At 41.4% G+C, this 99,486-nt stretch carries 92 protein-coding genes and 4 pseudogenes (2 of these 96 only partly in view); 69 read left to right on the forward strand and 27 right to left on the reverse strand.

Features of this window, described 5'->3' with window-relative positions; genetic code table 11:
- From ACN6MY_RS04370 to ACN6MY_RS04440, 15 genes and pseudogenes are all read left to right on the forward strand, one after another.
- Positions 1 to 254, forward strand: the end of a protein-coding gene (locus ACN6MY_RS04370; protein WP_419882896.1) for an MFS transporter. It extends 1,009 nt beyond the left edge of the window; only the last 254 of its 1,263 coding nucleotides appear in the window; its start codon lies off the left edge, out of view; it ends in the stop codon at positions 252 to 254.
- Between the two features lie 105 nt (positions 255 to 359).
- Positions 360 to 863, forward strand: coding sequence for a DUF6933 domain-containing protein (locus ACN6MY_RS04375; RefSeq protein ID WP_419882897.1), 504 nt, complete (start codon positions 360 to 362; stop codon positions 861 to 863).
- 35 nt (positions 864 to 898) lie between these two features.
- Positions 899 to 1,285, forward strand: coding sequence for a MazG nucleotide pyrophosphohydrolase domain-containing protein (locus ACN6MY_RS04380; RefSeq protein WP_419882898.1), 387 nt, complete (start codon positions 899 to 901; stop codon positions 1,283 to 1,285).
- A gap of 179 nt (positions 1,286 to 1,464) precedes the next feature.
- Complete coding sequence (locus ACN6MY_RS04385) at positions 1,465 to 2,043, forward strand: TerD family protein (protein ID WP_419882899.1); 579 nt, start codon at positions 1,465 to 1,467, stop codon at positions 2,041 to 2,043.
- Positions 2,044 to 2,361: 318 nt separating this feature from the next.
- Positions 2,362 to 3,999 (forward strand): ribosomal protection-like ABC-F family protein, encoded by a 1,638-nt coding sequence (gene abc-f, locus ACN6MY_RS04390; RefSeq protein WP_419882900.1) that lies wholly within the window; start codon positions 2,362 to 2,364, stop codon positions 3,997 to 3,999.
- 126 nt (positions 4,000 to 4,125) lie between these two features.
- On the forward strand, positions 4,126 to 4,686 hold the full coding sequence (locus ACN6MY_RS04395) for a cysteine hydrolase family protein (RefSeq protein ID WP_419882901.1): 561 nt from the start codon (positions 4,126 to 4,128) through the stop codon (positions 4,684 to 4,686).
- Between the two features lie 612 nt (positions 4,687 to 5,298).
- Positions 5,299 to 6,304 (forward strand): annotated as a pseudogene (locus ACN6MY_RS04400) (IS1595 family transposase).
- A 178-nt stretch (positions 6,305 to 6,482) separates the two neighbouring features.
- The gene (locus ACN6MY_RS04405) at positions 6,483 to 7,019 is read left to right on the forward strand and encodes a DUF3267 domain-containing protein (protein ID WP_419882902.1); all 537 of its coding nucleotides are present in this window, start codon (positions 6,483 to 6,485) and stop codon (positions 7,017 to 7,019) included.
- An 884-nt stretch (positions 7,020 to 7,903) separates the two neighbouring features.
- Positions 7,904 to 8,572, forward strand: a complete 669-nt coding sequence (locus ACN6MY_RS04410) for an HAD family hydrolase (protein ID WP_419882903.1) — start codon at positions 7,904 to 7,906, stop codon at positions 8,570 to 8,572.
- Between the two features lie 217 nt (positions 8,573 to 8,789).
- Positions 8,790 to 11,174, forward strand: coding sequence for a phosphoketolase (locus tag ACN6MY_RS04415; protein ID WP_419882904.1), 2,385 nt, complete (start codon positions 8,790 to 8,792; stop codon positions 11,172 to 11,174).
- Between the two features lie 426 nt (positions 11,175 to 11,600).
- Entirely contained in the window at positions 11,601 to 12,416 is an 816-nt protein-coding gene (locus ACN6MY_RS04420; protein WP_419882905.1) for a DUF4405 domain-containing protein, read from the forward strand.
- Between the two features lie 284 nt (positions 12,417 to 12,700).
- Positions 12,701 to 13,203: pseudogene (locus ACN6MY_RS04425) on the forward strand (YfiT family bacillithiol transferase).
- Positions 13,204 to 13,253: 50 nt separating this feature from the next.
- Positions 13,254 to 13,694, forward strand: coding sequence for an SRPBCC family protein (locus ACN6MY_RS04430; protein WP_419882906.1), 441 nt, complete (start codon positions 13,254 to 13,256; stop codon positions 13,692 to 13,694).
- Positions 13,695 to 13,874: 180 nt separating this feature from the next.
- Complete coding sequence (locus ACN6MY_RS04435; protein ID WP_419882907.1) at positions 13,875 to 14,840, forward strand: MBL fold metallo-hydrolase; 966 nt, start codon at positions 13,875 to 13,877, stop codon at positions 14,838 to 14,840.
- Between the two features lie 94 nt (positions 14,841 to 14,934).
- Positions 14,935 to 15,750: an alpha/beta fold hydrolase gene (locus ACN6MY_RS04440; RefSeq protein ID WP_419882908.1), complete on the forward strand. Its 816-nt coding sequence runs from the start codon at positions 14,935 to 14,937 to the stop codon at positions 15,748 to 15,750.
- Between the two features lie 430 nt (positions 15,751 to 16,180).
- Here the strand turns inward: ACN6MY_RS04440 and ACN6MY_RS04445 are convergent, their stop codons facing one another.
- The gene (locus tag ACN6MY_RS04445) at positions 16,181 to 16,852 is read right to left on the reverse strand and encodes a DUF2642 domain-containing protein (RefSeq protein WP_419882909.1); all 672 of its coding nucleotides are present in this window, start codon (positions 16,850 to 16,852) and stop codon (positions 16,181 to 16,183) included.
- A gap of 27 nt (positions 16,853 to 16,879) precedes the next feature.
- Positions 16,880 to 18,241 (reverse strand): arsenic transporter, encoded by a 1,362-nt coding sequence (locus ACN6MY_RS04450; protein WP_419882910.1) that lies wholly within the window; start codon positions 18,239 to 18,241, stop codon positions 16,880 to 16,882.
- Positions 18,242 to 18,660: 419 nt separating this feature from the next.
- On the opposite strand from ACN6MY_RS04450, the gene ACN6MY_RS04455 reads away from it, so the two are divergent.
- Positions 18,661 to 19,551, forward strand: a complete 891-nt coding sequence (locus ACN6MY_RS04455; protein WP_419882911.1) for a LysR family transcriptional regulator — start codon at positions 18,661 to 18,663, stop codon at positions 19,549 to 19,551.
- Between the two features lie 92 nt (positions 19,552 to 19,643).
- Positions 19,644 to 20,807, forward strand: coding sequence for an iron-containing alcohol dehydrogenase (locus tag ACN6MY_RS04460; protein WP_419882912.1), 1,164 nt, complete (start codon positions 19,644 to 19,646; stop codon positions 20,805 to 20,807).
- 141 nt (positions 20,808 to 20,948) lie between these two features.
- Here the strand turns inward: ACN6MY_RS04460 and ACN6MY_RS04465 are convergent, their stop codons facing one another.
- Positions 20,949 to 21,335 (reverse strand): MerR family transcriptional regulator, encoded by a 387-nt coding sequence (locus ACN6MY_RS04465; RefSeq protein WP_419882913.1) that lies wholly within the window; start codon positions 21,333 to 21,335, stop codon positions 20,949 to 20,951.
- Between the two features lie 28 nt (positions 21,336 to 21,363).
- Positions 21,364 to 22,074: an SDR family NAD(P)-dependent oxidoreductase gene (locus tag ACN6MY_RS04470; protein ID WP_419882914.1), complete on the reverse strand. Its 711-nt coding sequence runs from the start codon at positions 22,072 to 22,074 to the stop codon at positions 21,364 to 21,366.
- A 321-nt stretch (positions 22,075 to 22,395) separates the two neighbouring features.
- Between ACN6MY_RS04470 and ACN6MY_RS04475 the strand changes: the two genes are divergently transcribed.
- Positions 22,396 to 23,373, forward strand: coding sequence for a ring-cleaving dioxygenase (locus tag ACN6MY_RS04475; protein WP_419884070.1), 978 nt, complete (start codon positions 22,396 to 22,398; stop codon positions 23,371 to 23,373).
- Between the two features lie 41 nt (positions 23,374 to 23,414).
- On the opposite strand, the gene ACN6MY_RS04480 is transcribed toward ACN6MY_RS04475, so the two are convergent.
- A complete protein-coding gene (locus ACN6MY_RS04480) occupies positions 23,415 to 24,296 on the reverse strand; it encodes an SMP-30/gluconolactonase/LRE family protein (protein WP_419882915.1) in 882 nt (293 codons plus the stop codon).
- Positions 24,297 to 24,513: 217 nt separating this feature from the next.
- On the opposite strand from ACN6MY_RS04480, the gene ACN6MY_RS04485 reads away from it, so the two are divergent.
- The 3 genes from ACN6MY_RS04485 to ACN6MY_RS04495 all read left to right on the forward strand — a co-directional run bounded on the left by ACN6MY_RS04485 (position 24,514) and on the right by ACN6MY_RS04495 (position 27,997).
- Entirely contained in the window at positions 24,514 to 25,773 is a 1,260-nt protein-coding gene (locus ACN6MY_RS04485) for a cytochrome P450 (protein WP_419882916.1), read from the forward strand.
- A 185-nt stretch (positions 25,774 to 25,958) separates the two neighbouring features.
- Positions 25,959 to 27,128: an MFS transporter gene (locus ACN6MY_RS04490; protein ID WP_419882917.1), complete on the forward strand. Its 1,170-nt coding sequence runs from the start codon at positions 25,959 to 25,961 to the stop codon at positions 27,126 to 27,128.
- A gap of 32 nt (positions 27,129 to 27,160) precedes the next feature.
- Positions 27,161 to 27,997 carry a MerR family transcriptional regulator gene (locus ACN6MY_RS04495; RefSeq protein WP_419882918.1) on the forward strand — a complete coding sequence of 279 codons (837 nt, stop codon included), beginning with the start codon at positions 27,161 to 27,163 and terminating at the stop codon, positions 27,995 to 27,997.
- A 108-nt stretch (positions 27,998 to 28,105) separates the two neighbouring features.
- On the opposite strand, the gene ACN6MY_RS04500 is transcribed toward ACN6MY_RS04495, so the two are convergent.
- Complete coding sequence (locus ACN6MY_RS04500) at positions 28,106 to 28,714, reverse strand: hypothetical protein (protein ID WP_419882919.1); 609 nt, start codon at positions 28,712 to 28,714, stop codon at positions 28,106 to 28,108.
- A 192-nt stretch (positions 28,715 to 28,906) separates the two neighbouring features.
- Between ACN6MY_RS04500 and ACN6MY_RS04505 the strand changes: the two genes are divergently transcribed.
- The 11 genes from ACN6MY_RS04505 (at position 28,907) to ACN6MY_RS04555 (ending at position 37,047) form a co-directional block, all read left to right on the forward strand.
- Positions 28,907 to 29,515 (forward strand): SAM-dependent methyltransferase, encoded by a 609-nt coding sequence (locus tag ACN6MY_RS04505; protein WP_419882920.1) that lies wholly within the window; start codon positions 28,907 to 28,909, stop codon positions 29,513 to 29,515.
- A 476-nt stretch (positions 29,516 to 29,991) separates the two neighbouring features.
- Positions 29,992 to 30,195 carry a hypothetical protein gene (locus ACN6MY_RS04510; RefSeq protein ID WP_419882921.1) on the forward strand — a complete coding sequence of 68 codons (204 nt, stop codon included), beginning with the start codon at positions 29,992 to 29,994 and terminating at the stop codon, positions 30,193 to 30,195.
- Between the two features lie 478 nt (positions 30,196 to 30,673).
- Positions 30,674 to 31,393, forward strand: coding sequence for a YebC/PmpR family DNA-binding transcriptional regulator (locus ACN6MY_RS04515; protein ID WP_419882922.1), 720 nt, complete (start codon positions 30,674 to 30,676; stop codon positions 31,391 to 31,393).
- A 252-nt stretch (positions 31,394 to 31,645) separates the two neighbouring features.
- Positions 31,646 to 31,909, forward strand: coding sequence for a CD3324 family protein (locus ACN6MY_RS04520; protein WP_419882923.1), 264 nt, complete (start codon positions 31,646 to 31,648; stop codon positions 31,907 to 31,909).
- 472 nt (positions 31,910 to 32,381) lie between these two features.
- Entirely contained in the window at positions 32,382 to 33,020 is a 639-nt protein-coding gene (locus tag ACN6MY_RS04525; RefSeq protein ID WP_419882924.1) for a FusB/FusC family EF-G-binding protein, read from the forward strand.
- 161 nt (positions 33,021 to 33,181) lie between these two features.
- Positions 33,182 to 33,712: a sigma-70 family RNA polymerase sigma factor gene (locus ACN6MY_RS04530; RefSeq protein ID WP_419884071.1), complete on the forward strand. Its 531-nt coding sequence runs from the start codon at positions 33,182 to 33,184 to the stop codon at positions 33,710 to 33,712.
- On the forward strand, positions 33,708 to 34,115 hold the full coding sequence (locus tag ACN6MY_RS04535) for a PadR family transcriptional regulator (protein WP_419884072.1): 408 nt from the start codon (positions 33,708 to 33,710) through the stop codon (positions 34,113 to 34,115). Before ACN6MY_RS04530 ends, ACN6MY_RS04535 begins: the two co-directional genes overlap by 5 nt.
- The gene (locus ACN6MY_RS04540) at positions 34,116 to 34,301 is read left to right on the forward strand and encodes a hypothetical protein (RefSeq protein WP_419882925.1); all 186 of its coding nucleotides are present in this window, start codon (positions 34,116 to 34,118) and stop codon (positions 34,299 to 34,301) included.
- On the forward strand, positions 34,267 to 35,382 hold the full coding sequence (locus tag ACN6MY_RS04545) for an FtsW/RodA/SpoVE family cell cycle protein (protein ID WP_419882926.1): 1,116 nt from the start codon (positions 34,267 to 34,269) through the stop codon (positions 35,380 to 35,382). The genes ACN6MY_RS04540 and ACN6MY_RS04545 overlap by 35 nt, the downstream gene beginning before the upstream one ends.
- A 6-nt stretch (positions 35,383 to 35,388) precedes the next feature.
- Positions 35,389 to 36,015 (forward strand): VanZ family protein, encoded by a 627-nt coding sequence (locus ACN6MY_RS04550; RefSeq protein ID WP_419882927.1) that lies wholly within the window; start codon positions 35,389 to 35,391, stop codon positions 36,013 to 36,015.
- Between the two features lie 186 nt (positions 36,016 to 36,201).
- Positions 36,202 to 37,047 carry an AraC family transcriptional regulator gene (locus ACN6MY_RS04555; RefSeq protein ID WP_419882928.1) on the forward strand — a complete coding sequence of 282 codons (846 nt, stop codon included), beginning with the start codon at positions 36,202 to 36,204 and terminating at the stop codon, positions 37,045 to 37,047.
- A gap of 95 nt (positions 37,048 to 37,142) precedes the next feature.
- On the opposite strand, the gene ACN6MY_RS04560 is transcribed toward ACN6MY_RS04555, so the two are convergent.
- Positions 37,143 to 37,757, reverse strand: a complete 615-nt coding sequence (locus tag ACN6MY_RS04560) for a YdcF family protein (RefSeq protein ID WP_419882929.1) — start codon at positions 37,755 to 37,757, stop codon at positions 37,143 to 37,145.
- Between the two features lie 331 nt (positions 37,758 to 38,088).
- Here ACN6MY_RS04560 and ACN6MY_RS04565 point away from each other — a divergent pair, with 331 nt between their 5' ends.
- The 13 genes and pseudogenes from ACN6MY_RS04565 (at position 38,089) to ACN6MY_RS04625 (ending at position 53,913) form a co-directional block, all read left to right on the forward strand.
- Entirely contained in the window at positions 38,089 to 39,015 is a 927-nt protein-coding gene (locus tag ACN6MY_RS04565) for a catalase family peroxidase (protein ID WP_419882930.1), read from the forward strand.
- 133 nt (positions 39,016 to 39,148) lie between these two features.
- Positions 39,149 to 40,675, forward strand: coding sequence for an HD domain-containing phosphohydrolase (locus tag ACN6MY_RS04570; RefSeq protein ID WP_419882931.1), 1,527 nt, complete (start codon positions 39,149 to 39,151; stop codon positions 40,673 to 40,675).
- Between the two features lie 258 nt (positions 40,676 to 40,933).
- Entirely contained in the window at positions 40,934 to 42,631 is a 1,698-nt protein-coding gene (locus tag ACN6MY_RS04575) for a T7SS effector LXG polymorphic toxin (protein WP_419882932.1), read from the forward strand.
- A 5-nt stretch (positions 42,632 to 42,636) separates the two neighbouring features.
- Entirely contained in the window at positions 42,637 to 43,134 is a 498-nt protein-coding gene (locus ACN6MY_RS04580) for an SMI1/KNR4 family protein (protein ID WP_419882933.1), read from the forward strand.
- A gap of 84 nt (positions 43,135 to 43,218) precedes the next feature.
- The gene (locus ACN6MY_RS04585; protein ID WP_419882934.1) at positions 43,219 to 43,611 is read left to right on the forward strand and encodes an EndoU domain-containing protein; all 393 of its coding nucleotides are present in this window, start codon (positions 43,219 to 43,221) and stop codon (positions 43,609 to 43,611) included.
- Positions 43,612 to 44,033: 422 nt separating this feature from the next.
- Complete coding sequence (locus ACN6MY_RS04590; RefSeq protein ID WP_419882935.1) at positions 44,034 to 44,456, forward strand: SMI1/KNR4 family protein; 423 nt, start codon at positions 44,034 to 44,036, stop codon at positions 44,454 to 44,456.
- A 114-nt stretch (positions 44,457 to 44,570) separates the two neighbouring features.
- Positions 44,571 to 45,335: a MerR family transcriptional regulator gene (locus tag ACN6MY_RS04595; protein WP_419882936.1), complete on the forward strand. Its 765-nt coding sequence runs from the start codon at positions 44,571 to 44,573 to the stop codon at positions 45,333 to 45,335.
- Between the two features lie 206 nt (positions 45,336 to 45,541).
- The gene (cdiI, locus tag ACN6MY_RS04600) at positions 45,542 to 45,859 is read left to right on the forward strand and encodes a ribonuclease toxin immunity protein CdiI (protein ID WP_419882937.1); all 318 of its coding nucleotides are present in this window, start codon (positions 45,542 to 45,544) and stop codon (positions 45,857 to 45,859) included.
- A 276-nt stretch (positions 45,860 to 46,135) separates the two neighbouring features.
- A pseudogene (locus ACN6MY_RS04605) lies at positions 46,136 to 46,843 on the forward strand (carbohydrate ABC transporter permease); the annotation flags it as partial.
- The gene (locus ACN6MY_RS04610; protein ID WP_419882938.1) at positions 46,836 to 47,660 is read left to right on the forward strand and encodes a carbohydrate ABC transporter permease; all 825 of its coding nucleotides are present in this window, start codon (positions 46,836 to 46,838) and stop codon (positions 47,658 to 47,660) included. The pseudogene ACN6MY_RS04605 and the gene ACN6MY_RS04610, both read left to right, overlap by 8 nt.
- Positions 47,661 to 47,684: 24 nt before the next feature.
- Positions 47,685 to 50,726 (forward strand): glycoside hydrolase family 2 TIM barrel-domain containing protein, encoded by a 3,042-nt coding sequence (locus tag ACN6MY_RS04615; protein ID WP_419882939.1) that lies wholly within the window; start codon positions 47,685 to 47,687, stop codon positions 50,724 to 50,726.
- A 137-nt stretch (positions 50,727 to 50,863) separates the two neighbouring features.
- A complete protein-coding gene (locus tag ACN6MY_RS04620) occupies positions 50,864 to 53,110 on the forward strand; it encodes an alpha-galactosidase (protein ID WP_419882940.1) in 2,247 nt (748 codons plus the stop codon).
- Positions 53,111 to 53,442: 332 nt separating this feature from the next.
- Positions 53,443 to 53,913, forward strand: a complete 471-nt coding sequence (locus tag ACN6MY_RS04625) for a hypothetical protein (RefSeq protein ID WP_419882941.1) — start codon at positions 53,443 to 53,445, stop codon at positions 53,911 to 53,913.
- 244 nt (positions 53,914 to 54,157) lie between these two features.
- Here ACN6MY_RS04625 and ACN6MY_RS04630 read toward each other — a convergent pair.
- Positions 54,158 to 55,186: pseudogene (locus ACN6MY_RS04630) on the reverse strand (ABC transporter permease).
- Positions 55,183 to 55,914, reverse strand: coding sequence for an ABC transporter ATP-binding protein (locus ACN6MY_RS04635; RefSeq protein ID WP_419882942.1), 732 nt, complete (start codon positions 55,912 to 55,914; stop codon positions 55,183 to 55,185). The pseudogene ACN6MY_RS04630 and the gene ACN6MY_RS04635 overlap by 4 nt, the downstream one beginning before the upstream one ends.
- A 1,023-nt stretch (positions 55,915 to 56,937) precedes the next feature.
- Between ACN6MY_RS04635 and ACN6MY_RS04640 the strand changes: the two genes are divergently transcribed.
- The 4 genes from ACN6MY_RS04640 to ACN6MY_RS04655 all read left to right on the forward strand — a co-directional run bounded on the left by ACN6MY_RS04640 (position 56,938) and on the right by ACN6MY_RS04655 (position 60,355).
- Positions 56,938 to 57,669 carry a GDSL-type esterase/lipase family protein gene (locus ACN6MY_RS04640; RefSeq protein ID WP_419882943.1) on the forward strand — a complete coding sequence of 244 codons (732 nt, stop codon included), beginning with the start codon at positions 56,938 to 56,940 and terminating at the stop codon, positions 57,667 to 57,669.
- Positions 57,670 to 57,760: 91 nt separating this feature from the next.
- Positions 57,761 to 58,450 carry a pseudouridine synthase gene (locus tag ACN6MY_RS04645; RefSeq protein WP_419882944.1) on the forward strand — a complete coding sequence of 230 codons (690 nt, stop codon included), beginning with the start codon at positions 57,761 to 57,763 and terminating at the stop codon, positions 58,448 to 58,450.
- Positions 58,451 to 58,685: 235 nt separating this feature from the next.
- Positions 58,686 to 59,090 carry a hypothetical protein gene (locus ACN6MY_RS04650; protein ID WP_419882945.1) on the forward strand — a complete coding sequence of 135 codons (405 nt, stop codon included), beginning with the start codon at positions 58,686 to 58,688 and terminating at the stop codon, positions 59,088 to 59,090.
- Positions 59,087 to 60,355 carry an ammonium transporter gene (locus ACN6MY_RS04655; protein WP_419882946.1) on the forward strand — a complete coding sequence of 423 codons (1,269 nt, stop codon included), beginning with the start codon at positions 59,087 to 59,089 and terminating at the stop codon, positions 60,353 to 60,355. Before ACN6MY_RS04650 ends, ACN6MY_RS04655 begins: the two co-directional genes overlap by 4 nt.
- A 63-nt stretch (positions 60,356 to 60,418) precedes the next feature.
- Here the strand turns inward: ACN6MY_RS04655 and ACN6MY_RS04660 are convergent, their stop codons facing one another.
- Positions 60,419 to 61,810 carry an APC family permease gene (locus tag ACN6MY_RS04660; RefSeq protein ID WP_419882947.1) on the reverse strand — a complete coding sequence of 464 codons (1,392 nt, stop codon included), beginning with the start codon at positions 61,808 to 61,810 and terminating at the stop codon, positions 60,419 to 60,421.
- 227 nt (positions 61,811 to 62,037) lie between these two features.
- On the opposite strand from ACN6MY_RS04660, the gene ACN6MY_RS04665 reads away from it, so the two are divergent.
- From ACN6MY_RS04665 to ACN6MY_RS04685, 5 genes are all read left to right on the forward strand, one after another.
- Positions 62,038 to 62,946, forward strand: coding sequence for an acetamidase/formamidase family protein (locus ACN6MY_RS04665; protein WP_419882948.1), 909 nt, complete (start codon positions 62,038 to 62,040; stop codon positions 62,944 to 62,946).
- Between the two features lie 237 nt (positions 62,947 to 63,183).
- The gene (locus tag ACN6MY_RS04670) at positions 63,184 to 64,008 is read left to right on the forward strand and encodes a radical SAM protein (protein ID WP_419882949.1); all 825 of its coding nucleotides are present in this window, start codon (positions 63,184 to 63,186) and stop codon (positions 64,006 to 64,008) included.
- 103 nt (positions 64,009 to 64,111) lie between these two features.
- A complete protein-coding gene (locus ACN6MY_RS04675; RefSeq protein ID WP_419882950.1) occupies positions 64,112 to 65,422 on the forward strand; it encodes a cytochrome P450 in 1,311 nt (436 codons plus the stop codon).
- A gap of 188 nt (positions 65,423 to 65,610) precedes the next feature.
- The gene (locus tag ACN6MY_RS04680) at positions 65,611 to 66,237 is read left to right on the forward strand and encodes a 5-bromo-4-chloroindolyl phosphate hydrolysis family protein (protein WP_419882951.1); all 627 of its coding nucleotides are present in this window, start codon (positions 65,611 to 65,613) and stop codon (positions 66,235 to 66,237) included.
- Positions 66,234 to 67,223, forward strand: a complete 990-nt coding sequence (locus ACN6MY_RS04685; protein ID WP_419882952.1) for a toxic anion resistance protein — start codon at positions 66,234 to 66,236, stop codon at positions 67,221 to 67,223. The genes ACN6MY_RS04680 and ACN6MY_RS04685 overlap by 4 nt, the downstream gene beginning before the upstream one ends.
- Positions 67,224 to 68,101: 878 nt before the next feature.
- On the opposite strand, the gene mglC is transcribed toward ACN6MY_RS04685, so the two are convergent.
- The 3 genes from mglC to mglB form a co-directional block, all read right to left on the reverse strand.
- A complete protein-coding gene (gene mglC / locus ACN6MY_RS04690) occupies positions 68,102 to 69,127 on the reverse strand; it encodes a galactose/methyl galactoside ABC transporter permease MglC (RefSeq protein ID WP_419882953.1) in 1,026 nt (341 codons plus the stop codon).
- A gap of 12 nt (positions 69,128 to 69,139) precedes the next feature.
- Positions 69,140 to 70,645 (reverse strand): galactose/methyl galactoside ABC transporter ATP-binding protein MglA, encoded by a 1,506-nt coding sequence (mglA, locus tag ACN6MY_RS04695; RefSeq protein ID WP_419882954.1) that lies wholly within the window; start codon positions 70,643 to 70,645, stop codon positions 69,140 to 69,142.
- Between the two features lie 81 nt (positions 70,646 to 70,726).
- On the reverse strand, positions 70,727 to 71,782 hold the full coding sequence (gene mglB, locus ACN6MY_RS04700; RefSeq protein ID WP_419882955.1) for a galactose/glucose ABC transporter substrate-binding protein MglB: 1,056 nt from the start codon (positions 71,780 to 71,782) through the stop codon (positions 70,727 to 70,729).
- A gap of 532 nt (positions 71,783 to 72,314) precedes the next feature.
- On the opposite strand from mglB, the gene ACN6MY_RS04705 reads away from it, so the two are divergent.
- Positions 72,315 to 73,334: a LacI family DNA-binding transcriptional regulator gene (locus ACN6MY_RS04705; RefSeq protein ID WP_419882956.1), complete on the forward strand. Its 1,020-nt coding sequence runs from the start codon at positions 72,315 to 72,317 to the stop codon at positions 73,332 to 73,334.
- Between the two features lie 36 nt (positions 73,335 to 73,370).
- Here ACN6MY_RS04705 and ACN6MY_RS04710 read toward each other — a convergent pair whose 3' ends face one another.
- The 8 genes from ACN6MY_RS04710 to ACN6MY_RS04745 all read right to left on the reverse strand — a co-directional run bounded on the left by ACN6MY_RS04710 (position 73,371) and on the right by ACN6MY_RS04745 (position 79,047).
- Entirely contained in the window at positions 73,371 to 73,559 is a 189-nt protein-coding gene (locus ACN6MY_RS04710; protein WP_419882957.1) for a hypothetical protein, read from the reverse strand.
- A gap of 15 nt (positions 73,560 to 73,574) precedes the next feature.
- Positions 73,575 to 73,919 (reverse strand): hypothetical protein, encoded by a 345-nt coding sequence (locus ACN6MY_RS04715; RefSeq protein WP_419882958.1) that lies wholly within the window; start codon positions 73,917 to 73,919, stop codon positions 73,575 to 73,577.
- Positions 73,916 to 74,284 (reverse strand): hypothetical protein, encoded by a 369-nt coding sequence (locus tag ACN6MY_RS04720; RefSeq protein WP_419882959.1) that lies wholly within the window; start codon positions 74,282 to 74,284, stop codon positions 73,916 to 73,918. Before ACN6MY_RS04720 ends, ACN6MY_RS04715 begins: the two co-directional genes overlap by 4 nt.
- 255 nt (positions 74,285 to 74,539) lie before the next feature.
- Positions 74,540 to 75,673, reverse strand: a complete 1,134-nt coding sequence (locus ACN6MY_RS04725; protein ID WP_419882960.1) for a CAP domain-containing protein — start codon at positions 75,671 to 75,673, stop codon at positions 74,540 to 74,542.
- 250 nt (positions 75,674 to 75,923) lie between these two features.
- On the reverse strand, positions 75,924 to 76,085 hold the full coding sequence (locus tag ACN6MY_RS04730; RefSeq protein ID WP_419882961.1) for a Spo0E family sporulation regulatory protein-aspartic acid phosphatase: 162 nt from the start codon (positions 76,083 to 76,085) through the stop codon (positions 75,924 to 75,926).
- 354 nt (positions 76,086 to 76,439) lie between these two features.
- The gene (gene hxlB / locus ACN6MY_RS04735; protein WP_419882962.1) at positions 76,440 to 76,997 is read right to left on the reverse strand and encodes a 6-phospho-3-hexuloisomerase; all 558 of its coding nucleotides are present in this window, start codon (positions 76,995 to 76,997) and stop codon (positions 76,440 to 76,442) included.
- A 5-nt stretch (positions 76,998 to 77,002) separates the two neighbouring features.
- The gene (gene hxlA / locus ACN6MY_RS04740; protein WP_419882963.1) at positions 77,003 to 77,632 is read right to left on the reverse strand and encodes a 3-hexulose-6-phosphate synthase; all 630 of its coding nucleotides are present in this window, start codon (positions 77,630 to 77,632) and stop codon (positions 77,003 to 77,005) included.
- A 275-nt stretch (positions 77,633 to 77,907) separates the two neighbouring features.
- Positions 77,908 to 79,047, reverse strand: coding sequence for a zinc-dependent alcohol dehydrogenase (locus ACN6MY_RS04745; RefSeq protein ID WP_090991022.1), 1,140 nt, complete (start codon positions 79,045 to 79,047; stop codon positions 77,908 to 77,910).
- A 247-nt stretch (positions 79,048 to 79,294) separates the two neighbouring features.
- Between ACN6MY_RS04745 and ACN6MY_RS04750 the strand changes: the two genes are divergently transcribed.
- Both ACN6MY_RS04750 and ACN6MY_RS04755 read left to right on the forward strand, forming a co-directional pair.
- Positions 79,295 to 79,405 (forward strand): YjcZ family sporulation protein, encoded by a 111-nt coding sequence (locus ACN6MY_RS04750; RefSeq protein WP_071353283.1) that lies wholly within the window; start codon positions 79,295 to 79,297, stop codon positions 79,403 to 79,405.
- A 121-nt stretch (positions 79,406 to 79,526) separates the two neighbouring features.
- Positions 79,527 to 79,955: a hypothetical protein gene (locus tag ACN6MY_RS04755; RefSeq protein ID WP_419882964.1), complete on the forward strand. Its 429-nt coding sequence runs from the start codon at positions 79,527 to 79,529 to the stop codon at positions 79,953 to 79,955.
- Positions 79,956 to 80,031: 76 nt separating this feature from the next.
- On the opposite strand, the gene ACN6MY_RS04760 is transcribed toward ACN6MY_RS04755, so the two are convergent.
- Positions 80,032 to 80,274 carry a hypothetical protein gene (locus tag ACN6MY_RS04760; protein WP_419882965.1) on the reverse strand — a complete coding sequence of 81 codons (243 nt, stop codon included), beginning with the start codon at positions 80,272 to 80,274 and terminating at the stop codon, positions 80,032 to 80,034.
- Positions 80,275 to 80,469: 195 nt separating this feature from the next.
- Between ACN6MY_RS04760 and ACN6MY_RS04765 the strand changes: the two genes are divergently transcribed.
- From ACN6MY_RS04765 to ACN6MY_RS04775, 3 genes are read left to right on the forward strand one after another with little or no spacing between them, the layout of a single operon-like run.
- Positions 80,470 to 81,846: a spore germination protein gene (locus ACN6MY_RS04765; RefSeq protein ID WP_419882966.1), complete on the forward strand. Its 1,377-nt coding sequence runs from the start codon at positions 80,470 to 80,472 to the stop codon at positions 81,844 to 81,846.
- Positions 81,847 to 82,941 (forward strand): GerAB/ArcD/ProY family transporter, encoded by a 1,095-nt coding sequence (locus tag ACN6MY_RS04770; protein WP_419882967.1) that lies wholly within the window; start codon positions 81,847 to 81,849, stop codon positions 82,939 to 82,941.
- Entirely contained in the window at positions 82,938 to 84,041 is a 1,104-nt protein-coding gene (locus ACN6MY_RS04775; protein ID WP_419882968.1) for a Ger(x)C family spore germination protein, read from the forward strand. The genes ACN6MY_RS04770 and ACN6MY_RS04775 overlap by 4 nt, the downstream gene beginning before the upstream one ends.
- Before the next feature lie 74 nt (positions 84,042 to 84,115).
- Here ACN6MY_RS04775 and ACN6MY_RS04780 read toward each other — a convergent pair whose 3' ends face one another.
- The 3 genes from ACN6MY_RS04780 to ACN6MY_RS04790 are packed head-to-tail and all read right to left on the reverse strand — an operon-like array spanning position 84,116 to position 85,985.
- Positions 84,116 to 84,487, reverse strand: a complete 372-nt coding sequence (locus ACN6MY_RS04780) for a general stress protein (RefSeq protein WP_419882969.1) — start codon at positions 84,485 to 84,487, stop codon at positions 84,116 to 84,118.
- 56 nt (positions 84,488 to 84,543) lie between these two features.
- The gene (locus ACN6MY_RS04785; RefSeq protein ID WP_419882970.1) at positions 84,544 to 85,680 is read right to left on the reverse strand and encodes a PLP-dependent aminotransferase family protein; all 1,137 of its coding nucleotides are present in this window, start codon (positions 85,678 to 85,680) and stop codon (positions 84,544 to 84,546) included.
- Entirely contained in the window at positions 85,677 to 85,985 is a 309-nt protein-coding gene (locus ACN6MY_RS04790; RefSeq protein WP_419882971.1) for a GntR family transcriptional regulator, read from the reverse strand. Before ACN6MY_RS04790 ends, ACN6MY_RS04785 begins: the two co-directional genes overlap by 4 nt.
- 249 nt (positions 85,986 to 86,234) lie before the next feature.
- On the opposite strand from ACN6MY_RS04790, the gene ACN6MY_RS04795 reads away from it, so the two are divergent.
- Complete coding sequence (locus tag ACN6MY_RS04795; RefSeq protein ID WP_419882972.1) at positions 86,235 to 87,197, forward strand: RNA polymerase sigma factor; 963 nt, start codon at positions 86,235 to 86,237, stop codon at positions 87,195 to 87,197.
- A gap of 48 nt (positions 87,198 to 87,245) precedes the next feature.
- Here ACN6MY_RS04795 and ACN6MY_RS04800 read toward each other — a convergent pair whose 3' ends face one another.
- Positions 87,246 to 88,532: a protoglobin domain-containing protein gene (locus ACN6MY_RS04800; protein ID WP_419882973.1), complete on the reverse strand. Its 1,287-nt coding sequence runs from the start codon at positions 88,530 to 88,532 to the stop codon at positions 87,246 to 87,248.
- 243 nt (positions 88,533 to 88,775) lie between these two features.
- Here ACN6MY_RS04800 and ACN6MY_RS04805 point away from each other — a divergent pair, with 243 nt between their 5' ends.
- The 4 genes from ACN6MY_RS04805 to ACN6MY_RS04820 all read left to right on the forward strand — a co-directional run bounded on the left by ACN6MY_RS04805 (position 88,776) and on the right by ACN6MY_RS04820 (position 92,241).
- Positions 88,776 to 89,150, forward strand: coding sequence for a VOC family protein (locus ACN6MY_RS04805; RefSeq protein WP_419882974.1), 375 nt, complete (start codon positions 88,776 to 88,778; stop codon positions 89,148 to 89,150).
- A 59-nt stretch (positions 89,151 to 89,209) separates the two neighbouring features.
- Positions 89,210 to 90,046: a phosphotransferase gene (locus ACN6MY_RS04810; RefSeq protein ID WP_419882975.1), complete on the forward strand. Its 837-nt coding sequence runs from the start codon at positions 89,210 to 89,212 to the stop codon at positions 90,044 to 90,046.
- A 105-nt stretch (positions 90,047 to 90,151) separates the two neighbouring features.
- On the forward strand, positions 90,152 to 90,586 hold the full coding sequence (locus tag ACN6MY_RS04815) for a MarR family winged helix-turn-helix transcriptional regulator (RefSeq protein ID WP_419882976.1): 435 nt from the start codon (positions 90,152 to 90,154) through the stop codon (positions 90,584 to 90,586).
- A gap of 104 nt (positions 90,587 to 90,690) precedes the next feature.
- Positions 90,691 to 92,241 (forward strand): MDR family MFS transporter, encoded by a 1,551-nt coding sequence (locus tag ACN6MY_RS04820; protein WP_419884073.1) that lies wholly within the window; start codon positions 90,691 to 90,693, stop codon positions 92,239 to 92,241.
- Between the two features lie 239 nt (positions 92,242 to 92,480).
- Here the strand turns inward: ACN6MY_RS04820 and ACN6MY_RS04825 are convergent, their stop codons facing one another.
- Complete coding sequence (locus tag ACN6MY_RS04825) at positions 92,481 to 92,609, reverse strand: bacitracin ABC transporter ATP-binding protein (RefSeq protein WP_419882977.1); 129 nt, start codon at positions 92,607 to 92,609, stop codon at positions 92,481 to 92,483.
- Positions 92,610 to 93,027: 418 nt separating this feature from the next.
- On the opposite strand from ACN6MY_RS04825, the gene pulA reads away from it, so the two are divergent.
- The 4 genes from pulA to ACN6MY_RS04845 form a co-directional block, all read left to right on the forward strand.
- On the forward strand, positions 93,028 to 95,928 hold the full coding sequence (gene pulA, locus ACN6MY_RS04830) for a type I pullulanase (protein ID WP_419882978.1): 2,901 nt from the start codon (positions 93,028 to 93,030) through the stop codon (positions 95,926 to 95,928).
- Positions 95,929 to 96,004: 76 nt separating this feature from the next.
- On the forward strand, positions 96,005 to 98,377 hold the full coding sequence (locus ACN6MY_RS04835; protein ID WP_419882979.1) for an alpha-amylase family glycosyl hydrolase: 2,373 nt from the start codon (positions 96,005 to 96,007) through the stop codon (positions 98,375 to 98,377).
- A 470-nt stretch (positions 98,378 to 98,847) separates the two neighbouring features.
- Positions 98,848 to 99,057: a hypothetical protein gene (locus tag ACN6MY_RS04840; RefSeq protein ID WP_419882980.1), complete on the forward strand. Its 210-nt coding sequence runs from the start codon at positions 98,848 to 98,850 to the stop codon at positions 99,055 to 99,057.
- A gap of 47 nt (positions 99,058 to 99,104) precedes the next feature.
- A protein-coding gene (locus ACN6MY_RS04845) for a sortase domain-bontaining protein (protein ID WP_419882981.1) crosses the window boundary here: on the forward strand, positions 99,105 to 99,486 show its 5' portion. Its footprint extends 350 nt past the window's final position; the window shows 382 of its 732 coding nt (coding positions 1-382); its start codon is at positions 99,105 to 99,107; its stop codon lies off the right edge, out of view.

Here is a 99,486-nt window from a genome sequence, read left to right on the forward strand (position 1 = left end):
TCCGCCAATCCTTTCCTATAACAGAGGTTGGGGTCATTTCTGGTTTGGCTAATACCGGCGGTTTCACCAGTGCCATTCTTTTGCCGGTCATTTTTGGCAAGGTATTGGACCATTATCATGCCAGTGCAGCGATAACAGGGTATCATTATGGCTTCATCATTCCCGTCGTCTTTTCGCTTTTTGGCTTATTAGGAGTCCTGCTTATAAACGAGGAGCAGATAGCAAAAAAGCCAAATAAACAGTTATCTTCATGATTTTCGGGCAGAGCAGCAGATACCATTGGGTCATTCAGCTCTGTTAAATGAATTAAAAACATCTGCATAAAGCTGCAGATGTTTTTTATATAGGAGGAATTCAATATGTTCACAATAGGAGTTACACAAAAACTGCAAAAAGAATTAATGCTCGACCTCTCAAGCTATGAAGAGAAAGCACAGGGCACTGCTGAAATATGGCATATGAATTTATTCAAAATTGGCAGATACAAAGGCATTGCCCTCGCCCATGATAAAACTTTATATAGTTTAGTGAAAATAGGGCTTAAAAAGAAAGACTTTATGAATATTGGAGAAATCATAAGAAACGGTCTCGAAGAAAATATGAAGGTTGATGGCTTTGAAAAAGAAGCCATAAACAGCTTCATGCAAAAGGGAGGAGAAATGGAATTTACTAAAACCCATGACAGAAGCACGATAGGCTGCCTCAATGAGATTATTTACAATGTTGAGCATTTTTTTCAAACCGGGCAAATATTATTGAACTTTAGCTCAGAAGAAATGAATCATTTTAATAATAGGTTTATTTTTATGAAGCTAAAGGGATATCCGTTTGATAAGATGAAGGAGTATTTAAATCGAGGCTGATAATTAGAAAAAAATAAGAGGAAAAAGGAGAAAAAATGAAGGAATTACAAGCATTTGCAAAACAGTTCCAGAAAGAGATGGGCTGGGAAATAAATGAGGAAAGTTATGAGAAAAGCAGAGCTTCACTTTTAAATAATTTTATGCTGCTGACCACCGAGGTTGCCGAGGTTGCAGAAGAACTGAGAAAGGCATTTAATCACACAAATGAAAGCATCCATGATGGAATGGATGAAGAAACGGCGTTTACATTAGCAAGAGAAAGCATTAAAGCAGATTTGGGCAAAGAGCTAGCCGATTGCATGGCATATATTATGAAATTATCTAATTACTTTGAAATAGATTTAGAAACAAGCTTTTACTCCAAAATGGAGGAAGTAAAGACCAGAAAAAACAAGGATATCAGGCTGCAAACTAGTGAGTGATTATCGGGATGCGGATAAAAAGGAAATGAGTCTGCAAAGAAGAAATGTGAAAATAAGTACCAGTGAAACGAGCAGTCTAGAGTGATTATTGCTATTATTTCCGTTTTGTTTTCTGTAAAATGAATGGTAATGACCCTTACATTTTAAAGGGGTCCATAAACCAGAAAGAGGGGATAATTATGGCTTTATCTTTATCTAAAGGGCAAAAGATTGATTTGACGAAAACAAATCCCGGGCTTACCCGAGTAGTGGTCGGACTTGGCTGGGATACAAACAGATATGACGGCGGCAATGATTTTGACTTGGACGCAAGTGTATTCCTTTTAAATGCAAATGGAAAATGCGCTTCAGAAGCAGACTTTGTTTTTTATAACCAGCTTGAGGGCGGAAATGGTTCTGTAGTACATACAGGAGATAATCGCACAGGTGAAGGTGAAGGCGACGACGAGCAGATTAAGGTGAACCTTGCAAATGTTCCGGCAAATGTGGAGAAGGTTTCTTTCGTTATCACGATTCATGATGCAGAAGCACGCAGCCAAAACTTCGGGCAAGTTTCCAATGCCTTCTGCCGCATTGTGAACGAAGATACTAATGAAGAAATCATCCGCTATGACCTTGGTGAAGACTTCTCGATTGAAACAGCCATCATCGTTGGAGAGCTGTACCGCCATAACGGGGAATGGAAGTTTTCTGCAGTCGGTTCCGGCTATCAGGGCGGATTGGGGCGTATTGCTACAGACTTTGGCCTGCAGGTTTGATTATTTAGAGCAGTTTGGCGCATGAATTCGTTCATGCGCTTTTTTTATGCCCTAATTAACTATTTCATATATACTCGGGATATGTTACAATTTTTTTAATAACGACCGAGAGGATGATGGGTGGCCGATGGATAACTAACCTATTTTTTATCATTTGAAATTGCATATTTCAAATCATATAACATAGGATTAGTCTGCCCATTTTCTTTTAACTGTAAAGCTATTTGTAATAGCTTATTCGAGTATGCAAAACGCGGCTAATCCTTCCAAAATATTGGGAGGATTTTTTTGTTCTCCCTTAAACGAGGGATTGATTGTATGAAAGAACTTATGAAGTTACAAAATATACGCTTTGAAATCAAGGATCATATTGTTTTTGAAGATGTGAGTGCAAGTGTGCAGCAAGGAGAAATCATCGGTGTCATCGGCAATAATGGTGCCGGGAAATCAAGCCTGCTTGAAATCATCAGCAATAAAAGGATTCCGGCGGAGGGTCACATACTATGGCTGCAGCGGGATTTAAAGGTTGTGATGGTTGAACAGGAAACTGAGTCGCATTCTGCTGAAGAAATGAACTTCGCGGAGACCAAATTACTGGAGAAGTGGCATGTGCCAGTCCATGATTACCGGACATTAAGCGGGGGAGAGAAACTGAAGGCACGGCTTGCAGCTGGCTTTTCAATGGAAGCAGACCTCTTGCTGCTGGATGAACCAACAAACCATCTTGACGAGCAAAGCTTAGAATTGCTTCACACACAAATTAAAAATTTTAAAGGCACCATAATTCTCGTTTCGCACGATCGTTATTTCCTGGATGCTGCGGCAACAAAGATATGGTCGATCGAAGGCAAAAAACTCATTGAACACAAAGGGAATTATTCCAGTTATATGGAGTTGCGCAAACAAAAAAGGCTCACCCAGCAGCGGGAATATGAAAAACAGCAAAAGATGATGGAAAATATTCAGGCTCAAATGAATGAGCTTAATTCCTGGTCGCAAAAAGCCCATTCACAATCCACGAAACAAGAAGGTTATAAAGAGCACTATCGTGTTAAAGCGAAACGGATGGATGCACAAGTGAAGTCAAAACAAAAGCGTCTTGAAAAAGAACTTGAGAAGACAAAAGCAGAGAAGCTCGTGCCGGAACATGATGTGCGATTCTCTATGAAAGCAAATAACAAGACCGGCAAGCGGTTTTTGGAGTTGAAGAATGTAACCAAATCCTTTCACGGGCGAATACTGTTCCAAAATGTCAATTTCACGATTCAGCATGGCGAGAAGGTTTCCATATTAGGGCCAAATGGCAGCGGAAAGACGACCTTATTGAAAGTGATTGCAGGACAGGAAAATGCTCAGGGTGAGGTATGGGTGTCGCCATCCGCAAAAATTGGCTATTTAACGCAAGAAGTTTTTGATTTGCCGCTCGAACAAACTCCCGAGATGCTATTTTTTAAAGAAACCTTCCAGGAGAGGGGGAAAGTCCAGACGTTAATGAAGAACTTAGGATTTCTGGCATCTCATTGGACAGAACCAATCGGAAATATGAGCATGGGTGAGCGCGTTAAGTGCAAGCTAATGGAATATATATTAGAAGAAAAAGATGTGCTTATGTTAGATGAGCCGACGAATCATCTGGATTTAGCTTCAAGGGAGCAACTTGAAAATACATTGTCAGAGTATAATGGAACGTTAATCGTCGTGTCGCATGATCGGTATTTTCTCGAAAAAACGACAACAAGCAAACTCGTTATTTCTAATAATCGCATTCAAAAGCAATGGAATGGAGAGGACGGGAAAAGGGATGATCAGGAAGAATGCAGGTTAAGGCTTGAAACAGAAAGGCAAGAAGTATTAGGGAAGCTGAGCTTTCTCACTCCAAAAGACAAAGAGTATCAAAAGCTGGATTTGAAATTTATAGAGCTTACAAAACAAATCCAGCAGCTATTGAAGAAATAAATGAATCTTACAAAAAGAGGATATTAGGATTTTGAGGCGAAATATGTGGAATAAAGGGGGCGGATTTGTATGAACAGTAAATGGGGGAAAGAGGATGAGAAGTTATAAGGGAAAGGAGTTTTTCTATTGAATCAAGCTTTGCTGGTCATTGATGTTCAACAAGAGCTGGTGGATGGAAATAATGAAAATAAAAGTGTTTACAATAAAGAAACATTGCTTAATCACATTAATTTAGTGATTGATAAGGCACTTGAATCAAATGCATTAGTTGTCTTTGTAAGGGACACAGATGTGGCTGGCGGTGAAGGGCCGGGTTTTCAGATACACCCTGAAATCAAGGTGCCTGCCACTTCCAAAATATTTAATAAAGCAGCAACCAATTCGTTTTACGGTACGACGTTACTGAGTTATTTAAAGGAAAATGGAATTGGGCATCTTGTTATCATGGGATGTGCAACTGAATATTGCATTGACACTGCGGTCAGAACGGCAACAGTGAACCATTTTGATGTGACTCTTGTCGGGGATGGACATTCAACCACAGATTCTTCAATTTTGTCTGCTGAACAGATTATAAGCCACCATAATAAAATTCTTCATGGCCATTATAATGTTGACAACTTTTCCGTGGTTCGTGCTGCTGAAGAAGATTTATTCCAGCCAACCCATGACAGCTACCGCAGCTGATATATCGCTAAGAGTTACAGCTGAATAATAGAAAGAGCATGCCCCGTTCTGAAAATCAGAACGGGGCATGTGCATAATGAGGCTCGTTTTTTTATGCTGGATATTTCAACATGCGAATGAAATCACTTGCGATCTGCCATTATCCTTCTTGAACTCTCCATAAACAAAGGTTAAGTCGAAAAGTTCATTATACCCAGTGGCCAGCAGAATACGTCCCGGCTGGCTTTTTAGCCCAATTCGCTCGAATAGACTTCATTTTGGCTCGATTGGTAGAAGATTTGGCGCTAATCGAAGAGTATTTCGCTCGAATGAAAGGTTATTCGGATTAATTATCCAATTAAATGGAAATTAGCAGGCCTCAAACTAAAGCCAGCTGAAACTTCAATTTACTGTAATCGCCTGTTTGTGAGTTACTGATGAATGGGAGAAAATGGTTTAATATAATCCTGCCTGTTTGAATTCTCATGAACTTAAGCAAATGCAGGCATAGATTAAAATTTTATATTATAGTATGTGCCAACTTGGTAAAATTGGGCTGTTTTCGCATAGATTGTTGTTTTTTACCGATATTAATAGGACCTTGTTATAATTGTGTGCTAGAAGGCGGTAAAAATGTGGGAGAGTGTATTTCAAGGATTCTCGGAATTATCTAAATCAGAACAATTTAAGTTATATAATGCGATTAATTTTCTATTGTTTCCGGCAAATCAAGGTGACGTAGCAAAGATAATTAAAGATATTCGTGAAAGTAGATTTTACGAAGGCCTTGCTTACATTGTGGTAGTGTCTCAGTTAAAAAGAACGGAAAATATCGAGGAAGGCAACGGTACCTCTGTAAAGATTGCGGAAAAACGTTCAATGATAAGACTAACACTCCCCTATCGGGCACCCATTATCCAAGTAAATGGATGGAATACTTTAAGATGATGGTTGAGGGCTATACGTTACCTAAAATCACTGATGTATTAAAAATTCATATCTCAACTGCTTTTTACTGGCGGCATAAAATCCTTAATGCTCTTAGGTCATTAGGCCACAGTACATTAAAAGGAATTATCGAGAGTGATGAAACTTACTTTTTGGAAAGTAACAAAGGCAAAAAAGATATCTCCCACCGGAAAGCCCGTAAACGAGGTGGATCAGCTACAAAAAGGGGCATTTCTAATGAACAAATATACGTGCTCGCAGCCCAGGACCGAAATGGACAAGTAATTTCAGAAATGGCCGGCACAGGAAGAATTAAAAGTACTGAAATTGACCGTGTATTGGGTCAATTTATAGATAATAACGCTTTGTTATGTTCGGATAAAGCAACTAATTATAAGAAGTTTGCAGCAGAAAAAGGGCTAAAGCACGAAATAGTAAATATACGGAAGGGAATTTACGTCAGGAAGTCAATTTACCATATCCAACACGTCAACGCCTATCACACTCAACTCAAGAAATTCATGCAAAGGTTTTAGGTGTGGCCACCAAGTACTTGGATAACTATCTTTTCTGGTTCAAATATATTAACCAAACAAAAACTATCGCAAAATCTGTACGGGTAAAACAACTACTCTTAGGTTCTTGCCGGAATTCAAAACATTCTACAGTGGAGATGTTAAGATCAGCGTAAAAAAATCCGTTTTGAATGGTTTCTTTGGTTTGTTAAAATTTGAAATAAAGCCGGCAAACTATATAAGAGGTTATGTTAAGATTAGAATAATGGAAATAATCTTATTTAACTAGCGGGGCAGGATAGTGGAACAATGCTCTAAGAAATCGATAAGTTAAAATGAGGGAGGTGAAAATCTATGATAATTTGGTTTCGACGCTTACCACAAAAAAATTTGGATTTTTCAGAATGGACTCCTTTCATACGGAATAATTGGTATCGAAAACATTATATGAAGTTTGTATATATACTTCAGATAATTATTCTTCTGATACCCAATTTTTTTAGGACGGGATTCACTCATATTAATAGTTTTTCACTCATCATAATAGGTATTCTTGTCTTCATCATTCACGAATTTTTACATATAATTGTTATATACAAAAAAAGTGATATTAGTTTAACATTTAGCGGTATATTTTTTTGGCTAAATACAAATGAAACCCTCTCAAAATCGAGATTCTGGGTTTTTATGAGTTTGCCCTTTATTGTATTATCTGTTGTTCCTGCTGTTATGTCCCTCTATGCATCAGGTAATATCAGAATAATCCTGTTATTTGTATGTTGGTTAAATTCATTAATTTCCTCCTCAGATATCTACAACTCATTTTTAATAGCTATAAAACCAAAGAACACAGTTTATTGCAGAGGGTATTGCAAAGTAAATAATTTATAAATAATTTCTATATCAGACTTAACTATAGTTTGAGCATAGTAAAAACCTTAATCGTTCTTCAACTAACTGGTGCTTGTACGGCCGAGCCTAGGTCGTATCATATAGCGGGTGGGATTCCCGTCGAGAAAGAACTAGCCATTCACTCGTAGCGAGTCTTGGAGGGCTACTGGCAACATTAGCCTTTAAGCGTAGACAGTTAGATGGCGGGCCGAAAGCCATATGGTTGAAGGGATTGAGCTCCATAATGTTAGTAAATCGAGAGGGCTGATGCCTTAAGCACAGCAGAAAGCTACATTTTATCCGTCGTTAAAGGCAAGAAGGATAAAACCTCTCTGGAGTCAGAGACCTTGGCACGTCAGATATTGATATGATATGGCAACTCGGGAGACCCTACCGGTCTCTTCTTATAGAAGAGTATGGTGTACAAGTGATAATAAGCAAGGAAACCAAATGCCGTTGTAGGGGGTCGGATAGCAGCGTAGTACCAATGAAGTTGGGTAATGCCGATGGAGGAAAGGCTGCTACCAAGTTATCACCCTTACTAGGGACACATTTACTACACACTGAGGTAGAAATTATAAATGTAAACTAAACTATTAAGGATAGCAAAAATTAACCTTTTGTGAATGATGATTTGGAGGAGCTGTGTGCGTAAATAGCGCAAGCACGGTTCTGTGAGGGGGGAGGAACACAATCTACCGTAAGGTAGAGAGGTTCCCTTCTACTCGACTAGTTGAAGAAGCAAATCCATATATAACAAAGAAAACTTGCAAATGTAATGCGAGTTTTCTTTGTTAGTGTAATGATATCCTTATGGTATAGCAATAATTTTTACGAAAACAGCCTAAAATTAAAAAAGGTTAAGCGATAAAGGAGAGGAAAAAATGTCTCAATCAGTCATTTTTGATATGGACGGAACGCTATTTCAGACAGATAAAATATTGGAACTTTCACTTGATGATACATTTAATCATTTACGGTCATTAAATAAGTGGAATGAAGCAGCGCCTATTGATATATACCGCAGTATTATGGGGATACCGCTGCCTAAAGTATGGGAAGCTCTGCTGCCCGATCACTCCAAGGAAGAAAGAGAACAAACGGATGCTTATTTTCTGGATAGGCTGGTTGAAAACATAAGAAGAGGGAAGGGTGCTTTATATCCAAATGCTGAAGAAATCTTCCGTTATTTAAAAGATAACGATTATTCAATATACATAGCAAGTAATGGTTTAACAGAATATTTACAAGCAATCGTGAGCTATTATAATTTGGACAGGTGGGTTACGGAAACCTTCAGTATTCAGCAAATACAGACCCTGAATAAAGGTGATTTAGTTCAATCAATCATAAAAAAATATGATATAAAAAAAGCGGCGGTGATCGGTGACCGTCTATCTGATATCAATGCGGCAAAAGATAATGGATTAATAGCAATAGGATGCAATTTTGATTTTGCGCAAGCTGATGAACTCGCGCAGGCTGATTATGTAATCAATGACTTAATTGAACTAAAAGAAATATTGCATGAATTAAAAAGGGTTGAGGTATAAGGCTGCCGCTGAGGCAGTCTTTATTTCACTTCAAAATACAAAAAGGAATTATTAACTACATGAAAATCGGAATCTTACAGGAAAAATAGGGTAGGTGTATATAGAGCGAAGAAGTTCATTTAATCAAGGGATTTTCCTTTGGAAATCTGTTTCAATGGGTGGAATTCCGCTTACGCAGCTTCAAAGAATCAATGTAAAATAAGGAGTGTTTAACTTGATGGAGCGACATATAAATCAGGAGGAATATTCCTCTAAAGAATATATGAATAAACTTGATGCCTATTGGCGCGCAGCCAATTATCTATCGATAGGTCAGCTTTATTTGAAAGATAATCCTTTGTTAAGAGAGCCCCTGAAGGCTTCAGACATAAAGGTAAAACCAATCGGGCACTGGGGCACCATTTCAGGGCAAAACTTTATTTATGCCCATTTAAACCGGGCAATTAATAAATTTGATTTAAGTATGTTCTATATAGAAGGACCTGGCCACGGCGGTCAAGTAATGGTTTCCAACTCCTACCTTGATGGCAGTTACAGTGAAATTTATCCGGAAGTTTCCCAGGATACGAAGGGAATGAAAAAATTGTTCCAGCAATTTTCATTTCCAGGCGGTGTTGCCTCACATGCGGCCCCTGTCACACCAGGATCCATTCATGAAGGGGGGGAATTAGGATACTCGCTTTCGCATGGTGTTGGTGCCATTCTGGATAACCCGGATTTGATTGCAGCTGTCGTCATTGGAGATGGTGAAGCAGAAACAGGCCCATTAGCCGCTTCTTGGTTTTCAAACAGATTCATCAACCCGGTAAATGATGGAGCCGTTCTGCCAATCCTTCATTTAAATGGTTATAAGTTAAGTAATCCAACCATCTTATCGCGTATAAACGATGAAGATTTAGCCAAATATTTTGAAGGAATGGGCTGGGAACCATTTTTTGTCGAGGGCAGTGATCCAAATAACATGCATGAAGAAATGGCAGAAGTGCTGGACCAAGTGATTGAAAAAATCAAAGCAATTCAGCATAAAGCCCGTGAATCTGGCATGCCTGGTGATTATTCCTGGCCGATGATTGTTTTTCGGACACCTAAAGGCTGGACAGGCCCTAAAAAGAGGGATGGAGTCCCGATTGAAAATTCATTCCGCTCGCATCAGATCCCTCTTCCTGTAAGCCAGAACAATATGGAATATGCAGAAGCATTGGTTGATTGGCTAAAAAGCTATAAGCCTGAGGAATTATTTGATGACTCTGGCCGGTTAAAACCGGAAATTGCGGATATCACACCTAAAGGTGACAAACGCATGGCCATGAACCCTGCCGCAAACGCGGGTAAATATATTACCGACTTAATACTGCCGAACTTCCTTGACTATGCTATTGATAATTCCAACCCCGGCAAGGAAGTGGCCCAGGATATGTCTGTTTTGGGTGAGTACTTAAAAGACGTAATAAAAGAAAACCAAAATAATCGCAACTTCAGGATATTCGGTCCTGACGAAACAATGTCCAACCGGTTAGCTCCTATCTTTGAAGTGACAGACCGGCAATGGGAAGCATCCATTAACAGCCCTAACGATGAATCTTTAGCCGCCGAAGGGCGTGTCATTGATTCTCAGTTATCCGAACATCAAGCTGAAGGGATGCTGGAGGGTTACGTGTTAACTGGCCGTCATGGTTTTTTTGCAAGTTATGGATCATTTCTGCGAGTTGTCGACTCAATGCTCACACAGCACTTCAAGTGGCTGCGTAAATCAGCTGAACAAAAGTGGAGGGCCGATATTCCTTCGTTGAATATCGTGTCAACTTCAACTGTGTTCCAGCAAGACCATAATGGCTATTCACATCAAGACCCAGGCATTTTAGGACACTTGGCTGACAAGAAGCCAGAATTTATCCGAGAATACTTGCCAGCCGATGCAAACTCACTGCTAGGTGTCTTTGACAAAGTTTTAAACGACAGGCAAAAGATCAACTTAATTGTCTCTTCCAAACACCCGCGTCCGCAATGGTTCTCTGCTGCTGAAGCAAAGGAATTAGTGGATAAAGGCTTAAAAAGGATTGATTGGGCCAGTACAGATAACGGTTGTGAACCTGATCTTGTAATTGCTGCTGCAGGAACAGAACCAACACTTGAAAGCTTAGCGGCAATCAGCTTATTGCATGAGAAGCTTCCAGACTTGAAGATTCGTTTTATTAACGTCGTGGATATACTGAAACTCAGAAGCCAAAGGTTAGATCCCCGCGGATTATCAGACGAAGAATTCAATCGTTTTTTCACAAAAGATAAACCAGTTGTTTTCGTATTCCATGGCTTTGAAGGCTTAATCAGAGACTTGTTCTTTGACCGCCAAAATCGAAATGTACACATACATGGCTATCGTGAAAATGGCGATATCACAACTCCATTTGATATACGTGTCATGAATGAGATGGATCGCTACAGCTTAGTGAAGACAGCAGTACTGAATCTGCCTGATGAACAGGCACAGGCTCACATCACCCAAGAAATGGATGAAGTGCTCGAAAAGCATTACCAATATATTCGTTCTGAAGGTAAGGATTTACCGGAAGTGGAAAATTGGAAATGGAAGGCATTGAAATGATAAACATCCTTCACCAGATTGAAAAATAACTAATGAAATGCACCCCAAAACACCAAAAAGTGCCTGAACCTGAAAAACAGGATCAGGCACTTTTTAGTTCAATTTCACCAGACCCTCTAGACTTCTCCATAGAGTACTAACTTCTACACCTAAGCAACATCATTTCCTTCGAAAATATTACCCTTTGGCACGATGACGTCCTGGAGTGGAAATCAACTGGCCAATTTAACAAAGGCTATGCATTAAGCCTTTTTCAGCGGTCTCGTAAAGATAAAATGAAGATTTTTTTACATAGCTCTGCTAAAGCATTATGAAGCGGGCATCTGCAACGAAAATCAGCAGGCAAGTTTACTTAAGGAATTCTTAAGGTTTTCCCAATATAATGGGAAACAGCTGAGATAAATAGATTAATTTGGAGGAATTCATTTGAAAAAGAATTATACAAGAATTGTTCTGGACTTAATGATGGCGATTACTTTTGTATTGTTAATGAATCCAAGAGTATTGAACGGTTTGCCGTTTCATGAAATTGCAGGTCTGGCAATAGGAGCCTCTCTTTTTATACACATTGGATTGAACTATCGTTGGGTGATAAATACAGCCAGAAAAATTTTCGGCTCGAAACTCCCAAAAAAAACCCGATTTAGTTTCATATTAACTTTACTGCTATTGATATCGATGGCTACCGTGATTATAACAGGTATATTAATTTCCAGGGTAGTTGTACCAAGTCTCGCCATTCAAGGAAGCCGCTCGATTCGCGGGATCCACAGTTTCTCTGCAGATGCAACGCTCGCGTTGGTTGGTCTTCATATTGCCGTCCATTGGCAGTGGATTATGAGCATCTGTAAAATGGCGTTTAAAACAAAGGAGGGGAAATTCAGGACAGGTGTTATTGCATCCGCAGTCCTGTCAATTGCTATTTTGGCAGGAGGGATTCAGTGGTATGCCACTTCAGCTTCCTCTAACAAGGGTGATTTCAATCCAAAACTAGTGCAGCAAAGAGGGGAGATGCCTCCTAATAATGGGGGTGAAGGGAAGGTAATGAATACACATCCAGGATCGCCAAATGGAGATTTTCATGGACGGGATGGACATGGCGGCAGCAGCAGCCCATTTCTTGTAGTCCTTAACTATTTTGCAATTTGGGCAGCGATCATAATTCCGGTTTATTATCTGGAAAAGCGCTTCTTAAGGGATAAACGAAAATCAAAAAATGTTCAGCCGAAAGTTACAGGTTAATTTACATGTGAATAAGAGTAGAAGATCGAGCTGCCATGTTAGGCGGCTTTTTCTTTGTGCCATTAACGAATGATTTCAATCGTAACTCTTCCATTTTATAGGCTGTTTTTGTAAACGTTGCTGCTATGGAACAGGGTGGTGGAATTCCGCTTCAGGCTGGCAGAACTCATTACATAAGGTCCAAGTTTGATTAAGTTACCTGGCTGTGAAGGATTTAACTAAATAATAAAGAATTTAATCATGATAATAATCTTTTGCGGGAAATCATAAAGGAGGAGTATCAGGTGGATGCAAGATATCCAGTCGGGACATTTATATGTAATGATGAGATTACAAGTGATGTAATTGATCAATGGATAAAAGAGATTGAGGATTTACCCGGTTTATTGCGGGATTCTGCAGGAGGGATGGATGATGTGCAGCTTGACACGCCTTACCGTGCAGGAGGGTGGACAGTCCGCCAAGTCGTGCATCACTTAGCAGATAGCCATATGAATGCTTATATTCGCTTTAAATTGGCCCTAACGGAAGAAAACCCTGTCATCAAGCCTTATGATGAAGGGAAATGGGCGGAGCTTCCTGATTATAAACTGCCAGTTGGCATTTCATTATCACTGCTTGAATCCTTGCATATGCGGTGGACGGAACTTTTACGCAGCTTAAGTCCGGCGGATTTGCAAAGACATTTATCCATCCGGAATCTGGCAAAGTTTCAGCTGCCGAAAATATAGGCATCTATGCCTGGCATGGCCGGCATCATCTTGCTCATATTACTTCTATAATATAAGTTAGAAAAATGGAAGAATCAAAAATTTACTAAATGGGAGTTGATTAAGCATGGATACGCAAGTAACAGCGAAGTTTAAAATACTCAAGCCGGCTAATGAAGTGTTTGAAGCTATAGCAGACCCTGAAAAAATGTCTAATTATTGGTTTTCATCAGGAACTGGAAGAGTGGAGGAAGGCAAGACGATTACTTGGAGATACGATGAATACAATGCAGAAGTGGTGATAAATGTATTGGAAGTCGAGGCGAATAAGAAAATCATGTTCTCCTGGGGGGGATATGGCCAAGAAACGGCTGTGATAATTACGCTAAAAAATATGGATGATACGAGTACAATAATTGAAGTAAACGAAGCAGGTTTGAGGGAAGATGACCCTGAAATAGTAAACAAAATGATTGGACAAAAAGAAGGCTGGGTATACATGTTAACTTGTTTGAAGGGGTATTTGGAAAATGGCATCAATAATTTAAGGGCATCTTTAATCCATTAGATAATCATAATAAAGTCTTTTGAATTAGGTAAGTGAATCATTCATCGGTGTATCTTGAGTTATAAGGGAATTGATGGAGTTGAGTATTGATTGCCTGAATTTAAGATTTGCCGGCGGGCCTGCCTTTAACTGGCTCAGAAAGAAGATACATATAGTGACAAAAAGAATAGGAGATCATCCATGAAAAAATATCAAAATCAAATACCAACTGTCATGAATATGGGAATCAGGTCTATGTTCAGCATGTTAAGGGACTCATTGTCTGGAAGAGCCGGGCGAAGGCCAGCCGCTTCCATCGATGCACAGGCCTTTGAGCAGGCTGAGTCTATCACGGCCACTGATGCACCCCGGGTCACGTGGTTCGGCCATTCGGCTTTTTATCTTGAAATGGAGGGCAAGAGGCTGCTCTTTGATCCAATGTTTGGCTCTCGCCCTTCGCCTGTTTCGTGGGCAGGCACAAAACGGTATAATCGCAGCTTTCCTGTGCAGCCTGACGATTTTGTGGAGCTTGATGCAATCATTATATCCCATGATCATTATGATCATCTGGATTACCAGTCCATCCGCCAATTAAAGGACAAGACCCCGCGGCTGATCGTGCCATTGGGTGTGCGCCAGCATTTGATTAAGTGGGGAGTTCCTTCAGAGAAAATTACCGAGCATAACTGGTGGGAAGAGCTGGAATTGGACGGGCTTACACTGGCTTGCACACCGGCAAGGCATTTTTCTGGAAGAGGATTGTTCAACCGTGATTCTACCCTCTGGTGTTCATGGGTGATTGCCGGCCGGGAGACTAAGGTTTTCTACAGTGGTGACAGCGGATATGGACCTCACTTTAAGGAAATAGGCGAAAAATACGGTCCCTTTCATTTGACGCTGCTGGAATGCGGACAATACGACGAGCGGTGGTCTGCGATTCATATGATGCCGGAACAGACCGTGCAGGCTCATCTCGACCTTGGCGGAAACCTGTTAATTCCAGTTCATTGGGGAGCTTTTACACTTGCCTTTCACTCATGGACTGATCCCGCTGAGAGGGTAACGAAGGCGGCACGAAAACACCGGATTAACATTTCAACACCCAGAATCGGTGAAACAGTCTTATTTGCTTCCGGGCAATATCCGAAAACCTCCTGGTGGGGATAGCATCCTATATGTATATCCTTTGAAGTTACTGGAGTTTAATGTTGCTGATAGAAGATGATGCAGGAGCTTAATAATAAACATGGGGGAGTTATTTATGCCATTTTGCAAAGTCGGTCAATTGAATATTTACTATGAAGACATTGGTGAAGGCATTCCGGTCTTGATGATTCATGGGTTTGCTCCGGATCACAGATTAATGAAGGGCTGTATGGAGCCTGTTTTTAAAGATAGTGCAGGGTGGAGACGTATTTATATCGACCTTCCTGGGATGGGGAAAACAGAAAACTACAGTCATATAAGGAATTCAGATGAAATGGCGGAAACAGTATTACTCTTCATAGAGACTTTAATACCTGATCAGCCATTCCTGATTGCCGGGGAATCTTATGGCGGCTATCTCGCGAGAGGAATCATTAAGGATATGAGGGAACAAATTTTGGGTGCTGCGTTTATTTGTCCCGTCATTTTTCCTGAAAAAGAAGATCGAATATTGCCTGAACATACAGTTGTCTTTAAAGATCATCAATTTATGGATACATTGACGGAAGAGGAAGCGGAGGATTTCAGCAAAAATCAAGTTGTTCTGGATGAATACAACTGGCTTCGATATTCCAGTGAAGTGTTATCCGGCCGCAAAATAGCAGATCAAGAGTTCTTATCTAAGATTCAGAATAATTATGGATTTTCGTTCAGCCCCGATGAAGGCAAATTCGAGAAGCCCAGTGTATTTCTTCTGGGAAAACAAGATTCTGTTGTTGGATTTCAAAATGCTATTGAAATGATGGATAAATTCCCAAGATCCACTTTTGCTGTTTTAGATAGAGCTGGCCACAATTTGCAAATCGAGCAGTCCCGCTTGTTTACTTTACATATCATCGATTGGCTGGAAAGAGTAAAAGAAGACATGTGAGCTTCAAGTTAAAGAAGGGAAAATATAAGTTAAGCTGGTTCTCTAATTTTTTTCTCTGTTTTTTCATCCTTCTGTTTGTCCATTGATGTTAATTTAGAAGCAAATAAGTTAAGGGGAATTTGTACAAATAAACAGAGAAACAAAGGTTAATGCCATCTCTTACTATTTAGAAGTATTTTGTATCACATTATTTGCTTCTAACATTAACAACATTAAACCAAAAAACATATGTTAACAGCAGGTAGAACAATATAAAAGAAGACCATGGCCCTGAATGCTACGGTCTAAAAAAAGAACTTTAGAAGTGAATGAGTAATCCATCCTCCGCGGCATACAGGGTGGATTTTTTTATTTTGTGCATAAATTTGTACATCACGTACCTGCTTATTTATGGATAAAGTTGAGTAAATCAAGGTCCGCATCATGAATGTTACGGCAATTGTATCGTTTTAATGTGCTCTACATTCCGATACACCGTTTCCCCTTCAGCTGTTATCAGAGTCATTTTGTTATTTCGTATCTTTTGGAGTAAACCAATTTTTTCAGGATGGTCGCCTCCATCTAGTATAATTAATTGATTTTCAAATTTTTTTAACTGCTCGTCAAAGGACCTGGCTAAAGAAGCGATTTTGGGCATTAGGGGCAGATTTTCACTTTTTAAGGAATACGGCGTTGTATTTGGCGGGTATGGAATTAGCCATTTTACATGATTCATAGAAATAAGCATTGATTTGTACACGGGGGAGTGAAAAACAAAATAGTCATTCATAATACTAGTTAAATAGCCATGGATTGATTTATTCCCTGTCACGTAAACCTGAACAAACGAGCCTTTAGCAATCGTTAATGCTTTACGAAAGGATATAGTATCAGTTTCAATAGGATTATCTGAAGGAGGATCATAAGAGATATCTTCTTCCTCTTTGATGATGACTTCTTTCAATCTCTGAATATGAACCGTTGGAATGTAGATAAATGAACGTCCATCGTATAGCACAATGATGTCCAGCCCAGCATCTAGCAGGTTTCCTATGTGAAAATTCCCTCCGGAAATTTCCACCTCAATTTTCTTGCCTATTAAATCTGCAAAATCTATCTGCATCTTAATTCTCCTTTTCTAGAAATTATTTTATCGTTGAAGAACGCCGCCAAAAAGCCAAGAAACCCAATAATATAAAACGATTAAAGTGAATAGAAGAACAGGCGGAATCACAACACCCGTAACTTTTACATACTCCCACCAAGTGATTCTTACTTTTCCTTTTCTAACAATATGCATCCACATCAGTGTAGCGAGCGTTCCCATAGGAAGCAGTAATGATCCTATGTCGCTGCCAATCACGTTTGCCAGATAGGCGATTTTTAAGGAGAGCAGATCTAGGTGCATATGAGTTAAAGTGAGAGTTCCGACCATGAGGGCAGGGTGATTATTAAAAATATTGGAAAGTACAGAAAGAAGTATACCCATCATGATACTCGCATGGAGCAGGCTTCCAGATACGATAGGGCGCATGAATCCAATCAGCCAGTCCGTTAAACCAATGTTATTCAAGCCGTAAATAATAACATACATACAAAAGGCGAAAACGATAATATACCACGGCGTTTTTTTTAGCATATCGCCAGGAGGTATTTTTAAATAAGCCCATCTCCATATTAAAAGGATAAGCGAGCCGATAACAGCCATAAGGGAGACTGGAATGTTCACAAATGAAGCGACAAAGAGACTGACGCGTACAGCAAAAACGAATAGAAGAACATTCCGCATGAATTTTGATCGTTCTTTTTCTGAAGTATGCTGATATCCTGTTTTGAGCGGATGGTAAGATTTAAGTGTAAGCCCAGTTACCGTAGAAGGAATTGTTTTCGGTAAAACTTTATAAAATCGAAGGAACAGGAGCCCAACTAGCAAGAGAAGGCCAAGTGTTGCAGGTACAAACATCATTGCCGTATGCAAATACAAACTCATATGCACGATTTTCAGGGCGATTAGATTTACAATATTGCTAACACCAATGGGAGCGCTAGAAGCGGTGGCTATCAGGCCCCCTGAAAGTAAATAAGGGATTTTTTGATGATTTTTTAAGCGCATGTTATTTAATAACATGACTAGAATTGGGGTTGTGATTAAGATGCTGCCATCGTTATTGAAAAAGAGTGTCATGAGAAAACATAAAAGGTTCACATACCAGAATAAGCGAATCCCTGACCCCTTTGCTTTGGCAGCGAGTTTTTCTGCCATCCAATTAAAGAAACCAAAACTTTCTAAAACAATCGCCATGACAATCGTCGCTACAATGGTAATAGCTGCACCACTTATAGTGCCGGCTATTATACCCAGGTCCGATATTGAAACACTCCCGCTAAGCACAATAATAATCGCACCTATAGCAGCAGGTATGGCCTCATTTATCCCTCTAGGTCTCCATAAAATAAATCCGAGGGTAACCAAAAAAGTCAATATGGTTATCCAGGCGGTTAAATGAATCATATTTGTTCTCCTTTCATCTAGCTAGTTTTCCTTTATGTTTCTACGAGACGAGCTAACCTCCTCATTAAGTAAGTCCACTCTTGTCCCCCCCATCCATCTATCCCTCTTGTAATGTTGTACTATATTTATATGTATCACGAATAAGACAGGCTTTAGGTTTGTACCCGTTTTTGCATAATTCCGCATGAGTCTATATATAAATGCCCCAATATAAAATCACCTTTTGTTCAGAGGAACTGGAATTTCAGTAAGATAATTGGGACTCACTAAGGTGGATTGTATTTTAAAAACGCTTACTAGTGAAAACAGAGACTTTCAGCCATCTAATTCTGAATGAAGGCTTCCGCGGTTTGAACAGTCCTGCAATTTTATCTATAATACTCCTGTGGTACTTTGTAATAACACATGGGAGGAAATTCGTGGATTTAAACTATTTTTATACCTTCAAGGAAGTTGTAAGATGGGGGAGTTATACCAGAACTGGTGAGGCACTGGGCTATGCCCAGTCCAGTGTGACTACCCAAATCAAGAAGCTGGAGCAGCATTACCGGGTCAGGCTCTTTGAGAGGGCTGGGGGAAGGATGCGGCTGACACAGTCAGGTGAAGAGCTCTATTATTATGTTGGTAAAATTCTGGCCCTTACTGAGGAAGCAGAAGAAAAGCTATCCAAGGAAAGCAATCTTAGAGGGACGCTGCGTATCGGGACAGTAGAGTCGCTTGCGGCATATTTCATTACCCCTTACATTAAGCAGGTTAAAGAAAAGCATCCGGAATTGAAGATTTTGCTGGAAGCTGGCCTTTGTCCGAATTTAACAGAAGGAACGCTTGAGGGGAAGTTTGATATCAGTATTATACTGGACCGGTACAGAGAGCATCATGAGCTAACCACGATACCGATTCGGGAGGAAAGGCTTGTCATGGTGTCAGCTGCGGACCATCGGCTGCAAGCAATGGATGAGATGGATTTGAAGGAGCTTAGTGAGGAAACAGTGATACTGACAGAAGAAGGCTGTCCGTACCGGGTGCTGCTGGAACAGCTTCTTCAAAAGGAAGGTGTGCAGCCGAAATCTGTTATTTCATTTAGCAGCCTGGAAGCCATCAAGCAGTGTGTAGCGGATAATCTGGGGATTGCTATATTGCCTGAGATTGCGGTAAAAAATGAAATCGGGAGCGGCAAAGTGGTGGAGCTTCCATTTCATCATGAGCAAGCAAAATTATATACCCAAATTATTTACCAAAAGAAAAAGTGGCTGTCTCCGCCTCTGAATCAATTAATCGGACTTCTAAAGAGAGATCAGCATAATCAATAATTTTGATAGTTGATATCGATAAACATCAATAATTATAGTTGTCTTGTCTGTGCTAGAATGGTACTGCAATCTATTTGAAATGAGGTGCTGCAATGAATACATTTTTACAATATAACCCGACCAAATTATATTTTGGCAAGGGAGAAGTCCGGCAATTATCAGCGGGGCTTAAAAAAGGCATGAACGTTCTGCTTGTATACGGCGGAGGAAGCATTAAAAAAAATGGTGTGTATGATGATGTCATCAATGAACTTGAAAAAATTGAGGCAAACGTGTTTGAGTTATCAGGTGTTGAACCAAATCCGCGTCTTTCCACTGTACATAGAGGAGTAGATATCTGTAAAACAGAAAAAATCGATTTCTTGCTGGCGGTCGGGGGAGGCAGTGTAATCGACTGTACCAAGGCGATTTCTGCAGGTGCTAAATATGATGGAGATGCCTGGGAGCTGATTACGAGAAAAGCCCCCATTGCTGAGGCGCTTCCTTTTGGGACTGTTCTGACACTTGCTGCTACCGGCTCTGAAATGAATGATGTTTCCGTTATCACCAACTGGGAAACAAAAGACAAGCTGGGCTGGGGCTCGATGCTCGTATACCCTGCTTTTTCAATCCTGGATCCAAGCTACACCTTCTCCGTTCCGCGGGACCAGACCGTTTATGGCATTGTGGACAGCATGTCGCATGCACTGGAAAGTTACTTCCACCGTACGGAAAACACACCGATGATTGACGGCTTTATTGAATCACTTTTGAGAACAGCGATCGAAACGGCTCCCAAATTGCTTGAGGACCTCAATTCCTTTAAGCATAGAGAAACAATGATGTATATCAGCACAACAGCTTTCAATGGCTCTCTTGCAAACGGAACAGATGGGGGAGACTGGGCGACACATCGTATCGAACATGCAATTTCAGCGATTTATGATATTCCCCATGGCGGCGGATTGGCGATTCTTTTCCCGAACTGGCTGGAGCATGTTCTTGAAGAAGATCCTTCCCGCGTAAAACAGCTGGCTGTTAATGTTTTTGGAATTTCACCAGAAGGAAAAAGCGAATATGAACTGGCAAAGGAAGGCGCTAAAGCTCTGCGTGATTTCTGGAATTCAATAGGTGCGCCAAGCACATTGCGCGACTATGGGATTGATGATAAGGAATTTGATGCAATTGCAGAGAAAACCTTTATCAAGCCAGGTGTGGGAATGTATAAAAAAATGGACCATGCTAGTGTCCGTGATATCTTAAAAAGATCTCTATAATGTGTAACGTATAATATACTAAAGGCCAAACGTTCAGCCTGAACGTTTGGCCTTTTTTTGCCGTATCCGTAAAAGGTTCCTTGCACTCCTGCTGGTCTCGCCTGCTAATCCATCTTCAATCAGCAGTTCTTTAACCTTCTTCTATAAAGATTTATTAGTGTCTTTTATAGTCATTTCATGTTCATATTTTATAATTTTCTGCTGAATCTTCATCAGGTTTTCCTGAGTTTCGCGAATTTGCTGCAGTATGCTGTTTTCTTGCTGCTTCATCATTTCTAATCGTTGAGGAAGTGTATCCTCATCCCCATTCATTGTCCATTCAATGAACTGTTTGATTTTTTTGATTGGCATTCCCGTGTTTTTTAAGCATAAAATCATGTCTAGAAACTTTAGGGCACCTTCGTCAAAAATCCGGTCTCCCTTTTCGTTTCTTTTAAGAAAAGGCAGCAAACCTTGATTATCATAGTAGCGCAATTGAGAAATGGTTAGCTGATTTATTTTTGCAGCTTGCCCGATTGTATAATTCATAACAGTCTTCCTTATAGGGATTATTGTGTTACCAAGGAATAATTCCGTTTTTATCCAGTATTTTTCCGTTATAGTTTTTGTCGCTTAATGCATAGGCAGTAATGATGTGTGCACTTTCTGCCGTTGTATTGCCGCCTGGTGCATTTCCATTAAGATCAGTTGTGGTAAAGCCTGGTGTAACGCCAAATATTTCAGGGCCATCAGCACCAAATTCTTTTCCGAAAGCTAATGTCAAAGCATTGACAGCAGTTTTTGATGAATTATAGCCTAATGCATTGATTGGGGCAACTTCTCCGTTATCAAACATTGTTTGTGAAGACATATCTGTAGTTACGTTGACAATTTTACCTCCTTGAGCTTTTTTAACTAATGGCATGAAAGCCTGTATCATTTGAAATGTTCCAAAGAAGTTAACATCGAATTCTTGGCGCAGTGTTTCTAATTTTAATTCACTGGGCAAAGTATGATGATCCAATGAGATACCGGCGTTATTAATTAGTAAGTCCAAGTGATTTGTAACTTCGAGAATTTTATTTACAGAGTTTTGAATGGACTGTGAATCGGAAATATCAACTTGGATGAACGAAACATTTGAAAGGCATAAAGACTTTACAGCTTGCTGTCCGAGTTCTTCACTGCGGGCTCCTAAAAATACTTGAAAGTCATTATTAGCTAATTGATGGACAATGTCATACCCTATCCCTTTATTAGCGCCTGTTACAAAAGCAAACTTTGTCATATTAATTCCTCCAATCTCTATATTGAAAAGATATAGCCTATACCTAGGTTTAGGTCAAGGATTTATTTAAGTTTGTTTGACGGAAAGAATATAGTATTACTCAACATAGTTTCCAGACAACGGGAATAATAAGCAGCTTCAAGGCCATTTAAATGCTTATCAATTGATTGACAGAGTTTGGATAGCATGATATTATTATCTCGAATTAAAGATATATGAATTGAAAATAGATAAATGATTTGTACTTCTGTAAACAGGGAATTATGAAGGAATACAGGTTAAGGCAAAAATATAATGGCAGTTTATTGGAGGAATACAATGATGAATCATTTAAAAGGAATACACCACGTTACAGCTATTACTAGCAGTGCAGAAAAGAATTATGAGTTCTTCACATATGTGCTGGGCATGCGATTGGTAAAGAAAACGGTCAACCAGGATGACATTCAAACGTATCATTTATTCTTCGCGGACGATGTAGGCGGACCGGGAACAGATATGACATTTTTTGATTTCCCTGGCATCCCTAAAGGCATACATGGAACGAATGAGATTTCAAAAACAGGCTTCCGCGTACCAAGTGATGCAGCGCTGGATTACTGGGTAAAACGTTTTGACCGTCTTAAGGTCGAGCACACGGGCATTAAGGAGCAATTCGGCAAAAAGGTGATTTCATTCACAGACTTTGATGACCAGCAGTACCAATTGATTTCAGATGAGAAAAATGAAGGGGTACAAGCCGGCATACCATGGCAAAAGGGTCCAATCCCTTTGGAATATGCCATTACTGGCCTTGGGCCGATTTTTGTCCGCATCGCTCAGTTTGATTACTTCAAGGAAATGATGGAAAAGGTTTTAATGTTCAAGGAAATCGCTAAAGAAGGCTCATTCCATCTGTTTGAAGTAGGTGAGGGAGGAAACGGGGCATCTGTCATCGTTGAACATAATAATGTTCTTCCGCAGGCACAGCAGGGCTTCGGAACCGTACACCATGCGGCATTCCGCGTTGAAGACCGCTCTGTTTTAGAAGAATGGATCACTCGTATGGAAAGCTTCGGATTCCATACCTCAGGCTATGTGGACCGCCACTTCTTCGAATCATTGTACGCGAGAGTAGCACCGCAGATTCTTTTTGAATTTGCTACAGACGGACCAGGTTTCATGGGAGACGAGCCATACGAAACGCTTGGCGAAAAATTGTCCCTTCCACCGTTTCTCGAAAATAAACGCGAACAAATCGAAGCAATGGTGCGTCCAATCGATACTGTAAGAAGCACGAAGGAATTTGTGAAAGAATAAAAAGAAGCGGCGGAATCCGTAATTGGAGTTCCGCCGCTTTTTTATTTGTCATTAAAAGTGTATGCTGGAAGACCTTTAACCCCAGTTTTAACTTTGAACAATCCTCCAGACAAAGGATACTTTGCAAGCTGTTCATCGCTCATTCCATCTCTTGCTGTCGTGATATATAATTCACTTAAATCTTTTCCGCCAAAGGTACATGAAGTGACATTCAACGCTGGAACCTCAATAGAGGACACTTGTTTTCCGGTTTGCGGATTCCATCTGGATACTTTAGAACCGCCCCAGTGGGCTATCCAAAGCATGCCCTCATCGTCAATGGTCATTCCATCGGGCATTCCTTGCTCCTCTTGAAAATCAATAATCTCAACCGGATTTTCAATACCTCCCGTGAAAATATGAAAATCAAAGCGCAGCACCTTTTTAGTAGGAGTATCGATCAGATAGAAAAATTTGTTATCGGGAGACCAGGCCAATCCATTTGATAAGCTTAATTTATCCCACTTTTTTATTGTTCTGAGATCTGTATCCAAGCAATAAAGAGCACCTTGTTCCTTATTGTCCGACTTGTCCATGGTTCCAGCCCAAAAACGGCCTTTGCTGTCGCATTTTCCGTCATTGAATCTGTTATTTGTCAAATGGATTTCAGGTTCGCTGATCCTGGAAATTTTTTCTGTTTCCAAATCTAAAAAATAAAACCCGTTTTCTAGCGTGATAACTGCTCCGCCACTGGTTCTTGGAACAATAGCGCTGACACGTTCTTCAAGCTGGATTTCGCGGTTTTCACTTGCAGCTGGATCGAAAATACATACCTTTTTCTTTTCAATATTTACCCAATACAATAGTTGTTTCTCCGAATCCCAGCAAGGCCCCTCACCAAGTACAGCTTTTGCGTCACATACTAATTCTGCTTTTCCTGTCATACTAAAACCCCTCCACCAATTTTTGAATCCTAGCGTATCGAAAAAATCGCCTATCCCACTTTTCCACAAATTCACGCGGCATAAACTGTTCAGGGTTCTGGTTCTTATATTTTCATTCCTGTTTATCCTTACAATTCAATTAACATTGTGTGTTTCCAATTGGAATGAAAATGGGAATAACATAGAAGAATCAAAACATACATTGGAGCTGATATGCATGCCGAATAAAGGCCAATTGCCGAAGGACAGCGGATTAGATCATACGCTGGGCCTATTAAAGGAAGGGTATTCGTACATTTTAAGCAAGCGTTACAGCATGCAGTCTGATATTTTTGAAACCCGGCTGCTTGGACAGAAAGCGATTTGCATGGGAGGGAAGGAAGCGGCGGAGATTTTTTATGATTCTGAGAAGTTTAAAAGAGAGGGGGCTGCACCGAATCGGGCCAAGGAAACTTTGTTTGGGAAAAATGGTGTTCAGGGACTGGATGGGCAGGATCATAAGCACCGGAAGGCAATGTTTATGTCCCTTATGTCTCCTGATAGAATTAGCGAACTGACAGGCATTGTCACAAAGCAGTGGGAGCTGGCCGCACAAAGCTGGGAAGGAATGGATGAAGTAATACTATATGAAGAAGCACAGACAATAATGTGCCGGACTGCATGCCATTGGGCTGGGGTTATGGTTCCTGAGGAAGAAGAGATAAGGCTGGCCAAGGATTTGGCTGCCATGTATGAATCTGCAGCGGCAGCTGGTCCTGCCCATTGGCAGGGAAGGCATTCGCGCAACCATGCTGAGAAGTGGATTGGAGAGCTTGTTGATAAGGTTCGCGAGGGAAAGGTGAATCCTCCGGAAGGTACTGCTCTTCATACTTTTTCCTGGCATCTGGACTTGGAGGGGAACCTTCTGGATACCGAAACCGCTGCGGTGGAGGTGCTTAATATTTTGAGGCCGATTGTGGCTATTTCTGTATTCATCAACTTCCTTGTGCTGGCGGTCCATCATTATCCGGATGAAAGGGAAAAGCTTAGATCTGATAATGAAAACTATGCGCAAATGTTTGTACAGGAAGTCCGCCGCTTTTATCCTTTTTTTCCTTTTGCTGCAGCACTGGTAAAAAAGGACTTTATCTGGCGAGATGATAAATTTGAAGAAGGCACCTTAACATTGCTCGATCTTTATGGGACAAACCATGACCCGCAAATCTGGGACAGTCCCGATGTGTTCAATCCCGGGCGTTTCGCTGACTGGGAAAGCAGCCCCTTCAGCTTCATACCTCAGGGAGGAGGCGATTATTTTATGGGACATCGCTGTGCAGGTGAATGGGTCACGGTTGAGGTGCTGAAGGCGAGTCTGGATTATCTTGTGAATAAGCTGGAGTACACGGTTCCTGCCCAGGATTTGAGCTACAGCATGGTCAAGATGCCAAGTATTCCTGAAAGTAAAGTGGTGCTCAGGCAGGTTAAGATCCGCCTCTAATTCATAATTCAGCAAAAAATACATGATCAATCCAAGAAGCCGATTCCTTCCTTACCCCGGGGAAACCGGCTTTTTGACATACCATTATAAAGTGCTGGATGCGATTCTTTTGCAAATATATTGACTCTCCCCTAAGGGTAGACTTTATATTGAAAGATATCAGTGTAAGATAAAGGGGAAGCATCATGCAAAAACAAAACTCAACAATGTTTATTTTATTATTAAATTTATTCATCGCATTTTTAGGCATTGGCCTTGTTATACCTGTAACGCCAAAGATTATGAATGAATTGCATTTGTCCGGCGCAGCAGTCGGTTACATGGTGTCGGCTTTTGCATTAACCCAGTTAATTGTGTCTCCCATTTCAGGCCATTGGGCTGACAGGTTTGGGCGAAAAAAGATGATTCTTATCGGCCTGCTTATTTTCAGCGCTTCAGAGCTTTTATTTGGAATCGGAAAAACATCACAAGTGCTGTTCCTTTCCCGTATGCTGGGCGGAGCAGGTGCTGCCTTCATCATGCCGGCGATAACAGCATTTATTTCAGACATTACCACTCTCAAAACTCGGCCGAAAGCGATGGGATATATGTCTGCAGCCATTTCAACAGGCTTTATTATCGGTCCGGGAATAGGCGGATTTTTAGGGGACATCAGCACTCGCCTGCCATTCTTTTTTGCAGCAGGTCTTGGGGCGGTAGCCGCAGTGTTAACCATGATTGCCTTAAAAGAACCAAAGAGAAATCCTGAAAACGAAGAGAAAGCGGGACAAGAAAAAAAGCTGAAGCGTATTTTCTCTCCATTATATTTTACCGCTTTTTTGATTATCTTTATTTCATCCTTTGGTTTAGCTTCATTTGAATCGTTATTTTCTTTATTTGTTGATCATAAATTCGGTTTTACACCAAAGGACATTGCCATCATTATTACAGGCGGCGCCATTGCGGGGGCGATCGTCCAATTGTCTTTATTTGGCCGCTTAACAGCATGGCTTGGAGAAATCCGTCTTATCCGCTATAGTATGATTTTTTCTACTGCCTTGGTTGTACTGCTGACATTCGTCAGCTCATACCTTGCCATTTTACTTGTGACAGTAACGGTATTCATTGGCTTCGATATCATGCGCCCTGCACTTACGACGTATCTATCTAAAATTGCCGGCAAGGAACAAGGGTTTGTCGGCGGAATGAATTCGATGTTCACTAGCATCGGCAATGTCTTTGGCCCAGCCATTGGCGGCATTTTATTCGATATTGACTTGAATTATCCATTCTATTTTGCAACGGCCTTTTTAACAGCTGGAATTGGGCTAACGTATGTATGGAAAAAGAAGGAGCATACCTACAGTACAAATTAACAATGAAGAGGCATTTAGGGGGGGCGGCCATATTGAGGGAAACATTATATACAATCGGCGAGGTTTCAAAGCTTGCAAACATATCGATTAAAGCCCTCCGTTATTACGATAAGATAAATTTGTTTAAACCTTCCTATGTGGATCCCGGAACAAACTACCGTTATTATAAGGATTCTCAGCTATACCGCCTTGACCTGATTAAATCACTCAAGTATATTGGGACACCATTAGAGGAAATGAAAAAAGCCCAGGAACTAAAAACAGATGAATTATTTACATTTCTGACAGAACAAGAGAAAATCGTGCGGGAAAAGGTAGATTACTTATTGGAGATTGAACAAAACATCGCAAATGTGAAAAAAAGAATGCAGCGGCAAAAGGACTATCCGGTATTGGGTGAAGTATTTATCCTCGAAGAAGAGGAAATGCGTATTATCCAGGTCGAGGCGGACGGGATCTCGCAGAAGGAATTTCTGAATGCTTTTTACAGCAAACTTAAACATACAATAGAATCAATCGATGGATTTCTGAATAATGGGGAGGGTGCTATTTTCTCCTATCAGCCTTATGTGCAGGCTGAAGAAATCAGATACATGAAATTGTTTATGCCGGTATTAACAGCCAAACAAGAATTATCTCTTCCTCAGAATGTGGAAATATCCTCTATTCCAAGCGGGAAATATGTATGTATTGCCTTTATTTACTCGCCAGAAAGCTATTTTAAAAGCCTGCAAAAGCTGATTTCTCATACTGAGGATCACCATTTCACAGTAATCAGTGACATATATGAGGTGTTCTCACCCAGCCATTATTCACCGAATCAAAGTGAAGAATATATCGTTGAGATGAAGATTCAGGTAAGTAAATAACCAAAGCCGATTTCTATGAATCGGCCTTTTGGTGTTATATCAAAGCTCCCTAGTGCTGCCTTGCTTGCTAGTGTAAATCGTTCTTTTAAAAAGCCCGGTTCGTGATACCTAGTCAAGCAGTACTGCTATTTCCTGCCCTGCCCGCTTGTCAAAAAAAGGATTGCGGTTTTCAGTGAACACTAATTCCAGTCCGGATAGGTTGTCCGGCAATGGAGGAGAAACGACGAATTGGTAAGATATATGTCCATCTGATCCGCCACCGCCAGTCATTCTGCAGTAATAATCTCCGCTGATCTTAAGCTCCCAAAAACCGTGAAACCGGTTTTCGCGTTCCTCAGGCGGGCCTGATGCAATCTCACGATCAATATTCAGATTTACGACACTTGCATTATCATACTGTTTTATAAAGGTAACGGAGTATATGGAATCTTCTTTTTCCACTAGTTTAAGGACTGGCAGGAGTTTCCGGTACTGATTTGGTTCAACAATAGGCCGAAAGGTTTCTTCATCTCTTAGCATTGAAAATAAGCCATGTAGTAAATCTTCATACAGTCCATATTCACTTGCCCAACTTTTGAGAAGCTCTGCAGCCGGAAAACCAGGATTGCTATTTGATTGTTTCCTGCGCTGTTTCAGCAATGCACAAATCTGCTCATCAATATTAGAAATGCTTTCGTCATAGTACTCTGCCCTCGGTTCAAAACGAACTCGCTTCATTGCATTTTTCCCTCCAATCGCATAGTTAAATATTAACAGAAAATGGTATTTCGAGCACCTGTTAATCACTGTTTTGGCAATATGGGAACATTGCAGATTAGAGAGTGCCTATCATAATAGAGCGTTCCTTTAAAGGAAGAAAGAATAAGGTATAATAGATTACAAAGAAAGCCATCAGTCAGGAGTTTAGCTATGAACGAAAAGTATTATGATGCATTGCTGAATATTAAAACGGGCGGAGATCAGAAGGGATTTCATCAGTCGCTGCACTATCACCGCTACGAGCCCACGCCGTACAGCGCTCTTGAGCATTTATTTACTCAGCATGAACTGGAAAGCAGTGATAGGATTGTAGATTTCGGCTGCGGAAAAGGGCGCTTGAACTTTTACATACACCATCTATTCAGTGCTCATGTTACCGGCATTGAAATGGATGAAAACTTTTACCGGGAAGCATTGGAAAACAGGAAAAGCTATCAAAAGAAAAATCGGCATGCCCCGGAAAGAATCCAGTTTCAGTGCACGCTGGCACAAAATTATGAAATCCACCCTGCTGATAATGTGTTTTATTTTTTCAATCCATTTTCAGTCCAGATTTTCATGGGTGTGGTCAAAAATATTCTGCAGTCTGTGGAAGAAAATAAGAGGGAAATAGAATTGATTTTATATTACGGGTCAGAGGATTATACTTTTTTCCTTGAAAATCAAACAGCATTTGAATTGAGGGAACAAGTTCTGCTGCCGGGATTATACGAAAGCAATCCTTTTGAAAAGTTTTTAATCTACCGTTTGGCATATTGAAGGGGAGAAGCTAGAACCCGATTCTAACTAGAAGCTTAAATGAGGGGGCTATTTGTGTAATACCGCAAAGGTTATATAGGATGGGGTTATTTTTAGCGAGAAGGAATTCATGCAAAACCTGAGGGAACGATTCAGAGGGAGTGCAGCCACATGTAAATCGTTCCGAGGCAGGGGCCTGATTAACCTTATCCAATTAAAAGCCAATGTGAGCGTTCCCGATGAAAGTATGAGAGAAGCTACTTCATGCGGATATATTTAATCCGGGATTTGCGGGGATCGCGGTAGCCGCCATTTATTTGATGTCCGAGCGAGCAGCCGATAATTACAGCCGCAAAAAAAAGAATGAGCCTCTTCAATTTAAAAACTTCTTTCTCTATTTTTTTTTGTCAAGGATACACCCATATAGGCCATACATCAAGATTTCTATGATAATGTTGAAAAAATGTCACAAAACTATTATAGGGTCATTGATTTTCATGGATATGAAAAATGTTAAAACCAGGCCAGGAATTCTTTGCTTGGTTTTTTTGCTGGGGGAAATTGAAGTTCAATTATGCCACAATCAAGATTTTTTTAGCAAAATGACGTGCGTTGTGAGCAGAATCAAAAAAGATATGAGCGATTCGGCTTTATGGGCACCTTTTATTAAGGCTCTTTTCTTAAAGATTGTTGTTTTTTAATTTAATGTGTTCTGTGAGGCGATTCCATTGTTAAGGCAGGTTGATTGAAGCGAGCATCCTGGAGCGGAAATCAACCCCTTGTTCCATAGCAACAAAGTTTACGAAAACAGCCTTTATTAAATATCTGGGCCATTCAACATTAAAATTGGAAATAAAATGGATAATAAATCCAAATCAGCCTTCATTCGAGCCAAATCATGTGTGATTAGAGCGAGATTAAGCGCCATTAGAGCCAAATAGCTTGTCATTCGAGCCAGATCCAAAATTAATGGTCAGCTCCGGTGCATTCAAAGCGCCAAGAATACTTCAAAACATTTTTAGGTATAAAACTCGAAAGACCATGTACAGATGAGGTATAATATAGGAGAATGCAAAAGCTGGGAAGTGCCCCATGGGGACTTCTGCGATACCAAAGAAGCATGCAGCATTGGCTTAGTTTATTTAATCATATTGTGAACCCGAAAGAGAGTGGAACCCAATGGGACGTAAATGGAACAATATTAAAGAGAAGAAAGCTTCAAAGGATGCGAATACTAGCCGTATTTATGCCAAGTTTGGCCGCGAGATTTATGTGGCAGCCAAGCAGGGTGAGCCGGATCCGGAATCAAATACTGCACTGAAGGTTGTGCTGGAGCGCGCAAAAACCTACAGTGTGCCGAAAACCATCATTGACCGTGCAATCGAAAAGGCAAAGGGCGGCTCAGAGGAAAGCTATGACGAGCTTCGCTATGAAGGATTTGGCCCGAACGGATCAATGGTCATTGTTGATGCTTTGACAAATAACGTAAACCGCACAGCTTCTGATGTGCGTGCGGCATTCGGCAAGAATGGCGGAAACATGGGTGTGAGCGGATCGGTTACGTACATGTTTGATGCAACGGCGGTCTTTGGCGTTGAAGGCAAAACTGCAGATGAAGTGCTTGAACTTCTGATGGAAGCAGATGTGGATGTTCGGGATATCATCGAAGAAGAAGATTCTGTGATCGTGTATGCAGAGCCAGATCAATTCAATGCTGTCCAGGAAGCTTTCAAGAGCGCTGGAATCACTGAGTTTACAGTGGCTGAGTTGACAATGCTGGCACAAAATGATCTGGAACTCCCTGCAGATGCACAGGCACAATTCGAGAAAATGATTGATGCGCTTGAGGATCTTGATGATGTACAGCAGGTCTACCACAACGTAGACTTTGGAGAATAATGCATGTATAATGCTGCGCAAGCGCCTATTATGGTGCTTGCGCTTTTTAACTAACTTTTAGGGAGGTGCAGCAATGGCAATTTCTATGCCGAACTCTGCAGCGTCTCATGCAAAGCCTGATCTTGAAATGGCGATACTTTGCATGGGGCGGTCTTCTACTTTAAACAAATCGCCCAAGTAAGCGTATATTGCCTTTCATCTATTCGGCTTTGCACCTTATTTCATTGGATTAAAAATAAGGGGCTGGCAGAAATGAAATATGTGAAAGCAACCGCTATACTACCTGAAAAGCTGATACTTGAAATTCAAAAGTATGTTCAAGGAGAAACCATTTATATTCCAAAGCCAGAAGCGGCATACCAAAAGTGGGGTGCGCGTTCTGGAAGCCGAAAGATGATTGATGACAGAAATGCCTCAATAAAGACTGCTTTTAAGAGCGGCAGCAGCATTTGTCAGTTATCTGAGGAATATTGCCTTTCCATTGAAACGATAAAAAAAATAGTTTACTCCAAATAAGAATATGGCAATCATATGGACTATCAAATGAAATTCTGATAATAGAGCCTAAATCCTATGGAATGGCCCCGGTATTGTACCGGGGCCATTTTCTGGAGTCCCATTTATGAAAATCGAAAGTTTATATGTTGTGATTTATTTGACATAATCAAAAACTATTTGGACATAACAATAGGGGGTGAAAACATGCAAACCGCAGTTCTATTAATAGTAGTAATAATTTCAATATTAATTTATTGGGGAGTACAAAAAGGCAGTATGAGTGCCACGGCTAAAAAGTTCATACTGGGATTTCTCATTACTATAGTAATCATTAATATTATCATGGTTTTCCTTATGTAAGTGAAGGATAGCTGGCACACTGTACGCCTTTAATGCGGTAAAATTTTTAGGTACAGTTTGATTTGCATTCATTTTCTCCATTTACTGTCATTTGCTTTTCTTTTATAGTGGAGAGCAGGGAGGGATTGGTATGGAACCTTTCATTAGGAGTGACCAGTATAACTTTATTAAATATCAGACACAGATTATTATAAATGGCCATGCGACAGCAAACGACCTGAATGTCCGCCGCACGGTTAAGGATATTGCAAAGGAAAAAGCTGCGGGCTTGTTCAGTGATTTAAACGAGGAACAAACACAGCTGATTGAAGCCATTCATAAGGTTGAGGATAAGGCGCATGCGGATGCTTATGTTGATAGACTCTATCCTTATGTAATTCCTTTTAAATCTATTTCAGAGGAAGGCATTAAGAAATTGTTCCGGAAGGTAAAGAAGCTGCGGGTTCCTTCTATTGAAGAATGGGATCTTCGTGAAGTTTCTTATTTAGGATGGAATGATGGAGGCTCTAACAGAAAATATCTCATCATACAGCAGGGCGATAAGTTTGCTGGCCTGCACGGAACTTTCCGCAGCAGCAATCAAAAAGGTATGTGCGCGCTATGCAGCAGTTTCCAGGAACTTGGCTTATTCGTGTCGGAGGCAAAAGGGTCAGGCAGGGATACCTTCATTAAAAGAGGAAACTATATTTGCGTGGACAGTATAATCTGCAATCAACATCTGAAATCACTTGATAAATTACATGATTTTTTTGAGCGCCTGAATGGGTAATGTTATACATGGAATGTTCAAAAATAAGAGGCCAAGACACCTTAAAATGGATTCTTGGCCCTTTTTGTGTCTTTTTTTCAGTAAAATAGAAAATAAGGAAAACTTTTCAATGTACTGCCTCGTCTAAGTTATAGAGAGGAGGGGCAGAGGTGGAGGATTTAATGCTTGACGTATTTGAACATGCAGATAGTGATGAACTGATTGATGAAATCATGAAAAGATATGGACAGGAAGTATTGCAGCTTGCTTATTCGTATGTGAACAGTAAAGAAATTGCCGAGGATTTAACACAGGATATCTTTATCAAGTGCTATAAATCCCTTCATACATATACCGGAAAATCGAAGCTTAGAACATGGCTGTGGCGGATTGCGATTAATACTTGCAAGGATTATCTGAAAAGCTGGTATAACAAACGGGTTTTGGTTTCTGAAGAAAAGCCGTCGAAAATGTCCACTAAAGGTGATGAAGTGGAAGAAGCGGTTATTCAGAAGGATGAGGGAAGCCGCCTGGTTTCCGAGGTAATGAGCCTGCCGATTGAATATCGTGAAGTGGTTTATTTGTATTATTTTGAGGAATTGCCAATTAAAGAGATTGCAGGTTTGATAGAGACGAAGGAGAATACCGTAAAAACGCGGCTCAGGAAGGCTAAAAAGCTTCTTAAGGAAGGAATGGAGGATCAGCATGATTGATGAACGTTTAAAAGGGCTTCGAAAATCCATGGAAGAAACAGCGTTCAAGGACCTTCAATTTACCAGGGATCATGCCGCAGAAATCCGGGAAAAAATCAGCAGGGGCAAAGATAGGGAAGAAGATATTTTACTTGCAGTCATGCAGCTGACGGTTCATGAAAAAACAGGGTTTGTATTGGCCAAGCAATTACGGAGCCGGGGCATTAAAAAATTCGAGGACAATGAAGGTTCTTTATATACCGTATTGCATCAGCTGGAGCAGGCAGGGATTTTGCAGTCAGCCTGGAATGAATCTGCGAAGCTGTATCAGCTGACGGACAAAGGCAAAAAGGTACTGCGGAAAGCAGAAAAAACTGCAAAACTTGAGCGGTTTTCAAGAAACTGGCTGAGAGGTGAGGCATAAATGGCTGATAAAAATTCTTTTATAAGCGAGGTCATTGCCCATATCCGGTCTAAAGAAGCGAAACAGTATGTGTCAGAGGAATTAGGCTATCATTTGGAGGAAGCGAAAAAGGGCTTTCTTCAAATGGGCATGACAGATACTGAAGCTGAGGATGGGCAGCCCGGCAGAGCTTGGACAGCAGCTTAACAGGGTTCACCGTCCAAAGCCAGACTGGTACTTGTTAAGCTTGCTTTGTACGGTTTTGTGCCTTGGATTTTTGCCGATGTTTATTCCGGGTTTCTTGAATGCTCCCCGGTATATCTCATCAAAAGTAATCATGGTATTGATCAGCGCAGCGGTTGCATTTGTGCTGATGAAGACGGATTACAGGAAATGGAAAAAATCCGGGTGGCAGTTTTATACGGCTGGAGTAATTTTTCTGATTGGAATTGATTTCTTTTCTAATATAACGATTAATGGAAAGGCTCATTTGAAATTTGGGCCGATTAATTTAGAAAGCATTATGGCAATTCCCTTCTTTTACTTAGCATGGGCTTCTTTTATGAATAACAGCAAATTTAAAATTTGGCATTTTATTCCTTTGTTTCTGGTGCCAGTTATTTTGTTCTATTATGTTCCCAATATTTCTGCAGCCTTCATCTATAGCATTATGGTTTTTATCATGCTTTGGAAAAGTGTTTTTTCAAGAAAAATCATACTTGCAATCTGGTCAGCAGCGGCAGTGATGCTAGTTATTGCCTGCACCGTTTCTTGGCATATTATGAGATATTATCACAAAACAAGGATTATGGCATTTTTGCACCCTTCCCAATATCCCAGTGATGCTGGATATATGAGTCTGCATATTAAAAAGCTGCTGGCTCAGGCAGGATGGTTTGGCCACGCAAATCCTCAGGACTTTTTTATTTCAGAGCCTTACACCAATTTTGTCATCGTTAGCTTCACTTACTGCTATGGCTGGCTTTTTGCTGCTGTACTTGTGCTCATTCTCATCATGTTTCCCGTAAGAATGGCCATGATGATTTCAAAGGTGGAGGATGGGTACGGGAAACTTCTTACTGTTGGTGCAGCTGCATTTTTTACAGTCCAGTTTGCCTGCCATATTGGTATGGCAGCGGGTGTTTTTCCTATGACGGAGATGTCTCTTCCTTTCATAAGCTATGGATTGGCGCCTACATTGCTAAATGCTGCTGTGGTTGGAATTGTACTCAGTGTATACCGAAAGAAGGACCTGGTCGCGGCCCGTCTTTCTGCAGAGAAAAGGTAAGAGAGGATGAATACTTTGGTTCTTCTTAATGGAAGCTTAGCATTAGCAGCGGGAGTTGTACTGTATGTTTTGGCGCGTGGCCTATATGTCTTGGCTAAAAATCGGCGCAATATGGAATGGGTAAAAGAAGTTCTTCAATTTGTAATGGTTATTTATCTGCTCTTGGTGGTTTCTGTTACATTGTTTCCTTTAGCACTATGGATTGACCCGGATTTGAAGGCTCTCAAATATTCTGTGAACCTGGTGCCCATTATTTCTATTATTCGTGACATCAGTCAAATTGGCATAGCTTACGGCGGGGATTCTATTTTTATGGTGAAATTAATTCTCCGTAATGTTGGTGGAAATGTATTAATGTTTGTTCCGCTAGGCATTTTAGCTCCGATGTTATGGCCGGAATTCAGGAAACTGAAATCGATTCTTTTACTGGGAGTGCTTATGTCGATAGGGATTGAGTTTCTGCAGTTTTTTGAATTGCTAGTGTCAAGTGAAATGGGAAGGACTGTCGACATTGACGATGTGATCTGCAATACGGCAGGCACTATTATAGGGTATGTTATGTACAAACTAATTACCGCCCTCGCAAACAAGTATCGCATCAAATCCCTGCAGCAGATGTTTATCGGCGGATGAAGAATAAGCTGCCAGAAAAAGAGCTTACAGCCCCATATGCGACGAAGCTGGACTTCTGTACTGAATTACATGACTGAATTATTTATGCAGAAATTTAACAAGGTCAAAAACCAGTCAGAACAAAGCATAAATTGACAGGATTGCCCGTATTGGGGCTGGTAGGATATGAAGTAAGGAGTGAGTGATATGGGCTGGGTTGAGTCCTTGCAAAAAGCGATCGATTATATGGAGGATCATTTACTGGACGATATGGATATGAAACAGATCGCGAAAGAGGCGAATTCTTCTGTTTTTTATTTTCAGCGGACCTTTGCGCTGCTGACTGATGTATCTGTCGGTGAATATCTCCGGCGCAGGCGTTTGACACTGGCTGCCCAAGAATTATCAAAATCTCAATGCAAAATCATCGACCTGGCCTATAAATACGGCTATGAAACTCCGGAGGCTTTTTCCAGGGCTTTCCGAAGGCAGCACGGCGTAAAACCCAGTGAAGTCAGGAAAAATCATGGAGAGCTGAATGCTTATAATCGCCTGGTTATCCAGGTAACATTGAAAGGTGGAGATCCGATGAAGTACAAAATTGTTGAACGGGAAAGTTTTCAAGTTGTGGGAGTCAAACGTGAGTTTTCGCTAGCAGGGGGTGAGAATTTAAAGGGAATCCCGCTTTTTTGGAATGATGTTCATACCGATGGAACAAATGACCTGCTGCTTAGCTTGGATAATGGAAGAATGTACGGGATATGTGTGGATAAAAGTACAGATCAGAAGATGGATTATTGGATTGCAGTAGAATACGGCGGTGTAGCACCAGAAGGATTATCAGCATTTGCAATGCCTTCCTCAAAGTGGAGTGTTTTTGAAGTACATGGCGCGATGCCGGATGCCATTCAAAAGGCGTGGAAGCAAATTATGTCAGAGTGGTTTCCGTCGGGGCATTATCAGCATGGAGGGACCCCGGAGATGGAAGTCTATTCTGACGGAGATCCGTCAAGCCCGGATTACTATTCTGAAATTTGGATTCCAGTAAAATAAGTAAATTAGCCTTGCCTTTTATGAAGCAGGGCTCGGTCGCCCCAAACGTCCAAAAAACCCGCATCCCAGATGGAATGCGGGTTTTTCACACTGTTTTATGAATTTTTATCCGGTATGATGCTGAAGAACTTTTTCAGTGTCTTTTTTGAGTTTGTTCCGTTCAAACCAAAATAGTTGCCAACCAGCTTAATGTATTCCGTATAGGTAATTTTCCTGTTCAGACTTGTCAGCCACCAGGTTGCAGGATGATAATGGCTGCCGCCGCTTGAACAATAGGTCAGAGAGATGCCTGTTTTCTTAAATGCCTTATCATAATTATATTTTACCCGTCTCATATGATAATTGGAGGAAACGACAATCGCAGATTTCAATCCGTGCTGCTTCATAAGTTTTTCGGTAAATAAGGCATTTTCCGACGTGCTTGTCGCATGATTTTCTAAAATGATGGAGCGGGCAGGGATGCCGGATGCACGGGATCCCTGATAAAGGTTGTTTTCACGGCCGTTAGAGAACATCAAATGAGATGCATACCCCTTTTTATATAATTCGATTCCTTTTTCCAGCCGGTTAGTGTCGCCGCTTAATACGATTACAACATCTGATTTAACAGGTTTTTCATCCACAACAAGAAAATTCCCCGCAAGCTCTATAAGAATGATGAAAATAATCATCACCGCCATTAATTTTTTAAAAGTACGTTTCTTCCGCATTTTTATCCTTCCTCTACCAATGCTTCAAAGCCTTGATGCAGATTGCGGACTGTGAGAAGCAAGAATCATATTTATGTGAAAATAAAACTGTATAAAATTCTTTTTGTTCATTAAATATCCATTTGCAGTCATGGTAAAACTGTGCTCGCCATTGCTTGGCCATGACAAGTATAACATAGGATATTCGTAAACTTTAGAGAAAATTACTGACAGTATTCTGCTTTTGATGAGGAAATTTTTAAAAGGACGCTTGAATACAATTCAGGGTGATGGGGTACACGTAAGAATATATTCTTTGTCTTGAAAAATAATCAATAGACAGGAGATTCATATGAAATCGAACGATCATTCCGATTTAGCGGTACAAGCAGTAGATGATATTGAACATATTTCAGGCACGTTTCCCGGATATCGGCGCGCACATGCAAGAGGGCGCTGCTATAAGGGGATATTCACTCCGAATGGAAAGGCAGCTCCTCTCACCACTGCGGCTCACCTGCAGACAGAGCCTGTGCCTGTTATTGTCCGGTTTTCCAACAGCTCACCCAATCCCGGCCACTCAGATGCCCTAACTCCTGTTAAAGGGATGTCGGTGCAATTTCAATTAGGGAACGGTGAAATCACTAACTTGATAGCTGTTACCATTCCTGTTTTCTTTGCAAAATCTCCCGAGGCATTTGCAGAAATGTTTAAGTTGATAAAATCAGCAAAGACAGGCTTGCCAAATCTGAAAAGCCTGATGAAGGTGCTTGTGAAATATCCGGAAGGCGAGGCTGCACTTCGAATTCTGAAGGAAATGCACCCGCCAGCAAGCTATGGCACCGCCCAATACTATTCGATCCATGCCTTTTATTTTGTCAGCAAAGAAGGAAGAAGGCAGGCGGTTAAGTACCAATGGAGGCCAGATGCAGGACTCGGCATGCTGAAACTAAAAGAAGCGGCAAATCGTTCAGAGGACTATTTGGATCAGGAAATGGATGAACGTTTAAAGCAGGCGCCTGTAGGGCTTAACCTGGATGTCCAGCTGGGAGCGGAAGAAGATCCCACGGATGATCCAACCGTAATCTGGCCTGAAGACAGACAAAAAATAACAGTGGGCCATCTCGAAATAACGGAAAGACTTGAAGATCAAGGCGAAGATTTGCTATTTGATCCAACAGTGATAACAGACGGAATTCAATTGTCTGAGGACAAAATTCTGCATTTTCGCCATGCTGCTTACAAGGAATCATATCATCGCAGAATTCATAATGAATGAAAGAGAAGCTGTTTCAAAGGGGTAAGCACACAGGCCTTTGAAACAGCTTTTTTTGTGATTCCATTTCAAAAAACACTGGAAAAACCGATATAAGGAAAAAGATAGAAAAAATTTTAACGGTGCAGGTGAAATTTTGCATATTACATATAGGACGTTTATCAAAAAGCTGATTAGGAACTATGTAATCGGTTCGCTGGCCGCTGTATTCGGGGTAGGGGGAATATTTATTTTCTTTGCTTTAAAGGTATCGGCTGAGGAAATAGTAAGCCTTCTGTCCATTCTATTCATCTCGCTTGTTGTTATGCTGTTTGCTGAGTTTATTGTATTTTCCAGGCATATCCGCCCTATACGAAGCATGTTTTTGGAGAGCAGTCCGGACTTCAGCATGCTGCAATCTGTGTATTTTCAGACACACCGGTTTCCAATATTGGCAATTAAGCGGATTATTGGACCGCATTTTCTGGGTCTATCACTTCCTGCCATGTTCATGCTTTGGCTGGGCATCCATAGCGGACTTTTGGACTTGCCCCATTATTATATTCTGCTGGCCGCTTTTGGATTGCCGCTTGTAGCTTGCATGCACGCCTTTATCGAATTCTTTTTAACATCACAGTCCATCCGCCCTGTTGCCATGCACATCAGACAGGTTTCCATGGATTTATACAATATTGATTTGTCTCTGAACGGAGAGGTGCTGGTATCTATACAGCGGAAGTTTCAATTCAGTACCTTTTTGATCGGGACATTTCCGCTGTTCCTCTTCAGCCTGGGTGAATATATCCGCCAGAATGTACTTCATGAATCTCATGATTATTGGAAGTGGACGGGAATCATTCTTCTTGCAGGGATTGTCTTTTCTTCACTTGGAGCATGGGTATTGTCAAAAGAGGTGCAGCACCCGATTACGAGCCTCTACAAAGGGCTGGATTCTGTACGGAGCGGCGACTTTGACGTGCGTACAGCTGATATTTATTCGGACGAGTTTTCCATGCTTGTGGCCGGCTTCAATCATATGGTGAGCGGGCTGAAGGAGCGGGAAACCATGAATAACCTGCTCATCCAGAGCTACTTCTCGACCCTTGCCGCGGCTCTTGATGCCAGAGATCCTTATACGGCTGGACATTCCGAGCGGGTGGCATATTACTCCGTGAGGATCGGGAAGCTTGCCAGACTTCCGGAAGATGAGCTCGATATTTTGCATAAAACTGCGCTGCTGCATGATATTGGAAAAATCGGCGTCCGGGATGATGTTCTCCTTAAGGAAGGCAAGCTCACTGACGAAGAATTTGAGCAAATTAAACAGCATCCAGTATTAGGAGAGAAAATTTTAAAGGAAATAAAGCCCGCCGAATCCATGGCACCCTTGCTTCCCGGTGTCAGGTCGCATCATGAACGATACGACGGAAGAGGATATCCTGATGGTTTAACAGGTAACGGCATCCCGTTAATGGGCAGGATCATTGCTATAGCGGATGCCTTCGATGCAATGACCTCTGACAGGCCGTATCGCAAGGGAATGCCCGATGAAAAGGCTTTGAGCATCCTTGCAGGGGGAAAGGGCACCCAGTGGGACCTGGAATTGACCACTCTTTTTATTGCTCATTATGGAGAAATTAAGCTTCGGGAAGCAGAAGAGGGACAGGCTGAATATGCAGGGTAATGAAGGACTGGATTTGATCCAGTTCTTTTTTTATATAAAGATAAAGCTCAGAGGAAATCAACTAACAACGATTAGAAATGCCTGTATAAGACTAATTGCATATACGTAAGTGATAGATAGTTCAATAGAATCATTTTTATGGAATAAATTGTGGATTCCTTGTTGCGGCAAAAGTATTCCTTTAAGATATGATTATCCAATAATTTACAGTAATGAGGATGACCGTGCAGACTCTGTGAGAAAGGAATTCCATTTAAAATGTCTAATAAACGATATGATGCGAATGCACTTTTTGCTGCAATGGAAAATCGCGCAAAACAATATGAAGATTTGCATAAGCAATTGGCGGCAATCAGGAAGGAATTTGACATCATTGTAAAACTGGATGATGAATTGCAGGGAAAAGGCGCCGAATCTATCAAGGGATTTTACGGGGCGCAGATTGATGCAGTGGATGCCTGGATCGGTCTAGTTAAGAGGCATATCGCCTTTTTTAAAGGGATAAGCGGGGATGCAAAGGAAGCTAAGCTTGGAGAAGACACTATTATTCATGTTCCCTTTTTAGAGGATGAGGTAGCCAATGCGGACCAGAAATCCAAAGATTTAGTCACGGCGCAAAAAAGTGACCTTAAAGCTATATTGGACCGGATTCATGACATTATCGACCTGAAACAATTCTCTGATGAAGACTTTCAGGACGAAATTCAAGAAGCAGAAAGAAAGCGGACTAAGACCATCGCCAAGGTAAACAAACTCGACAGCAAATGGCTGAAAGAATACGCAGAATCAGAAGATGACCAGGTTTCCATAACAGCTCTCATGAAGCAGCTCAGGGATTCCAGCACAAGAGGCGGAAAGGTATCTCCGCTATACTTTGATGCCAAGTCCTATAAAAAGAGCGAGGTATACAAGGAACTGCAGGATCAGGTAAAAGAAGATGAAGCCTACTTAAAGGTGAAGAAGAAAGAAGCGGAAGAGCGCAGGCATCGGGAATTGGAGGCTGAACTTGCAAAAGCGCCAAATGCACAAGAATATCTGAAAGCCGCCGATAAAATTGGCTTTAAAAACCTCTATCCATATCAGCAGGACCTTTACAAAAATTATGCAGAAGAAGAGCTTAAAAGAGGAGCTGTCATGGGCTTATTTGATGCAGGAAAGGACTTCGCGAAGGATATTTTTAACTTTGTGATGGACCCGGAAGCAGCGGAGAATGCAGTCTATGAATCTGTCATTCATTACAAACAGACCTATCAGATCATGAAAAAAGCCATTGTCGACTCCTATGAAAAAAACATGGTGCATGGAGATTGGTATTCCAGGGCGCACTGGGTAACCTACGCCATCGGGTCCGTTGCCTCCAATGCAATCGGCTCAAAAGGAATGGGAGCTGTAGCCAAAACAGGCATGGCTACTACAAGAATAGCCGTAATAAAGGGCGCTTCCAAGGCCAGGAAATTTGTGCAGATTCCCCAAAGAACGCCGTGGGAATACCAATTTGCGGTAGATGGGCAGGTGCCCTATAATACGGTTAACAGCAAAAGATTGCTGGACCGGCTTTCTGCGTTTAGTGCTGAGGGGAAGGTTGGTAAGGGTATAGATAAAACTGTTAAATCTAATGATGTAGTACCATATAGACCTAGTAATTCACCTTTGGAAAATCATCATGGTGTTATGGATGTATGGGCTAAACATAATGTTCCAAACTATGTAAGTAGAGGTGGGAATACCCCAACAGTAGCACTTACAAAAGAACAACATGCTGCTACAAAAGCTGTTTATAGAGAATGGTTATATGAAAAAACAGGTAAGAAGGTTGGGGGCAAAATTGATTGGCAATCATTCTCTCCAAGGGAGATACAAGAACTGACAGAAAGAATGTTGGAGGCTGCAAATGTTCCCAAATCAGCCAGACAAGAATATTATAATTCCTTTAATAAATATAATTATCGGGAGTGAAGCTAATGGAAAAGATAAAGCAGTTGCTCACACAAATAAACACTTTACCACATTGTCGTATCTTTGAGCCTTCTGGATTACCCATTATTGATGAAGAAAAGCATATTTTACCTAATGATTTAAAAGAGTTTTATAGTCTTTGTGGGGGATTAGTTCTATTTGAAAATGAGGAATATCCAATTTATCTTGTGTCTCCTGATAAGTTTGTATTAGCAAATCCAATAATTGTAGGAGAATTATGTGAAGAAGATATCTCATCTCACTGGTATATTATTTGTAATGATGGAACGGATGAATACTTAACGATTGACCTTAATGAAGATAGACTAGGTAGATGCTACGATAGTTTTTTTGACCGCCATGGGCTTGTAGGTGAGTCCCAGATAATAGCTACTTCGTTTACTGATTTACTTGAACAACTTATAAAAAATAAAGGGCAATATTGGTATTGGCTAAGAAGTGATTTTATCTCCCTAGGTGATGCATATGATGATATTGAATAGCTAATCATTTATATAGAGAAAAAAGTTGACCTTGATTGGGTATATGCCTTTCAAGGTTTCTTTTTTTGTTTGTGGGGCTACCGAGTGACGAATAGTTCATTTTTTATTGAGAGATTATGTTCTAAAATGAGTGGTGGTGGGCATGGTCAAGATAATATAGATTTTCTTAAACAGAATGGCATCGAATACAATATTGAAAAGGTTTATCCTAACGGGGTAAGGGTTGGCAATGTACCAGACCACAAGTCAAAAGGGAAGCGAACAGGTACTGGTCAAGCATGGTTTCCTGAAAATTGGTCTAAGGAAGATATAAAGAAAGCTGGAGAACATGTAACTAATATGCCTGAATACAAGAATATTGCTGATGGTGTAACAGTATTCGGTGATTACAAGGGTGTTAGGGTAGGTGTAATCAAAACAAATGGAGAGATAGGAACTACTTTTCCAGTTGTACAAAAACAGAACTTTCATTTTTAAGTGAGATTTTTGAAGAAGTGGCATATAATTTACAAAGTAAAAAGTATATTGAATTACTATATTTCCTAGATCAAAGATACCCAGACTTAAAGTTAAAGAGAAGTATACAAATTGCTGAGGAGCACATGGATTAAATTTGGGGTACCAAGTTTTTGAATCCAAAAGTTTATGCGAAAATTATTTAATTTAGACCAATTGCTTCTTTAGAATAATAATATTTTGTATCAAGAGAGACTAATCCTGATTCCCAAATAAACCTTGATTGGCTAATGCCTTTCAAGGTTTCTTTGTTGAAGAGATACCCTGTGACGAATGAACTATTTATCACTTACAGGATAGAGATAACTCTAATTTTTTACAAATTTTTACATCGTGAGTACTGGAAATGGCGTTCAAATAACCTAGAATGAGGTGATTAAACTATGAATAATAAACTTGTAGAAATGATATATGAATATATAGAAGAAGGAGACTTTATTGGAGAAGTTTTTGATGACTCCATAAAAAAGGCAGAAAATACTTTAGAAGTTAGTTTCCCAACAGAGTATAAAGAATTCGTTAAAAAGTATGGTTCTGGAGGAATTTGTGGAGTTGACATACTTGGTGTAGAAGGAGCAAGTTACGCATCTGTTGTTGAAAGTACAGAGCGTTATAGAAAGTTAGGACTACCCAATAAATATATTGTTATAGAGAATGTTGATGAGTTTGTTTACTGTTTAAACACCGTAGAGGAATTTAATGTTGTTCGGTGGGATGATATTAGCAAAAGAGAAGTACCTAGATATACTACTTTTAATGAATATTTACAAGATAGTTTTCAAGAGGCAATTGATAACTTGGATTAACGAAAATCAGATACTCATGTAGGTCTTACCATCATGGGGTTTTATAACTTCAAAAATGGGTTTGACCTTCACGCTGCGTCAAGGTGTAAAGTGAAAGTGTCAGGAGGGAATCACATGGAATATACAATCCAAAAACTAGGCATTCTGGCTAGCATCAGCACGAGAACACTTCGGTATTATGATGAAATTGAACTCCTTAAGCCGGCAAGGATCAATTCGTCAGGCTACCGCATCTATGGCCAGCGGGAAGTCGATCGACTGCAGCAAATCTTATTTTACAGGGAGCTCGGACTCACCTTAGAACAAATTAAGGAAATTGTCAGCAACCCTGACTTTAACGGGACCGAGGCCTTAAAAGAACACCGTGAGAAGCTCCTCGACAAACGAAAGCAATTGGATGAACTCCTCCTTAACGTGGAGAAAACGATTGCTTCACATGAAGGGAGAATGACCGTGAAAGATCAGGAAAAATTCGAAGGGTTTAAGCAAAAATTTATTGAAGATAATGAGAAACAATACGGAAAAGAAATTCGAGAGAAATATGGTGAAGATACCGTAAACAAGTCGAACGAAAAGCTGAAGAACATGACACAGGAAGAACACGCGGAGATTACTCGCCTGGCGGATGAATTGGCCCAAACCCTTGCAGCGGCCTTTAAGGAGGGCGACCCTGCAGGAAATCTCGCTCAAAAAGCTGCAGAAAAGCATATGCAATGGCTTACTTTTTATTGGAATGAGTACAGCAAAGAGGCTCACGCCGGACTTGCACAAATGTATGTGGACGACGAACGGTTTAAGCAGCATTACGACAAGGAACAACCAGGAACGGCAGAATTTCTAAGAGACGCCATCCACATCTACACAGGTGTAAAAAAATAACCAAAAAGCAACCCTCCATTTTACGGGAGGGTTGCTTTTTTTACTATATGTAGGAGTTCTTCTGCCTTACTGATGGTAATGCTTTAGGGCCCGTGGCACTGAACCATTGCAGGCAGGCAGCAACTCCTATTTTTCATTCATTCTAATGCCTTACTCCGCAATAAGCTCGTAGGTCGACAAAGCTAGTCAATTACTTCTTTCAGGTTATGGGGGATGGAAGATTTTTGACTGTGTTAGAAAAGTATGCAAATGGCGAAGGATACGGGATTGAACATGTGTGGTGTGTTTTTGCTGACGACTATGAAGAAAGGGAAGCAGATTACTTCGGTGTTGAAGGGATAGCTATTTATTTCAATTATTCTGCAGTAGAAGAAGAAGAGGAAGTAGTATTGAAATATGAAGCTTTATATAGTTATTTAAAAGAAATTGCAGATAGCTATCTAGAAAGGCATTCAGAAAATGAGTTAGAAATATTTGAATCAAAACTCATGATGGTAAGTAGACATAAAAGATGGTTGCAATGACACTTAAATATACACCATTCTTACTACTGATTAGTTCGTACGCAGGAATGGTAACGGTTGTAATTGATGAGAAAGTTCAACGTGGGTAACATAAGCCATTGGGTCAATCGCCTCCAATGCAATTGACTCAAAAGAATCATGATATATATCGCCAAAACACCTTTTCTCTAAAAATGGAAAAAGGAACTTGGGGCAATTTTATATTCAAAATCTATTAAAGCTATATAATAGGATTTAAAGCGCTTACTAAACATGATTAAAAGCGGGGGATAAGTTTTATTTAAGGATCCTACCTTTCTTACTACAGTAAAAAATACCGTAATCTTTCTTATTATTCAGGTGCCGGTCATGATTTTGCTTGCTTTATTTCTGTCGGTTTTGCTTAATAACAAAACCCTGAAATTTAAAGGACTGTTTCGTACGGCGATATTTTTGCCCTGTGTAACCTCATTAGTTGCCTACTCCGTAATTTTTAAATATTTGTTTGGACAGGACGGAATCATCAATCTTATGCTCATGAAAATAGCCTTGATTTCTGAGCCAATCCAGTGGCTGACGGATCCCTTCTGGGCGAAAATAACGATTATAATTGCCATTACATGGAGATGGACCGGATATAACATGATTTTTTATTTATCTGCTCTTCAAAATGTCGATGAATCCATTTACGAAGCAGCGAAAATGGACGGTGCTTCTTCCATTCAGCAGTTTTTCAAAATCACCATACCTATGCTGAAGCCAATCATCCTATTTACATCGATTACTTCAACAATAGGCACGCTTCAGCTATTTGATGAAGTGATGAATATCACCAAAGGCGGACCGGGCAATGCAACCATGTCCATCTCACAGTACATTTATAACCTTTCGTTCAAATACACGCCGGACTTTGGTTATGCGGCCACTGTCTCGTATGCCATTGTGATCATGATCGTGATTTTCTCTATTATTCAATTCAGGGTGGCGGGTGATAAAAATGCCTAATATTAAACGGGGTTTCAGCTATGCAGTCCTTTTCATTGTGTCCGTTATTTCTGTATTTCCATTCTTATGGATGATTATCAGCTCTACCAATCAGTCGGTTGATGTGACAAAAGGAAGATTGCTTCCTGGGACCCACTTTATGGAGAATCTGCACAAGCTTCTCGACTCGGTGAATCTCATACCTGCTTTGCTGAATTCAGCAAAAATTTCAATTGCTACCACATTGCTGTCTCTCTTGATTGCTTCTTTGGCGGGATATGGATTTGAAATTTACAGAAGCAAAGCGAAGGATATCGTCTTTAACATTCTTTTGCTTTCAATGATGATTCCATTTGCTGCCTTAATGGTTCCTTTGTTCAGGATGTTTGGAACAATTTCGCAGACATTTCCTTTTCTCGGAATTGATACGCTGACAGCAGTTGTTTTGCCGACAGTGACCACAGCCTTTCTTATCTTTTTCTTTAGACAAAGCACGAAAATGTTTCCGAAGGATATCCTTGAAGCAGGACGGATTGATGGATTATCAGAGCTGGGGGTGTTTTTCAGGATTTATGTACCAACGATGAAAACGACGTATGCAGCTGGTGCCATTATTACGTTCATGGCCAGCTGGAACAGTTACTTATGGCCGCTGGTTATTCTGCAGTCTCCGGAAAAGCAGACACTGCCGCTTCTTATATCTAACTTGGGATCAAGCTATTCACCGGATTATGGCATCATTATGACAGCCATCGTCATTGCGACACTTCCTGCTGCGCTCATTTTCTTTATTATGCAAAGGCATTTTGTGGCAGGCATGATGGGATCGGTAAAATAACAAAAAAGGGAGGATCTTAAAGATATGGAAATTACACCTGAAATCAGCTGGTTAAGTGATCTGAATAAATACGCAGTAAATAGGCTTCCGGCACACTCTGACCATGTTTACTATGAAACGCTCGAGGAGGCAAAAAGTGCAGGGCAGATGAACATGAGACATGTATTGAACGGAAACTGGAAATTTGCCTACAGCACCAATCCTGGCAGCCGCCCCGAACATTTTTATGAAAAAGACTTTAATTGCTCGGGCTGGGCAGACATCAGGGTCCCTGGGCATATCGAAATGCAGGGTTACGGAAAACCCCAATACGTGAATACCATGTATCCGTGGGATGGCCTTGCTGATATCCGTCCCCCGGAAATTCCGATGGACCATAACCCTGTGGGGAGTTATGTGAAGGAATTTTCACTTCCGCAAAACATGCAGGGTAAGCCAGTCTATATTTCTTTTCAAGGTGTAGAATCCGCTTTTTATGTGTGGATGAACGGAGAATTTGTGGGATACAGTGAGGACTCCTTCACACCGTCTGAATTTGAACTTACTCCTTTTCTTTCGGAAGGGAACAATAAGCTTGCGGTTGAAGTGTACCAAAGGAGTACCGGAAGCTGGCTTGAAGATCAGGATTTTTGGAGGTTCTCCGGTATTTTCCGTGATGTGTACCTTTATACAATTCCGGAGATTCATATAAGTGATCTTCATATTCATGCTGATCTGGATTCCACGTTTACAAAAGGTTCTCTAAAAGCAGATCTTTCATTTTTGGCTGAGAATCGTGTACCTTCTAAAATCACTGGTGAATTATTTGATGCAAAAGGAAATAAAGTTGCCGCAGGAACAGGGGAATATGCTGGCGGAAGCTCGAGTTTGTCGCTGAATCTGGATGAACCGGAGCTATGGAGCGCAGAAAACCCTTATTTATACAAGCTGTATATTCAAGTGTTTGGCGAAGACGGGCATTTATTAGAGGTTGTTCCGCAGAAGGTCGGATTCAGAAGGTTTGAGATGGTTAACAAGATTATGACAATAAACGGAAAACGCATCGTATTCAAAGGCGTTAACCGTCATGAATTCAATTGCCGGACTGGGCGGGCCATAACGAAGGAAGATATGCTATGGGACATCAAAACACTGAAGCGCAATAACATTAACGCAGTCCGTACGTCCCATTATCCGAATCAAAGCTATTGGTATGAATTATGCGATGAGTACGGCGTATATGTGATTGATGAGATGAATTTGGAAACACATGGATCTTGGCAGAAAATGGGTGCGGTTGAGCCTTCATGGAATATTCCCGGAAACAAACCGGAATGGAGGGAAATTGTCATCGACCGTGCTGTATCCATGCTCGAGCGCGACAAAAATCACCCTTCCATCCTGATATGGTCTTGCGGGAATGAATCGTATGCGGGTGAAGTGATTTTGAGTGTTTCCCAATATTTTAAAAAAACAGATCCGAGCAGGCTTGTCCATTATGAGGGAGTTTTTTATGACCGCAATTATAATGATACCAGCGATATGGAAAGCAGAATGTACGCGAAGCCGGCTGAAATTGAGACATACTTAACTGAAAATCCAGAGAAGCCTTACATCAGCTGCGAATATATGCATGCAATGGGGAATTCTTTGGGAGGCATGTATAAATACACAGATTTAGAAAAGAAATATCCAATGTATCAGGGAGGCTTTATATGGGATTATATTGATCAATCACTTATAAAAAAAGACCGTTACGGAGAGGAATTCCTTGCTTATGGCGGCGACTTTGAGGACCGACCGACAGATTACGGCTTCTGCACCAATGGAATTGTGTATGCCAACCGCGAGCTGTCTCCAAAGATGCAGGAAGTGAAATTTTTGTATCAGGACTTCAAACTGCAAACGGACAGAGATGGAGTCACCATCATTAATGACAGTCTTTTCACAGATACGGCCGGATATGATTTGGAGTACATTTTGTTCCTTGAGGGCAGGGAAGTATTTCGGGGTGTACTGGAAACAGCTGTAGCGCCGCAAAGCAAAGGGAGAGCTTGGTTTAACTGGCCTGCCGATGTGGCAGAGCGTTCAGGGGAATATTGTGTTCAAACCTTTTTCAGGACCAGGGAAAACCGGGATTGGGCTGAATCTGGCTATGAATTGGCATTTGGGCAGCATGTATTTCAAGTGGAAGCTCAGCCTGCGGCTCCTTCGAAAGAAAGCATTGGCGAGCTGAAGGTTATTCATGGCGATGTGAATATCGGGGTGCACGGCAAGGACTTCCGGGCTATCTTCTCCAAGCAGGCCGGCAGTCTTGTTTCCCTGATTTATGATGGCAGAGAAATGATTTCCCTTCCTCCGGCACCATTGTTCTGGAGAGCCACAACGGATAATGACAGAGGCTTCTCCCAAATGTTCGAATCAGGGTGCTGGCATACAGCAAGCCTAGCCCGCAGATGCACGGGCATTGATGTTGAAGAAGAAAAAGGACATGTAAGCATCACCTTCACCTATAAATTTTCCATCAGCGGAGATATCGGTGTCAAGATGACATACAGAATCGACAGCGCTGGACTTGTTCGTGTCCGTTCTGTTTACAAGGGAGCAGCTAAGCTTCCGCAGCTGCCAATCTTTGCTGTCACCTTTAAGGTTCCGGCAGATTATGATCAGCTTGAATGGTATGCAATGGGACCTGAAGAGAACTATTCTGACCGCTCGATGGGTGCAAGGCTCGGAATCTTTAAAAATAGTGTTTCAGAAAATATTTCTTCCTATCTTATGCCTCAGGAATCTGGAAACCGGACCGGTGTGCGTGAGGTGAAGATTGCAGACAAGCTTGGACAGGGAATCAAAATCGCTTCTGTTGGTGAACCGCTTGAGTGCAATGTATCTCCTTATACAGCCTTTGAACTGGAAAATGCCCAGCATCACTATGAACTGCCGAAAACGCATTACACAGTCGTTACGGTTGCGGGGGTGCAAATGGGTGTTGGCGGAGATGACAGCTGGGGAGCACCGGTTCACCGGGAACATCTCCTGTTGGTAGATCAGGATTTGGAATTTGAATTTACCCTGGACAGAAACTAGATTGTTATAAGAGGAAACTTAATCAGCACAGTAAAAGTCTGAACCATACAAGCCTTTTACTGTGCTGGATAGTCTTAACGTGTTAATAGATGGAAGCGGCAATGTCGATCAAAAAAAGGCAGGAAAAGAGGAAGATCATGCTGATACAAGTAAATGAAGAGAAAAAGCAATTCCATCTGACAAATGGGCTTGTGAGTTACATATTTCATGTCATGAAGAATGGCCAATTGGGCCATCTTTATTACGGAAGAGCACTGCGTCACAGAGAAGATTTTTCTCATATGCAGGCCTACGATGTCCCGACAGCGGCAAGCTGCCACATATATCCTGATGATCCTGCCTTTTGCCTGGAAACTCTTCGGCAGGAATATCCCGTTTACGGAAATTCAGATTTCCGGGAGCCCGCAATAAGCGTGTACAGGAAAAATGAAAACCATATTCCGGATTTTAAATATGAAACATACAGACTTTTAAATGGAAAGCCAAAGTTGAAGGGATTGCCTGCAACCTATTCTGAAAAAAAGGATAGTGCCAGTACTCTGCAGATTATTCTCAAGGATGAATACCTGAAGGCAGAGTTAATCTTAAATTACTCTATCTTTCTTGGAAAGCCGGTTATCACAAGAAGTGCTTCATTGAAAAATGAAGGTGCAGAAGCATTAACACTTGATAGAATGATGGGGGCTTCTATTGATTTTCCTGATAAAGATTTTATTTTCACCCATCTAGCCGGAGCCTGGTCAAGAGAAAGACATATCAAGGAACGAAAACTAGAAACGGGCATTCAATCGATTGCCAGTCTGCGCGGTGCAAGCTCTCATCACCATAACCCATTTTTGGCGCTGAAAAGGCTTGATGCTACCGAGCACAGCGGAGAGGTGTTTGGATTTAATTTTGTTTACAGCAGCAATTTCATCATGCAGGCAGAAGTCGATCATTATGATATGACAAGAGTGACAGCGGGCATTCATCCCTTTCACTTCAGGTGGGACGTCCACCCTGAAGAATCTTTTCAATCTCCTGAAGTCGTCATGGTGTATTCAGATAGGGGGATGAATGGAATGAGCCAGGGTTTTCATGATTTGTATAGAGAAAACCTGATTCCATCTCAATGGAGAGAAGAAGAACGGCCAGTGCTGATCAATAACTGGGAAGCGACCTATTTCGACTTTAATGAGGATAAATTAGCGGAAATAGCCAATTCTGCAAGCGAGCTTGGCATTGAGCTATTTGTCCTTGATGATGGCTGGTTTGGAAAAAGAAATGACGATACATCCTCGCTTGGGGATTGGCATGTTGATGAACATAAGCTTCCCAATGGTCTAAAAAGCCTTGCTGAGAAGGTTCAGCATGAAGGAATGAAGTTTGGGCTGTGGTTTGAGCCGGAAATGATTAGTCCGGACAGTGATTTATTCAGAAACCATCCCGATTGGGCGGTGGGAGTGCCAGATCAGCACCGTACTCTCGGCAGAAATCAGCTGGTTCTGGATTTTTCAAGAGCGGAAATTGTTGATTATATGTATGGGAAAATATCTAAAATCATAGATGAAACAGGACTCTCCTATATTAAGTGGGATATGAACCGAAATATCACAGAAGCTTTTTCTGCAAAGCTACGTGCAGATCAGCAGGGAGAATTTTTTCATCGCTATATCTTGGGAGTCTATCAGCTGTATGAGCGTTTAACAGCAGAATTTCCGCATGTATTGTTTGAATCATGTGCAGGCGGCGGTGGGCGATTTGATCCGGGGATGATGTATTATGCTCCGCAAGCCTGGACAAGTGATGATACCGATGCTGTAGAAAGATTGAAAATCCAGTACGGAACTTCGCTGGCCTATCCGCTGTACAGCATGGGCTCTCATGTTTCTGCCGTGCCCAATCACCAGACACTGCGTAATGTACCGCTGTCAACCAGAGCGAATACAGCTTACTTTGGAACCTTTGGATATGAACTTGATCCTCTGAAACTCTCTGAAGAGGAGAGAGAGGAAATTAAAGCTCAAGTAGCTTTGTATAAACAGCGGCGCAGTTTAATTAGAGATGGCGATTTCTACCGCCTGTTAAACCCGTTCCATGGAAATGAAACAGCATGGATGGTCGTTTCAAAAGACCGAACAGAAGCATTGGCTGGATGGTATAAAGTCCTGTCCGGGGCGAATCCGCCGAAGCTCCAGACACTGCGGCTGGCCGGATTGGATGAAGCACTTGTGTATGAAGTGCAAGGGGAGGATCGCTATTATTATGGAGATGAGCTACTGAGCTCAGGCCTTCCGCTTCCGACAGAGTTTAACGGTGTCAACAGCGAGCATGCCAAGCGCGGAGGAGACTATCAGTCACAAATCTTCTATTTAAAAAGTACCGATGATACAAGCTTAGTGTAAATCTAAATCTGTCCGCACTGGCGATTCTCCGTTATGGGGGATCGCTTTTTCTTGCTTGTCCGCTTCTTTTGCAGTCACGCGGACATTTAATCACGAATTAAAAGATAGAAAATCAGAAGAGATTCATATAATAGCAGGGACTTCTTAGTTATGGATTCAGCGGGAAACAGAGACTTGAAAATAGTCCAATTAATGGCAAATAAAAAAACAGGAATAGCTTAAATAATTAAAGGGTATAGGATTAGAGAACCGAAATAGTTAACAAAGGGATTAATTTTTCTCAAATTCTCATATAGTTATATGGAATTACTATTTGTTTGGAGGAATGAGATATGAAAAAGTGCCTGATCTTCTTGATTGCCATCATGACTCTGCTGCCATCTGCCCTTGCATCTGCCGATTCATCAAGTACGAATGCCACTACATACTTTACGTCCATGAATACAAGCAGCAAAGGTGTTACTGCAAAAGCCGATTATATCCAATGGTATAGGGGCGAACGCGCCAACCAGGAAGCGCAAAAGGACCACGAGTGCTACTGGTATAAAGGAAAATGCTATGTGCCGGATGATTATTACATACGCAATGTGAATAAAAAAATCCGCAGCTTAAAAATCTCGAAAAGTGCCGTCATTACAATGGTGACTTATCAAATAGAAAAAACAAACGATATAAAAAAACAAAGAATATCCTTGTCTGCATTCACTAAGGAAATGAAAAATAAGCGTTACCGCTATATTCCCTTCCATATCACCGTGAAAAATGGTGTAATAGTGAAAATAACTGAACAATACATTCCATAATAACAAAAACCGCATCATCCCAAAGATAAGGGGTTCGGTTGTGAAGTACAAAATCAATTCACATCAAATTACACCCAAATTCGCACCTTGATTAACACTCCAATTAGCATTTATATTAGCGTAGAAAAACGCTCTGAGTTTTTATTCTCAGGGCGTTTATTTAAATTGGCACTTATTTAATGCTCAAAATTCGTTGGCAACATCCATTCAAAAGCAGCATAAACCAAAACCACAATAAGGAATATTATAGTTTTCTGAATTTTTTTAATGCGTGTGTGTTTAATAAGTATAACAGAAGAGCATATGCCATTAGACCAAGAAGATAACCCCAGATTTGAAGGAAACCATCACCATAGAGCATTACACTCTTAATTGCCGCTACACCATAATAAACTGGCATAATGTAACACAGATTTCCCAGATGATATGGAATCAAGTCTAATGGAATCAGCCCCGAAAAGAAAACTTGCGGAATAATAGTAAACGGTATCATTTGCACGACTTGCAGTTCTGAACTAGCAAATACAGAAATCATCGCACCAAATGAAACGGCTGTAACCGCTAATAAAACCATTGCGGCCAAAATTCAACCAATGTTCCCGACTGAACTTAATTTCAGCACATAAAAGGAATAGAACACAATAAGATTTGCTTGAATAATCGCAAATACTCCGTATCCAATCGTGTAACCAAGAATGACCTCACCACGTTTGATTGGTGTCATCATTAACCTTTCCAATGTTCCGCCACTTCGTTCCCTTACAAGTGCCATCCCCGAAATGATAAACACTAGCAAGAATGAGAAGAGACCAAGAAACACATATCCGAGGGAATCAAATGTTGACTCACCTTGCGACCCATAGACATAGGACATTTTTACTTTTGCCGGAGGATTTAATGAAGTCATCGCCTTTTGAATTTCATTTACTGCCTTTGCACCTTTAGATGAAGATTCAAACATTGTAATAGTCGTTCCTGAGCTTTTTGAGATAGTGAAAATCGCATCCACATTTTTATGTTCTTTCAAATAATGTTTTGCATGTTGAGCATCATTGTTTGAAACATTTACAAGTTTTAAATCTTGTGCTTTTAACGCTGTTACAAGAGGTACAGGCATTGTATTTTTATTTATTCCAACTGAAGGTACATAACTTGAATTACCAAGCAGGAAATAAATCAAGGTCAAAGCAAATAGCGGTGCAACTAAAATCATCATTACGCTTCGTTTATCATTTAACGTTTGGAGAATGACACGTTTAGCTAAGTTCATCATTGCCCAACACCACCTTTTGAATCATTTGAAGCAATAAAGAACAGTTCTTCGACTCGTCCACTTTCAGTTTTATTAAGTAAATTTTTGACAGTATCATATTGAATCAAGGAACCGTTATAAATGAGCGCTGCTTTATCGCACTCTGTCACTTCGTCCATAACATGAGTGGAAACAATAATAGTTGTTCCTGATTTTTTAATTTCCTGAAACTGGTCCCATATCGTTCGACGTAACACAGGGTCGATTCCAACTGTCGGCTCATCTAAGAATAAAACTTCAGGAGAATGCAAAATGGCAGCCGCAAGCGATAGCCGCTTTTTCATACCTCCAGAAAAATTTTTCACCAATTTTTTTCGATACACAGCTAAATTTACTAAATAAAGTACCTCATCAATACGCTTTTCTAATTGAACTTTATCTAAATGATAAAGTCCTGCAAAAAATCGTAAATTAGCTTCAGCGGATAAGTCGTCATACAAAGCATCGTTCTGTGGCATATACCCTATCTTTTTTAACATGTTCATATTAGGCATTTGCACGTCTTCATAATGAATGGTTCCGTTATCCGCAGCAATAGCTCCTATCATCAGGCGAATCATCGTTGTTTTTCCCGAACCCGAAGGACCGAGCAAACAACATATTTCTCCAGTTGGAATCGTAAGCGTAATATCTTTTAAAACTGTCTTTTTTTCAAAACTTTTACTGACATTTGAGACTTGAATATCCATTGAATTTTTACCTCCTCTTATTGGCGGTGATAACACTATATAATTTTTCTTATACAAATTTATTTCAGTTCCTCTATATCTTAAAATAAATAAACAACACGTTGTTTGCTGTGCAATTTTATTGTAATTATAGAGAAAACCATTATCAATAATCAGAAACAAAGGATATGTCGGTTATCCAACACCTTTTCTGAATGTGTTGGAAAAAATAGGAGGAATGCGGAATACGGGATGTAAATACCGATTTACATGTCTCAAAAGAATCTATTTGAGATGCACTAGTGGAATTAATAGAAGAAAATGGTTTAGATGTACTTATGGTCATTACTATGAGGGCAAAAATCAATCGATGAACCTTTTATGCCCATTACCAGGACAAGTATGAATGCGAGGAAGTTTATTGTCTTATGAGCATAACAGAAATTGTAAATATATACGATGAATTGTTAAAGTCATTTGAGCGTATTTTGGATTGAAATTAGAGTAAATATAGCTTTTTCCATCACCACGGGCTGTTGTGAGTAGTCGTTCCAAAAGGGATAATTTTCTACGGATGTGTTGAATAAACAAGTGGTTGCATTGTCATTTGCATTTAAAAAAATTAATCCCGCAACATCTTTTGGCTCAAGAGAGGATAAATCCGTGGTGCAATCAATAGAACGGAAACCCTATCGGGAGTGGCTAAAGAATGTTCAATCGGATTATCTGCATATTCGTTATGGTATCCCGTTCTTGTGAGAACACACGATGGATGGAGTTGATTAATGAATTTTCCTCGTCTGTTAAAAAAGCCAGCATCAGGAGGCTCACCGCACGCCCGGTAAAAGAGAAGATCCCTGCGTTCCAATCGATCAGCTAATTTACAAGGGTTATCTTTTAATAAACTTTTCAAGTAGCTTTGTTTTTATATGTAGTTTTTTGCCGAAAAATAATTGTGCTCGGTGTGAAGGATTTATTATCAGGAGAAAAGAATTTAGGAGAGGAGTTGATTTTAGGTATATTATACCAAAAGGGGAGATTGTGATGAACGGGAAAAAGAAAGCGGCCAGCTTGGCTCTGGCCGGTGTTTTATGTATTTGGCTGCCTTTTAGCGCCATGGCAAAACCAGTGCAGAAGGACCTTCCTCAGCACGTGCAGTATGTTGCTTTAGGGGACTCTTTGGCGGCAGGGCAGACACCCAATGGCTATATCGACTACAGTTATGCGGATTATCTTGCAGGAGACTTTTCTGCGAATAAGTACAAGTATAAGCTCGATGACTTCGATAACTTTGGTGTTCCCGGCTATACATCTGCACAGGTCAAAACGGACCTTCTAAAAAGCGGGAAGATAAGAAAAGAAGTAAAAGAAGCCACACACATCACCCTGGATATAGGAGCGAATGACCTTCTCGGCAAGCTTAATGACCCAGCGCATGTATCGGAAGCCATTTCTGCCGTGAGCTCGAATCTGCAGACAATCCTTTCCACTATCCATAAGCTTAACCCGCATGTGAAGGTGTATGTAATGGGCTATTATAATCCATATCCATATATGCCAAAAGATCAGCAGGCAGCATTATTGCCGCTTTTGAAAGCGCTTAACGCGCAAATCCAGACAGTTACCATGCAATATAAGGATACCTATGTAGCGACAGAATCGCTGATTGCTAAAAAATACAAAGAATATATTACAAATAAGCAAAATATCCATTTATCACTAAGCGGCTACAAAGTGATCGCAGGTGAATTCTGGAAAGCGATGATGAAGAAGTAATGAAGCCAAAAACATCTGATACTAAAAAAATCAGGTGTTTTTATTTTGTATTTCAGCTAGAATAGCAGAATCAGACGAAAGCAGGTTGAACATGAGGATTAATAAGTATATAAGTGAGACAGGCTATTGCTCCAGGAGGGAAACAGACCGGCTGATTATGGCTGGGAGAATCACGGTAAATGGGCTGGTTTGCATGAAGGATACACTAGTTGAATGTGATGATGATATTTTAATTGACGGGAATCCTATCCCCAGTAAAAAGGAGCATGTGTATCTGATGCTGAATAAGCCTGCTGGCATTACCTGTACGGCAGCAAAGCATGTGGAAGGAAATATAATAGATTTTGTCCATTTCCCTGCCAGGATTTTTCCGGTGGGCAGGCTGGATAAGGATTCTGTTGGATTGATTTTATTGACGAATGACGGAGATATTGTCAATAAAATCATGCATTCCGGGAACATGCATGAAAAAGAATATATTGTGACCGTGGATCATCCCATCACAGATGCTTTCATTGAAAAGATGTCTGTTGGGGTAGAGATATTGGGCACGGTGACAAAGCGGTGTGACGTACAAAAGGTCAATGAATTTGTGTTCAGAATCATTCTGACACAAGGGCTTAACCGTCAAATAAGGCGGATGTGCAAAGAACTCGGATATAAAGTGGAGAAGCTGGAAAGAGTAAGGATCATGAATATCCTTTTAGATGAACTGGAACGGGGACAGTGGAGAAATCTCACAGAAGAAGAACTGAAGGTGCTATTCTTGCTGTTATCATAATTAACTAAGGTTTCGCTTAGTGTAGAATAGCGGGATCTTTTTTTACGTTCAATGGAGTAAGGATGCCTTTTTATAAAATTTTTTTACCCAATTTCCTTTTGGGGAGGTTATTCATTGCTCATGACCGTTCTTCTTAGTGTTTGCTCAATGCCAAAGCTGCGGTTCTTTTATTGACTTGAAGGCCAATTATTCATATAATCAGAAAAAGTAACATTTTCATGTGAGGAGATATAACATGGATGTATATAATGATTATTACCAGAATATCGCTTTTACAGTTACCTATGAAGAAATGATTGAAATAATTCAAAGTCTTAGAGATAAACGAGAACATGAGATTGACAGGATTAAAGAAAAAATAAAAAAATATGAACAGAAAAAAAGAGCGGAAGAAGCCTGGTATCAGTCATTGTCATCAGTGAGAAAGTTTTTTGCGGGCCGCCCTCCTGCACATCATCAAGCTGTCGAATATCTTGTATATGTAAAAGAACGATTTGCAGCAATTGAGCAATTAAAAAAGCAGATAAATGATATGAATGAAATGACTGCGATGCTGAAGGAAGAACCTGAAAAGGAAAGGATTGTTCTGCCGCATTCCTTAATAGAAGAAATCAGGGAATGGAGGGACGCCGAAAAATGACGATACATGAAATACATGCAGGCCTTGATACCATCTGGGTTGTTCTTACGGCAGCCATGATTTTGCTGATGGAAGGCGGATTTGCCTTGCTGGAGGCAGGTTTTGTACGTTCAAAAAATAGCGTTAATATCATAATGAAGGTATTCGCGGATATTACAATCGGCACGCTTTGTTATTATCTGGCTGGATTTGGCTTGATGTGGGGTGCTGATTATCTGGGGATATCAGGGAAAAGCGGCTTTCTGTTAAACGGTGATCTTTCCCACCTGAAACTTTCAATATCCAATGACACCTTTTGGCTGTTTCAAGCAGCCTTTGTCATTGCTGTTGTCTCCATTGTTTCAGGCGCAGTGGCTGAACGGATAAATTTCCGTGCTTATTTGCTGTATGTTGTGCTGATGACGGTCTTTATTTATCCTATTGCCGGACACTGGGTATGGGGAGGAGGCTGGCTGGGCAAATTGGGCATGCAGGATTTTGCGGGCTCTGCTGTGATTCATGCCTTGGGAGGATTCTCTGCATTGGCGGCCGCTAAGCTTATCGGGCCAAGAGCAGGAAAGTTTACCTTAGGGCCTGAAAGCTCGATTGCCTTGCCGAGCAATCTTCCCTTAGCCTCGGTGGGAGCGTTTTTACTTTGGTTTGGCTGGTTTGGCTTCAATGCAGGCAGCACGCTGCAGGCTACTGACGGCCGGATTGGGCATATTGCTGTCGTGACCATGCTGTCTGCTGCGTCAGGCGGGGCGGCTTGCTTAATATACACATTATTTATTTACGGTCGTTCAGATGCCCCGGCTGTGATTAATGGCTCCCTGGCAGGACTTGTCGGTATTACGGCGGGCTGTGCCTATGTCAGTGATGGTGCCGCGATTTTTATCGGTGCCTCAGCAGGTATGATTATGCTTGCCGCCACAAGCTGGCTGGAAGCGAAACGAATTGATGATCCGGTTGGTGCCTTTCCTGTTCATGCCGCCTCAGGAGTCTGGGGAACCATAGCGGTCGGGTTCTTCTCTGGAGACGGCGGCCTATTTACAGGAGGCGGATGGAAGCTGCTTGCCGTACAGCTGCTCGGCTTAGCTGTTTTGTGTGCCTGGGGCTTTTTATTAACCTGGTTTGGTTTAAAGCTGATAAAAATCTGGGTGCCAATCCGTTCAACAGAGGAAGAAGAAGATATTGGCCTGGATATCAGCTATCATGGAATCATGGCGACCCATGATTCAGCCGATTTTATCAAAGCGGAAAATATGTTTCCTGATAATAAAGACTAAAAAAAGGAGGTGCATCGCTGCATCTCCTTTCCTTTATCAAGTAAAGTAAGTACCGTCTGGAATCTACATATCCTTCAAAGCTTCAGGAACCACTTTATATCCTTTTGATTTAACCGCACCGACAATAATCCCGATTAAAAGCCAGCTGAAACCGGCGAGGAATGTCATCTTATCGAATCCGGACCATACGTAAGCGATAATCGCAAAGCCGACGAGAGGAAGCATCAGGTATTTAATGGAATCTTTAAAGCTGCGCATTTTCTTTTTGATATAAAAATACACAAACACCGTAATATTGAGCAGCATGAAGGAGGTTAATGCTCCGAAGTTTACAAATTTGATAATGGTTTCAATGGATAAAAAATTCGCAGCAATTATAGACAAAACTCCGACAAAAAGAGTTGCGTTGAATGGCGTTTTGTATTTCGGGTGGATTTTTCCGAAAAAGCTTGAGCCAGGCAGAAGCTTATCGCGGCTCATGGAATACAAAATCCTTGAAATGGCTGACTGGGCGGCTAGTGCATTTGCAATGCCGGATGCCAGGACATTTACAATGATCAGCATGTAATAAAGAAAGCTTCCGCCAGCTTCCCTGGCAATGTCGAAAAACCCCATATCCGGATCAAGATTTTTGTATGCTGGATGAATCAGGGCTGCCATGTAGGTTTCTGCCATGAAAATCAGTCCTAGTATGATCAGTGCAGCCACTGTTGCCTTTCCTACCGTCCGCGTTGGATTTTTCGTTTCCTCAGACAGCGTGCTGATGCCGTCAAAGCCGAGAAAGCTTAATACAGCTATTGATGTTGCTGTTGCAATAAATCCGATATTTACGTGCTCTGATTGGAATAAAGGAGTTAGCGAGAATCCGCCCGCACCCATTCCGTCAGCGAAAACAAACTTTAACGCATAACCAATGAAAACTAACAGGGCAATCAATTCAATTCCTAATAAGATAAAATTGGCCCGGGCAGCCATCTGGATGCCTATAGCATTGACAATGGTATTAATCGCGATAAAGGCCAGCACCCAGACAAATGTAGGGATTGATGGAGCAAGACTATGGAGCCAAAGGCCTGAGAATGCATATAACAGGGCAGGAGCCAAAATATAATCCACCAGTATCATCCAGCCTGATAAAAACCCGATATGAGGGTTCAATCCCCGCTGGACATATGAATAAACAGATCCTGCAACAGGGAATTCACGGCTCATTCTGCTATAGCTGAGTGCTGTAAATACCATTGCGATGATGCCGACCAGATAAACAAGCGGGACCATCCCGAAGCTTTCTTTAGAAACGATTCCATATACACTCATTGGTGCAATCGGAACCATAAAAATCATTCCATAAATGAGCAAATCCTTAAAGGTTAAAACCCGATTTAATTCCTGTTTATAGCCTTTTGAAGGAGGCTGCTGCGCTGTAGTCCCGGCTGTCTTTTGTGCTTGTGCCATTAAATTCCCCCCCATTTCCAAAAAATGTTATTAGAATTTTCTGTTATTTATTCAGGGATCGCTCCTTTCAGGTGCTGCTGCAGCACTCGTTTACGATGTTAATAGTTTAGTTCGCTGAAGGTTTGGTGTCAATATATTAGTTAGTATAATTTAGATAATTCTAATTAGTTTAATTATTCATTATGATTACGTATAATAATATAAAAATCGTTAAAGGGGTTTTCTCGGTGGAAATTGTAGAATGCAAGCAACAAGCCATTTATGCCTTCAGCAAAAAAAATGAGCCCATACAGAGTGTGGCTGCCGGTTCAACGATAACAATTGAAACCTTTGATTGTTTCGAGAATCAAATTACTTCAAACGATACAGGAATTAACTCTATTGACTGGGACAGGATCAATCCGGCAACTGGGCCGATTTTTGTAGAAACAGCACAGCCAGGAGATATTTTGGCAGTCAAAATAGAAAAGATAGAGTTAGGTGATGAAGGAGTGATGACAGTAGGTCCTGAATTAGGAGTGATGGGACATAGGCTTCAGGAGTTTGAAGCAAAGATGATCCCGATTAAAGAGGGAAAAGCCATTTTTGATGAGCGCCTTCATATTCCGCTAAATCCGATGGTTGGCGTAATTGGCGTTGCGCCAGATGGAGAACCGGTATCGTGCGGAACGCCTGGGGCCCATGGCGGGAATATGGATACGAAATTAATCACGGAAGGAGCAACCCTGCTGTTCCCTGTTTTTGCGGAAGGTGCCCTATTTGCACTGGGCGATCTTCATGCTGCAATGGGTGACGGTGAAGTGGGTGTATCCGGCATTGAAATTCCCGGCAAGGTAACTGTTACGCTATCAGTGATTAAAGGACAGTCGATTGAACATCCGGTCCTGATTTCAGATGAAGGCGCTGCAACCATCGTGTCTGCGCCGACTTTGGATGAGGCGTCAAAAAAGTCAGTGGAAGAAATGATAGATTTACTTCTTCCGCATACAGATTTAACGATCAATCATATGACCATGCTGATGAGTGCAGTTGGGCAGGCCCAAATCTCCCAAATCGTCGATCCGCTTTTGACAGCGAGATTTTTCGTCCCGCAGTGGGTGCTTGATGCATACGGCATCAAACTGTTTTCTCTATGACATGCTATATCTTTCCTGGACTTAAGCTTTGGCTTGGGTCCTTTTTATATGGAACAAAAAGCTGATAAAGTGGTTTTTGCACCTGTCCGTGATACACTTTTTATAAAGACTTTGAATTGTAGTCTAGCATCTTGAACGGAAATCAGCAGGCAAGTTTAACAGAACCTTTATACAACAAAAAATCATCTGGGCAATTAAACATAGAAAGTTATAGTCTCATCATAGAAAGGTGATAAAGTGAAATTACAGCTGAAAGATATTGTTTCCAAAAGCATTCTGACTCCGGGAAAAGGAGCTTTGGATGATTATACACATTCATTGAATCCTTATGCCGGATGCTCATTTGCGTGTGAATATTGCTACGTCAGGCAGCTTCCGCTTTCGCTTTACCGCGAGGAAGAGTGGGGAAGCTGGGTGGATGTTAAGACCAATGCGGCTGAGCTGCTGAAAAAGGAATTGGCGAAGGCAAGGAAGAAAGGAATTGTCACCATTTTTATGTCGTCCTCTACTGATCCGTATCAGCCTATAGAGGTTAAAACAAATCTAACCCGCAGTCTATTGGAAGTCATGCTTGATGAAAGTCCGGATTTTCTTCACGTTCAAACACGCTCTCCTCTTGTAAAGCGCGATATAGACTTGTTTAAGGAATTTGGAGACAAGATTAGAGTATCCATGACAATTGAAACGGATAAAGAAGATATCAGAAAAGCCTTTTCTCCATCTGCTCCTCCTATTCAAGCCAGGATGGAGGCCTTGAAAGCAATCAGGGAAGCCGGTATTACTGCTCAGGCAGCCGTTTCGCCGCTCCTTCCGTGTTCAAGGGAGTTTCCAAAAAAGCTGAAGAACATTGCCGACCGGGTTGCCATTGATGATTATTGGATGGGAGACGGAAGCAGGGGAAAGCGAACAGAAAACCTCGGGATATATGAGATTTATAAAAAAACAGGCATGGAAAAATGGTACAATCCAACCGCATATAAAGTAGTCCTCAGAATGCTGCAGCAGGAGTTTGGCCATGAAGGAATTTATGTTTCTAAACCTGGCTTCGGTCCCGGGAATTAGAGAGCGCATTCCGGTGTGCGGGCAGCATGCTGAAAACGGAAAATCAGTGATGAGTCTGATATGCTGAGAAGACATACCGCATTACAGAAAATGGAGGGTTTCTATGAGCAGAGTGATCGATATTGACCGGTCGAGAGTGAAAAATTTCTTTCATTTTCAGCGTGATCCGCTTGGCTTTTTGGTAGAGACAGCTGATAAAGGAGATGTTGTTTCATTAAGAACAGGCACTTTTCAATCCACGTATGTGGTAAATTCCCCTGAGTTTATCAGAGCTTTGCTTGTTACTCATGAAAGCGAGCTCGTAAAAGGGAGGTCTTCAAATGTACTGAGACGAACTATAGGAGACGGCCTGCTGACATCGGAACATAATCAGCACAGGCAGCAGAGGAAGTATATGCAGCCTGCTTTCTATAAAGAGCGCATAAACGGCTATGCCAGGACTGTAGTTGAAGAAGCCAAAAAATTTGCAGATAGTCTTCAAAATGGGAGCGTCATTGATGTTCATGAAGAAATGATGCAGCTTACACTGTCAATTATCACTAAGACCATGTTTCACGCTTCAGTGGATGAAGATAAACAAAGGCTATCGGACGCAGTGGATACCACCATTGTCCAGACAGCTGGCACACTGTTTTCTCCGCTGAGTCTTCCGCTGGGATTTCCAACAAGGGGGAACCGCAATCACAAACATGCAATTTCAGAGCTGGAGACGATGATATATAACACCCTGAATAGAGCAAAACAGCAGGAATTTCCTGACGATTCTTTATTGGGGATGCTGATAGAAACGAAAGATGAAGATGGCAATTATATTTCTGATGAGGAAATCAGGGATCAGATGATGACCATGCTTTTAGCTGGCCACGAAACGACCGCTAGTCTCCTGACATGGGTGTTCTATCTATTGAGCAAGCATCCCGAAGCGAGGGAAAAGGTGCTGGCTGAAGTAAAGCAATGCCATAAGCCCTATAGCTTTGAAACCTTCATGCAGCTTATATATACCAAACAAGTAATAGAGGAAACACTGCGGCTGTATCCTCCTGCATGGATTATTTTAAGAGAGTCCAGGCAGTCAATTAATATACTGGGGGAAACCTTCCCTGCTAAAAGCTCTTTTCTCATTTCCCCTTATGCCATTCATAGGAATTCAGCTGTCTTCCAGGATCCGTATTCCTTCCAGCCAGAACGCTTTAGTCCAGGAAAATCGTATGAGCCATATACGTATTTTCCGTTCGGGGGCGGTCCCAGGGGCTGCATCGGCTCGCGTTTTGCCATGATGGAAGCTGTATTGATTCTGGCCGTATTAATAGAGAAAGCAGAGTTCCGCCACAAAGAAAAAGAAATAATACCTGAGCCCCTTGTCTCTCTGAGAGTAAAAGGCGGGCTTAAAGCATCGGTAGAGTTAAATGAATGAAGACAGGATATTCAGGAGAATGCAGGGCACAATACGGCTTAGGGCTTAGTGCTGATAAAACCCGCGGTGTATAGATAAAGTCCGCGGTTTTATGTAGAATGTATGGAGAATATGATTTACTTTTTCTTACTTTTTTCTCCGGAAAATGATAGGATAATGGTAGAGATTAAGTCAGGAGTCGATATACAATGAATCCATTTTTAACTGTTGTCCTTCAACTGTTTTTTGCGATCCCTGCAGCAGTTTTTGTTTGGCTTGGCAGTTACTTTGCCATCAATCAGCCCTTTTTGCTTTCGAGTGCTTATGCATTGGGTGCCGGGGCAGTGGTGTATCTGTTTGTTTCTCTTTATATGAAGATTCGGTTTTTGAGAAAGCATGGGCTATCAAGAAAAGAATATCAATATATTAAAGGCAACCTGGACGAAGCAAAAGCAAAAATCCATCGTTTGCATAAATCTTTATTATCAATCCGCCAAATTTCTTTTTTGAAAGAAAGGCTGGAATTAGTGCGAATCACCAGAAAAATTTATCACCTTACAAGAAAAGAACCTAAACGTTTTTATCTTGCTGAGCGCTTTTATTTTTCTCATTTGGATTCGGCCGTGGAGCTTACTGAAAAGTATATCCTGCTATCTTCGCAGCCAAGGAAAAGCAAGGAAATCACACAAACGCTGCAGGATACCCGCAGCATGCTTGTTGAGCTTAATGCAACAATCGAACAAGACTTATTCCAGACTTTATCGAATGATATTGACCAGCTCCACTATGAACTGGATGTGGCCAGGCATTCTATGAAGGCCATGAGGGAATCTTGATTAGAGACCTGAAAGCGGGGGTAATCATGGAGGGCTATGGCCAGGGGCTTAGAGAGGCGCATGATGCAGCCGGGTTGTTATCAGCGGAAAATCGGGAAGAAGCTAAAAGGCTCGCCAATCAGCTGGACTTGAAGGATCATAGCGCAATCATGTCGTTTGGAGGACAGGCTCAGCAGAACCTTTCTTATCTCTCGGATAAGCTGTTGAAGCATATTCAAAAAAGAGATATTGCCTTTGCAGGTGACGTGATAAGCAAGCTTGCTGCAAAGCTGACAGAGCTTGATCCTAACGAGCTTTTGGAGGATGGATCTTCTTTTTGGCAAAAGATTTTTGGCAAAAGGGGAGCAGCACCGCAAGAACTGATTTCCAAATTCCAAAAGGCGAGTGCGGAAATAGACCGGCTGACAGTGAAGGCGGAACGCTGCAGAACAGCACTGTTATCCGATATGTTTTTGCTGGAGAAGCTGTCTCGCATCAATGAAGAATCTTTGCGCCTGCTTAATAGCTATATTGCTGCGGGGGAAATCAAGCTTACAGCCATGGAGCTGGATGTGAATCAGAGAAACTGGGACACAAGCCGGGCTTTGCTGGATGAAAAGCTGGAAGATGATACTGCTCAGAAATTGGGGCAGCGTTTATACGATTTAAAATTAAGCCGTGAAATCGCTGTGCAAAGTGCGCCGCAAATTTCTCTGATTCTTCAGGCCAATTCCGCGCTTGCCGATAAAATCGAAATATCTATCATGACAGCCGTTTCACTCTGGAAAAACCAGGTGGCCATGGCCATATCGCAGCTAAGGAAACCGCGTACCCGTAAGATGTGGGACCAAGTTACAGAAGCTGAAAATGAATTGTTTGTAAAGAATGCAGAAATTCTCAAGACAGTAACTGCCAACACAGTTAAAGAGCAGCAGAGCGGCTTGATGGATGTGCAGACACTATCTTCAGCCTGTAAGAAACTGCTTGCTATTATAAAAGCAGACTAATGAAAACCAGTGAAGGGGCTTTACTGGTTTTTTATGTCGTGCCGCTATTATTATGCTTCATATTCTGTAACGCTGCACGCAGCAGAATAGGCTTTTCAAACCCTGAAAAGTTGTAGGAGTATGGGTTTATCATATGGTAAAATTTAGTTATATTTCAGCCGATCCTGCATGAGGAAACGAGCAATTTTATTTGAGAAGGGAATGAGGGAGCATGGCCCAAAGAATGAACCTTTACTCATTCATTGCGTCATTTGTTTGTTGGGGATTGTTCTTGTTCGTGTGTTTTACAGGTGTTTTCAATTCAATTGAAACTTCATTAAACATAATCTTCACTCTTACCATCATTTCTTTTTTTATAGGCTTCATTGGACTTAGAGGGATGAAAGATTGGAAATCAGGCATGAGGAGTATGACAGCATTACTTTTAACTTTAGGGCTATTGGCCATACTTACTTTTATCATCGGTACAGGCAAATTACTCGGCTAAAAACTTGGCATAATCAAATAAATAGTTCAAATTTATGGACCTTTGCGGGTCTTTTTTTTGTTGAGCTGAAGAAGAGGATAAGTACAAATAATTATTGTAAAGATACCCGAAAAAGTGCCTTTCGCTCATTAAAATCAGGATTTCGCCCTTATCAAGCCCAATTTGGCTCTAAAGATGTGGGATTTGGTTCGAATGACAGCAGATTTGGATCGATTATCCATTTAACTGGGAATTATTGCGGTCTGTATTCCTGGTTAAAGAGGTCAAAACATCGCTTTCTGGAAAAACTCTCTTAATTACCGCAGAAGATACTATTGAAAGCAGGTTTTTAAACGAAATCTTCAATAAAAAAACCTTCAGCGAATATCCGCTGAAGGTTTTAGCCGTAAGGTTATTTCCTTTTGGCATGTTTTCTCATATCAAAGGCTACAGCCAGGATGATGATGGCTCCTTTGACGATGAATTGTATGTACGGGCTGACTCCAAGGAAGGCGAGTCCGTAGTTGATGATTTGGAAAATAAGAACCCCTGTAATAACTCCGGGAACTGTTCCGATACCGCCTGATAGGGATACGCCTCCTACAACGCAGGCCGCGATGGCATCAAGTTCGTACATGTTTCCTGTGTTGTTTGTGGCACTGCCGACGCGTCCTGCTTCAAGGGCGCCGGAGAATCCGTACAATAAACCAGCAATTGTATAAATGATAATCAGGTTTTTTGTAACGTTTACGCCTGAAACCTTGGCAGCATCAGGATTTCCTCCAATTGCATACATGTTTTTTCCAAGCTGGGTTTTATTCCAAATCACCCAGATGATGATGGAGACAATAGCAGCATAGATGACAAGGTACGGCAATTCATAGGATCCGATTGGAATGCCTCGTTGTGCAAATGTGGTAAAAGCCTGGCTCAAACCGCCGATCGGCTGTGCTCCATATGGAGGACGGTCGAAATAGATCGAGGTAAGTCCGTATACGGTAATCATCATGCCGAGAGTGGCGATGAAAGGCGGCACGTGAAGCTTTGAGACAATGACGCCATTAAGCGCGCCGATAAGACCTGTAACGATCATAGCGATTAAGATTGGCACAAAAAGCGGCAGTTCTGCCAAATGCGGGTACATGCGGTACGCATAATCAGAAGCCTGCAAAAGAGATGCTGAAATTACAGCAGCAAGGCCGACCATCCGTCCGGCTGACAAGTCAGTTCCGAATGTAATCAATATTCCGGCCACGCCAAGGGCGATAATGATGCGGGAAGATGATTGGCTTAGGATATTTAAAAAGTTAGTAACCGACAAAAAGTCCGGAGAAGCAATGACAATTACAACTACCAAAAGCAATAACACTACATAAATTACATTATCGACGAGCCATTTTAAATTAAATCCAGATTTCTTTGATGCTTCATTATTCATTGTACTCTCCTCCTAATACAGGGCTGCGAGCCGCATGATTTCTTCCTGTGAAGCGGCTGCTGTATCGATGATTCCAGCTGCTTTTCCGCTGCTCATGACAAGGATGCGGTCTGTAACACCTATAAGCTCTGGCATTTCAGAGGAAATCATGATAATCCCTTTTCCATCTGCTGCCAGCTTATTGATGAGCTGGTAAATTTCAAATTTAGCTCCTACATCGATTCCCCTTGTAGGTTCATCAAGCAAAAGTATTTCAGGATTCGTTAGCAGCCAGCGTCCAATGATGACCTTCTGCTGATTTCCGCCCGACAAACTGCCGATTGGCGTTTTTTGTGAAGGGGTTTTTACCTTCATGGAGTTAATGACCCAGCTTGTATCTTCATGCACCTTGCCGTCTGAAAGGAATACGCCTTTTGTTTTATAGCGCGGCAGATTGGCGATGATAGAGTTGAAGCTGATGCTGAGTTCTGGAAAGATCCCAGTTGTCCTCCGTTCCTCCGTTACAAGGGCAAATCCGTTTTTGATTGCATCCTGCGGTGAATTGTTGACAATTTTCTTTCCGTGCAGCTCAATGGTTCCAGAAGTTAAAGCCCTCATTCCAAATAGTGCTTCGACCACTTCAGTCCGCTTTGATCCGACGAGTCCTGCAATTCCGAGAATTTCTCCCTTGCGAAGTTCAAAGCTGACATTATTAAAGGACGGCTGGGTAACAGCCGTTAAATCAGATACCTTCAGGATGACTTCTCCTGGATGGTTTACTTTGTCAGGGAAGCGGTGTGAAAGGTCTCGCCCGACCATCAGTTTGATGATTTCATCTGTAGTAAGCTCATCGGCAGGTCTGGTGGCAATGCTCCTGCCATCGCGCATGATGGTAACTTCATCAGAAATCTGCAGGATTTCCTCCATTTTATGGGATATGTAAATTACTGCGATATTGTCGCTTTGCAGCTTTTTAATGATTTTGAACAAGTGCTCTACTTCTCTTTCAGTTAGGGAGGAAGTAGGCTCGTCCATTACGATGATCTTAGAATGATAGGAGACAGCTTTTGCAATTTCAACCATCTGCATTTCTGAAACGGATAATGTGCTGACTTTGCTTCGCGGATCTACTTTTATATCAAGATTTTTGAAAATGGCAACTGTATCTTCGTACATTTTCTTTTCATCTATGAAGATCCCTTTTTTGGGATATCGTCCGAGCCAGATATTATCCATTACATTTCGCTGGCGGACCTGGTTCAGCTCCTGGTGAACCATGGATACTCCGTTTTCAAGTGCCTGCTTGGATGTGGAGAACTGAACCTCCTGGCCATCCAGGAGAACCCGGCCTTCATCCACGGAATAAATGCCAAACAAGCATTTCATCAATGTGGATTTCCCTGCTCCATTTTCACCCATCAAGGCATGTACCGTCCCGGCCTTTACTCTTAGTGTTACATCCTGAAGAGCGATGACTCCGGGGAATTTCTTTGTTAGATTCTGCATTTCAAGTAGATAAGCAGTACCCGCTTCTGACATGAGCGAACCTCCTCGCATGACCATTTAAAAAATATGAGAAGCACTGAAAGGAAATGTGCCTCTCATATTTTGATAGTTTTATTACTTGTAAGCGGCTTTACCAACGTCGATATTATCTTTAGTCACTTCTACGTAAGGAACACGCACCGCTTTTGAATCATCCAGTTTCCAGTCAGTTCCTGCAAGGACATCCTTGCCTTTTGCTGCATTTGCTGCAAGATCGATTGTAGCTTTACCCTGGTTTTTTGCATCGTTCAGCACTGTTCCGGCCATTTTGCCCTTTTCAATCATTTCAAGTGCTTCAGGAATTGCATCCACACCTACAACAGGCATGTATTTGTCTCCAGTGAAGTACCCCGCTTTTTCTAGAGAAGCGATGGCCCCAAGTGCCATTCCATCGTTGTTGCAGATTACATATTCAATTTTATCGCCGTATTTAGCGATCCAGGCATCCATTTTTTCTGTTGCTTTCGTTGCATCCCACATAGCTGTATCCAATGCAAGCTGATCGACCTCGATGCCTTTTCCTTTTATCGTATCGATTGCATACTTTGTGCGCGCTTCAGCATCTGGATGCCCTGGTTCGCCTTTCAGCAATACGTACTGGATTTTTCCATCTTTATTTTTATCCCATTTCGCTTTGTTGGCTTCCCATGATTTTGCTACCATTTCACCCTGGATCACACCGGATTCAGAAGAGGTTGTACCAACATACCATGCCTTGTCATAGCTTTTCATTACCGCTGCATCCGGTTCTTTGTTGAAGAAGATGACAGGAAGGTTTTTTGCTTTTGCTTTATCTACGATTGTAGAGGCAGCCTTAGGGTCAACAAGGTTGATGGCCAGTGCTTTAGAGCCTTTTGCAATCAGAGTGTCCACTTGCTCGGTCTGTTTTGACTGATCATTCTGGGAATCGTTCAGCATAAGCTTTACTTTGCCTTTTGCTGCTGTGTCCATGGAACGGCGGACATAAGACATGAAGTTATCATCAAATTTGTAGATGGTTGCGCCAACAGCTGGAAGATCGCCTTTATCTGATCCGCCTGATCCGCCTGTTGTATCGCTGCATCCGGCAGCGAGCAAAATACTTGAAGCCATTGTTAAAGACAGGATGACACCTTTTTTCTTGTTTAGCATTTCATCATTCCCCTTTTTTGTTATGTGTAACAACTGGTAAGCGTTTGCTGAAAGCGCAAACATTTACAATTAGTTTACGGTTTTACTAAAAATATTACAATAAAAATTTTTAGTAATTTAATATAAATTTCTTATTTTGGTATTTTTAAGTGAATATATGCAGTATTTTTGTACTTAGGACCTATTTAATTTTTATATAATTTATGAATCTGTTATCTTTTTATTAAAAATATTGTAAGCGTAATTATTTTATGTAGATACTTAAAAGGAAAGATAGTAAACTTTTTAGTGAATCAGTTTTAGCAAAATATTTAAATAGCACAAATCAGATATAAGTAAGAGGATATATGCTGTAACAAACTTGCAGCAGAGGGGATGCTAACTTATCCCGTTGATGTTTGTGCTGGAACCGGGATACGGGGTGTTATCTATCTCTTAACCTCTTTGAAGACTACTGACTTGAAGCGGAAATCTTGCAGGCCGTTTATTTCGGGATAAATGAAAGCTTATTATAAGGGCAGGTGCAGCAATAGTGGCAACATTAAAGGATATTGCAAAGAAGGCAGGAGTCTCGATTGCAACTGTTTCACGTGTATTAAATGATGATGATAGCCTTTCTGTAGCGGCGGATACGAGAGACCGCATCTTGTCCATTACGGATGAAATGGATTATAGAAGGGCAAAGCAGCAGAAGCAGCAGGCTAAAGCCGTCATGAATGTGGGGCTTTTTTATTGGTATTCTAAGGATCAGGAGGCAGCCGATCCTTATTATTTATCCATTCGCTTAGGTATCGAGAATGCATGTGCAGAGCGGGGCATTAATCTTGTGAAGCTCTATAAAACCAGCGAAAGCTACCGGACTAATTTTAAAGGATCTCTTCATGGCATAATAGCTGCCGGGAAATACAGCAAAAAAGATGTAGATTGCTTCAGGAATCTTTCCCCTCATTTTGTTCTTGTGGACTATGCTTTGTCAGACAGTATTGATTGCGTGGTTCCTGACATCAGAAAAGCCATGAATGGGGTGCTGGATTACCTGCTTAGCGGGGGACACAGCAAAATAGGCTATATTGGCGGCCGCGAGTACGTACAGTCCAATCAGCCCATCTGTGATGAGCGGGAAGCCGCCTTTTATGAATATTTGGCAATAAAGGGGCTATACCGCCCAGAGTATGTTTGGATGGGGCGCTTTACGGCAGAGGATGGCTTTGAATTAATGAGTGAGGCATTGGCCGGCGCTGACCGCCCGACCGCTTTTTTCATTGCAAGTGACTCGATGGCCATCGGGGCCTTAAGGGCATTGCATGAAAAGAAGGTGAGGGTACCGCAGGATATCTCGATTGTCAGCTTCAATGATATCGAAATGGCCCAGTATATACATCCCCCGCTTTCAACTGTAAGGGTCGAGACCGAATTCATGGGGGAAACGGCTGTGGATCTTTTAATGGAGCAAATGCAATCGAATCGGACACTTGCAAAAAAAATCGTTACACCGTGCACGCTGATGATACGGGAAAGCTCCTGCAGCAGGCAGTATATATCCGCAGATTAAATTCTTTGAAAAGACATCGAAAAAAGCCCCATTCAGTTATTGAATCGGGGCGTTGCTTGTCTTCTTTTTGCTCACAGTTCCAATGGTAAGCAGAAAAAGGATGAGTGAGGCACCGCCTGTCATAAGAAACATCAGGAAGATGGCAATATGGCTGGTATCCGGGCCAAGGATGATACCGTGGACCAAAGCGAGGACATAGCCGGGAAATGAAATAAAGTGAATCACCCGCAATACTTTTTTTCAAACGACCTTCATCATGTCAGAAGTCAGGATCAGGAGAAGCAAGCTGTATAAAGCAAGAATTCCAATCCCCATAGACACCCGGTGGGAACTGGAAGCAAAGGGGACAAAAACCTCCAGCAGACTCAGTGATTCAGTATTGTCAAAAATTAAAACCAATCCGTGGACCATTCCGAACAATAAGCCAAACCACCCTGTTGACTGGTGGCTGGTGTTCAATTTGATTTTGATGCGGGGGATGATTGCCGTAAAAATCAGGTTGGTTAAGTTAACCTCCAGCAGGGGAAGGCAGGTCCCCCGCTGATATATGTTCATTTTTTTAGAAGGTATTTTAATAATGATCAAAATCCATCATCGGAGGCTGCGAAAGGAATTTTTAAATTTCTTTCTACAGCCCTCAGCCTTACATTCAATCTGTTCAATCGCCGGGTATGAGTTTCATCGTTCCGGTTTAGCCGGTTAATTTCCTGATTGATGCGAAGAATTTCTTTATTCAACCTTAGTATCTCCTGGTTTAAACGGTTAAGCTCTCTAACCTGGTTTTCATTCTGGGTTTCAAGGGCGCTTATTCTTCTCTCAAGCCCTTGGTTCTGCGGGGGCCTGCGATTATTATAATACACCTGCTCCTCAAGCTGGGGGAATGGCTGGGAGTATACATGCTGTGCTGGCTGCGGAATAAATTCCGGATAGTAGTAGCCATAAGGGTTCATCAAACACCGCTCCTTTATCCTTCTAAATCTCTATAAGATATGTGCAAATGCCATGGTTGATTGGGCTGATGCCCGGTGATGGCTGTGTGCAGTTTTTTTTCCCTGCACGTCAAAACAATAGGGATAAAAAATCCCGCCGGTTTATCCGAAACTGGCGGGAAAGCTTTCACTTATAATTTTGCCGCGGACAACCGGGCGGAAAAGTCCAATTTGTACAGCTGATCATCAGTGAACCCGCCGATTTGAAGTCCTTCTTTATTTCGAAAAGAAATTTTCAGTGTAATAAGGCTGGTACTTTGAATTAAAGGCTACTCCGACTCCCAGGTATTCAAAGGATTTTTGAAGGATATTCTCCCTGTGCCCGAGTGAATTCATCAATCCTTCATGAGCAAATACGCTTGAAAACTGGCCATAAGCCAGGTTTTCTCCTGCAGAAGTGAAAGAAATTTTGTCTTGATGCATCCGGTCAAATGGAGATTGCCCCTTAAGGTCTGTATGATCAAAATAGTTATGGACCGCCATGTCTTCGCTGTGTTTAAGCGCTGTTTTTCTTATATTTCCATCCCAGGACAGTACGTTAAGATGATGGTTTACTCTTGCTGCATTGGTCAAATCGAATAGCTGGTATTCGAAGCCTTTTTCCAGGTCGGCGTCATTGTGCGCATAAAAGCCTTTTTTGTGATTTTCAAGCTTTTCGTTTACGATTTGTAAGGAAGTGACTTTATTGTCATTATGCTTATCATAAAAAACAGTTACATAGCTTCCAGCTACGCGGAAAACATCATAATCCCGATCTTTTGGGAATTCATAAAAAACCATGCCTTTTCGGATATTTTCAAGGGGAGACCCCAGCTGCTTTAAAACAGCCTGCTTGGGAGTTCCCTGTTTTATGTTTTTCGTAGAGGAAATCAGATCTTGGTTTGTATATAATCCTGTCACTTTATTGTTATCATCATAGGAGACCATCATAAAGTTTTGATAGTTTTTGTGATAGGCGTACCACTTTGTTCCATACTCATTATAAGAAGAACGCTTCGCGGGCCCGGTTTCTTTTTCCACCTTTTCTCTAGAATCCCCAAGCCCTATATTATAAACGGTGAAAACATGCTGTGTTGGAATGCTTAGCTTAGGTTTTGCGGCTTGTTCAGATTCCGTTTTCTGCTGGGGGAGCTTATCCGCTGTTTTTTCCAGCTTGCCCAGCGCTCCTTGAATGTCTGAGGAAATTTTATCCATTGCTGTTGCAATATCCGGATTATTTTTTGCTTGCTCTATCTGTGCTGCCGCTTTTTCAAAAGCATGTCCAAAATCATTTCTGTCCCAGTGTTTAACAAAGACAACATACATGAGCAGCAAGCATCCTATTAGAAGAATGAACCGCCTCAACTGCATCCCCTCCGCTTCTATTTTTATTCTGCCCGTTTTCTGGAAATTATATGTGCAGCTCTGCTGGAGCGCGGAATATAAGTATAGCAGGAATGATGGCCAGTTTCTAAATTAAGGAACAGGTTATTTATGTAAGGAAATTCAGGGGGATACGTTCATATGGCAGAATTGGAATGGTTTTTGGACAAAGGAAAGACATAAAATGAAAAACACGTGAAACGTGGAATGGAAGATGGGCGGGGCGGTTTGGCAGGGGTCAATTTTGCTTATTCTGAAATTGATAGGCGGCAATATATTCATCAAGCTCTTGGCTCAACTTGATAGTCTCCGGGGAAGCAAGTCCGAGGGTATTGGCAGATGAAATCATTTTTTGGCGGATGTAATCTATCATTGAATTGATTTCATTTTTCTGCAGCATGAATGTTCCTCCTTCTTTAGTACTAATTTTTTTTATTTTACACTAAAAAGGACCAAAATGTAACCAGGTATTTGGGAATTATAGTAAAATTTTTGTTTTTTATTACAGATTACTGGAGATATATTATACTGCAATAATTGCAGTAACTCCTTCCTTCAAGACCTGGGAGTCACTTTATTAACAAGGTTAAGAGGCATTCTTCCTTAAAATGCAATAAGCAGGCAAGGAGACTGCCTGCTTATTGCATGCCTTTACTCTTTTTCATCTCGAGATCAATGCAGAAATCTAAGCGGGAGAATACTGGCAGTGAAAATTCCAATGCGGCCAAAGAACCCCGCTGATTGAAGTATTGCTTTATTCAAGATTGGCATGTCTGCCGTACATAGTTGTTGTATTCAGTCCCTTTTTTTCCATAAAGCGCAAAATGACAGCATCAAAAAATAACAGCAGCGTTTGTTCGAATAATGAGCCCATAGGCTGGATGGTGGTTTTATCTTCATTTGTTTTATCCTTGGGGGACCCCGGCAGCTTAATGACAATGTCAGCCAGGCTTGCAATGGAGGAATCCGGCGAGATAGTAACTGCCGCAATGGTTCCTCCGATGCTTTTTGCCTTTTCTGCTAGAGAGAGAAGGCTTTTTGTTTCTCCTGAACCTGATCCGATAATGATTAAATCACCTTTTTCGAAGTTAGGAGTTACCGTTTCACCAACCACATAACCATCCAGGCCCATGTGCATCATCCGCATAACAAAGGATTTTGCCATGAAGCCTGAACGGCCTGCTCCTGCTGCAAAGATTTTTTTTGATTCAAGAATCTTATTAACAAGCTGTTCTGCTTCTTCGTCCGGCAGCTGTGCTGCAGAGCGGTTTAACTCGTCCACTATGGTCTGGAAATATTGCGTGGTCTTCATGCTTGTTATCCTTTAATCAGCTTTTGCATTTCTGCCGCCGCTGCTTTTTTATCATTTTGGCCTGTGATGCCGCCGCCCACGATTACAAGGTCCGGCTCTGCTTTTAGAACCTCTGGAAGAGTTTCAAGTTTAATGCCGCCAGCTACAGCTGTTTTTGCATTCTTCACTACCCGTTTGATTGCCATCAGATCTTCGAAGGAGTTTTGTCCGACGGCCTGAAGATCGTATCCTGTATGAACACAGATGTAATCAGCTCCAAGCTCATCCAATTCTTTGGCGCGTCCCTCAATGTCTTTCACAGCAATCATATCCACAAGGATTTTTTTGCCTTGTTTTTTTGCTTCCTCAACTGCTCCTTTTATAGATTCGTTTTCTGCTGCGCCAAGAATCGTTATAATGTCAGCGCCTGCTTCTGAGGCTTTCATCACCTCATATCCGGCAGCATCCATGATCTTTAAATCAGCCAAAACCTTTAAGGAAGGAAAGGCTTCTTTTATTTCCTTTACAGCTCTTAGTCCTTCATTGATGACAACAGGTGTGCCGATTTCAACGATATCAATATGATCTTCAACTTCTTTGACCAATTTCTTTGCTTCCTCAATGTTTACTAAATCTAATGCCAGCTGCAATTCCAAGCTGCTCACTCCTCTTTTAGTTGTTTTATTTTACACAAATAATGTACCCGTCCTGCATCGAAAATAAGCATCTGGATATTTTATTTGAAGCAAGTGTACTACCTATAATGCTTTATGAGAAGTACGCACTTTTTATTTACATAGTGTATAAAAGTATACGAAAGGGAAGGGGAGGTGATGGTGTGGTATGCTTCGTAGCATGTTAGGAACATAACAACATGTACACATGCAGATTGTACGAAAAAACCCGCCTCAACAATGAGGCGGGTTGTGGTTTATGGCTTCAATACAACCTTGATGCAGTCATCTTGATGGTTGTAGAAGGTACTGTAAGCATCGCTTGCATGATCAAGCGGCACTTTATGAGTAATAATCTCGGTAGGATCGAATTCCTTGTCGATAATTTTCTTGAATAGTTCAGGCATATAATGAATAACAGGGGCCTGTCCCATTTTAAGAGTAATATTCCGTTCAAAGAGATTGCCGAGAGGGAACATATTGTACATAGAGCCATATACGCCTGTCAGCTGAATGGTGCCGAATTTTTTGACGGCATCTTTTGCGATTTGAATTGGGCTTAGTGTACCTCCTTGAAGCTTAAGCTTTTGCTCAATAGCTTCAAGAGCAGATTTTTTTCCATCCATTCCGACACAGTCAATCACTACATCTGCGCCGCCTTTTGTGATTTCTTTAATATAAGAACCGGTATTATCATAGTCTTCAAAGTTAATGATTTCAGAGTTATTCATTTTCTTCGCATGGTTAAGGCGGTATGGAACATGGTCAATCGCAATTACACGCTTGGCGCCTTTCATCCATGCGAATTTCTGCGCCATTAAACCTACAGGGCCGCAGCCTAGCACGGCAACGGTATCTCCGGGTTTCATCCCTGAATTTTCAACGCTCCAGTAGGCTGTAGGCAATACATCAGACAAGAATAGAAAGGCCTCGTCTTCTTGTTCGGCAGATTCAGGGATAACAAATGGCATGAAATTTCCGTATGGCACCCGAAGATATTCTGCTTGTCCGCCTGGATAGTTTCCGTAGCGTTCAGTGAAGCCGAAATAGCCGCCTGTATCAATATGGGGATTGGAATTAGAGTTGTCACACTGGCTTTCCATGTGATTTTCACAATAATGGCAGTGCCCGCACGAGACATTGAATGGAAGGACGACTCTGTCTCCTTTTTTTACTTTTGTCACATCAGGACCGATTTCTTCGACAATGCCCATTGGTTCATGGCCGATGACATAGCCTGGCACTGCAGGCAATGCTCCTTGATAGATGTGAAGATCAGAACCGCAGATGGCTGTGGATGTTATGCGTACAATAATATCGTCATTTTTTTGCAGCTTTGGATCTTCTACTTGTTTAACTTGGATATCTTTAGCTCCTTGAAACGTTACGGCCTTCATAAACATCCTCCTAAATTTGGAATACCTTTTTTATACCCAACATGGATACCATGTACTCCTTCTAGCTGAATCTTGCATGGTTGTCGTTAGGTTCTTTTTGCCGCTTATATTCGCTGTACTTTGATATGTGCAGGAATTTTTTAAAATTTTATTAGGTCACTAGCCATCCAGCCTACATAGGATACAAGGTAATCAATGGGAACTTTAAAATGGATCCCAGAAAATCCTGAAGAAATGGAGTGATTGGATGTCTGACGGTGTTGCCGGCGGTTACGGATTTGGCGGAGGTTTCGCCTTAATAGTCGTTTTGTTCATATTAATCATAATTATTGGCTGCAGCTGCGGATTTGGCTGCTGAAAAAGGTTTATAAAACGATACATGAAATGTTCTTTTGGCAAAACTCATATACCTGCATGTTAACAAGCAGGAAGATTTACATGCGGCTAAAACAGCTGCCATTTACGAGGAGGAGCTTTACATGGAAGAAACTAGACAGATGTATGGAAGCGGAGGCATGGGAGGATACCCAGGCTACGGCGGCGGAGGCATGGGAGGATACCCAGGCTACGGCGGAGGCATGGGAGGATACCCCGGCCACTGGGGTGGAAGCATAGGAGGATACCCCGGCCACTGGGGCGGAAGCATGGGAGGATACCCGGGCCACTGGGGCGGCGGAAGCATGGGGGGATACCCGGGCCACTGGGGCGGCGGAAGCATGGGAGGATACCCGGGCCACTGGGGCGGCGGAAGCATGGGAGGATACCCGGGCCACTGGGGCGGCGGAAGCATGGGAGGATACCCCGGCCACTGGGGCGGAGGCATGGGAGGATACCCGGGCTACGGCGGTGGAGGAAGCATGGGAGGATATCCTGGAACAACAAGCCCTGGCACCGGACAGCACGGATAACTAAATTTTAAGGCCTGTATGCATCATCGCAAATGCGCAAAGCCGCAATCCTTAGTGGGATGGCGGCTTTGCGCTTTCATTTTTTAAACAGGGAGATAATAGATCGCACTTGATTGAGCATTTGAAGCCCGTTTTTCACCTTGCCTGCATGTGACATGATATTGCCAAGTCCAGAGAAATTGCTGTGCTCTGATGCTGCAGCGTTTCGCTCTCTGCTTCTTGGATTCCGGGGGAGATGATTGCGGCGCCCATTAAAAGGCCGTCTATTTACCTGTCCTCTCTGAGGTGCCCTCCCGCCATTTGGAAATTGAAATGGCATGCATTTGCCTCCTTTTTTCATAAAATCCCTCTTTCTAAAGTATGCTGCTGCACAAATTATGCTTGGACGGAAAATGATATAGGCAAAAGAAGTGTTATTGCCGGTAATCTATGTCCTGTTAATCCCTCGTTTTCGTTTTATGCATGAAAAGATAAATTAATCCAAATACTAAACAAATAATAAAGGATAGAGGTGTTGAAGAAGACTATGGAAAAAGAAAGTAAGGTCATCAGCACCTTAAAGAGGAAATTTAATGAGAGCAAAGACTTTATTATTCATGAATTCCAATACTATGAAAATGGCATTGTGCTGGTATATCTTAAAAGCATGTGTGATGAAGAAAAAATAAGAAAAGAAATTATTCAGCCGCTCATGATGTGCGAGAAGGAAAGCAAGTTTGTCCTGCATTTATTATCTTTGCCAGGTTCGGTAAAGATAACAGATCAGGAAAATATTGAGAACAAACTTTTGAGAGGAAATACCGTAATATTCATTTCCGGGTCTGTGTATGCACTCAGTGAGGTTAAAACAGTCAACGTAGACCCTTTAGAAACCATGGTGGAAACATCTGTTCAGGGACCTCAGAAAGGTTTAAGCGAAGAACTATATACAAATATCACCATGATTAGAAACAGGTACCCGACTTCTGAGTTAATGGTTGAACACCATACAGCTGGCACCCTTTCTAAAACCCCGATTGCCCTTATGTATGATGTTTCTTATGTACAGGAAGATGTGCTGAATCAATTAAAAAACAGCCTGGCGGAAATTGATATGGATATGATCCAATCAGCAGGCCAGCTCCAGAATGCATTAACAAAGAAAAAATACCGCTTGTTTCCAACCATAATGATTACAGAGCGGCCTGACAGGATCGCTTTATGCCTTTCACAGGGAAAGGTTGCCCTGTTAGTAAACGGGACGCCGTTTGGATTGGTATTGCCTTCGGTGTTTTTTGATTTTATTTCAGCAATGGATGATTTATCTCATACTTATTGGGTTGCGCAGCTAATGATCATTTTACGGTATATAGGCCTGATTATTACGCTTGTTTTACCTGCCTTGTATGTGGCGATTACCTCTTACAATCCGGAAATATTAAGGTCACAGCTGACACTGACCATTGCGGGCAGCAGGGAGGCGGTGCCGTATCCATCTTTTTTTGAAGTGATATTTATGATGCTTGTCGTTGAAATGCTGGTAGAATCAAGCATCCGGCTTCCAAAAGCGATCGGTCCGACAGCAACTACAGTCGGGGGGCTTATTCTCGGACAGGCCGCACAGCAGGCACAGCTTGTCAGTTCTATTATGATTATCATTACAGCTTTTGTGGCAATATCCAATTTCACAATCCCCATTAATGCAATGAGTTTTGCTATTCGTGTCGCAAGATACCCGCTTATTTTATTTGCAAGCTTATTTGGATTTGTAGGGCTTATAGCGGGATTTGTCATACTTCTTTGTTATCTGATTGATCTGCGGAGCTTTGGCAAGCCTTATCTTGCTATTTACGGCGGATCCAACAGGCATATTATGGAAATTATAGAGAGCAAAAAGGAGGATTCACGCTAGTTGTCGCGCTATTTTTATTACCTTGTGATTATGAACATGTTATTAAATATTGTGATAAATGTTCCCATGGTTCTCGTGCAGGAACGTTTTAACGGAGCAATCATGTCGATTCTGATCAGCATACCTGTTGGAACCTTCCTTGCATATTTTTTCACGAAAGGAATGACCCGTTATAAAAGTAAAGGCCTTCCTGAAATTTTTTCCGAGGAGCTGCCAAAATATATAAGTAAACCATATCTGTTTTTTTTAGGAATGATGTGGATTCTTAGCGGAACGTTTGCAGTTATTTCATTCAGCTATATTATAAAGCTTTACTTAATGCCTGAAATGGATGTAAGAGCCATCACGGGGCTTCTCATAGCTACAGTCATATTCGGGGCAGTCAGGCAGACAAAATCAGTTTTGTTCTTGACTGAATTTATCATCATAATCGCTTTACCAATGGTGGCTTTTATTCTGTTTAAGGCAGTGACCAGTGATTTTTTTTACCCAAACCATGTGCTTAGAGAGCTTCATTTTACCTGGCAGTGGCCAAATTACAGCAGTATTTGTGCTGCAACATATTTATTTACGGGTTATGTAAATTTAGGTATAGCAAATCGCTATATTGAATCAGCGAAGGTTCTGCGTTTTTTTTGGATTGTCCCTGTCCTTGGAACTTTAATTATAATCAGCACATTCTTTATTCCTATTGGGTTCTTCGGACTTGAAGCCGTTGGCGATTTTGTTTATCCATGGTTAATTACAGCGGATACTTTAAAAATGGAATTTGGCTTCATCGAACGGGTGAGTTTTTTCTTCCTTTTAGTTTTTCTTCTTCTGAGCATCCTCTTTGGAATCGTGACATGGCATATTGGTCTTGAATTATTTAAAGGCATATTTGCTAAAAAGGGTAAGCGCGGCCTTCTGCCGCAGCGTGCTTATTCTTTTATGTTTTTAGCTGCAGTAGGTGCAGGGACCCTTGTGCTTGGGGAGTCCGTTAATCAGAGAGAATTTTTTATAATAGTGAGTTATTGGCTGAATTTTCGTCTGCCTGTTGAAGCCCTTTTAGTTCTCACCATTCTCTTTTTGTCATTAAGGAGGAAAAACACATGAGCAAATGGCATATCATCCTTATTTCGCTTATGCTGACTGTTTCAGGAGTCCTCTGCGGGTGCGGATTCAGGGATATTGATAAACGATTTTTCGTCGTCTCGATGGGCGTGGATAAATCTTCGGACCCTAAAAATCCTTATCACGTTACCCTGAAGCTTGCCATCCCGGCAGCACAGGTTGCTGCAGGCAAATCAAACAGCCAGATTATCTCGCAAAATGCAGATTCTATACCAGAGGCCATCCGGGTCATGAAGGCAAAGGTAGACAAAGAATTCGACTTCGCCCATTGCAGGGTGCTGCTTTTTGATAAAAAAATCATCGGCGAGAATCCGAAAACTGCCCTGAATTGGTTCGTGCGCAGAAGGGATATACAGGGGATTTCCTATATAGCGATTGCAGAGCCCTCCTCAAAAAAAGTTTTGCAAATTAACCCTAAGTCAGAAAGACTGCCTGGAAACTCGATGGTTTTTATGTTTGATGAAACGACAAATACCTCTACATATATCCTGACTGAAATCCTTAATGATTTTTATTCTAAGCTTAGGGAGGATGGAATTGATCCGGTTTTGCCGATAATCAGGCCTGCTGAAAAAAGCTATTCCATCGATACTGTTGCGCTGTATGGGGGGACAAAGCTTAAGGGGGATCTTGACCGGAATGAAACCAGAATGCTGAACGAAATGTTAAACACATCTAAAAGAGGACAAATCAACATGGGAAAAGGGAAAGAACACTTTTTTATCAACGTGAACAGATTCAGCAATAATATAGATATCATCACTCCTGCCAAACAAAAGCCATATGCCAATGTTTATATAAAAATAGAAGGGTATATTGAAGAATCAAACGAGAAAATAAACACAAATAAAGAATTATTAGAGTACCAAAGAAAAGCCTCTCTTTCCATAAACAGCCGGATAGAAGAGCTGTTAAAACATTTGCAGCAAATGGGTGCGGATCCGCTGGGCCTTGGCCTGAAATATGAGGCCAGACATGGTTCCGGACAAAAACAGGAGGATGAATGGAAGGGGATTTACAAAAATTTGGATTTTCACGTACATTCGAAGGTTAAGATTGATGGAAGCGGAACCGTATATTAAGCGCTGATTGGAACAAAGCAAAACCCGGGTACATGGAAAGCATGCCCGGGTTTTGCTAAATCATCAATATCTAATCAGTATACGTTTTTTAAAGGACGATTTTCATGGATGGCATCAACGGCCAGCAGATATTTTCCTTCATTAAGGTCAGCTGAATATTTATTAAGCTCCGTTTCAGAAACATCTGCGTTTACTGAAAATACTCCATTGGCTTCATAAGGTGATGATGTGAAGAAGTCCATCAATTGTTCCATAACAGATTCATCTTCTGGTGTATACTTTGTCCTTTCCACCTCTGCACCTGTCCGGTTTTCTAAATAATTGCTGTCAGAACGATTCGTAATGACCGCAATGCTTTCTTTTTCATATCCATTATTTTTCAGATTTTCAATCGCTGAAATAGTCTCGGCAGGTGTTTCATAAACGCCTACTATGTTTTTTGCCATGTCTTTTTCCTCCTTCTGCTCTCTCTGTATATCATTTTTCCCTGCTGCCGAGGCTCTTAAACACGTAACCGCTTTGACTGGGAGCTGGAGCCGCCTCCTTTTTTAGAAAACCAGGCATCGGCAAGCCTTTTGATTGCTTCCTCTATTTCACACTCTGCAAGGCCGCCGAAGCCAAGCAGAACTTCAGGGTAAGCTCCCCTTTGGTTTATATAGTAAATAGAAGCAGGATAAACTCGCACTCCATAATCAAGGGCACGATTAATGAAAAAATCCTCTGTCCTGGGATCTTTAATTCGCAAAAGAATATGCAGTCCCGATTTCTCTCCTGTTATTTCTGCCCGATTTCCTAAATGCGTGCGCACGGATGAAAGTAGAACTTCATGTTTTTTTCGGTAAATGGTGCGAATGCGATGAATGTGGTTCTCAAAGCACCCATTTTTCATGAAGCGATAAAGAGTGAGCTGGTGAAACCTCGATACCGTTTGTTTATACACGCTAAGCTTTCCGCGATTTTTTTCAATCAAATTTTGTGGCAAGACCATGAAGCTTACTCTAAGGGAAGGAATTAAGGATTTTGAAAAAGTCCCGAGATAAATGACACGGCCGTCAGCATCCAGCCCCTGCAAAGAAGGAATGGGCTTTCCGCTGTATCTGAATTCCCCGTCATAATCATCTTCTATGATGTAACCATCCTGCATTTGTGCCCATTCGAGAAGCTCTTTCCTCCGTTTTAACGGCATCATCATTCCATAGGGGAATTGGTGGGAGGGAGTCACATACACCAAGTTTGCATTCGTTTTTTTCAGCTCATTTACCTTCAGCCCGTGTTCATCAAGCGGCAGAGGAATCAACATTTTGCCTCCATGTTCAAATGCAGCCCGTGTCCGGTGAAAACCGGGATCCTCAACTCCGATTTTTGCATTTTTATCGATTAATAGATTAAGCAGCATCATTAAATACTGGGTGCCCGCTCCAACAATGATTTGCCCGGGCGTGCACCTAACACCTCTTGAATGGTAGAGGTACCGTGATAATTCCTTCCTTAACGAAAGTTCTCCCTGATATTCTCCGCTAAAAAGGAGGCGGCTTTGATCTCGAACAAGAAGTTCGCTGGAAATACGCCTCCAGACTGTATAGGGAAAGGAACCTGCATCCACCCCGCCATGGCTGAAGTCATAAATAATTTCTGTCAAATGCGCTGCTCCAGCGTGTTTTCGGAAATACGAGAGTCAGGGTGGTGGACATCCTCGGAAATATATGCAGCAAATACTCCTTTTCTGGGAATGACCATCGTATATCCTTCTGAATACAGCAACCCATATGCAGCATTAATGGTATTTTGGCTTAGAGACAAGTGCAGGGAAAGTTTTCGTTTAGAGGGCAGCTTCTCACCTGGAGAAATTCGTCCGGATAGAATCTCTTTTTTCAAAAATTGATAAAGCTGAATATATAGGGGGTCTTTCTTTGTGCTGTCCAGTAAGGGTGTGATATCAAGCAATTGTAACGCATCATTTCCTGATTATAGGGAAATTATATCAATCCTGAAAATCAATGCATATATTTTATTGGCAAATGTGAGCTGTAATTGTTTTGTATTTGATGTGTGTGCGATCGGTCTCCGATATTAAAACCAGGCAGCGAAATATAAATCCGGATAGGTTCCAGAAAAAAAGGAATTAAGGGCAGCCCGCTAGAATGAATAGGGATGGCGAATGGCTACACTCAAAATCATAACAGGAGAGAATCCATGGAAAATAAAAAGCGTCTGACGGAGATTGGCGAAGATTTGAGAAAAGCAGAAAGTAACTATAAAAAGTCCATTGAGCCTTATCGTTCTGTTTTGTGGAGCTACTGCTACAGGCTGACGGGCTCACCGTGGGACGCAGAGGATCTTGTGCAGGAAACTCTTTTGAAATCACTTTCGCTTCTCTCCAAGGTGTTTCAGGAGATGAACATTAAAGCATATTTATTCAGGATTGCCACAAACATCTGGATCGATCAGCACCGGAGAAGGAAAGCAGAAATTTTAGACGTATATCCAATTGAAATGGTGCAGGATTTTTCTGGCTCCATTCAATTTCAAACACTTGAAAATATGGAGTTTTTATTAAAACATCTTACACCTAAACAATTTGCATCAATGCTATTGACGGATGTCTTTCTTTTTAAAGCAGATGAAGCAGCCGATATAATCGGGACAACAAGGGGAGCTGTTTATGCTTCATTGGAACGGGGCCGATTAGCGTTAAAGAGCATTCAAATGGGTAAGGCGCAGCATAAAAAAGAACATGCAGTGAATCTGGAGCCTTTAAATATCGTGATTGAAAGACTTTTGGAGGGATTTCGCAATAAAGACCCGGAAGTGATTGCTTCCCTGCTCCATGAACATGTGAAAACAGAAATTATCCATGCAGGCATTGAATATGGAAAGGAGGAAACCAAGAAAAACTCGCTTAGAGATTGGGAAGAGTCGGCACAAAGGCAGGGTGAAACGGTTGCCCTTTATAAAAGTCTGTGGGGAAGGCCGGTCATTCTCGAAATGGAAAGAAGGGAGGAAGACATTTATTTGACAAACATTCACTGCGTTGAGTTGGAAGAGGGGTACGTAATGAACTGGAGGTTTTATTGTTTTTCCTGGGAATTAATGAACCTGGCTGCTCATGAGCTTAAAATAGGGCTGAATGCAAAGTGTTTTCAAAACCAGTTTTAATTTGCTTGAAAAAAGGAGGACGGCTTCCACCGGTCCTCCTTGCCCTATTCATTCCATCTCTCTTGTGATGCTTGTCAGTCCGTCTGCGGATGAAGCGACCTGGTCAAACGCTTTGCCTAAAGAAGTGATTACACCGGTGAATGAGATCAGTTCTTGCTCTATCCGGTTATTTTGCAATTTTGTTTCACCCATCGTCTTCAGAATCTGTTCAAAATGCTCCCCTGTTTCTTTCATGCTGCTGTTACCTTCTTTTACAGCTTCCCTAATTTTCTCAAGTGATGAAGTCAGCTTTTCTGCCTGGGAATTAGTATTTAAAATAAGGCCTGCAACGTTGGTGACCGATTTCTTTGTTTCATCTGAAAGCTTTCGTACCTCTTCTGCCACAATAGAGAAGCCTTTACCGTGTTCCCCGGCCCGGGCTGCTTCTATCGCAGCGTTCAGGGAAAGCAGGTTTGTCTGGTCAGCTATGCCTGTTACGATGCTTACGATTTCCTGCATCTGCTTCGAGATTTTCAGTAGAACCTGAAGATCATTTGATATGTCATTTACAGAATCATGGATATCTGACATATTAAGATTTTGTTTCTGCAGCTGTTCTTTTCCTTTTTGGGCTCTTTCTTCCGCCAGATTAGAAAGTTCCGTTCCTGTATTGGCGAGTGAAACAATTTCGTCTGATTGGGCATTAAGATGATGAAAGGATGCGTTCGTTTCCTGTGAAATCGCAGCCAAATTCTGCGAGGCATTTGCCACATTCCCGCGTATCAAATTCTTTTGTTCCTCTACCTCGTTTTTTAACCGTTCCGTCTCCGAGTCATATGCTTCCAAGACTAGCTGCTGCTCTAAATTCAGCATTTTAGATACAGCCTTCAAAGCTTGGAAGCCTTCTTCCTTATCTTCAATATTTTCTTCAATAATGGAAGAAAGTGAAAGAAACAAGTCCTGAAATGCGCACATATACCATTTTGTCTGCAATCCTATTTTTACATGTATTTGTGCTATTTTAATTCTTTTAAGAAAATAGGCATCGTTGATCACACCGTCAAACATCTCTGAAATATGCCGCTTCAGGGTATTCTTTAAGCGCTCAATTGAGCTGTGGTGATTAATGGTGTTTAATAGAGAAGGTTCATGTTCAAGGTTCTGATAAAACCTATCCACAATAAAATCCAATTTTTCCGCGGCGAATGGCTGAAGGAAGTTAATCATCCGTAAATCATCCTCTGTCAAACCTATCATCCTAATCTGCTTTTCTACAGAACTGCCTTTCGTTATTTCAAGCTCAGCTTTGCCCTGTCTTGCTGCAGTCTGCTTTTGTTTTGCCTTTTTAAAAATCATTATAATATGCCTCCTTGTGTATCTTTCGGAAATTCCCTTATGTATACTGCGCAATATCTTTTTCAAAAAGCGTCCTTTGCTGATTTAGACCTAATATTGATTGAAGCGAAAAGCTGCGAGGCTCCTGCGAAAATCAAGCGGCAAGTTTTACAGAGCTTTTTAAAATATTTTAAAAGACCGTATAATTCCGGCGAAAACATCCGTTTAATAAAGTGAAACCTTTTTGGAAATGGAGTGTGTCAGATGAATAGTCCAATAAAAAATAAGATAAATACCGTATTTATTCCTGTCACAAACCTGGAAAGATCAGCTGCCTGGTACAGCCGGCTGCTTGGCCAGGAATACAAAGAAAATGAAGCGAAGCGCCCTGTGTTTAATGTGAAAATGAGCGAGTATACGGGTCTGACACTGGATGCAGGGACAGAAGACAATCCTAATAACCCTGCACCTTCTAATTATCCGATTTTTAATTTCCATACTGATTCTATCGGCAATGCCAGGCAGTATATTAAGGAAATGGGATATGAAGGAGATATTAAAATCGTGAAATTTGCCGATTTTTCTTTCTTTACTATTAAGGACCCTGATGGGAATATAATTATGATTTGCAACGGCTGAGGGAGTGGTATGAGTGAAGTGATGAAGAAAAGCGGATGTATTCCAAAGGAGAACGAGACATGGATATTACCGAAATTTTAATGAAGTTAAAGATAAATCCTGCAGCTATTTATACAGAAATCCATGGAGGGATGGATTGTTCAGTATGGAAAATAGATGAGCCGTATGGTAAACAATTTGCCCTGCGCATCCTTCCTGCAGAACGCCATGCCCAATTTGCTAAAGAACAGGTGAGCATGAATCATGCCTTATCAAAAGGGGTAAAGGTCCCGGCAATACAATCGGTTACATTAATTGGAAATCATTCAGTTATGCTTACAGACTGGGTGAAGGGGGATACTGTTTTTCAGTTTCTGCTTGAACGCCCTGATACCGCGGAAGCACTGGGGATCCAATTTGGCAGTATGCAGAAAGAAATTCATTCAATCTCCGTTCAGGGATTTTCCTTAGAAAACTTCCAGAGCTGGCTGCTTCCTGCATCAGATGAAGAAAAAGAAACTTTGGATCAGCTGTCATCCGTACCTTTCCGGGAGAAGGTGCTGCTGCATTTGGATTATCATCCATTGAATGTACTTAGCGATGGCAGAAGGATTGCTGGTGTCATCGACTGGCCTAATGCATCATTGGGTGACTTCCGGTTTGATCTTGCACGGACCTGGTCTCTGATTCAGTTTCTCAAAAATAGGCTGCATAGTGATGTCCAGCAGACTGCAGCGGAAAATTTTGAAAAGGGCTGGATAGAGGGCTATGCCAGGCAATCTCAAGGAGAGTTTTCCATAGACCCTTTATTTAGAGCATGGGCAGGTATCCGTTTGATTCGTGATTTGGCAGGAAGTCTTACTGACAAGGATTTATGGATGATTCAGAAATGGAAAAGCGAAGCGGAGGAATTTTAAAAATTAATTTGACAACTACTTATTGCGGATATATATTTAATAAGGTTAAATATTAATCAAAATTAATTATTGCGCACCTTGGATATTGCAAACAGGAGGGTTCATGTGGAAGGCACAAGGAAATATCATGACCGTATACAAACCGGGCTTCAAGTCACAATCCAAAAGATACAGCCAGAAATGCTTGAAGCATTGAATAACCAGGGAGTCACGCCGACACAATGGTTTGTCCTGTCTTTTATAAAAAAGAATGGGATATGCAGAATTTCTCAGCTGGTGGACCTGATGGAAGTCAAGCCGAGTGCAGCTACTTTTATGATCGACCGGCTCGAGCAGGGAGGATTTGTATTCCGGGAGCACGACACAAAAGATAGAAGAGTGGTCAATATCGGACTGACGGATAAAGGCAGAGAAAAGTTTGGAATTATTTTATCTGAGAGAAGAGCTATTGTGGAACGCTGCCTTTCCATACTGTCAGAACAAGAGCTTTCCATGATGGCAGACATAATGGAAAAGCTTGCTGGCAGCACCGCGATTTGATTGGTAATAGAAAGAATAGATTGATTTAACAGGGAGAGAGATATGTGAACAATACAAACCAAGATTATAACCGTAAATTATTGCTGATTGGCCTGATCATCGCCATGTTTTTCTCGGCGCTGGACGGTACAATTGTAGGTACAGCCATGCCGAGGATTGTTGGCGATCTGGGCGGTTTAAGCATGATGACCTGGCTGACGACAGCTTATATGCTGACATCAACGACCATTGTACCCATTGCAGGTAAGCTGGCTGATTTATTGGGACGCAAAACTGTTTATGTGACAGGCCTTATAATTTTTATGGCAGGATCCGTCTTTTGCGGATTGGCAAATGATATGACAGAATTAATCATTTTCCGCGGAGTGCAGGGAATTGGCGGCGGAATTATGATGCCAATGGCCATGATTGTTATTGGAGACATGTTTACAGGAAAAGAAAGAGCCAAGTTCCAAGGGGTTTTTGGAGGAATTTATGGCCTTGCATCTGTTATTGGCCCGCAAATAGGCGGGTGGATTGTAGATTCTCTTAACTGGAAATGGGTATTTTATATCAACCTGCCAGTGGGCATTATCGCAACCATCTTTATTGCGATGGGATTAAAAGCGAAAAAGAATGAAGGGCCGATTAATTTTGACCTTGCCGGCATGTTTACTATGATTGTTGGGGTTGTTACACTGCTTCTTGCCCTAAGCTTTGGAGGCAAAGACTACGCATGGGGATCCTGGCAGATTATTACTTTATTGATTGTTGCGGCTGTCGGGCTGATAAGCTTTGTTTTCATTGAAACAAAAGCGAAGGAACCCATTTTGCCTATGTACTTATTTAAAAACAGGACCTTTACTCTATTAAATTTAATCGGCTTTTTTATGAGCGTCGGAATGTTTGGCGCTATAACATTCGTTCCCTTCTTCATGCAGGGGATTGTTGGAGTAAGCGCTACTGCTTCAGGCACGATTATGACGCCAATGATGATTACTATGATTGTTGCAAGTATCATAGGCGGCCAGTTAGTGTACAAAATCGGCATTAAAACACAAATCATAATTGGGATGCTGATTATGGCGGGCGGTTTTGGTCTGCTGACTACACTTAATATGGACACTACAAAATTAACTGCGACCACTTATATGGGAGTAATTGGCTTGGGAATGGGTCTGGTTATGCCGATCCTGACACTCGCACTTCAAGAGAGCTTTTCTAAAAAAGAACTGGGAGTTGTAACCTCATCCAGCCAGTTTTTCCGTTCTATCGGAGGGACCTTTGGGATTACCATCCTGGGTGCTGTCATGAACAGCAGGGCAGGAACCCTTTTAACAGATAAATTTGTTCCATTCCTTAACAGCCTGCCAAGCCAGGCGGAAGCCATGAGTGCAAAGTTTAAATACATGGTTGATGATAACCCAAGCGGCTTATTTCAGATGCTTTTCTCACCAGAAGCTCTGAAGAAAATACCATCAAGCTTATTGGATAAGATGCTGCCGATTATTAAAACTTCACTGATGGATTCCCTGCATACTGTATTTTTTGCAGGCTTGATTTTCATTGTTATTGGAGCAGTATTTACATTGTTCCTTCACAAAATTCAATTATCAAATAAGAAAACCCAGGAACCGATTTCTGAGGAAACGAACGCTTCACCGGAACTGGGATAACGAAAACAAACAGCCGGGAATAATTTCCGGCTGTTTTGGTTTTTTTAGGAAATTTAGAAGCTTTCACAAAAAAGTGCAAGCTTCCATTATTCGTTTTTTCATCCAGAAATTCATCATAAATTTGCAAGTTGGATGATTAAGAAAGAGAGAGTTTTTTAGGAGAAAAGCAATAGCATAAAGTACGTGAGCAGTTAGTTGAATCTGGGGATTTTTGAAAATGGCTTTTAAAAGGTCTGCGATTATTCCAAATCATTATTAATCTGCTCTTCATATTGATCGCGTTTTGACTCATTGTAAAGCTGGCTGATTTCCCGTGCCACTTCATCCAAGAACTCATCAGAAAGCAGCGGATTTTTTTCCTTGCGCATGACGTCCCACCTCTTTCGTACTGTTATTATTTGCATATTGGAGAATTCCATACATATAAGACAATCATATAACATATTCCTTTAATTTTCTAATTATTTGCTCAATATTTACTATTTTGTGATAAAAGACTCTTGAAACAAGCGTACTTTTGTATTCAATTGAAGGAATGTCCCCTGCAGCAGGTATTTTGTGCAAGAGAGGATTGCAGAATCAGTGAATGAATTTTAAGGCTCTATTAATCTTGACAGCTAATGTACGCTGCCAGTGCCAGCACCCTCGGAATGTTTGGGAGGCTGGGTTTTATCTGTGCTGAGGCTATATGACTATTTTATATGAAAGCGATTTCAATAATTCTTTTAACGTGATAAAGTAGAGAAGGATTATTCCACATAATGACAGGAAAAGGGAGGGGTTTGGATGAGCTTCAAATTGTTTAAAAAAGGGATTGCAGCTGCGGCAGCATGTATCCTATTGCTGGGGATGATTTTTTCATTCAGTTTTGCGCAAACGTTTGCAGAAGGAAAAACTAAGATTATAATTCACTATCAGGAAGCGAAAGGAAATACGAAGGATTGGAATTTATGGGTCTTCTCTGAGGGCGGCGAGGGAAAAGCCTATCCGTTTACCGGCAGTGATGCCTTTGGCAAGATAGCCGAGATAGAATTGGACGGAAATTTTAAAAAAGCAGGATTCATTGTACGCACTGATAGCTGGGAAAAAGACGGCGGCGACCGAATGATTGATATTTCCGGGGGAGAAGGCGAGGTCTGGGTAAAAGCCGGGGACGATCGTACATATACAGAGCCGCCTGACGGGGAATATCGCAATCTTCCTTCCTATGAAAATATCAATGTAACAGTCCATTATTTCCGTTATGACAATCAATATGACGGCTGGAATTTATGGGCATGGCCTGAAGGCGGCAATGGTGAGGCAGTGACATTTATGGAAAGTGACGATTATGGAAAAGTAGCGCACATCGTTTTGCATGATCTAAAGGATGTTCATAAGGTAGGGATGATTGTCAGGAAGAGCACAGCGGAAAACGAGTGGGCGGAAAAAGAGTTTGATAACCGCTTTGTGACAAAATTTAAGCCGGACGGTTCAGCCGAGGTATGGATCGCACAAGGGCAGGATCGGATTTATTATGATAAAGATTCTGTGGATAAAACACCGAAAATCGTTAAAGCTTCAATTGATGCTTTTAATGAGATTACCTTTGAAACGAATTTTCCATTTGATGCATCCAAGGCTGGATTATCACTCTCGGGAGACACAAAAATCAAGGAAGTCATTCCTTACGATAGTAAAACAGGAATTTTTACGAATAAAGTGAAAATTATAACAAAAGAGAATTTGAATCTTTCGAAAACCTATGAAGTTACAAAGGAAAATTTCGGAACGGCACCTGTTGAAACGGGAAAGGTGGTACGTTCTCCAGAATTTGATTCCCTATTCTATTATGGAGGACATGATCTAGGCAATACCTATACGAAGAGAGGAACGTCATTCCGTGTTTGGGCTCCAACGGCTAGCGAAGCAAAAATTGTAACCTACCGTTCCTGGGATGATAAAACAGGCAAGGAGACTTCTCTCAAAAAAGCAGAACGGGGAACCTGGACTTCCTTCATTAAAGGAGACCAGGAGGGTTTGATATATACGTATAAGGTGAAAATCGGGAACAAATGGAACGAAGCAGTTGATCCATATGTCCGCGCTGTAACTGTTAATGGAGATAAAGGTACAGTTGTTGATCTTAAAAAAACCAATCCTGCTAAGTGGAGCGGCAGAATGAAGCCGTTCACACCTGAAGATGCAATTATTTACGAACTGCATGTTAGAGATCTTTCGGAGGATCCTAAATCTGGGATTAAGAATAAAGGTAAGTATCTGGGCGTAGCAGAGGAAGGGACTAAAGGACCCGGCGGCGTTAAAACAGGATTGAACCATATCAAGGATTTGGGTGTAACTCATGTACAGCTTCTGCCAATCTATGATTATCGTACAGTGGATGAAACAAAGCTGGATCAGCCGCAATTCAACTGGGGATATGACCCTAAGAACTATAATGCCCCTGAGGGTTCATATTCAACAGATCCATATAATCCTGCCAAGCGGATCACAGAGGTTAAACAGATGGTCCAATCTCTTCACAAAAATAATTTAAGAGTAATTATGGATGTTGTTTATAATCATATGTTTTCAGCTAGTGAATCAAACTTCCAGCAGCTTGTTCCCGGCTATTATTTCAGATATAACGAGGACGGAACATTGGCAAATGGAACAGGGGTAGGAAACGATACAGCATCCGAACGGAAAATGATGAGGAAATTCATCGTTGACTCTGTAAGCTACTGGGCGAAGGAATATAACCTGGACGGCTTCCGGTTTGATTTAATGGGGATTCTTGATATAACGACCATGAATGAAGTGAGAAAATCTTTGAATAAAATCGATCCTTCCATCATCGTTCTTGGAGAAGGATGGGACTTGAACACCCCGCTTGATCCTTCCCTGAAGGCCAATCAAAAGAATGCCTCAAAAATGACAGGAATTGCTCATTTTAATGACGGCATTCGGGATGCCATAAAAGGCAGTGTCTTTGAAGATGAAGATCCGGGTTTTGTGAATGGGAGAGAAAATACCGAAAATAGCATTAAAGAAGGGATAAAAGCAGGTATTGATTATCCGGCTTCCATCGCCACATATAAGGATCCGGGACAGGTTGTGGAGTATGCGGAAGCACATGACAATCTTACTGTTTGGGATAAATTGCAGAAGACCAACCCTGAAGATTCACTTGCGGTCAGGAAAAAAATGCATGAGCTTGCTTCTTCCGTTGTCCTGACGTCGCAGGGGATTTCCTTTATCCATGCGGGGCAGGAATTCATGAGAACCAAGGGTGGAAATGGAAACAGCTACAATGCACCAGACTCCACGAATCAGCTTGATTGGCAAAGGCGTGCCGATTTTGATAAAGAAGTGAAGTACATGAAAGGGCTTATTGAGCTCCGAAAAGGCCACCCTGCCCTAAGGATGAGAACAGCTTCTGATATCCGCAAGCATCTATCATTCCTAAAAGCACCGAAAAACACGGTGGCGTACCATATCAATGGACATGCCACTCGAGATCATGCAAAAGACCTTGCCGTCATTTACAATGCCAACAGAAAAGCTGTTTCTGTTGCACTTCCATCCTCAGGGACGTGGAAGGTGCTTGTTAACGGAGAAAAATCAGGGAATAAAACATTGCAGGTTATAAAAGGATCAAAAGTCAATGTGCCTGCACTGAGCACCTTTGTACTTGAAGTGAAATAAGCAAAATGAAGAAGCGAAGATCAGGTAAAGGAAATCCTGATCTTCCTTTTTACAACTATTTCAGGAGGAAAAAGATATGAAAAGAAAGCCGCTCTTTCTTGTAATCTTGTTTTTTATGTTCTGCTCGTTTTTCACACCTGCCCACTCGCATGCAGCCGATTACAGCAAGGTTGTAGTCAGGGGAAGTGAAGCGCCGCTTGACTGGGGCTCGGATAATAACCAGCTTGCTAAGCAAAGCGATGGAACCTGGAAATCAAAGCCCATTCCTCTGGCAGGAGGGAAAGTGGTTGAATTTAAATATGTGAGAGATGGAAATTGGATGGATGGAGACAACTTAACATTCACCCCTCCTCAATCAGGAAACTACGTATTTGTTTTTCACCCTGAAAATGAAAGGACAGTGGATCTTAAACTCACAGAAGCTGAAGGTAAAGTGACCTTGAACCTGACATTGCCCGCTTCTGCTCCCAGCTGGGCAGTTCCATCTGTAGCTTCCAGTCTCAACAATTTCAATTATGGAGTCACTTACATGACAAGAACAGGTGAAAGAACCTGGACTCTTACTTTAACGGGCAATCCGGGCGAATCGTTCACATACCTGTATGGGCTGGGGGATATTAAATATGCAGAAGACCGCCAGCTGCCGCGTGAAGCGGTATTCAGCAAAGAAGGAACAATCTTCAATGATACAATTTCATCTTTTAAAGCTGTCCCTGTGGCAAACAATGTGAGCCATAATTATGACTTTATGCCAAAGGTGCCTGACAGCAAGGATAATGTGCGGATAAAGGTCCAGGCTGAACACTATGGTCCTATTGATAAAGGAGGAATTTATTATACAACCGACGGATCTTCTCCTTCCGGAAAAAGAGGGAAGGTGCTAAGAGGGAACTTTGTTCCTCTGACAGTACAATCATCGTCGAAAAATGAGGATGGAATGATTACAACTGTCTTCAGCGGAATGATACCGAAGCAGAAAAATCAGACAAGAGTAAAGTACAAAACAGATATTTGGTACTCAAAGGGGAAAGGATCTCAATTTGCAGATACCAATAGCCTTACAGCTGAGGATGCCACAGAATTTGCTTATTATGTGGATCAGTTCAAATCTCCCGATTGGGCCAAAACTGGGTCCATTTATCAGATTTTCGTGGACAGATTCATGGATGGAAATATAAAAAACGACGATCCCAAAAGCCTTGCCCTGCCATATGATGAGCGCCTTAAGGGCTGGATGGGCGGAGATCTTGCTGGTGTAAAAGAAAAACTTGGATATATTCAGAGCCTGGGTATTAAAACAATTTGGATATCCCCTGTTTTTGAGGGTCCTTATTCACATGGCTACCATCCGGCCAGTTTCACTAAAATCGACCGCCGTTTCGGTGATGAGGAATTAATGAAATCAATTATTAAAGAAGCTCACCGAAGAGGGATGAAAGCTGTATATGACCTTGTCCCGAATCATACTTCAAACCAGCATCCGTTTTTCAAGGATGCACAAAAAAATGGAGAAAAGAGCCCTTATTATAAGTGGTATACCTTTACGCACTGGCCGGACAAATATGAAACCTTCAGCGGTGTTTCAGAACTCCCGCAGTTAAACAATGACAATCCAGACACTAGAAACTACATGCTGAAAACGGTTGTGCCATTTTGGCTTAAAAATCTGAGGTTTGATGGATTCAGGCTGGATTATGCAAAAGGCCCGAGCTACAGTTTTTGGGTAGATTTCAGATATACTGTAAAAAGAATTAATCCGGATGCCTATATTTTTGGAGAGGTTTGGGACAGCCGCGAAAAAATCAGCACCTATGCAGGAAAACTCGATGGTGCTCTCGACTTCCCTATGCAGGGCGCCCTCAGTGATGTTTTCGCCAAGGATAAATCTATGAAGGAACTTGGAGAAGCAATCACAAGCAACGAGAAAACATATCCGAAGGAATTCCGGATGAATACGTTCCTCGATAATCATGATATGCCGCGTTTCTTATTCGAAGCTGGCGGGGATACAAATAAATTAAAGCTGGCTGCTGCTGCCCAATTTACCCTGCCAGGCACACCTGTTATTTATTACGGAACAGAAGTAGGCCTATCGCAAAGCAAAGACCATAATCAGGTTACGGATTATAAAGACCGCTATTTCCGCGAAATGATGCCGTGGGATCCCAAGGTTCAAAACCTGGAGCTTAAAAAGTATTATCAGCAATGGATTTCCCTGAGAAATCATGAAATAGCCCTTCAAAAAGGCACCTATAAACAAAAACTTATAAATGATAATGTGCTTGTTTTTGAAAGAATCTATAAGAAAGATCGCCTGCTTGTGGTCATCAACAAATCACAAACCGTGCCTGTAAAGCTGAGCAGTGCTGACTTCAAATATGCTGAAAATACCTTAACGCATAATTACCTGAAAACACAAAAGACAGGGGGATCAGTCTTCCGGCAATAAAAGGAACGGTTTCAGTTTATAAACTTTCCGGCACTCCGCACAAGGGGAAGTAAGGATTATGTGATATTGGCCCGCAATCCATATGGATTGCGGGTTTATTAAGTCTAATACAACATTCTCTGCGGCGGAGATAAGTGGTGGACGACTTGACTGCTCGTAATTAACCCTTTTAAAAATTAGCTCCTGCAAAAAAATATGTACTGAACAGCAAAAAAAAAGAAACAGTCCAATTGCTCGTTTATGATTGCTGATGAAGCTTCACAGAAAAATATTATGTTTATGTGTTTGATAAAAGGGTTAATAGAAGGCAGGCATTTATCCAGAAACAGTTTCACGTAGTGGAAGAGACAGAAATTTGCTCAATTTAGGGGGAGGATAAAGTTGGATTTTTGCCTGAAAATGTGATCCAATTTCAGACTTCTGACGTTATCCTGATAAAAGACCTTATAAATGAAAAGAGGAGTATATACATGAAACGATTTTCTTCCATTATGGCTGCCGCTTGTTTATCAGGATTGCTCCTCGCAGGATGCCAGGAAACTCCTGTCATGGACACTATCCGTTCAAGCCACTCCCATTCAGCAAGTCCGGAAAAAAAGAAGCAGGATGTAAAGAAAATGTCCAAGGATCCCATTTTTAAAGAATTTGCACTCTCTGAGGAGATGCGGCCCCTTTTGTAAACAAACGTATAGAACTGGAAAGAAGGCAAATTGAAGAAAGCCAGGGATTGATTCCATCTAGAATAAAAATCCCTTCACTAAAAATAGATACCAAGGTAGAAAAAGCAGGAATCTTAAAGAACGGGGAAATGGATGTTCCGAAAGATGACAAGCATGCGGCGTGGTTTGAGCCTGGAACAATTCCGGGCGAACTGGGAAGTGCAGTGATTGATGGGCATGTGGATAATAAAACTGAACCTGCGGTTTTCTTCAAATTAAAAGAACTGAAAGCTGGGGATGAAATCATTCTCTATGACCGGAAATCAAAAAAAATGACTTTTACTGTTCAGAAAAAGAAGAGTTATCCATACAAAAGTGCACCGATTAAAGAAATTTTCGGCAAGAGGGATAAGGCAAGGCTGAATGTCATTACCTGCACCGGACTTTTCG

The sequence above is a fragment of the Peribacillus sp. B-H-3 genome (assembly GCF_048572925.1).
Lineage (GTDB): Bacteria > Bacillota > Bacilli > Bacillales > DSM-1321 > Peribacillus.

Excerpts from the sequence above, each read along its gene's own strand:
- ACN6MY_RS04375 (WP_419882897.1), top strand. The coding sequence starts at position 360 with ATGTTCACAATAGGAGTTACACAAAAACTGCAAAAAGAATTAATGCTC.
- ACN6MY_RS04380 (WP_419882898.1), top strand. The coding sequence starts at position 899 with ATGAAGGAATTACAAGCATTTGCAAAACAGTTCCAGAAAGAGATGGGC.
- ACN6MY_RS04385 (WP_419882899.1), top strand. The coding sequence starts at position 1,465 with ATGGCTTTATCTTTATCTAAAGGGCAAAAGATTGATTTGACGAAAACA.
- abc-f (WP_419882900.1), top strand. The coding sequence starts at position 2,362 with ATGAAAGAACTTATGAAGTTACAAAATATACGCTTTGAAATCAAGGAT.
- ACN6MY_RS04405 (WP_419882902.1), top strand. The coding sequence starts at position 6,483 with ATGATAATTTGGTTTCGACGCTTACCACAAAAAAATTTGGATTTTTCA.
- ACN6MY_RS04410 (WP_419882903.1), top strand. The coding sequence starts at position 7,904 with ATGTCTCAATCAGTCATTTTTGATATGGACGGAACGCTATTTCAGACA.
- ACN6MY_RS04415 (WP_419882904.1), top strand. The coding sequence starts at position 8,790 with ATGGAGCGACATATAAATCAGGAGGAATATTCCTCTAAAGAATATATG.
- ACN6MY_RS04430 (WP_419882906.1), top strand. The coding sequence starts at position 13,254 with ATGGATACGCAAGTAACAGCGAAGTTTAAAATACTCAAGCCGGCTAAT.
- ACN6MY_RS04435 (WP_419882907.1), top strand. The coding sequence starts at position 13,875 with ATGAAAAAATATCAAAATCAAATACCAACTGTCATGAATATGGGAATC.
- ACN6MY_RS04440 (WP_419882908.1), top strand. The coding sequence starts at position 14,935 with ATGCCATTTTGCAAAGTCGGTCAATTGAATATTTACTATGAAGACATT.
- ACN6MY_RS04445 (WP_419882909.1), bottom strand. The coding sequence starts at position 16,852 with ATGCAGATAGATTTTGCAGATTTAATAGGCAAGAAAATTGAGGTGGAA.
- ACN6MY_RS04450 (WP_419882910.1), bottom strand. The coding sequence starts at position 18,241 with ATGATTCATTTAACCGCCTGGATAACCATATTGACTTTTTTGGTTACC.
- ACN6MY_RS04460 (WP_419882912.1), top strand. The coding sequence starts at position 19,644 with ATGAATACATTTTTACAATATAACCCGACCAAATTATATTTTGGCAAG.
- ACN6MY_RS04465 (WP_419882913.1), bottom strand. The coding sequence starts at position 21,335 with ATGAATTATACAATCGGGCAAGCTGCAAAAATAAATCAGCTAACCATT.
- ACN6MY_RS04470 (WP_419882914.1), bottom strand. The coding sequence starts at position 22,074 with ATGACAAAGTTTGCTTTTGTAACAGGCGCTAATAAAGGGATAGGGTAT.
- ACN6MY_RS04475 (WP_419884070.1), top strand. The coding sequence starts at position 22,396 with ATGAATCATTTAAAAGGAATACACCACGTTACAGCTATTACTAGCAGT.
- ACN6MY_RS04480 (WP_419882915.1), bottom strand. The coding sequence starts at position 24,296 with ATGACAGGAAAAGCAGAATTAGTATGTGACGCAAAAGCTGTACTTGGT.
- ACN6MY_RS04485 (WP_419882916.1), top strand. The coding sequence starts at position 24,514 with ATGCCGAATAAAGGCCAATTGCCGAAGGACAGCGGATTAGATCATACG.
- ACN6MY_RS04490 (WP_419882917.1), top strand. The coding sequence starts at position 25,959 with ATGCAAAAACAAAACTCAACAATGTTTATTTTATTATTAAATTTATTC.
- ACN6MY_RS04500 (WP_419882919.1), bottom strand. The coding sequence starts at position 28,714 with ATGAAGCGAGTTCGTTTTGAACCGAGGGCAGAGTACTATGACGAAAGC.
- ACN6MY_RS04505 (WP_419882920.1), top strand. The coding sequence starts at position 28,907 with ATGAACGAAAAGTATTATGATGCATTGCTGAATATTAAAACGGGCGGA.
- ACN6MY_RS04510 (WP_419882921.1), top strand. The coding sequence starts at position 29,992 with ATGGATATGAAAAATGTTAAAACCAGGCCAGGAATTCTTTGCTTGGTT.
- ACN6MY_RS04515 (WP_419882922.1), top strand. The coding sequence starts at position 30,674 with ATGGGACGTAAATGGAACAATATTAAAGAGAAGAAAGCTTCAAAGGAT.
- ACN6MY_RS04520 (WP_419882923.1), top strand. The coding sequence starts at position 31,646 with ATGAAATATGTGAAAGCAACCGCTATACTACCTGAAAAGCTGATACTT.
- ACN6MY_RS04525 (WP_419882924.1), top strand. The coding sequence starts at position 32,382 with ATGGAACCTTTCATTAGGAGTGACCAGTATAACTTTATTAAATATCAG.
- ACN6MY_RS04530 (WP_419884071.1), top strand. The coding sequence starts at position 33,182 with ATGCTTGACGTATTTGAACATGCAGATAGTGATGAACTGATTGATGAA.
- ACN6MY_RS04540 (WP_419882925.1), top strand. The coding sequence starts at position 34,116 with ATGGCTGATAAAAATTCTTTTATAAGCGAGGTCATTGCCCATATCCGG.
- ACN6MY_RS04545 (WP_419882926.1), top strand. The coding sequence starts at position 34,267 with ATGGGCAGCCCGGCAGAGCTTGGACAGCAGCTTAACAGGGTTCACCGT.
- ACN6MY_RS04550 (WP_419882927.1), top strand. The coding sequence starts at position 35,389 with ATGAATACTTTGGTTCTTCTTAATGGAAGCTTAGCATTAGCAGCGGGA.
- ACN6MY_RS04555 (WP_419882928.1), top strand. The coding sequence starts at position 36,202 with ATGGGCTGGGTTGAGTCCTTGCAAAAAGCGATCGATTATATGGAGGAT.
- ACN6MY_RS04560 (WP_419882929.1), bottom strand. The coding sequence starts at position 37,757 with ATGCGGAAGAAACGTACTTTTAAAAAATTAATGGCGGTGATGATTATT.
- ACN6MY_RS04565 (WP_419882930.1), top strand. The coding sequence starts at position 38,089 with ATGAAATCGAACGATCATTCCGATTTAGCGGTACAAGCAGTAGATGAT.
- ACN6MY_RS04575 (WP_419882932.1), top strand. The coding sequence starts at position 40,934 with ATGTCTAATAAACGATATGATGCGAATGCACTTTTTGCTGCAATGGAA.
- ACN6MY_RS04580 (WP_419882933.1), top strand. The coding sequence starts at position 42,637 with ATGGAAAAGATAAAGCAGTTGCTCACACAAATAAACACTTTACCACAT.
- ACN6MY_RS04590 (WP_419882935.1), top strand. The coding sequence starts at position 44,034 with ATGAATAATAAACTTGTAGAAATGATATATGAATATATAGAAGAAGGA.
- ACN6MY_RS04595 (WP_419882936.1), top strand. The coding sequence starts at position 44,571 with ATGGAATATACAATCCAAAAACTAGGCATTCTGGCTAGCATCAGCACG.
- cdiI (WP_419882937.1), top strand. The coding sequence starts at position 45,542 with ATGGGGGATGGAAGATTTTTGACTGTGTTAGAAAAGTATGCAAATGGC.
- ACN6MY_RS04610 (WP_419882938.1), top strand. The coding sequence starts at position 46,836 with ATGCCTAATATTAAACGGGGTTTCAGCTATGCAGTCCTTTTCATTGTG.
- ACN6MY_RS04615 (WP_419882939.1), top strand. The coding sequence starts at position 47,685 with ATGGAAATTACACCTGAAATCAGCTGGTTAAGTGATCTGAATAAATAC.
- ACN6MY_RS04620 (WP_419882940.1), top strand. The coding sequence starts at position 50,864 with ATGCTGATACAAGTAAATGAAGAGAAAAAGCAATTCCATCTGACAAAT.
- ACN6MY_RS04625 (WP_419882941.1), top strand. The coding sequence starts at position 53,443 with ATGAAAAAGTGCCTGATCTTCTTGATTGCCATCATGACTCTGCTGCCA.
- ACN6MY_RS04635 (WP_419882942.1), bottom strand. The coding sequence starts at position 55,914 with ATGGATATTCAAGTCTCAAATGTCAGTAAAAGTTTTGAAAAAAAGACA.
- ACN6MY_RS04640 (WP_419882943.1), top strand. The coding sequence starts at position 56,938 with ATGAACGGGAAAAAGAAAGCGGCCAGCTTGGCTCTGGCCGGTGTTTTA.
- ACN6MY_RS04645 (WP_419882944.1), top strand. The coding sequence starts at position 57,761 with ATGAGGATTAATAAGTATATAAGTGAGACAGGCTATTGCTCCAGGAGG.
- ACN6MY_RS04650 (WP_419882945.1), top strand. The coding sequence starts at position 58,686 with ATGGATGTATATAATGATTATTACCAGAATATCGCTTTTACAGTTACC.
- ACN6MY_RS04655 (WP_419882946.1), top strand. The coding sequence starts at position 59,087 with ATGACGATACATGAAATACATGCAGGCCTTGATACCATCTGGGTTGTT.
- ACN6MY_RS04660 (WP_419882947.1), bottom strand. The coding sequence starts at position 61,810 with ATGGCACAAGCACAAAAGACAGCCGGGACTACAGCGCAGCAGCCTCCT.
- ACN6MY_RS04675 (WP_419882950.1), top strand. The coding sequence starts at position 64,112 with ATGAGCAGAGTGATCGATATTGACCGGTCGAGAGTGAAAAATTTCTTT.
- ACN6MY_RS04680 (WP_419882951.1), top strand. The coding sequence starts at position 65,611 with ATGAATCCATTTTTAACTGTTGTCCTTCAACTGTTTTTTGCGATCCCT.
- mglC (WP_419882953.1), bottom strand. The coding sequence starts at position 69,127 with ATGAATAATGAAGCATCAAAGAAATCTGGATTTAATTTAAAATGGCTC.
- mglA (WP_419882954.1), bottom strand. The coding sequence starts at position 70,645 with ATGTCAGAAGCGGGTACTGCTTATCTACTTGAAATGCAGAATCTAACA.
- mglB (WP_419882955.1), bottom strand. The coding sequence starts at position 71,782 with ATGCTAAACAAGAAAAAAGGTGTCATCCTGTCTTTAACAATGGCTTCA.
- ACN6MY_RS04720 (WP_419882959.1), bottom strand. The coding sequence starts at position 74,284 with ATGAACCCTTATGGCTACTACTATCCGGAATTTATTCCGCAGCCAGCA.
- ACN6MY_RS04725 (WP_419882960.1), bottom strand. The coding sequence starts at position 75,673 with ATGCAGTTGAGGCGGTTCATTCTTCTAATAGGATGCTTGCTGCTCATG.
- ACN6MY_RS04730 (WP_419882961.1), bottom strand. The coding sequence starts at position 76,085 with ATGCTGCAGAAAAATGAAATCAATTCAATGATAGATTACATCCGCCAA.
- hxlB (WP_419882962.1), bottom strand. The coding sequence starts at position 76,997 with ATGAAGACCACGCAATATTTCCAGACCATAGTGGACGAGTTAAACCGC.
- ACN6MY_RS04745 (WP_090991022.1), bottom strand. The coding sequence starts at position 79,047 with ATGAAGGCCGTAACGTTTCAAGGAGCTAAAGATATCCAAGTTAAACAA.
- ACN6MY_RS04750 (WP_071353283.1), top strand. The coding sequence starts at position 79,295 with ATGTCTGACGGTGTTGCCGGCGGTTACGGATTTGGCGGAGGTTTCGCC.
- ACN6MY_RS04755 (WP_419882964.1), top strand. The coding sequence starts at position 79,527 with ATGGAAGAAACTAGACAGATGTATGGAAGCGGAGGCATGGGAGGATAC.
- ACN6MY_RS04760 (WP_419882965.1), bottom strand. The coding sequence starts at position 80,274 with ATGCCATTTCAATTTCCAAATGGCGGGAGGGCACCTCAGAGAGGACAG.
- ACN6MY_RS04775 (WP_419882968.1), top strand. The coding sequence starts at position 82,938 with ATGAGCAAATGGCATATCATCCTTATTTCGCTTATGCTGACTGTTTCA.
- ACN6MY_RS04780 (WP_419882969.1), bottom strand. The coding sequence starts at position 84,487 with ATGGCAAAAAACATAGTAGGCGTTTATGAAACACCTGCCGAGACTATT.
- ACN6MY_RS04795 (WP_419882972.1), top strand. The coding sequence starts at position 86,235 with ATGGAAAATAAAAAGCGTCTGACGGAGATTGGCGAAGATTTGAGAAAA.
- ACN6MY_RS04800 (WP_419882973.1), bottom strand. The coding sequence starts at position 88,532 with ATGATTTTTAAAAAGGCAAAACAAAAGCAGACTGCAGCAAGACAGGGC.
- ACN6MY_RS04805 (WP_419882974.1), top strand. The coding sequence starts at position 88,776 with ATGAATAGTCCAATAAAAAATAAGATAAATACCGTATTTATTCCTGTC.
- ACN6MY_RS04810 (WP_419882975.1), top strand. The coding sequence starts at position 89,210 with ATGGATATTACCGAAATTTTAATGAAGTTAAAGATAAATCCTGCAGCT.
- ACN6MY_RS04820 (WP_419884073.1), top strand. The coding sequence starts at position 90,691 with ATGTTTTTCTCGGCGCTGGACGGTACAATTGTAGGTACAGCCATGCCG.
- ACN6MY_RS04825 (WP_419882977.1), bottom strand. The coding sequence starts at position 92,609 with ATGCGCAAGGAAAAAAATCCGCTGCTTTCTGATGAGTTCTTGGATGAA.
- pulA (WP_419882978.1), top strand. The coding sequence starts at position 93,028 with ATGAGCTTCAAATTGTTTAAAAAAGGGATTGCAGCTGCGGCAGCATGT.
- ACN6MY_RS04835 (WP_419882979.1), top strand. The coding sequence starts at position 96,005 with ATGAAAAGAAAGCCGCTCTTTCTTGTAATCTTGTTTTTTATGTTCTGC.
- ACN6MY_RS04840 (WP_419882980.1), top strand. The coding sequence starts at position 98,848 with ATGAAACGATTTTCTTCCATTATGGCTGCCGCTTGTTTATCAGGATTG.